This window comes from Acinetobacter sp. Ag2, assembly GCF_001005515.1.
In the GTDB taxonomy this organism is placed as follows: Bacteria; Pseudomonadota; Gammaproteobacteria; order Pseudomonadales; family Moraxellaceae; genus Acinetobacter; species Acinetobacter bereziniae.
In genome coordinates, this window is sequence record NZ_LBNA01000058.1 from 1 (window position 1) to 115,343 (window position 115,343).

The 115,343-nt window shown below is 37.0% G+C and carries 107 protein-coding genes, 1 rRNA gene and 2 pseudogenes (1 of these 110 running past the window's edge); 88 read left to right on the plus strand and 22 right to left on the minus strand.

Annotated elements, in window-relative coordinates; all coding sequences use genetic code 11:
* The first annotated feature begins 167 nt into the window (after positions 1-167).
* A 5S ribosomal RNA gene (rrf, locus tag AAV97_RS17995) occupies positions 168-282 on the plus strand.
* A gap of 150 nt (positions 283-432) precedes the next feature.
* Here rrf and AAV97_RS18000 read toward each other — a convergent pair.
* The 3 genes from AAV97_RS18000 to metG all read right to left on the minus strand — a co-directional run bounded on the left by AAV97_RS18000 (position 433) and on the right by metG (position 4,177).
* A complete protein-coding gene (locus AAV97_RS18000; RefSeq protein ID WP_046761313.1) occupies positions 433-1,410 on the minus strand; it encodes an MBL fold metallo-hydrolase in 978 nt (325 codons plus the stop codon).
* A 136-nt stretch (positions 1,411-1,546) separates the two neighbouring features.
* The gene (locus AAV97_RS18005; protein ID WP_009586857.1) at positions 1,547-2,032 is read right to left on the minus strand and encodes a hypothetical protein; all 486 of its coding nucleotides are present in this window, start codon (positions 2,030-2,032) and stop codon (positions 1,547-1,549) included.
* Positions 2,033-2,119: 87 nt separating this feature from the next.
* Positions 2,120-4,177 carry a methionine--tRNA ligase gene (gene metG / locus AAV97_RS18010; RefSeq protein ID WP_035301535.1) on the minus strand — a complete coding sequence of 686 codons (2,058 nt, stop codon included), beginning with the start codon at positions 4,175-4,177 and terminating at the stop codon, positions 2,120-2,122.
* 179 nt (positions 4,178-4,356) lie between these two features.
* On the opposite strand from metG, the gene AAV97_RS18015 reads away from it, so the two are divergent.
* The 3 genes from AAV97_RS18015 to AAV97_RS18025 all read left to right on the plus strand — a co-directional run bounded on the left by AAV97_RS18015 (position 4,357) and on the right by AAV97_RS18025 (position 6,211).
* On the plus strand, positions 4,357-5,157 hold the full coding sequence (locus AAV97_RS18015) for a hypothetical protein (RefSeq protein WP_046761444.1): 801 nt from the start codon (positions 4,357-4,359) through the stop codon (positions 5,155-5,157).
* A gap of 102 nt (positions 5,158-5,259) precedes the next feature.
* On the plus strand, positions 5,260-5,721 hold the full coding sequence (locus AAV97_RS18020; RefSeq protein ID WP_046761314.1) for a hypothetical protein: 462 nt from the start codon (positions 5,260-5,262) through the stop codon (positions 5,719-5,721).
* Between the two features lie 193 nt (positions 5,722-5,914).
* Positions 5,915-6,211 carry a putative quinol monooxygenase gene (locus AAV97_RS18025; protein ID WP_009583966.1) on the plus strand — a complete coding sequence of 99 codons (297 nt, stop codon included), beginning with the start codon at positions 5,915-5,917 and terminating at the stop codon, positions 6,209-6,211.
* A 16-nt stretch (positions 6,212-6,227) separates the two neighbouring features.
* Here AAV97_RS18025 and AAV97_RS18030 read toward each other — a convergent pair whose 3' ends face one another.
* Entirely contained in the window at positions 6,228-6,443 is a 216-nt protein-coding gene (locus AAV97_RS18030) for a DUF6500 family protein (protein WP_009583965.1), read from the minus strand.
* A gap of 195 nt (positions 6,444-6,638) precedes the next feature.
* Here AAV97_RS18030 and AAV97_RS18035 point away from each other — a divergent pair, with 195 nt between their 5' ends.
* Positions 6,639-6,836 (plus strand): hypothetical protein, encoded by a 198-nt coding sequence (locus tag AAV97_RS18035; protein ID WP_004827580.1) that lies wholly within the window; start codon positions 6,639-6,641, stop codon positions 6,834-6,836.
* Between the two features lie 44 nt (positions 6,837-6,880).
* Here the strand turns inward: AAV97_RS18035 and AAV97_RS18040 are convergent, their stop codons facing one another.
* Positions 6,881-7,180 carry a hypothetical protein gene (locus AAV97_RS18040; RefSeq protein WP_009583968.1) on the minus strand — a complete coding sequence of 100 codons (300 nt, stop codon included), beginning with the start codon at positions 7,178-7,180 and terminating at the stop codon, positions 6,881-6,883.
* A 306-nt stretch (positions 7,181-7,486) separates the two neighbouring features.
* Between AAV97_RS18040 and apbC the strand changes: the two genes are divergently transcribed.
* Both apbC and AAV97_RS18050 read left to right on the plus strand, forming a co-directional pair.
* Positions 7,487-8,740 carry an iron-sulfur cluster carrier protein ApbC gene (gene apbC, locus AAV97_RS18045; protein ID WP_046761315.1) on the plus strand — a complete coding sequence of 418 codons (1,254 nt, stop codon included), beginning with the start codon at positions 7,487-7,489 and terminating at the stop codon, positions 8,738-8,740.
* Positions 8,741-9,284: 544 nt separating this feature from the next.
* Positions 9,285-10,160, plus strand: coding sequence for a 5'-methylthioadenosine/S-adenosylhomocysteine nucleosidase (locus tag AAV97_RS18050; protein ID WP_046761316.1), 876 nt, complete (start codon positions 9,285-9,287; stop codon positions 10,158-10,160).
* A 24-nt stretch (positions 10,161-10,184) separates the two neighbouring features.
* Here the strand turns inward: AAV97_RS18050 and AAV97_RS18055 are convergent, their stop codons facing one another.
* Entirely contained in the window at positions 10,185-10,730 is a 546-nt protein-coding gene (locus AAV97_RS18055) for a DUF2062 domain-containing protein (RefSeq protein WP_004827587.1), read from the minus strand.
* A 455-nt stretch (positions 10,731-11,185) separates the two neighbouring features.
* Here AAV97_RS18055 and AAV97_RS18060 point away from each other — a divergent pair, with 455 nt between their 5' ends.
* The 10 genes and pseudogenes from AAV97_RS18060 to AAV97_RS18105 all read left to right on the plus strand — a co-directional run bounded on the left by AAV97_RS18060 (position 11,186) and on the right by AAV97_RS18105 (position 26,569).
* Positions 11,186-11,779: a LysE family translocator gene (locus AAV97_RS18060; RefSeq protein ID WP_004827589.1), complete on the plus strand. Its 594-nt coding sequence runs from the start codon at positions 11,186-11,188 to the stop codon at positions 11,777-11,779.
* Between the two features lie 117 nt (positions 11,780-11,896).
* Positions 11,897-12,466 carry a dCTP deaminase gene (gene dcd / locus AAV97_RS18065; protein WP_004827590.1) on the plus strand — a complete coding sequence of 190 codons (570 nt, stop codon included), beginning with the start codon at positions 11,897-11,899 and terminating at the stop codon, positions 12,464-12,466.
* A 350-nt stretch (positions 12,467-12,816) separates the two neighbouring features.
* Entirely contained in the window at positions 12,817-14,163 is a 1,347-nt protein-coding gene (locus AAV97_RS18070) for a hypothetical protein (protein ID WP_046761317.1), read from the plus strand.
* A 578-nt stretch (positions 14,164-14,741) separates the two neighbouring features.
* Entirely contained in the window at positions 14,742-16,196 is a 1,455-nt protein-coding gene (locus AAV97_RS18075; protein ID WP_046761318.1) for a hypothetical protein, read from the plus strand.
* A gap of 665 nt (positions 16,197-16,861) precedes the next feature.
* The gene (locus AAV97_RS18080; protein ID WP_228136566.1) at positions 16,862-18,118 is read left to right on the plus strand and encodes a hypothetical protein; all 1,257 of its coding nucleotides are present in this window, start codon (positions 16,862-16,864) and stop codon (positions 18,116-18,118) included.
* Positions 18,119-19,050: 932 nt separating this feature from the next.
* Positions 19,051-20,448: pseudogene (locus tag AAV97_RS18085) on the plus strand (hypothetical protein).
* Positions 20,449-20,700: 252 nt separating this feature from the next.
* Entirely contained in the window at positions 20,701-22,257 is a 1,557-nt protein-coding gene (locus tag AAV97_RS18090; protein WP_052945879.1) for a hypothetical protein, read from the plus strand.
* 16 nt (positions 22,258-22,273) lie between these two features.
* The gene (locus tag AAV97_RS18095) at positions 22,274-23,026 is read left to right on the plus strand and encodes a DUF6160 family protein (RefSeq protein ID WP_046761320.1); all 753 of its coding nucleotides are present in this window, start codon (positions 22,274-22,276) and stop codon (positions 23,024-23,026) included.
* Positions 23,027-23,051: 25 nt separating this feature from the next.
* Entirely contained in the window at positions 23,052-25,514 is a 2,463-nt protein-coding gene (locus AAV97_RS18100) for a DUF6160 family protein (RefSeq protein WP_046761321.1), read from the plus strand.
* A gap of 95 nt (positions 25,515-25,609) precedes the next feature.
* Entirely contained in the window at positions 25,610-26,569 is a 960-nt protein-coding gene (locus tag AAV97_RS18105; RefSeq protein ID WP_046761322.1) for a DUF6160 family protein, read from the plus strand.
* Positions 26,570-26,638: 69 nt separating this feature from the next.
* Here the strand turns inward: AAV97_RS18105 and AAV97_RS18110 are convergent, their stop codons facing one another.
* On the minus strand, positions 26,639-28,354 hold the full coding sequence (locus tag AAV97_RS18110) for a proline--tRNA ligase (RefSeq protein ID WP_046761323.1): 1,716 nt from the start codon (positions 28,352-28,354) through the stop codon (positions 26,639-26,641).
* Positions 28,355-28,601: 247 nt separating this feature from the next.
* Positions 28,602-29,243, minus strand: coding sequence for a hypothetical protein (locus AAV97_RS18115; RefSeq protein WP_046761324.1), 642 nt, complete (start codon positions 29,241-29,243; stop codon positions 28,602-28,604).
* A 284-nt stretch (positions 29,244-29,527) separates the two neighbouring features.
* Between AAV97_RS18115 and pilG the strand changes: the two genes are divergently transcribed.
* The 25 genes and pseudogenes from pilG (at position 29,528) to AAV97_RS18235 (ending at position 61,612) form a co-directional block, all read left to right on the plus strand.
* Complete coding sequence (pilG, locus tag AAV97_RS18120) at positions 29,528-29,911, plus strand: twitching motility response regulator PilG (RefSeq protein WP_004827613.1); 384 nt, start codon at positions 29,528-29,530, stop codon at positions 29,909-29,911.
* 20 nt (positions 29,912-29,931) lie between these two features.
* A complete protein-coding gene (locus AAV97_RS18125; protein WP_004827615.1) occupies positions 29,932-30,300 on the plus strand; it encodes a response regulator in 369 nt (122 codons plus the stop codon).
* 3 nt (positions 30,301-30,303) lie between these two features.
* Positions 30,304-30,840 (plus strand): chemotaxis protein CheW, encoded by a 537-nt coding sequence (locus AAV97_RS18130; protein WP_004827616.1) that lies wholly within the window; start codon positions 30,304-30,306, stop codon positions 30,838-30,840.
* Positions 30,841-30,882: 42 nt separating this feature from the next.
* Entirely contained in the window at positions 30,883-32,952 is a 2,070-nt protein-coding gene (locus tag AAV97_RS18135; RefSeq protein WP_004827618.1) for a methyl-accepting chemotaxis protein, read from the plus strand.
* A gap of 144 nt (positions 32,953-33,096) precedes the next feature.
* A complete protein-coding gene (locus AAV97_RS18140) occupies positions 33,097-37,590 on the plus strand; it encodes an Hpt domain-containing protein (RefSeq protein ID WP_046761325.1) in 4,494 nt (1,497 codons plus the stop codon).
* 8 nt (positions 37,591-37,598) lie between these two features.
* A complete protein-coding gene (locus tag AAV97_RS18145; RefSeq protein ID WP_009586246.1) occupies positions 37,599-38,066 on the plus strand; it encodes a hypothetical protein in 468 nt (155 codons plus the stop codon).
* 954 nt (positions 38,067-39,020) lie between these two features.
* Positions 39,021-41,084 carry an EAL domain-containing protein gene (locus AAV97_RS18150; protein WP_042086134.1) on the plus strand — a complete coding sequence of 688 codons (2,064 nt, stop codon included), beginning with the start codon at positions 39,021-39,023 and terminating at the stop codon, positions 41,082-41,084.
* 397 nt (positions 41,085-41,481) lie between these two features.
* Positions 41,482-42,018 carry a type 1 fimbrial major subunit FimA gene (gene fimA / locus AAV97_RS18155; protein ID WP_009585666.1) on the plus strand — a complete coding sequence of 179 codons (537 nt, stop codon included), beginning with the start codon at positions 41,482-41,484 and terminating at the stop codon, positions 42,016-42,018.
* A gap of 53 nt (positions 42,019-42,071) precedes the next feature.
* On the plus strand, positions 42,072-42,569 hold the full coding sequence (locus tag AAV97_RS18160) for a hypothetical protein (protein WP_042086136.1): 498 nt from the start codon (positions 42,072-42,074) through the stop codon (positions 42,567-42,569).
* A 19-nt stretch (positions 42,570-42,588) separates the two neighbouring features.
* Positions 42,589-43,290, plus strand: coding sequence for a fimbria/pilus periplasmic chaperone (locus AAV97_RS18165; RefSeq protein ID WP_009585712.1), 702 nt, complete (start codon positions 42,589-42,591; stop codon positions 43,288-43,290).
* 28 nt (positions 43,291-43,318) lie between these two features.
* A complete protein-coding gene (locus AAV97_RS18170; protein ID WP_009585737.1) occupies positions 43,319-45,931 on the plus strand; it encodes an outer membrane usher protein in 2,613 nt (870 codons plus the stop codon).
* Positions 45,932-45,944: 13 nt separating this feature from the next.
* Positions 45,945-46,970, plus strand: coding sequence for a fimbrial protein (locus tag AAV97_RS18175; protein WP_009585696.1), 1,026 nt, complete (start codon positions 45,945-45,947; stop codon positions 46,968-46,970).
* Positions 46,971-46,979: 9 nt separating this feature from the next.
* Complete coding sequence (locus AAV97_RS18180; protein WP_046761326.1) at positions 46,980-47,555, plus strand: fimbrial protein; 576 nt, start codon at positions 46,980-46,982, stop codon at positions 47,553-47,555.
* A 559-nt stretch (positions 47,556-48,114) separates the two neighbouring features.
* Positions 48,115-48,729, plus strand: coding sequence for a MarC family protein (locus AAV97_RS18185; RefSeq protein WP_046761327.1), 615 nt, complete (start codon positions 48,115-48,117; stop codon positions 48,727-48,729).
* Positions 48,730-48,855: 126 nt separating this feature from the next.
* On the plus strand, positions 48,856-49,962 hold the full coding sequence (locus AAV97_RS18190) for an ImmA/IrrE family metallo-endopeptidase (RefSeq protein ID WP_046761328.1): 1,107 nt from the start codon (positions 48,856-48,858) through the stop codon (positions 49,960-49,962).
* Complete coding sequence (locus AAV97_RS18195) at positions 49,955-50,461, plus strand: DUF4411 family protein (protein ID WP_046761329.1); 507 nt, start codon at positions 49,955-49,957, stop codon at positions 50,459-50,461. Before AAV97_RS18190 ends, AAV97_RS18195 begins: the two co-directional genes overlap by 8 nt.
* A 17-nt stretch (positions 50,462-50,478) precedes the next feature.
* Positions 50,479-50,796: pseudogene (locus AAV97_RS20995) on the plus strand (Fic family protein); the annotation flags it as partial.
* A 134-nt stretch (positions 50,797-50,930) separates the two neighbouring features.
* A complete protein-coding gene (locus tag AAV97_RS18200; protein WP_004827642.1) occupies positions 50,931-52,520 on the plus strand; it encodes a peptide chain release factor 3 in 1,590 nt (529 codons plus the stop codon).
* Between the two features lie 122 nt (positions 52,521-52,642).
* Positions 52,643-53,428 (plus strand): hypothetical protein, encoded by a 786-nt coding sequence (locus AAV97_RS18205; protein WP_010591060.1) that lies wholly within the window; start codon positions 52,643-52,645, stop codon positions 53,426-53,428.
* A gap of 262 nt (positions 53,429-53,690) precedes the next feature.
* Entirely contained in the window at positions 53,691-54,659 is a 969-nt protein-coding gene (locus tag AAV97_RS18210) for an RsiV family protein (protein WP_046761330.1), read from the plus strand.
* The gene (locus tag AAV97_RS18215; protein WP_042086141.1) at positions 54,659-55,483 is read left to right on the plus strand and encodes a TatD family hydrolase; all 825 of its coding nucleotides are present in this window, start codon (positions 54,659-54,661) and stop codon (positions 55,481-55,483) included. The genes AAV97_RS18210 and AAV97_RS18215 overlap by 1 nt, the downstream gene beginning before the upstream one ends.
* Before the next feature lie 214 nt (positions 55,484-55,697).
* Positions 55,698-58,454: an aconitate hydratase AcnA gene (gene acnA, locus AAV97_RS18220; RefSeq protein ID WP_046761331.1), complete on the plus strand. Its 2,757-nt coding sequence runs from the start codon at positions 55,698-55,700 to the stop codon at positions 58,452-58,454.
* A gap of 133 nt (positions 58,455-58,587) precedes the next feature.
* On the plus strand, positions 58,588-59,358 hold the full coding sequence (locus tag AAV97_RS18225) for a ThiF family adenylyltransferase (protein ID WP_046761446.1): 771 nt from the start codon (positions 58,588-58,590) through the stop codon (positions 59,356-59,358).
* 558 nt (positions 59,359-59,916) lie between these two features.
* Positions 59,917-61,026, plus strand: a complete 1,110-nt coding sequence (locus tag AAV97_RS18230) for a DUF695 domain-containing protein (protein WP_046761332.1) — start codon at positions 59,917-59,919, stop codon at positions 61,024-61,026.
* Positions 61,027-61,102: 76 nt separating this feature from the next.
* Positions 61,103-61,612, plus strand: coding sequence for a hypothetical protein (locus AAV97_RS18235; RefSeq protein ID WP_046761333.1), 510 nt, complete (start codon positions 61,103-61,105; stop codon positions 61,610-61,612).
* Positions 61,613-61,783: 171 nt separating this feature from the next.
* Here the strand turns inward: AAV97_RS18235 and AAV97_RS21260 are convergent, their stop codons facing one another.
* Positions 61,784-61,921: a hypothetical protein gene (locus AAV97_RS21260; protein ID WP_004827656.1), complete on the minus strand. Its 138-nt coding sequence runs from the start codon at positions 61,919-61,921 to the stop codon at positions 61,784-61,786.
* Between the two features lie 101 nt (positions 61,922-62,022).
* On the opposite strand from AAV97_RS21260, the gene AAV97_RS18240 reads away from it, so the two are divergent.
* Entirely contained in the window at positions 62,023-62,913 is an 891-nt protein-coding gene (locus AAV97_RS18240) for a LysR family transcriptional regulator (protein ID WP_046761334.1), read from the plus strand.
* Between the two features lie 75 nt (positions 62,914-62,988).
* Here the strand turns inward: AAV97_RS18240 and dusA are convergent, their stop codons facing one another.
* A complete protein-coding gene (dusA, locus tag AAV97_RS18245; protein ID WP_046761335.1) occupies positions 62,989-64,008 on the minus strand; it encodes a tRNA dihydrouridine(20/20a) synthase DusA in 1,020 nt (339 codons plus the stop codon).
* Positions 64,009-64,125: 117 nt separating this feature from the next.
* Between dusA and AAV97_RS18250 the strand changes: the two genes are divergently transcribed.
* Positions 64,126-65,322 (plus strand): tyrosine-type recombinase/integrase, encoded by a 1,197-nt coding sequence (locus AAV97_RS18250; RefSeq protein WP_046761336.1) that lies wholly within the window; start codon positions 64,126-64,128, stop codon positions 65,320-65,322.
* Between the two features lie 24 nt (positions 65,323-65,346).
* Entirely contained in the window at positions 65,347-66,831 is a 1,485-nt protein-coding gene (locus AAV97_RS18255; protein WP_046761337.1) for a hypothetical protein, read from the plus strand.
* A 16-nt stretch (positions 66,832-66,847) separates the two neighbouring features.
* Here AAV97_RS18255 and AAV97_RS18260 read toward each other — a convergent pair whose 3' ends face one another.
* The 5 genes from AAV97_RS18260 to AAV97_RS18280 all read right to left on the minus strand — a co-directional run bounded on the left by AAV97_RS18260 (position 66,848) and on the right by AAV97_RS18280 (position 68,879).
* Positions 66,848-67,126, minus strand: a complete 279-nt coding sequence (locus tag AAV97_RS18260; protein ID WP_046761338.1) for a pyocin activator PrtN family protein — start codon at positions 67,124-67,126, stop codon at positions 66,848-66,850.
* On the minus strand, positions 67,123-67,317 hold the full coding sequence (locus tag AAV97_RS18265) for a hypothetical protein (RefSeq protein WP_046761339.1): 195 nt from the start codon (positions 67,315-67,317) through the stop codon (positions 67,123-67,125). The genes AAV97_RS18260 and AAV97_RS18265 overlap by 4 nt, the downstream gene beginning before the upstream one ends.
* On the minus strand, positions 67,314-67,808 hold the full coding sequence (locus tag AAV97_RS18270) for a hypothetical protein (protein ID WP_046761340.1): 495 nt from the start codon (positions 67,806-67,808) through the stop codon (positions 67,314-67,316). The genes AAV97_RS18265 and AAV97_RS18270 overlap by 4 nt, the downstream gene beginning before the upstream one ends.
* On the minus strand, positions 67,805-68,122 hold the full coding sequence (locus AAV97_RS18275) for a hypothetical protein (RefSeq protein WP_052945881.1): 318 nt from the start codon (positions 68,120-68,122) through the stop codon (positions 67,805-67,807). Before AAV97_RS18275 ends, AAV97_RS18270 begins: the two co-directional genes overlap by 4 nt.
* A gap of 115 nt (positions 68,123-68,237) precedes the next feature.
* Positions 68,238-68,879 (minus strand): LexA family protein, encoded by a 642-nt coding sequence (locus AAV97_RS18280; RefSeq protein WP_046761341.1) that lies wholly within the window; start codon positions 68,877-68,879, stop codon positions 68,238-68,240.
* A 99-nt stretch (positions 68,880-68,978) separates the two neighbouring features.
* On the opposite strand from AAV97_RS18280, the gene AAV97_RS18285 reads away from it, so the two are divergent.
* The 33 genes from AAV97_RS18285 to AAV97_RS20705 all read left to right on the plus strand — a co-directional run bounded on the left by AAV97_RS18285 (position 68,979) and on the right by AAV97_RS20705 (position 98,608).
* On the plus strand, positions 68,979-69,197 hold the full coding sequence (locus tag AAV97_RS18285; RefSeq protein ID WP_046761342.1) for a ribonuclease D: 219 nt from the start codon (positions 68,979-68,981) through the stop codon (positions 69,195-69,197).
* 18 nt (positions 69,198-69,215) lie between these two features.
* A complete protein-coding gene (locus AAV97_RS18290; protein ID WP_046761343.1) occupies positions 69,216-69,719 on the plus strand; it encodes a phage regulatory CII family protein in 504 nt (167 codons plus the stop codon).
* Positions 69,719-70,654: a primase-helicase zinc-binding domain-containing protein gene (locus tag AAV97_RS18295; RefSeq protein WP_046761344.1), complete on the plus strand. Its 936-nt coding sequence runs from the start codon at positions 69,719-69,721 to the stop codon at positions 70,652-70,654. The genes AAV97_RS18290 and AAV97_RS18295 overlap by 1 nt, the downstream gene beginning before the upstream one ends.
* 18 nt (positions 70,655-70,672) lie before the next feature.
* Positions 70,673-72,427, plus strand: coding sequence for a DUF5906 domain-containing protein (locus AAV97_RS18300; protein WP_416202237.1), 1,755 nt, complete (start codon positions 70,673-70,675; stop codon positions 72,425-72,427).
* Positions 72,428-72,774: 347 nt separating this feature from the next.
* Entirely contained in the window at positions 72,775-73,239 is a 465-nt protein-coding gene (locus tag AAV97_RS18305) for a hypothetical protein (protein ID WP_046761346.1), read from the plus strand.
* 165 nt (positions 73,240-73,404) lie between these two features.
* Positions 73,405-74,001: an HNH endonuclease gene (locus AAV97_RS18310; protein ID WP_046761347.1), complete on the plus strand. Its 597-nt coding sequence runs from the start codon at positions 73,405-73,407 to the stop codon at positions 73,999-74,001.
* A 2-nt stretch (positions 74,002-74,003) separates the two neighbouring features.
* A complete protein-coding gene (locus AAV97_RS18315) occupies positions 74,004-74,219 on the plus strand; it encodes a hypothetical protein (protein ID WP_046761348.1) in 216 nt (71 codons plus the stop codon).
* A gap of 3 nt (positions 74,220-74,222) precedes the next feature.
* The gene (locus AAV97_RS18320; protein ID WP_046761349.1) at positions 74,223-74,423 is read left to right on the plus strand and encodes a hypothetical protein; all 201 of its coding nucleotides are present in this window, start codon (positions 74,223-74,225) and stop codon (positions 74,421-74,423) included.
* A 133-nt stretch (positions 74,424-74,556) separates the two neighbouring features.
* Positions 74,557-75,069 (plus strand): phage terminase small subunit P27 family, encoded by a 513-nt coding sequence (locus AAV97_RS18325; protein ID WP_046761350.1) that lies wholly within the window; start codon positions 74,557-74,559, stop codon positions 75,067-75,069.
* A 10-nt stretch (positions 75,070-75,079) separates the two neighbouring features.
* Positions 75,080-76,912 (plus strand): terminase large subunit, encoded by a 1,833-nt coding sequence (locus tag AAV97_RS18330; protein ID WP_046761351.1) that lies wholly within the window; start codon positions 75,080-75,082, stop codon positions 76,910-76,912.
* Positions 76,909-78,135 carry a phage portal protein gene (locus AAV97_RS18335; protein ID WP_046761352.1) on the plus strand — a complete coding sequence of 409 codons (1,227 nt, stop codon included), beginning with the start codon at positions 76,909-76,911 and terminating at the stop codon, positions 78,133-78,135. The genes AAV97_RS18330 and AAV97_RS18335 overlap by 4 nt, the downstream gene beginning before the upstream one ends.
* On the plus strand, positions 78,135-79,004 hold the full coding sequence (locus AAV97_RS18340) for a head maturation protease, ClpP-related (protein ID WP_046761353.1): 870 nt from the start codon (positions 78,135-78,137) through the stop codon (positions 79,002-79,004). Before AAV97_RS18335 ends, AAV97_RS18340 begins: the two co-directional genes overlap by 1 nt.
* A 53-nt stretch (positions 79,005-79,057) precedes the next feature.
* Positions 79,058-80,311, plus strand: coding sequence for a phage major capsid protein (locus tag AAV97_RS18345; protein WP_046761354.1), 1,254 nt, complete (start codon positions 79,058-79,060; stop codon positions 80,309-80,311).
* A gap of 66 nt (positions 80,312-80,377) precedes the next feature.
* Complete coding sequence (locus AAV97_RS18350) at positions 80,378-80,677, plus strand: head-tail connector protein (protein ID WP_046761355.1); 300 nt, start codon at positions 80,378-80,380, stop codon at positions 80,675-80,677.
* The gene (locus AAV97_RS18355; protein ID WP_046761356.1) at positions 80,678-81,016 is read left to right on the plus strand and encodes a head-tail adaptor protein; all 339 of its coding nucleotides are present in this window, start codon (positions 80,678-80,680) and stop codon (positions 81,014-81,016) included.
* On the plus strand, positions 81,006-81,518 hold the full coding sequence (locus tag AAV97_RS18360; RefSeq protein ID WP_046761357.1) for an HK97-gp10 family putative phage morphogenesis protein: 513 nt from the start codon (positions 81,006-81,008) through the stop codon (positions 81,516-81,518). The genes AAV97_RS18355 and AAV97_RS18360 overlap by 11 nt, the downstream gene beginning before the upstream one ends.
* Positions 81,505-81,861, plus strand: coding sequence for a hypothetical protein (locus tag AAV97_RS18365; RefSeq protein WP_046761358.1), 357 nt, complete (start codon positions 81,505-81,507; stop codon positions 81,859-81,861). Before AAV97_RS18360 ends, AAV97_RS18365 begins: the two co-directional genes overlap by 14 nt.
* A gap of 9 nt (positions 81,862-81,870) precedes the next feature.
* Positions 81,871-82,302, plus strand: a complete 432-nt coding sequence (locus AAV97_RS18370; RefSeq protein ID WP_046761359.1) for a phage tail tube protein — start codon at positions 81,871-81,873, stop codon at positions 82,300-82,302.
* Positions 82,303-82,356: 54 nt separating this feature from the next.
* The gene (locus tag AAV97_RS18375; RefSeq protein ID WP_046761360.1) at positions 82,357-82,725 is read left to right on the plus strand and encodes a hypothetical protein; all 369 of its coding nucleotides are present in this window, start codon (positions 82,357-82,359) and stop codon (positions 82,723-82,725) included.
* A 77-nt stretch (positions 82,726-82,802) separates the two neighbouring features.
* Positions 82,803-83,030 (plus strand): hypothetical protein, encoded by a 228-nt coding sequence (locus AAV97_RS18380; RefSeq protein ID WP_046761361.1) that lies wholly within the window; start codon positions 82,803-82,805, stop codon positions 83,028-83,030.
* A 64-nt stretch (positions 83,031-83,094) separates the two neighbouring features.
* On the plus strand, positions 83,095-83,742 hold the full coding sequence (locus AAV97_RS18385; protein WP_046761362.1) for a hypothetical protein: 648 nt from the start codon (positions 83,095-83,097) through the stop codon (positions 83,740-83,742).
* A gap of 53 nt (positions 83,743-83,795) precedes the next feature.
* Positions 83,796-87,707 (plus strand): tape measure protein, encoded by a 3,912-nt coding sequence (locus tag AAV97_RS18390; RefSeq protein WP_046761363.1) that lies wholly within the window; start codon positions 83,796-83,798, stop codon positions 87,705-87,707.
* Positions 87,704-88,045: a phage tail protein gene (locus AAV97_RS18395; RefSeq protein ID WP_046761364.1), complete on the plus strand. Its 342-nt coding sequence runs from the start codon at positions 87,704-87,706 to the stop codon at positions 88,043-88,045. The genes AAV97_RS18390 and AAV97_RS18395 overlap by 4 nt, the downstream gene beginning before the upstream one ends.
* Positions 88,046-88,095: 50 nt before the next feature.
* Positions 88,096-89,238: a pyocin knob domain-containing protein gene (locus tag AAV97_RS18400; RefSeq protein WP_046761365.1), complete on the plus strand. Its 1,143-nt coding sequence runs from the start codon at positions 88,096-88,098 to the stop codon at positions 89,236-89,238.
* Entirely contained in the window at positions 89,222-90,022 is an 801-nt protein-coding gene (locus AAV97_RS18405) for a phage minor tail protein L (protein ID WP_046761366.1), read from the plus strand. Before AAV97_RS18400 ends, AAV97_RS18405 begins: the two co-directional genes overlap by 17 nt.
* Positions 90,023-90,025: 3 nt before the next feature.
* A complete protein-coding gene (locus tag AAV97_RS18410) occupies positions 90,026-90,781 on the plus strand; it encodes a C40 family peptidase (protein WP_046761367.1) in 756 nt (251 codons plus the stop codon).
* Entirely contained in the window at positions 90,765-91,415 is a 651-nt protein-coding gene (locus tag AAV97_RS18415; protein WP_046761368.1) for a tail assembly protein, read from the plus strand. Before AAV97_RS18410 ends, AAV97_RS18415 begins: the two co-directional genes overlap by 17 nt.
* Positions 91,416-91,467: 52 nt before the next feature.
* On the plus strand, positions 91,468-95,940 hold the full coding sequence (locus tag AAV97_RS18420) for a host specificity protein J (RefSeq protein WP_046761369.1): 4,473 nt from the start codon (positions 91,468-91,470) through the stop codon (positions 95,938-95,940).
* Positions 95,940-96,131 carry a hypothetical protein gene (locus AAV97_RS18425; protein WP_046761370.1) on the plus strand — a complete coding sequence of 64 codons (192 nt, stop codon included), beginning with the start codon at positions 95,940-95,942 and terminating at the stop codon, positions 96,129-96,131. The genes AAV97_RS18420 and AAV97_RS18425 overlap by 1 nt, the downstream gene beginning before the upstream one ends.
* Before the next feature lie 44 nt (positions 96,132-96,175).
* On the plus strand, positions 96,176-96,409 hold the full coding sequence (locus tag AAV97_RS18430) for a holin (RefSeq protein ID WP_046761371.1): 234 nt from the start codon (positions 96,176-96,178) through the stop codon (positions 96,407-96,409).
* Complete coding sequence (locus AAV97_RS18435) at positions 96,393-96,899, plus strand: lysozyme (RefSeq protein WP_046761448.1); 507 nt, start codon at positions 96,393-96,395, stop codon at positions 96,897-96,899. The genes AAV97_RS18430 and AAV97_RS18435 overlap by 17 nt, the downstream gene beginning before the upstream one ends.
* Complete coding sequence (locus AAV97_RS18440; RefSeq protein ID WP_046761372.1) at positions 96,900-97,268, plus strand: hypothetical protein; 369 nt, start codon at positions 96,900-96,902, stop codon at positions 97,266-97,268.
* Between the two features lie 245 nt (positions 97,269-97,513).
* Positions 97,514-98,608, plus strand: coding sequence for a hypothetical protein (locus AAV97_RS20705; protein ID WP_052945883.1), 1,095 nt, complete (start codon positions 97,514-97,516; stop codon positions 98,606-98,608).
* A gap of 155 nt (positions 98,609-98,763) precedes the next feature.
* Here AAV97_RS20705 and AAV97_RS18450 read toward each other — a convergent pair whose 3' ends face one another.
* The gene (locus AAV97_RS18450) at positions 98,764-99,189 is read right to left on the minus strand and encodes a hypothetical protein (RefSeq protein WP_046761373.1); all 426 of its coding nucleotides are present in this window, start codon (positions 99,187-99,189) and stop codon (positions 98,764-98,766) included.
* A 730-nt stretch (positions 99,190-99,919) separates the two neighbouring features.
* Here AAV97_RS18450 and AAV97_RS18455 point away from each other — a divergent pair.
* A complete protein-coding gene (locus tag AAV97_RS18455) occupies positions 99,920-100,345 on the plus strand; it encodes an SMI1/KNR4 family protein (protein ID WP_322842839.1) in 426 nt (141 codons plus the stop codon).
* A gap of 447 nt (positions 100,346-100,792) precedes the next feature.
* Here AAV97_RS18455 and AAV97_RS18460 read toward each other — a convergent pair whose 3' ends face one another.
* On the minus strand, positions 100,793-101,515 hold the full coding sequence (locus tag AAV97_RS18460) for a FadR/GntR family transcriptional regulator (protein WP_009585687.1): 723 nt from the start codon (positions 101,513-101,515) through the stop codon (positions 100,793-100,795).
* A gap of 128 nt (positions 101,516-101,643) precedes the next feature.
* On the opposite strand from AAV97_RS18460, the gene AAV97_RS18465 reads away from it, so the two are divergent.
* From AAV97_RS18465 to AAV97_RS18505, 9 genes are all read left to right on the plus strand, one after another.
* Positions 101,644-102,396, plus strand: coding sequence for an SDR family oxidoreductase (locus AAV97_RS18465; protein ID WP_009585768.1), 753 nt, complete (start codon positions 101,644-101,646; stop codon positions 102,394-102,396).
* A gap of 26 nt (positions 102,397-102,422) precedes the next feature.
* Positions 102,423-103,265: a fumarylacetoacetate hydrolase family protein gene (locus AAV97_RS18470; protein ID WP_046761374.1), complete on the plus strand. Its 843-nt coding sequence runs from the start codon at positions 102,423-102,425 to the stop codon at positions 103,263-103,265.
* 112 nt (positions 103,266-103,377) lie between these two features.
* Positions 103,378-104,655 carry an L-fuconate dehydratase gene (locus AAV97_RS18475; protein WP_004827672.1) on the plus strand — a complete coding sequence of 426 codons (1,278 nt, stop codon included), beginning with the start codon at positions 103,378-103,380 and terminating at the stop codon, positions 104,653-104,655.
* A 230-nt stretch (positions 104,656-104,885) separates the two neighbouring features.
* Positions 104,886-105,710: an amidohydrolase family protein gene (locus AAV97_RS18480; protein ID WP_046761375.1), complete on the plus strand. Its 825-nt coding sequence runs from the start codon at positions 104,886-104,888 to the stop codon at positions 105,708-105,710.
* A 35-nt stretch (positions 105,711-105,745) separates the two neighbouring features.
* Entirely contained in the window at positions 105,746-106,528 is a 783-nt protein-coding gene (locus tag AAV97_RS18485; protein ID WP_046761376.1) for an SDR family oxidoreductase, read from the plus strand.
* Between the two features lie 29 nt (positions 106,529-106,557).
* Positions 106,558-106,893 (plus strand): L-rhamnose mutarotase, encoded by a 336-nt coding sequence (locus AAV97_RS18490; protein WP_046761377.1) that lies wholly within the window; start codon positions 106,558-106,560, stop codon positions 106,891-106,893.
* A 25-nt stretch (positions 106,894-106,918) separates the two neighbouring features.
* Positions 106,919-108,148, plus strand: coding sequence for an L-fucose:H+ symporter permease (gene fucP, locus AAV97_RS18495; protein WP_046761378.1), 1,230 nt, complete (start codon positions 106,919-106,921; stop codon positions 108,146-108,148).
* Positions 108,149-108,238: 90 nt separating this feature from the next.
* Positions 108,239-109,555: a carbohydrate porin gene (locus tag AAV97_RS18500; protein ID WP_046761379.1), complete on the plus strand. Its 1,317-nt coding sequence runs from the start codon at positions 108,239-108,241 to the stop codon at positions 109,553-109,555.
* 271 nt (positions 109,556-109,826) lie between these two features.
* On the plus strand, positions 109,827-110,831 hold the full coding sequence (locus AAV97_RS18505; protein WP_005030994.1) for a GntR family transcriptional regulator: 1,005 nt from the start codon (positions 109,827-109,829) through the stop codon (positions 110,829-110,831).
* A 27-nt stretch (positions 110,832-110,858) separates the two neighbouring features.
* Here AAV97_RS18505 and AAV97_RS18510 read toward each other — a convergent pair whose 3' ends face one another.
* From AAV97_RS18510 to AAV97_RS18530, 5 genes are all read right to left on the minus strand, one after another.
* Positions 110,859-112,049, minus strand: a complete 1,191-nt coding sequence (locus AAV97_RS18510) for an ABC transporter substrate-binding protein (protein WP_005030992.1) — start codon at positions 112,047-112,049, stop codon at positions 110,859-110,861.
* Positions 112,050-112,278: 229 nt separating this feature from the next.
* Positions 112,279-113,508, minus strand: coding sequence for a carbohydrate porin (locus tag AAV97_RS18515; protein ID WP_046761380.1), 1,230 nt, complete (start codon positions 113,506-113,508; stop codon positions 112,279-112,281).
* Between the two features lie 263 nt (positions 113,509-113,771).
* Positions 113,772-114,740, minus strand: coding sequence for a CobW family GTP-binding protein (locus AAV97_RS18520; RefSeq protein WP_046761381.1), 969 nt, complete (start codon positions 114,738-114,740; stop codon positions 113,772-113,774).
* Between the two features lie 2 nt (positions 114,741-114,742).
* Complete coding sequence (locus AAV97_RS18525) at positions 114,743-115,039, minus strand: hypothetical protein (protein WP_046761382.1); 297 nt, start codon at positions 115,037-115,039, stop codon at positions 114,743-114,745.
* A gap of 19 nt (positions 115,040-115,058) precedes the next feature.
* Positions 115,059-115,343: the end of an SDR family NAD(P)-dependent oxidoreductase gene (locus AAV97_RS18530; RefSeq protein ID WP_046761383.1), read on the minus strand. It continues 465 nt past the right edge of the window; only the last 285 of its 750 coding nucleotides appear in the window; its start codon lies off the right edge, out of view — the gene reads right to left on this strand; its stop codon occupies positions 115,059-115,061.

Here is a 115,343-nt window from a genome sequence, read left to right on the forward strand (position 1 = left end):
ACAACACCCAAGCAGTTGTATGTGAAGCATCATTTGATTCATAAAAGATCAAAGAAACTTGATTTAGTTGTAAAGCTAGTTACAATAACCAACTCAAATGTTCTGTTAAACTCATTTGGAACAAAGTAAGGCATACCCATAAGACCCGAAAAAGTCCATAACAGTTTGCTGGCGACAATAGCAAGAGTGAACCACCTGATCCCTTCCCGAACTCAGAAGTGAAACCTCTTAGCGCTGATGGTAGTGTGGGGTTACCCATGTGAGAGTAAGTCATCGCCAGCTTTTAATTCTTAAAATACCCTCAACTAAGTTGAGGGTGTTTTTTTATGCTTAAAGAAAAGAAAAAATAGAAAAGAGAAAAAATTAAGAAGAGAAATAAAAGCACTACCTTGTGGTAGAGCTTATATCAATTACCGTTAAAGCAAAAATAAGTCAGTCTTTAAAGTGGATTGGAATCCATTGATAGCTTTTCCCATCTGCTGAGTAGATATGACCAATGCCTGGAAAAGGTAAGTGAGGTGCTGCTATAGTTTGTCCATTTTTAGCATAGTCTGCAAATTGTTTTAAACGTGTTTGTACAGCCATTTTAGGATCAATATCATATTCGATCGCTGTTTCTGGTCTATCAAATTGAACAGTGTGAGAATGCACAATATCACCAATAAAGATAACATCTTCATCTGTGGTTTTGAGTTTATAGCTAAAATGACCAGGTGTATGACCTGCAGTGTTGATTACTTCAAAGTCATTTATTTTGTCACCGAGTTTAAAGGTTTTAAATTGCTGTTTCGCTTGATAAGGTGCAAGAGCAGCTTTAATTTTCTCTACAGTAGCAACATAATTTTGGCGCTTATTTTGCGCTATTTTTTCAGCTTGTTTTGGATTTAGCCAATAACTCGCTTCTCTTTCTGAGACATAAATGGTGGCATTGGGGAAATTAGCGATACCATTTTTACTGACACCACAGGAATGATCAGGATGTAAATGTGTCAGTAAAATGGTATTAACTTGTTCTTGTTGATAGCCTGAAGCTTTCAGATTTTTTAGTACAGAGCCTAAGTGAGTACCAAAACAATCCGCAGTACCACTATCAACTAAAACTAAAGACTTTCCAGTATTAACCAGAAAAGCATTGACTGAGGTTTGTACACCTTTTGCTTGATCAGCGTGGTACTTTTTTAAAATTTCTTGAACTTTGTCTGATGAAATATCTTTAAAGAGTGTAGGCGACATAAAATTTGTGCCATCTAGTAAGGCTGTAATTTGTGTATCACCAACTTGGTGTTGGTAAAAACCAGAAACTTGCGGCTGTTGCTCAATAATGGGTAAAGTTTTTTGAACATCTGCCTTTGATGCAAGTGGAAATAAACAAACGCAGAGTACTGACAAAGATTGGACAATATTTTTCATTGGGTATGTTCAATATTAATTTAATGAATTATTTTGTAGCATGAATTGATCTGTCGCTGAGCTTTTTATTGATGAAAAAAATTCTGCTTTTGTAAGCGAATTTTTTATGATTCTCAAAAGTGTTGGTGTGAGTACTTCAGTTGATTTGCCTTTTGTTTTGGATTCTTTTCCATTCAATAACAGTACAAATTAAGGTTGTGGGAAGGATGAGAACAAATTGCAGATAACTAAATGTGAATATAGGTGATGGAGTGAGTATGGAAAGAATAAGAATAAAGGGTGAAAGCATTAATCCTAACATTGCGCCATAGATTATGCATCGCATGAAGGGTATTTGAGCGAGCTTTCCGGCAAAGAAATGTTGGAATAATAATTGAATGATTATTGCAGGAATAATGCCAAGTAAATAACCAAACGGTGTAATTAAGAATAGTCCTCCAATCATTGGAAATATGATCGAGGGCGTAATGAGACCTTTTAAAAATCGTATTGGATCACCGAACATAATATGGCTATGAAATGTGATTGCAATAATCAAAGTTCCAATAAATGGTCCCCAAATGACAAATGCTGAACTTTGCCATTTAGCTTTTTGTGAAAGGCTGGTTTTTGTAATTGCCATATTATGAGCTTTATCTTGATTTTATTCTTGAACATAACATAAAAAAAGGCTTCCGAAGAAGCCTTTCAAAAATCATTGGATTGCTAATTATGAGACTTTGTCACCAGCTTTTGCACCAGATTCAGGTGAAATGACCCAAACACCTTCACCATTTCCAGCAGCAAGCACCATTCCATTGGAAATACCAAAGCGCATTTTACGTGGAGCGAGGTTAGCAACCATCACGACCAATTTACCTTTTAAATCTTCTGGTGCATAGAATTCACGGATTCCACTGAATACATTACGTGGTTCTGCTTCGCCAACATTTAAGGTCAGTTGAAGTAATTTATCTGATCCTTCAACATGGGCAGCGTCTACAACTTCTGCGACACGGAGATCAACTTTGATAAAGTCCTCAATACCAATAATTTCAGCTTCACCCACTTTAGGTTCAGGCTTTTTCTCAACTTTCTTCTCTTTTTTCTTTTCAACTTTTGCTGGTTCAGCTGCAGAAGCCAAAGAGTCTTTAGATGCATCAACCATAGCAGCTACTGCTTTAGGGTCTACACGTTGCATCAATGGTTGGAATTGCGAAATTTCATGTGCTGTTAAGATATTTTGACGTGAAGCAAAATCAAAACGATCCAGTTTTAAGAAATCTTGGACTTGTTGAGCAAGCGTTGGCAAAACAGGTGCGAGATAAACAGCTAATTGGCGGAACAGGTTAATACCCACTGAACAGACATCATGAACTTGTTGTTCTTCACCTTCGATTTTTGCCAAAGCCCAAGGTTTTTTCTCATCAATATACTGATTTGCACGATCAGCAAGTGCCATGATTTCACGAATGGCAGTAGAAAATTCACGCGCTTCATAAGCTTTGGCAATTGAATCACCAGCATCGATAAAGCTTTGAACCAAAGCAGTCTCTGTACAGGTCTTTGATAAGGTATTGTCAAATTTGGTGTTAATGAATTTTGCACAACGACTGGCAATATTGACTACTTTACCGACCAAATCTGAGTTCACTTTCTGTACGAAATCATCAAGATTTAAGTCAGAATCTTCAACCTTATCAGACAGTTTGGAAGCAAAGTAATAACGTAAATATTCTGGATTCAAATGCTGTAAATAGGTTTCAGCTTTGATGAAGGTACCGCGAGACTTTGACATCTTCTGACCATTCACAGTTAAGAAACCATTTACGAATAGACCTGTAGGAGTGCGGTAATTTGCACCTTCAAGCATTGCAGGCCAGAACAGCGCATGGAAATAAACAATATCTTTACCAATGAAGTGATACACCTCATTTTTAGAATCTTTTTTCCAAAATGCATCAAAATTTAATTCTGGTCGCTTGGTTTTGATGTAATTTTCAAAACTCGACATATAGCCAATGGGTGCATCAACCCAAACATAGAAGTATTTATTAGGTGCATCGGGTATTTCAAAACCGAAATATGGAGCGTCACGAGAAATATCCCAGTCGTTTAAACCATTATCAAACCATTCGTCTAATTTATTTGCGATAGATACAGGTAGACGACCTTCGTCACGCGTCCATTTTTGTAAATATTCTGCAAAATTAGGCAGTTTGAAAAAGTAATGATCAGATGATTTTTCAACAGGTGTCGCACCACTTAAAGTTGAGCGTGGATTCAACAATTCTGTTGCATTGTAGGTGGTTCCACAGACTTCACATGAGTCGCCATACTGATCTTCAGCTTTACATTTTGGGCATGTGCCTTTAATAAATCGATCTGAAAGAAACATGCTTTTTTCAGGATCAAATAATTGTGTTACAGGACGAATCGCGATATTTCCTGCTTCACGGTTTTTGATATAAATTTCTTCAGAGCGAGCCTTATTTTCATCACTATTGGTTGAATCATAGTGATCAAAATGCACACCAAAACCATCGAAATCACGAATATGTTCTTTCTGAACATTGGCAATTTGTTCTTCAGGGGTAATTCCATTCGCCTCAGCGCGAAGCATAATGGCTGTACCATGAGCATCATCCGCACATACATAAGTCACATCATGACCCATTGCACGCATGGCACGAACCCAGATATCTGCTTGGATGTAGCCGAGTAGATGACCCATATGAATAGGACCATTTGCGTATGGAAGGGCGTTAGTGACTAAGATATTTCGCACGGATATAACTCTCTTTCTCAAAGTTAAGGCAAGGGTATTGATTTTAACGTAATTGCTATCAAGATGCACAACTGAATAGGTGAATTCTTTTCAAATGTGGATTTTTAATCATATTCATATACCCAACGATTTATTATTATAGAATCAACGATTGAAGCATGCTCATGAGTAATAAAGTAATGATTGATGAAGATTATTTTGATGATGATCAACCTGTAATTCGTATTGCACAAAATCAAAAAACCAAAGCACAGTTTGAAAAAAATATTTTAAAACAAGCACAACAGTATCTAGAAGATATTTCTGAGGATGAGCATCAGTTTTTAATTCAGACGCTCAGAGATATGGCGCAAGAAGAAAAATATTTCGATGTACTTGCAGATCAGTTAGATCAACCTGTGGATGCGAAGGTTGCTAATGATGCATTAAACCTTTTGTATTTTTGGCAACTCATTCATGAGGCTAAAGAGATTTCAGAATTTAATCTTTTGGATGTGATCAATACTGAGTTTTTTCAAAGCAGCTTACTAGATGCTTTTGAGCTATTAGATATTGGTGAGTCAAAAGCTCAATACAAAGCTGTATTAGCGCAAAGTTTTAAACTCTATGAGTTAAAATTTTATGCAGGATGTATACCTTTGCTATATGCACAATTAGAAGGTTTACTGACAGCAGTTTTACTTCAAAATGGGTATTTGAAACAACAGGACACTAAATTTATTGATGTTTATAAAATTGTGCCAGGTTTAAAAGGTCATGAGATCAAGAGTTTATGGCATAAGACCAAAATTGCTAATGAATTGAATCATTATTTTTTAGAGCTTGCGGCATACAAAATGGACAATAGTTCAACCGTGAGTATGACACGCCACAATATTTTGCATGGTACAGAGTTGAGCCATTTTAATCAGGGGCGTAGCTTTGTATTGTTTATTTGGTTATTTAGCGCGGTTAGCTTTATGAGTTCATTAAAATCCTAAGCTAGGAAAATATTAAAAACTTCACTTAAATTTCACCAAAGAATCAAATATTTTACATTTATGTTTTAGACACTGATGCCAAAATCGGAAAAGGAAAACAGGATGCGATCTTGGTCTTTATATATGGTTTCCGCTGCTGCCAGTCTCAGCGCTGTTTTGAGCTTAGTTGTTCCATTCAGCATGTCATTATATTTTTATCAGGGCGATTTTCTTGGCATCGCTTCTGAGCGAAACCCAAGTCGTGGTATGGAAGTGTTTTTCTATTTCACACCATTGCTATTTTTATTGGCATTCTTTAGCTACCTTCTAATTTTTAGCATTCTAAAAAAGCCTAAAGCAGTGATTGAAATTGCTCAAATGCTTAAAGTGACAGGCTTCATTTTTTTGTTCATTTTGAGCTGTCTCTTTCTAATTTTATGTTTAGAGGGAACTCTATATCGTTTTCTTGAAATGTTGGCATATTTATGTATTGCTTATGCCTTGTTGTTAATTCCTATTTTTATAGGCTTAATGGCTGGAAATACATTATATTTATATTTGTCTAGAATATATCTAAAAAGGTAATGCTTAATCAAGATAAAATCATTTGAAGAAATATCTGTGCTAAAAAATAAATTTTTTTGACCTTTATTATTCATGTTGTTGAATTTTTTTAAATGTTTTTTTATAAAATTAAAAAGATGGTCAATTATCATTGTCCATTCAGTTTGTTTTCTATGCTATGTTGCAAGTCATTATTGTCATTTAGAACTGATTGATGCTTAAACTCATTGCTGAAGACTTTATTCAAATAGATAAAATTGATCTTGTTTTGCCTTTATATCAAGAATTAATTAACAAGACGAAACAAGAACAGGGCTGTATTGCTTATGACTTGTACCATGATTTACGTAATACAGGTCATTTTGTTTTTATTGAAGAATGGATAGATCGAGCTGCATTAGATGCTCATGTCCAATCAGCACATTTTCAGAGATTAGTGCCTTTGATTGACCAATATACAAGACAAGAAGGTATTTTTACGCATATGCAACATTACCAAGAACTATTTTAAAATGCTAAAGCACCTATTATCCATTTTCTATCATTTGTTTAATTTTGCTCGCTTTTTCAAAGTGATCAAGCTGATGGGTTTTAATCCACCATTCTGCGACTTGCATTAATGTTTCTGGATCATCATTTTTATTCGCGAAAAAAGCATAAAAGGATAGCCCGACTTGATCACCCTTTTTGGCAATTTTTTCATTACATACTTGAATAATTTTTTCTTTGATGGCTTGTTGCATAAATAATCTCGATGTATCCATTAGATTGAATTCTTTATATGGATTTAGCTGTTGTGACTATTTTATTCATTTTGAAACAAAAAGATACATCGCTACATTCTGTGGGTGAATTGTTTCTGAAATGCAGTTTTTGACGATTTATCTCGATTCTGTTGCTATAACTGTTAAGTAACTTAATCAAAATAGGAACGACAGATGACTAACTTAGACGATTTAAAGAATAAAGCTTCTGAAGTAATTGATGATGTAAAGTTAAAGGCAAAAGAAGCAAAATTGGGTGCGGAAAAGGTCGCTGATGATTTAAAACATAAAGCCAAAGAAACCTTATTGAAAGGTGAGCAAAAGGTCAATGATTTAAAACATAAAAAAGATGACGAGAGTGATAAGAGTTAAGTAAAAAAGCCTTTGAGGAAAGTTTTCTTCAGAGGCTTTTCCTATTATAGGTCTTTACGTGTCCATTCAATATGGCGAATGTGATTTTCAATAACTGTAAATGTATAATAAATCTGATCAATTTCATAAATATAATTTGAGACAGTGACTGTCGTTTTCCCTTCTTTCTTTTCGTAGGTGTGCATTGAGATTGGAGACTGAGCAATCCGTGTGCTCATATCTGCATAACTATCACCTATAGAAATGAGTTGCCCAGAAATGGTTCTTACAGTATTGGTAGATGTTCCCGCAATCACAGAACCAGAAATAAATAAAGATAGCATCAAAGCATGGCGAAGTTTCATTAACGGTAAGCCTTGTTATTATTAAGATCAGAAGCATCACTATAGCCGTTTTTTTACGCATTTTGTATGAAAATGACCTATTAAAAACGATACCAATTTAGATTGATGAGATTGCACTGACCATTAAAGATTATAAAAGTACTGAATATAGGTTAGAAATGAAGTTTTACCAATAAATTCCGACTAAATCAGTAGGATTAATAAAGACATTCAAAAAGCTGAATAGAACTTTGCTTACCCTCAGCTCAATTTACAGTTAAACTATAGTTTCAGTATTTGTTGTATTTGCAAACTTGGAGCAAATCTATGTCTTGGCTTTCTTCACTTAAATCAGTTTTTTCTCCCGCGCAGGAGGTGAAAGAGGAAGAAGTCCAATCCGTTTTGCAAAATTATATGTTGCCAAACTCGAACAACGCTTTAAAGGATCGTATTACTCAAGTGAATGTTGTTGGACGAGTATTACAGCTTACGATCAATACATATCCCAATGAAGCGGATGACTTGCAAAAAATCCATGATGATCTTGCCGATGCTTTAGAAAAATGTGGTATTCAAGAATTAAACATGCATGTGATTCAGCAAAAAATTCAGCATGACTCAAGCTGTTCAAGCGAACAACATGGAAAAGCAGAGCATAGTTGTTCTAGCCAACCCAAAGCAGAAAGTCATACATTACCGCCTGTTGTCGATGCTTCACCAAAGCCTGCCCCAGCAGAAATTGATCCTAATAATCCACCGATTCAGAAAGCTGCACCACAACAACGGGACATTCCTAAACATCCACGTATACAAAATGTCATTTTGATCTCATCGGGTAAAGGTGGCGTAGGAAAATCGACAACTACTGTAAATATTGCGCTCGCACTCAACAAATTAGGATTAAAAGTGGGTGTTTTAGATGCTGATATTTATGGTCCAAGTATTCCAACGATGTTGGGCAATGCTGGACAAACACCCAAAATTGAAGGTGAAAACTTCGTTCCACTTGAAGCGCACGATATGGCAGTTCTTTCAATCGGGCATTTAATTGGTAAGGAAAATACCCCCGTTGCATGGCGTGGTGCGAAAGCTACAGGGGCATTGATGCAACTTTTTAATCAAGCCTTATGGCCTGACCTTGATGTACTTGTGATTGATATGCCACCTGGTACAGGTGATATCCAATTGACCCTTGCACAGCGTATTCCTGTGACAGGTGCGGTGATTGTAACAACACCACAAAATGTAGCTTTAATGGATGCAGTAAAGGGCATTGAACTCTTTAATAAAGTTCAAATCCCTGTGATGGGTGTGATTGAAAATATGTCGACACACATTTGTTCGAATTGTGGTCATGAAGAGCAAATTTTTGGTACAGGTGGTGGTGATCGTTTGTCTGAGCAATATGCTATTCCATTGCTTGGTCGATTACCTTTAAATGTACAAATTCGAGAAAATGCCGATGCTGGTCATCCTTCTGTTATTGCGGGAGATGCGGCAGCAGAGAGTTATATGTTGATTGCGGAAAAAATTGCCAAGGCTTTGCCTCGAGTAGAAAAAGATCCACATCGAATTTTCTAAATTTATTCTATACGATCGCCTTTCTTGATATTTACCATTTAATTCAAGAAAGGCGAATGAGGATAAGTCAATGAAATATTTTAACTTACTCGATAATAAGGTTTTTATTAGTCTCGCCAATACTGCCAATGGTGATGTTAATAGTGCTACTCGTTTTTATTATTGCCAAAAAAGATTAGGTGATTACTGCCAAGGATGGGGGGAGAGTGGTACAAATTAGCAAGATGCTGGAAAGATACTTTCAGATTTTGAATCTGTAATTAACATTTCACTATCACTGGTGAACTTAGATTTTGGCAATGTAAAACCAAAATTGAATTGTTAGATAAAGATGACATTAAATTAATTGACGATTGGTAAGGGGGAAATGCTGATTTATCTTCAGGTCATTCTGAATTGATTAAAATCGTGCTGAATTAATTTCAATCATAGCCAACATATTCAAATCATATATACTTTAATTTTGATATAAAAAATGAAATTTGTGGAATTGGTATATTCATTGCTTAAATATCCAGTTCTTATTTAAGCTGTTGAGCAAATGATGCAATTCAAAAAAATAATCCATGCTATGGGCATGTGCGGTTCCCTGCTATTGGCAGCGTGTAATAATGATTCACACAATACAAATCAAAATAGCGATACTCAGAAAGCTTTACAACCCATTGTAATTCAAGGCGCATTACCTGTTGAGTCTGAGCAAATGGCAGCAAAATTGACCAATGCGACTGTTGAAACTGTGGGGGGATGGAAGTTTTGGAAAGGGACTTATCAGGGCTATCCCGTGATTATCTCTAAAACCCGAATGGGAATGAGTAATGCGGCAGCTGCAACTGCAATCGCAATTGAGCGGTATAAGCCTATTGCGATTATTAACCAAGGGACATCGGGCGGGCATGATCCAGAGCTCAAAGTTTATGATATTGTTTTGGGACGATATACAACAAATATTGGTGCTTTCAGAACCCCTAAAAAAGCGTTGGGAGAAGGTTCAAACGCTTTAGAATGGAACGAAGCCTTTGATGTACTACCTGATGATGAATCTGATCCAGAGCCGATTGCGATTCGGAAGTTCGAAGCGGATGCTGAGCTTTTAACAGCAGCTCATCGTGCTCAGAATAATTATACACAGGGTAATGTTGTTGAAGGTACCATCGGTTCAGCTGATGTGTGGAATAATGAATTAGATCGAATTGCATTTTTCCATAAAAACTATGCTACATCGGTTGAAGAAATGGAAGCTGCCTCTGTTGCACAAATTGCCAGTCAATTTAAAGTCCCTTTTTTGGGTATTCGAGTGCTATCAAATAACATTACCAATGGTGGCGCATATGATGCAGGCACAGGTGAAGCATGCCAGCACTATGTTTTAGATGTCGTGGTTGAATATATGAAAGCAAAACAAGCGGCTTTGAAATAACAATCAATCCTGTCGGAAGCGGTTTTAAAGTGGGTGATTCTTACGATCATTCCATTTTTTAACCACACTCCAACGCCAGTAAATACGTGTCACAATAAAAAGCAAAGATGCACAGACCAATGCCTCAATAAAAAGCCCTGTGGCTAAAATTTTTGCCAAACTAAAATCAATATGACCATGCCCAAAGTTTTTAATCCAATGGATGATTTGATGGAAAACGCCCAGTAGCATCTCTTTGTTGATCATATGCACATGATAAATTTTAGAGCCAATCCAAAATGCAAAAATCAAAATGGGAACAATAGTGATTGGATTCATAATCCAAGCCAAAATTAAACCAATTGGAAGATTGGCTTCAAACAATAACACAGAAAAAATGATCAACAATGTATGAAACGGAATGGGTAAAATTCCCCAGAATGTACCAATAAACATTGCCTTAGAAATTGACTTTCGATTGACGTACCAAAGCTGAGGACTTAAGGCTTTATCACCAAAAATCTTCATAAATTTCAAATTATTGACCCGCTCGGGGGAGGGAAGCCAAGACTGAAAAAAATGCTTTGCCATAAAATTAAAAAATGAAAGAAAGGCTACTATTGTGCATCAATGTAGAGAAAAACAACAACCTTTCGGACAAAATACCTAAAATAGTGAAGGGAGGTTTTGATTGAATAATAGACATTAAAGCTGAAAATTTGCTTAAAATCAGTCATATTCGGTCAAGACATTCACTACGCTCCATTTTAATAAGCTATTTTGTGAACTGGTTCACTTTATTTTATGGAACATACTGATTTAAAAGATAATATTTGGAATATAAAAATGAAAATATGATTATTAAAGGAACAACTAATGATGAAATGACTTAACAGTCTTTTGGTGATATAATATTATAATGTATTGAAAATAAAAACTATTTGTGTATTTTGCTATCCATATTCATATGTTCTCTTACAATTCTTTTTTTGCCAATCTGAATCAAAAGATTTAATCTGCGGTCAATTGATAGATGAGGTCATTTAATGATTTCATGGTTTTTTATCGGTCTGGTGGTGACGATTCTTTTAACCCCAGGACCAACCAATACGCTTTTAGCATCTTCTGGAATCCAAGTTGGAATTCGAAAATCTCTCCCTTTAATTCCAGCAGAAGCGCTAGGATATTTTATCTCCATTTCTGTTTGGGGATTAATCATTGGAACTGTATCTAAGCAGTTCCCAAGTGTGCCCGTTATTCTGAAATTATTCAGTGCTGGTTATATCTTATTTCTAGCTTTAAAGTTATGGCGTACAGCGAATCAAGACGAAGACTTTAGTCAAGCAACAATTCGTGCGCGGGAGCTATTTGTAGCAACGCTGTTAAATCCTAAAGCCTTGCTTTTTGCTTCAGCAATTTTTCCAACCTATGTCTGGCAAAACACTTCAGCTTATACCTCTCATATGCTGGTATTTTTATTGTTGATTATCCCGATTGCATTCTTTTGGACATTTATTGGTTCAGTGATCTGTAGTAATAAAGTCACTTGGTTAAATCAACGCAATATGCAAAGAACAGCTTCTTTGGTTTTAGTCAGCTTCACCGTACCACTCAGTTATTCTGCTCTTTTAAGTTTATAAGGTCGTTCCTCGTGAAAGGCTGTGGATTTAAAGCTATTTCGCAAGAAACATTCCTTTCAAAAGCAATTTCAGTTAAAGTACAGCGCAGTAAACAGCACAGTTTTGGGATAGAAATAAATGGCCATTAAGTCTGATCGTTGGATTCGCGAAATGAGCGAAAAACACGGTATGATTGAACCGTATGCAGAAAACCAAGTTCGTTATGATGAACAGGGTGAGAAGCTAATTTCTTATGGCGTTTCAAGCTATGGTTATGATGTCCGCTGTGCGCGTGAATTCAAAGTCTTTACAAATGTACATTCTGCAATTGTAGACCCTAAAAATTTCGATGATCGTAGTTTTATCGATATTGAATCTGATGTTTGTATTATTCCACCAAACTCTTTTGCTTTAGCACGTACAGTCGAATATTTCCGAATTCCTCGCAATGTTTTAACTGTTTGTTTAGGAAAATCAACTTACGCTCGCTGTGGGATTATTGTCAACGTCACACCGCTTGAACCTGAGTGGGAAGGTCATGTGACATTAGAATTTTCCAATACAACCAATTTACCAGCTCGTATTTATGCAGGTGAAGGTGTTGCTCAGATGTTATTCTTCGAATCGGATGAAGTTTGTGAAACATCTTATAAAGACCGTGGTGGTAAATACCAAGGTCAAACAGGGGTCACTTTACCTAAGACCTAAAAGAGAATCAGTTTAAAAAGCAAGTGAAATACTTGCTTTTTTTATGTTTTAAATGATCAATATAATAAATGTAATGTGATATATAATTTTATTTAAATCTTCGATTTTTAATAATTAAAATATAAAGTTAAGAATAATTTAAATGTCTATTAAATTATTTTAAAGTAATGATTTTTATCGGAATATACAAATATTTTCTCGGTATAAACTTTGATCTGTGCTACAAATGAAATCATTAAATATATGCTAAATATAATGTGATTTATATTGTGTTATTCATATCGGATTTGAATGATTATTTAGCGTAGTAATAACAAATAAGGTCAAGCTTTGCTCAGGATGGAAGCGCTATGTCCCAGTTTAAATATCTCAATGTTGCATTACTTGTATTCAGTGGCTTAACTATGGCTTCAAGTTATGCTGCAACTCTACAGCCACTTTCAGATCAACAATTGTCAGAAACGACCGGTCAGGCGTTGATGAGTCTGAGTTATTTAGCACCTACAGATACAACAAATTTAGAGGCTCGTCGTGCTGGAGGTGATAGTAGTGTTGGCTTTTATAAATTAGGTCTTGAAGCAACAGTTGAATTAAATGCGAACATAAAAAAGCTTCAATTAGGATGTGGAGGCAGCAACGGAAGTGGTTCTTGTGACTTGGATTTAGATAATGTCTCTTTTGGTTGTATTGTAGGGGCATCAGGCTATTGTATTACAACTGCAACAACAAATCCTAAGCAACCCGCTGGTCTTGATAGTAATAACTCGATCAGTAATCAGGTAAATATGAAGGATTTTGTTTTAACAAATCCATATTTTCAATTTGCAATTAAAAATCCCAACAGTGCCTCAACACGAGAAGTGGTTGGCATTCGTATTGGCGCTGAAAAGGCTGAAGGACCGTTATCGATTGGTAGTCTAAACACATTTAGTGGTTATTTTACTGGAAAAGCAAATCTCACAATGCAAGGTGAAACGAATGTTTCACCTGTAAGATCAAATACATGGAATACAAATGCAATATCGACACCGAGTGCCTTTTTAGGATTGGATGATGCAACAATATTAAATATAGGTTTGGCTTCAGTAAAATATAGTGAAATTACTGCAAACTATTCAACTGTGAGTCGAAATGGTCTAGCGGTTTCTGTTATTGGAAATCGTGTAACTCAGGCGAAAATACAAGGTTTAGATTTAAGTGCAGTGGTCGATGATATCATGAATGGTACTTCAACAACTTCTGCACTCGAATTAAATACGAGCAACTCCTGTGTAAGGATTATTGGTATTTGCTCTGGATCTTTTGGTGCTAATATTGGTAATGCACTTTTACCGGTATTAAGAGGAGGGATCTCTGACTACATTAAACAACAGTTGGCGACAGGTTTAGGTACCACAGTTTCTGGCTTAAGTACTTATCAAATGCCTTATAACTTAAGTAATGTGCATCAAATAGATGTGAATTCTAATACTTTTGGTATAGCCTTATCTGGACAGAATTTACAATATCCAGATTATGCCGCGGCTGTGAGTAAAGGTTGGAGTATGTATCTTCAGGATGCTTTTACACTCAATATTTCAGATAAAGTAAGTAGTCTCGTCAGTAATATTGCGTCTAGTTCAAATGCGAGAGATGGGAATATTACATTATTGGAACAGCCATATCGTAATTGTTATGGAAATATGACATTCTGTTAACAGCAGGCTCCTCTAAATTTGTTTAGGGGAGTGTATTCCTTTAATTTTTAGAAAGTTTAAAAAATTAAATGTTTACTGATGCCTTTAGGATCATTTAGATAATAAAATTTGAATTGACTAAATTTATAGCGTTTTTTATTGTCATTTTTAAGAGAGTTTTGTTCACTATGATGGCTGCAGTGTTTAGACAAAATAACAAATATTTTTTATTATAGTAAATCACTAAGATATGAATTTAGAGTTTTTTTTGATACTGTTTAGTGATATTTTTATGAAAATAATAAATAAAATAAATGCTGTTTTTATTAGAATTAATTCTTAATAATTTAAAAAAAGTTCTTTGTTTTACGATAATAATTTATATCTTGAACAATCAATGTTAATAAGCTTACAAAAAAAATTACATTTTTTTAATTCTTAAGATTTACTAAATAAAATTGTGATAGCTTAAATTAATTAGCAGAGCTCTGAGTTAAATCAATTTTAATGAGATCGAAATATTGATTTTAATTAAAAAAGATACTGAATTATTAAAAAGTTAGAGCTGAATAATTTTGGACATCATCTAAGGACAGAAAATGTTCACGTTTAAGCCTTTGTACTTTACTCTTTTTTCTTTCAGTGTTTTTAGTACATCTATTTTATATGCCGAATCTTTGACTTTACACCGTTTGACTGATGAGCAGTTGGGTGAGGCAACGGGGCAGGCATTGATGAGTTTGTCTTATATAGCACCAAACGACTCAAGCAATTTGATGACTAAATATAGTAATGGTTCCAATATTGGGTTTTACAAGCTTGGGCTTGAAGTTGATATGGATTTAAATGCAAATATCAGAAATTTGCAACTCGGTTGTGGTGGAATAAATGGCGCAGGACAATGCGATATAGATATAAAGAATCTTTCACTCAGCGGATTACCAGCAAATTATAATCCATCAAGTGGCAACCCTCCAGATTTTGGGGCAGCAGGTCGGGCATCTACAAGTGCTCAATTGACTAATCCATTTATGGAGTTTGCTGTAAAAAACTCAAATTCAGCATCAACTCGTGAAATAGTTGGTTTACGTTTTAGTGCGGAAAAAATTACAGGACTCCTGACTGCAGGTTTAATCAATGGAATTAGCCCAACTTCCACAGATGGAATTCAGTCACTGAGTGGTTTTATGCGTATTGCAGCAACTTCAGGTGAAGCTTTGACAAAAGCAACGGTGTTTGGGAATCAGGCAAATCACCAGATCCAAGGATTATTAAGTGCCTTAGGCATTAAAAGAACATTTACCTCGCAACCCGATAGCCCAGATACTCAGGGCATTACCATACCTTCATTGAAAGCAGCGTTTTCAATACCTGAGTTTCAAGTGAATGGTAGTCGGTTGAATAATGCAAGTGTTAAGGGGGTTTCAACAAAAGTTGATTCAATTGCATTAGATCAAGGTCCTCTTAATCAGATAAGAGTAACCTTTGCTCCAATTTTAGTTGTTGCAAGACAAGCTAAAATTAAATTGGCAAATGGATCGGCTGTACAAAATTTAAATATGGATATCACTTTTAATCAAGCATTAAGCATGTTTCATAATATACCGCTAACAGGTTCTGGTGGATATTTAAGTTTGCAGCAGCAAGCCTTACTTTGGCCTGGAAATTATATAGACTCAAATGATATGACTGGCAAAACAATTGCAGAGATGCTTAATAGTGATGTTGCAAAAAAAGGATGGTGGATGTCTTTCGCAGAACCAGTGCAATTAGGTTATTTAAAAGCAACTCAAGAAGTAGATATTACAAATGTGTTACCGCAGGTAGCTGGTTTAATGACTACAGAATTATTAAAAGAAGAAAATAGGGTAAAGGTTCCTGCAGGTGCTGCTATTGGTGCAATTATTGGTCTAACATTGACAACGCCTAAACCAATCGTGGTTGACTTGAATGATGCAACGCTTGCTAATCCAGTAAAACTGACCTTAGCCAATCTACAGTTAGCAAATCAAAATTTGACACCCAATTGCTATGGTTCATTAAAATTTTGTTAAATTAATTTTAATAATAGTAGCTTAACTGTTGTGTTATGACTTTAAGGTGATGATTTGGTTTTGTTATATCTTTTAAGTATCTAATTTTAAAAGAATATTTAATTCGCGATGGGCGTAAAATAACTAAAATTAACGACTTATATTTTGTGCAATAAAGCTGTTTAGAAATACACCGTATCCAGGGTGTTTGGAAGTGCTTTACCAGTTTTAAATCTTTTAAAGTTAAGTAAATATATAAAATAATTTTAAAATGAGTGTAATTTGAAAGGATTACCGTTAAGTTTAAGTACTTTGTATTTGTTATTGATTTTTAATTTAATTTTCTCATGATTGATGGTAGAGTGCGGTTTTTTAATCAATTAAATTTAAATTATTTCCCTATTTTTAAATTACATTTTTGTTATTGTGTTAAGATTAATTAAATAATTGTTATAATAACGCTAATAAACAATATAGCTCTGCATATACATTTCTAAGCTAAAACCTTAATTTTGTTAATTTTTAAGATTAGGTTTTGCTTTAAATAAAAAAAAGGGCTCAAGAAATTTTGAACATAGTTTAAGGATAAAGAAATGTTCACGTTTAAGCCTTTGTACATCACGTTTTTTTCTTTAAGTGTTTTTAGCATGCCTGCTGTATATGCAGAGTCTACGACGCTGCAGCATATGTCTGATGCACAATTGGCTGAAACAACAGGACAAGCACTCATGAGTTTATCTTATATAGGGCCTTCTGATGTCACTAATCTTGAATCAAAAAGGTTGGGCGGAGATAAAAATATTGGATTTTATAAATTGGGTTTAGAAGCGGATTTAGCAATAAATGCAAATATCAAAAAATTACAACTTGGATGTGGTGGCATAAATGGAGCGGGTTCTTGTGATATAGATATTGATAATTTTAGTTTAAGTGGAAATGCAACTACAAGAGAAGGAAGAGCCTCGTCAGATGCCATACTCACAAATCCATTTATTGAGTTTGCGATTAGAAACCCTGACAGTGCATCCCAACGTGAAATAGTCGGCTTGCGTTTAAGTGCTGAAAAGGCAGTAGGATTATTAACATTTGGTACAGATAATGGAATAACACCAAACGGAATTAACAGTTTAAGTGGTTATATGGAGCTTGCTTCTGCTAAAGGAAATGCTATGACTCAAGAAAGGACTATGGATGGGGCAACATTTGGAGCGATGACGGGTAAAGTTAATGTGTGTTTAAGTGGGCGAATATGTATTAATAATAATCCTATGTCTTCAACTGATTATATTTTACAATTAAGATCAGCTGCTGCTTCATTTGTAACTGATCCAGCTATTGTTAATGGTAAACGTTTATCTAGTGTTCAGTTAACAGGCAAGGCTGATATTGCACCAATTGTTTTTGAATGTGCAACAACAGCAGGGTGTATGAAAGCGAAAGTAACTGTATTTGGATTTATTCCTGTTAATATACAAACTTCGGTAATTGGCAAGCTAAATAATCTTAAGGCAAATGTGCAGGTTAATCAGTCACTAGGATTGATTCATAATATTCCTGTTAATGGAAATGCTTTTTCTTTATCTTTACAGCAACAAGACATTCAATGGACTAGTGCAGCAGTTAAAGCTCAAAGAGGGTGGTGGATGGCATTTGAATCACCTATTGATATTGGAGATATCAGTCCATTAAATAAAGTGGCTATACCTAATTCAACACTAGCACAAGTATTACCGAGTGTTAATAGTGCTTTAAACTCTAATCCAATTGTTTGTCAACTAACTCAATGTTTTTCTGGAATGTTAACAATTCCTGATCTCTTTTTAGGTCCTGATAGTAATCGACCAAATATACCGCAAACATATGTTGATTTTCCTTTAAATAATCAAGTCTTAAGTAAACAAGGGTTTGCTCCTAACTGTTATGGTTCACTAAAATTTTGCTAAGCTTCTCTGGATACGCATTTATAAAGATAATTGAGTAGATCCCTATTTCTTTATCCTGTTATTTAACTTTCTTCTATGAATTGAGTTTAGATAATTGAACAGGTCAAAACATATTTTGACCTATAAAGCTTTGTCATTGATTCTTATCACTTTATAAGTGTTATGCTAAATAAAAAAAGTATGTTGTGATTTTAAAAACTAAGAATTTTATTAGATATTTTTGATCTAATATTCCTGTATTTATCCATAATAAGAAAAACTATTTTTGATTATTAAATTTCTAATTTTGGCTTTATCAAATTTTCCAGTGTTTAATAGCTTATGTTGATATGAATAAAATACAGAGTAGTAGGTGTATGCCTGAGTTAAATATTCTTATAAGGAACAAGTTTTTATTTGAATTTTTGAAAATCAATTAAAAGTGAAAATTGAATCATAGTGAAATTGAAAAAGTTCTTTCTTATCCTTCATGTTGCTAGAGTGAGGTGAATTTTAAGACTAAATGATAATTTAATTGAGAACTTTATAAAAATATTATTGTAAAGATAATATAAAAAATCATGTATTTTGCTGAAAAATTGAGTAAGTCATAATTCTCTAGAGTGTTTAATGTATAGATTAAATCATTTTATTTAAGGTTTTAACTTTAAACTGTTGTTTTATATTGATAAGAAATAATTTTTTCTTGGTTTTAATTGTTGTTTATGTGTGGGAAGCTGATTTTAAAAGCATTAGCATTTTGTCGGAAATATAGCTTAAATTTAAATAATTGTGATAATTTACACAAAATGTGATTTTCAATTGAAAACTAAAAAACTTTTTTAATGTGCTAAGGGATTTAAATTTATAAAGTTTATCTTAAATAAAACTTGGCTAATTAAAAAAATAGAGTGTGACAATTCTGAGCATAATCTAAGGATAAGGAGATGTTCATGTTTAAAATAAAAATCTTATGTTTGACATTTCTGTCTCTTGGTATGGCGACCACTCATGCTGACTTTACTCATTTGCAAAGTATGTCAGATGAACAGCTCTCTGAAACTACTGGACAAGCATTGATGAGCTTGACTTATATTGCACCCACTGATGCAACTAATCTTGAAGCGAAGCGTAAAGATGGTGCTGGAAATATAATAGGGGCAAAAAATATTGGTTTTTATAAATTAGGTTTAGAGGCTGAGTTAGAATTAAATGCCAATATAAAGAAACTGCAATTGGGGTGTGGTGGGGCTAATGGTGCGGGTAACTGTGATATTGATATTGATAATTTAAGCCTAAGTGGTTTAGGGAATTCTGCAAGCTCAAATACAGGTAGTACAGCTGATCGAGCTGCACGTGTAGGATCAAGTGCTGTCTTAACAAATCCCTTTATGCAGTTCGCAGTTAAAAACCCTAATAGTGCTTCGACGCGTGAAGTTGTAGGAATTAATTTAAGTTCAGAAAAAGCGATTGGATTACTAACATTTGGTCAAGAAAATAGTAATACCAAAAATGGTATTAATTCTTTAAGCGGTTATATGGAAGTTGCTGCAACTACGGGGACTGCTTTAGTAAACGGTTTCGGTACAAGTTTGGTGTCGGGTGAGGCTGCCAGAAGGCAATTAATACAGTCAGATGGCTATAATGCTATCACGGGGAAAGCTTGTTGTTTGCTTTTTGGGGGAAGTCTTGATTTTAATACACAATCATAAAATTTAAATTTAAGAGATAAAACTACTGGAAGTAATATCTTACGAGGAGACTTGGTTTTAGGGCAACAGGCAATAACAGGTAAGCGTATTAGTAGTGCCCCCCTGAAAGCGACAGCAAATGTTCGTGATATTGATTTGTCAGGGAATATTGTTGCTCGGGTTTTGTCATTTCTTGATTTGAATAAAGAAACTTTTGGTACAATCCAAAATCTGAAAGTGGATGTTGATATTAATGAGGATTTAGGTTATTTCCATAAAGCAAGCTTAAACGGAACTCCTGCATCATTATCACTACAGGGACAAGATATACAATGGCCAGGAAATAAATCTACAGCTTCAAAAGGTTGGTGGTTAGAGTTTTCAAATCCAATTGATATTGGGAAAATCGACCCTGCTGATCGGGTAGATATTCCTAAAGCTACTTTAAATGTAGTAATGGATCAGGTGAGTGCGTATCTAGATCAAGTTCCTGTGCAGTGTGGTGCTGTTTTATTATTAAATTGTCTTGGGGGGAGCTCTATTCCTGTAGGTACTGTAAATCTGATAAACGCTCCAAGTGCCAATATGGTACTAAGCAATTTGAAATTAGCTCAACAGGATTTTACACCTAATTGTTACGGCTCTTTAAAATTCTGTTAGTTAAATTATTTAGCTGATTAAAAGCAACAGTATGGAAGTTTACTGTTGCTTTTTTATTTTAAACGTTTATCGGAAAGTCATATATTTTACATAAAAGTCTTTGGCATAATAAAAAATATTGCATAAGATAAAGTGTGATATAGATAACAAAACTGTATAGACAAGGAAAGACTATTTTATACAGTGTCGTAGGGATTACAGAAATAAAATAAAATATGGTGCGGAGCATCGTATAACACAGGAAGGTCATAGATGACTACACTCAATTATACGGCAAAATTTCATAAAACTGTTTTGGCAGCTTTTATTGGCTTAGTCATCGCCCAATCTAGCTTCGCTTTGGAAGCAATGTCTGATGAAAAATTAAGTGATACGACTGGTGAAGGCATCGCTTTATTACCTACAAATGCTTATATGGTGTTTCAGGGAGCTGGAGCAAACCAGTCACAAGATACAATTCTAACCAATCGTAGTCTGGATACTGGTTATATCTATTATGTGCCAGTAGGTCCATTGTCATCTCTTGTGCAAGATACAAATAAAGATGGTACTGTGAACTCAAGTGATCACTCTGTGGGTAAGGCTGATTTATATTTATATGGTTTAGCATTGTCTAGAAATGCAACCAATAATGCCAACCTTCGCTTAGATTCAGGACAAACCAATGGTGTGGCAAATGCAGCGATTCGAAGTTGGGGAACGGCAACAAACCCATGGATATTTAACGTAAAAACAGATTCAAATATTCCTGATTTTGGTACCAGTAGTGGCTCTGTAACCTATTTGAATTTTGAAGCACCGTTGTATGAAAATATATATACATTTGCTTCGGATAACAAAACCGTAACGACGAATGCCTTTGTAAATGATGCAGGTGGAGAAGACGCATATAATCTTAAACTTGCTTTATGGGCAGATGCTTTTGTACGTGATCAAAGTAAACCAGATCAGGATGCGAACCAATTTAACTTAGGTGAAGGGTTTAGTAGCACAACAACAGGTCGGGCAAATCGTATTCGATTACAAGGTGTGTTTAACGGTTTTGGACTGAATGGAAGTAAAATTCAATTATTCCAGACACTCGGTGGTGCAACCAATACTGGGGGAATGAGTGCCTTCTATAACAATACCTTAGGATTGGCTGGAGTTATACGCTTAAATAGCGGGGATGGTTCTAAATTGTTGGGAACATCTGCAGCAAATTCTTGGACTATGCCTGCGAATTTGATGAACCGGGTTTTGAGATTAAGCACGCAAGAGTGTGGCGTTGGAAATTTGAATGGTTGTACTGCAGGTACAGCCCAAGATATTTTATCGACCCCAGCGATCAACGGTGGATTGGCTCCAACTTTCTCAGATAAGGAAGGTATTTATATTTATAACCTGAATACGAATTTAGTATTAGGTTCATTATATCAGCCTTTAATTCTTGGTTCTGATGGTACAAACTTTAGTTTAGAGCTAGCACGAATCCCAAATAAAGAATCAATTTATAAACAAATATATACAGACTATACAGGCGCTGATTCGTCCTATAAAGGCTCTACATGTAATGTATATAACTGTGGTTCAAGCTCAATTTCAGGTTATCAAGGAAGTTCAGCGACACATAGCAGTATCAGTATTGGGACGGTCTATAGCCCAGATGCTGGAAAAACTTTGCTTGCTGACAAAAGTGCGGGGGCTGTCGGAATTTCATTTAATCAATTGAGTAATGCATCAACTTCAAATGCCCAAAATAATTTAGGTTCCGCAGTCATTGATGGTATGCTGATTCAACATATGAAAATAACAACCAAGGGCTTATAAAATAAGGAGAAATATGATGAAGAAAAGTGTACTTCTTATTTTAACCAGTATGTTGAGTGTTTATGCTGTGGCAATGGAACCTTTATCTGATTCAGACTTGCAACACGTTGAAGGTCAGGCTGGGGCAGACTTATCACTCAAGCTGGTACTGAATCAGATCAATGCCAACGATTCATATTATCAAACAAATAATGCCTATAAGTTTGATAATGGTGTTGGTGGAATTTGTGCAAATTTAGAGTTTTGTCGTTTAGCACTTTCAGTCAATAACCGTTATGTAGATTCAGGTGGCGCTGCAAATAGTGTCAGTGGAAATAAACTTTGGGTGGTATTTAAGGGTATTCAAGGAACGATTAATATCCAGAAGTTAGGTTTAGATGGTGCGGATTTGGTCTATAAGAATATTGCAAACCAACAAATGATTAAACCTGCGTTTCAATTATCTTTTGATGCAGATAAACCCATTCAAATTCGTAATTTTGGATTTAATTCACTTTCCATAGAAAAGGATGCATTTACCAGTATAACCAATCCAGATGGAACAGTTACTGAAAACTCATTGGGTGCAACCGCAGCTCAATATGGTTATCTAAAACTGAATAAATATGCTGCTAAAGCCCAAACAACAGGTCCAAATGGGTCGACTGCGAACAATTATGATACAGGGCGTGAAACTGGGTTTATGGGTATGCAGATGAATGGCAATCTTGCACTTCAGGGAAAGTTAATGATGTTTAGTTGTGATTCAAGTATGAACAAGCGTTGCTAAGTGAAATAAGTCTGAGGGTTTAGGGATGAAAATAAAACAAGAACAGCGAAAAGGATTTATTTTAAATACATTGGCATTCAGCTTATTGGCAATGCATGTACCTGCTTATGCACTTCAAGCTTTGGATGATGGTGATCTGCGAAATGTGAATGGTCAAGATGGTGTGAATATAGAAGCCACATTAAAAGAAGCCAACATTCAAACACTATATTGGACAGATCAGGCTGGGCGAGCTGAAACAGATGCGACAAGTCAAGCCCTTACAGCAACCGCAGATACGGTTAAGATTCAGCAAAGTAATACTTCTACAGACCCATTAAAAGCCAATGTAAAACTCAATATGGGCACAGTGAGTGGTAAAACAGGCGTGAATCTAGATGTATCACTTTCACCTATGTTATTAACAGTAGACTCTTTCCGAGTGTGTGATAGTGATCCAAGTGGAGCACGCTGTAGTGCAAAGATTGGTACATTAGCTGTTCAAACAGCATCGAATACCAGTATTGGATTAAAAACAACCAATGGATTGCTTGGTAAAAATGACCAAGGTACGCTGGCTTTAGGTTTGCAAAATGCCAATATCTATTTGGGTCAAACCAGTGCAATAAATCAATTAAATCAGCTAATTTTAAAGAATTTTAATTTTAATTTTAATGCAAATGGTTTTATGTTTATTGATGCTGCTGAAGGCTTTAAATTACAAACCAATTCGGGATCAAACATTGCTGGAAGTACTCAAACACCGGATGCAACTTATGGTTATGCCGATTTAAGTCGCGTTGTTGATCCTGCTTCGACTAAGTCGGGATTTATGAATACAGGTTCGTATGGAAATGGCACAACAACATCCAATGCAGGTCTAAATCTTGAGATTATGCTGAATAATAAGGGAGTCAACCCTTCAGCAACATCCGTTTATGCAGTGGATCAGTATAATACTCCCTCAGGTGCAAAAGGTTTAATTCGTGTTGGTGCCAGTGGACGGATGGTTAACAGTTCACTTCAGTTCCGTGGTGTACAAAATGCAAGCAGCTTAATAGGCTCTGCTGTGAATTCATCAGGTATAGATACTGGAAAAGATATTGTTGGCGGTTCTGGTATTGCATTTCGTATGAAAACTGATTTCACTAAAGATGGTGATAGCATGCTTTCAAGTGGTGCTGATGCGACAACTTTAGAAATAGGTGGTGCTGGACTAAATAGCTATGGATTTGAATTTGGAAATCTAACCGGTTTACAAAAAGGAAGTCGTGCATCTTTTGACACTGGAAGTGTATTTTTAAATCTTATGGATTCTAAACAAGTCACTTTGCCCGTTAACTCTACATTCCAATCTTCAAGTTTTGGTAACGGTCAGTCATTAACCAGCTTGAATGACTATAAGCAAGATGTTTATACAACATTAACTGCTGGGAATCGTCCTTATAGCGTGATGACCTCAATTCGAAATGCGGCATTTCAATCTTTTTCTAGAAGAGGGCGATTTACCACAAGTGCTGGTGTAGCGGCAAATAATTTATTTACAGACAATGGGCTGAATAACCAATGGGGATTGGCACTACCATTTTATAATCTAAATGCAAACTTAGCGATGTATGGCACTACTGTGGATGCAGATAAAGTTTATTCTTATTCAGTTGATGGTACACAAAATAAAATAGCAGGTTCTGGTCAAACTGCTCGACTTGGTTTTTCGTTAGGGTTAACAACGGAAGGGGTAGATAAAAATGGAGCGAATAAGATCGGTAACAATACCACTTCAATATTGGTCATTGATGGTGGACTGAGAAATGGTCAACCTACTGATTATTATATGGGGTTACGAAATATTGATATGCTGCTCAAAGGGAATGGTAGCGTTGGTGTAGAAAATGGAAGTTTAAACCTAAGCTTAAAAAATATGCTGGTGGTGATGGCAGCAGAAGTTGCTGGTGGATATTTGCCTGGAACTACATATAAATCATGTGCACTAGGCTTAGCTACAACCTCGGTTGCATGTGGTAATAAAAGTGCTTCAGATACCAATAATTTTGCGAAAAGTGATGATGTGCTCTTCGGTTTGAAACTTCGCTTTGGTGGAGATATGGATTTATCTTTGATTCCGAATAGTGAAATCAAAGATGATGGTACTGGGAACCGTCTGAATGTAGTGGGTGATTTGAAGTTAGCCAATACCAATAACACTATTCAGATCAGTGATCCTGTCAATGGTTCTTCATTGGGCTTAGATAATTTGACAGGAGATATTCGTTTTAATAATGCGATTGTGATCAGTAAGAATTCAAATACTGGAACAGGGCAGATTGGATTTAATGCCAGTCTGCAATTTAATCCAACACAGTCTGTAAATGGTGTATTTAGAGCAAGAGATTTAAACTTTTATCCTCCAGCGGCTTCAGGTGCCTTGGTTTCAGGCGCACGTCTAGGTGAAATCGCCTTAACAGGTGGTCGATTAAGTAGTGAGCTGAATATTATTCCTCGAAATTGATTGGTTATTGGTCGGGTTATTCTTCCATCACCAAAAATTTCAAACTAAACTGTGATGTAGTCGGCAATATATAAAGTTTCCTAAGGATTAGGATAATGAAGAAAAACAACAAGCTAGGGTGTATATCATTATTGGTATTGAGTCCAGTTGCAATGGCAATGCAGCCACTGGATGATCAAGGTCTTTCTCAAACAACGGGTCAGGCAGGGATTGATGCTGGTATAAATATTAGCAAAGTCCAAGTGAACCAACTGTCTATTATTGATCGTGATGGCTTAGGTACAACTGTGAATGATGCAAATAAAGCATCGCTTGTTGTTGCAGGTAAAAGTGCTGGAACACTTGCAGATCAGAGCATGAGTGTAAGCTTCTTAGGTGCTTCTAATTCGTCAACGATGAATGTTGTAATGGATACTGATGGAGGGGCGATCAGTGGTTCAACAGGTAAGCCTTTTGCCAATATTGGTCTCAGTTTTGGAAGTAATATTACAGGGATAAAGGTTTCACCTTTTGCGCTTTACTTGGCAGGTGCAAATTCATCTTCGGGTCCAACAGGCTATCAATCTATTTTCACAGGTACTTCAGAAAAGAGCGATGTCATTAAAATATTAAAAATGGACAGTGGCATTGACATTAATTTTGCAGCATCAAAACCAACGATGAATTTACAGCTCGGCAATGCGCCTCAGGGTCGTATGATTGCTTTTGGTGGAGCAATTCAGTCGATTTGTGGTACAGGAACTGGTTGTGCCATTGCACTTTTATCGGATGATAGTGATGTAGGTGCAAATTTTAATTTTCAACTGACAGGCACAGACAAAACCAATGGTTTTTCGTTAAATGGTTTCTATGCGGGTGTGGAGTCAAGTGGCTTTGTATTTGGCAATACGGGTGAGTCGAGTAAATTTGATCTTGGAATCAATCAGATGATCATGGGAACGAGCGGTGCAAGTGCAGCGACTGTTTTTAATGGTCTTCAGAATGGTTCGATGGGGAACTTTGGTGCGATTGGGACATCTGTTACAGATTTAAAAGTGAAAATTAATGGCTTATAGCGATGAGTTAAAACATGATTAAATAAAAAACCCGCATTATAATTTGCGGGTTTTTTATTGCTGGTCAAATTACTTCGCTAATTTAGCCAACAGGTCTGCTTTGCTTAAATCAACAGATTCTGCATCTCTACGACCTTTATATTCGAAAGTACCAGCATCCAAACCTTTCTCACCAATTACGATACGATGAGGGATACCAGTCAACTCTAAATCAGAGAATTTAACACCTGGGCGTTCATTGCGATCATCAAGCAATACATCATAACCTGCTGTTTGCAATTCATTATACAGTGCTTCAGCAGCTTCAAGTGTACGTGGTGATTTTTGAGCATTCATTGGAACAATGGCAACTTCAAAAGGTGCGATCGCCGTAGGCCAAATGATCCCTTTGTCATCAAAGTTTTGCTCTATTGCAGAGGCAACTACACGTGTTACGCCAATACCATAACATCCCATAGTCACCACTAATGGTTTGCCATCATCACCGAGAACTTTACAGCCCAAAGCTTCAGAATATTTTTTGCCTAATTGGAAAATATGACCAACTTCAATACCACGTTTGATCATGATGGTGCCATGACCATCTGGAGAAGGATCACCTTCTACAACATTGCGTAAGTCAAACACTTCAGTAAACTGAGCATCACGTTCCCAGTTTACACCAATAGCATGTTTATCAACTTCGTTTGCACCAGCAACAAAGTCAGAAAGCACTGAAGCGGCACGATCAGCAATGACTACTATGCCTTTTTCCACCAATCCTTGAGGACCGCAGAATCCAGCTGTCAAATCCAATGCTTTTAATTGTTCGTCAGTCGCAAAAGTCAATGGTGCAGCAATCAGAGGGTGCTTTTCAGCTTTGATTTCATTGAGCTCATGATCGCCACGTAAGAACAATGCAACTACTGGAACATGACCTTTTTCATCTGCAACGCCTTGTACCAATAAAGCTTTCACAGAATGGGCTGGATCTGTATTTAAAAAGGCAGAAACATCTGCAATGGTTTTTTGATTCGGCGTATCGACAATCGTAAATTGTTGTTTTGGTGCAGTACGTTCACCGACCAAGATTGCTTCAGCCATTTCAACATTGGCTGCGAAATCTGATTCGGTAGAGAATGCGATATCATCCTCACCACTTGATGCAAGTACATGGAACTCATGTGAGCCAGAACCACCAATCGAGCCAGTATCCGCTTGAACAGGACGGAAATTTAAGCCCAAGCGTGTAAAGATTCGGCAGTATGTGTCATACATGACATCATATGTTTCTTGTAGTGACGCTTGGTCGACATGAAAAGAATATGCATCTTTCATAATAAATTCACGTGAACGCATCACACCAAAACGAGGGCGAATTTCATCACGGAATTTGGTTTGAATTTGGTAGAAATTCATCGGAAGTTGCTTATAACTTTTTAGCTCATTACGTGCTAAATCAGTAATCACTTCTTCATGAGTTGGACCGAGCACAAAATCGTTGGTATGACGATCTTTAAACCGTAAAAGTTCAGGACCATATTGCACATATCGACCTGATTCTTCCCAAAGTGAAGCAGGTTGTGTTACGGGCATGAGCGTTTCCAATGAGCCTGCGCGATTCATTTCTTCACGTACAATTGCTTCAACTTTATTGAGTACACGTACACCCATCGGCAGCCAAGTGTATAAACCTGAAGCCAACTTACGAATCATCCCCGCACGTAACATCAACTGATGTGAAATGACCTCAGCATCGTTTGGGGTTTCTCTCAACGTAGCAAACAAAAAGCGACTCGCGCGCATGGAAACTGTCCTAAAATTTTTAGATTTAAAGGGAAGATTATACGATAAAATAATACGATAAAAAATTAGCTGAAGGTTTTTAATGCCCGATTGGGCTGAAATACAAAGATCAGATGATGTGCGATATGTTATTCATGGTTATTGTATGAGGTTCAAACTTAAAAAGTTGAGTGAAAATATAAATAGCTTTGGTCTTTGTTGAGATTTTTTCAATAGAGGATATGAATTTTTTTGATTTAAAGGTTGATTATTCAAGTTTTTTGAGCCGATTAATAATATCGTCATACTTGCTTTGTGTACTGCGATAATTATTTTGTAAATTTTCAATATAGCCTTTTGTTTTATCTATGTTTTCTGCATTGTATTTGATTCGATCTTTAAGCGTAGACGGTACGGTATTGCCTTTTCTATAATATTCCATTTCCTGTCTTTTTAATATGATTCGATCACTTTGTAATTGCTTAAGATTTTGATTTTGTAATGCTATTTGCTGTTTTAAGTTGTTGAGAAGCTCATTGCGTTTATTGATGGCAACGGATGAGTTTCCATAAGCACGTTTAAGACGGGCATCTTGTTCTAATTTACGCACTTCAGAGGCACGTAAGGTCGACTGTTGCAGATCCTTTTCAACGTTGTAGGCTTGATTGCGTCTAATCACCTGCATATTGCGATCAAGTGCTTCATAGCCATTTTTGATGTGTGCAGGCGTGACAGAGGTACTAATATTTGCGACCCCATTTTTATCATAATATCGATACCAAACCGCTTTAGGTTGCGATACATCTGCATATGCCAACGCACTACAGGTGATCAAACTCATTGCCAAGGTCAAACAGCGTATTTTTTTTGTTTTTGAGTCCGTATTTTGGTAATAGATTATTCTATCCATTCGAAGTCTGCCATCCCCAAAAAATAAAGTCAGTTATATGATTTTAAAAACGATCTTTGATCATTTTATGTGGTTACAAAATTTTAATAAACAATTAAGTTCTAAAAAAATACAGAATATTTTTTTTTATGTGAGCTTTACTGTGTTTTTTTATTTGAAGTGAGATTTATGACAAGAAATGTTCATTGATAAAGTGAGTTAATATATGTTAAAAAACCATGATTAATTGTAAAAATAAATCTGTACAGCACAATTCATTCCAAGCTTACGGAAAGGGGCATTAAATGGACGATAAATTTCAAAATCTTAAAGTCATGGTGATCGATGATTCTAAAACCATTCGTCGTACTGCTGAAACATTATTACAAAGAGAAGGTTGTGAAGTAGTTACTGCGGTAGATGGTTTTGAAGCCTTGTCTAAGATTGCTGAAGCTAATCCAGATATCGTTTTTGTTGATATTATGATGCCTCGTTTGGATGGTTATCAAACCTGTGCATTGATTAAAAATTCTCAAAATTATCAAAATATTCCAGTCATTATGCTATCAAGCAAAGATGGCTTATTTGATCAAGCAAAGGGTCGAGTTGTCGGTTCTGATGAATATTTAACCAAACCATTTAGTAAAGATGAATTATTGAATGCAATTCGCAACCATGTGAGTGCATAACGGTTAATTTGGGGGAAAGAATGACAAAAATTTTAATCGTTGATGATTCACCAACTGAAATGTTTAGATTTAAAGAAATCTTGGCTAAACATGGATTTGAGGTGATTGAAGCAACCAACGGTGCAGATGGGATAACCATCGCACAAGCCGAGTTACCAGATCTTGTATTGATGGATGTGGTCATGCCTGGGGTCAATGGCTTCCAAGCAACTCGTCAAATTGCTCGTGGTGCAACAACGAAGCATATTCCAATTGTGATTGTAAGTACCAAAGATCAAGAAACTGACCGTGTGTGGGGCAAACGTCAGGGTGCTTGTGATTATCTAACAAAACCAATTGATGAAAATCAGCTGATCAGCACAATCAAGCAGCATCTGCAAGCAGGATAATGTATGGCAGCAAATGGATTTATCGAATTACTTCGATTGTCTAAGCGAGGAAATAAAAATTACGCTGACAATGAAAGTGAAGTAAACCGATGGTCAGGCATTGCATTTGAAATGATGGGGCAATATTTTGTTGCTCCATTGGGGGAAGTTTCGGAAGTTATTTATCCGCCAAAATATACACCAGTTCCCAATGTTCAGGGCTGGGTAAAAGGTTTAGCGAATATTCGCGGACGGTTATTGTCGGTTTCCGATTTGGCTTTTTATTTAACGGGGCAAAGAAGCCAATTTCTACCTACTCAAAAAGTCTTATGTATTAGTCATAATGACCATTATGTTGGTCTGGTCGTAGATCAGGTTTTGGGGATTCAACATTTTAATAAAAAAAGCTTTTTTTCTAAAAATAATCAACTGGAAGAAAAGCTTCAAACTTATTGTCAAGGATATTTCCAACAGCACAACCAAGCTTGGAACATATTCTTATTCAGTCGTTTGTTGAATGATCCTCAATACATGAACGCATCAGAAAAATTTATAAACTAGCTTTGACGCCTAATTAGAGTTAAGCGAATCGGGAGAAGCTGAATGGGCTTTAAACTAAAAAAGAAAAATACAGGGGATACTGCTCAAAAAAGTAGTCCGGGCGTATTAACAAAAACCAAATCGAAAATTGATGAGTTTGCAAAGTTATTTGGGGAAAGTGACAAATCAAAACCATTTATTCAAATGGCGATTGTCAGCATCATCGTTGCGATTATTTTACTTTTGGTTTTATTCTATACAGTTCCTCGAAATAACGACTTAACTCGTAGTTTGGGTGAATTAAAACTTTTATCTCAAACATTATCGCGTCAAGCAACAGAAGCAACAGCTTCAGGGTCAAAAGAATCGATCAATGCTTTAGTGGCATCACAAAAGAAATTTAAAGAAAACTTGGATATTGTGAAAGATATTCATGCATCTTCAAAAGCAGTTGAAGGGGTTGAAAAAACCTGGAATCAGGTTTCTGCTGATATTGACATGATTGCGACCCATCAAAAAATCATTAACCAGTTATACGACACCAATATCGCCGTTGCAGATGTGATTCCTGGCATGCAGGCTGAATATAACTTAATGGTTGACCAAATGGCACGTGATAACATGCCAAGTACACAGGTTGTAATCGCGAAAAACCAAGTATTCCTTGCAGAACGTATTTTACGTTCAATTGGTTCAGTACTCGGCGGTTCAGATAATACGCGTGCTTCTGCAGAAGACTTTAATGCCGATACTGAAACTTTCGGAACATACTTAAATGCGCAATTAAATGGTAATGCAGATTTGGGTGTAACCCGTATTGACAAGCCTGAATTGCGTGAATCTTTAGAAAGTATCAAATCAGATTATAATGAAATTGTGCAATTGGCATCGACTTCAGTATTGAAGAACTCTGATCAAATTTTTAAAGTTCGCCAAGCTTCATCAAATATCTTTGCAGAATCTGATAATTTATTAAAAGGCTTAGATCGACTTTCAGTAAATACAGGTGTAGGTACAATTTTACCAGCCTTAATCTTATTGTTTGCTTTAGGCGCATTCTTATTTGCTGTATTTAAATTGATTGGTTTACGTAGTGAGTCAGATAAAGTACGTGTAATGCGTTTACAAGACGAATATGACCGTAACCAAAATGCGATTTTACGTTTATTGGATGAAATTGCCGATTTGGCAGATGGTGACTTGAGTTCGTATGCAACGGTATCTGAAGACTTTACAGGTGCAATTGCCGATTCGATTAACTTTGCGATTGACCAGTTACGTGATCTTGTATCGCGAATCAATGAGACTTCTCAAGAAGTTGCACAATATACCCAGAATACTCAACAAATTACCAACCAGTTGGCTGAGGCATCTGAGCATCAGGCGCAAGAGATTGCGGGTGCATCGACAGCGATTAATGAAATTGCACAATCAATTGACCACGTATCTGCCAATGCTGCCGAATCAGCAGAGGTAGCACAACGTTCAGTACAAATCGCGTCAAATGGTGCAGATGTTGTAAACCGTTCAATTGAGGGGATGGATACGATTCGTGAGCAGATTCAAGAAACATCAAAGCGTATTAAACGTTTGGGTGAATCTTCTCAAGAGATTGGTAACATTGTCTCGCTGATTAACGATATTGCTGACCAAACCAACATCTTGGCATTAAACGCTGCAATTCAGGCATCTATGGCAGGTGAAGCAGGTCGTGGTTTCGCCGTGGTAGCGGATGAGGTACAACGTCTTGCAGAACGTTCAGCATCAGCGACCAAGCAGATTGAAACATTGGTAAAAACCATTCAGACCGATACCAACGAAGCCGTAATTTCAATGGAACAAACCACTTCTGAGGTTGTGCGTGGTGCGAACCTTGCAAAAGATGCGGGTGTTGCCTTGGGTGAAATTCAAACAGTATCGAGTAACTTGGCAGGTTTGATTGAAAGTATTTCTGAATCAGCGAAATTGCAGTCTGCATCAGCAGGTCATATTGCCAATACGATGAATGTTGTACAAGAAATTACTTCGCAAACTACGGGTGCAACGTTTGATACAGCACGTTCGGTATCTGAATTGGCAAGTATGGCGGATTCATTACGTCAATCAGTTTCTGACTTTAAATTACCAGACTAAAACGATTGAGACTTGATATGCGCAATTTCTACACTAAAACGGTAGTGATTGCGCACAGTGAAAAGCCTTCTAAAGCCATTCAGCTTGACTGTATTTTGAAAGGTTTTAGTCCCAAAATCGGGAACTAACATAGAAGCCTGAGCTATGAAAGAAATATTAAAACATTTAGTTGAACACGTCACTTTACCTGAAGATGCTTATCTTGATCAGGATGATGAGATTTTAGAAATTTTTGTAGAAGAACTTGAAGAAATTTTTGAACAGTTGCAAGCTTCTCTTGATCAATGGCTAAATGATGAGTCCAAAGATAAGGAATTGGTGAATGTACGTCGCTATTTCCATACCCTTAAAGGCTCTGGACGTATGGTGGGGGCAAAGCGTTCAGGTGAGTTGGCTTGGACTGTTGAAGATACATTAAATCGTGTAATTGCAAAAAACTTGGAATTAAGTACTGAAATTCAACAATATGTCAGTGCTGTATTTAATGTGTATAAGTTCAAATTGTATGCTGAGTTTTTAAATAAACAACCACATCATTTAGATTTGGCACCATTGGTGTATTTGGGGCAACAATTACAGCAGAAACAGAGTTTAGAACCTGCTTTGGCGGATCTACTGTCACTTGCGCATACCCTCAATCATGAGAATGTGCTGACGGGTTTAGAAATTGCTGATAGCGAGCCACTTGTAGAGCATATAGAAACAGTAGCAGCTATGGCAAACCACGAAAATGCCGAAGAGCATGCAGTGGCAGACCTGATTCAAATTGATGAATCTGCTGTGGAAACAACGCCGACTTCGGATGAAAGTTTAATCTCTGAAACCCTGACGATTTTTGTTGAAGAGTCGGAAGAACATCTGGCAACGATCAAAGACTTTTTGCATTTAGAGCAACATACACCGGAACAATATAATCGCTTGATTCGGGCATTACATACTTTGCGCGGAAGTTCTTCTATGGCGCATATTCAGGATGTATTTGAAGCAAGTGGTAAAGTTGAGCATTTGTTTAAAGTGTTGGTCCAAGAAGATACGGAGTCTTCTAAAAATGAAAACGCCCTATTGACTTATTATGCTGAATTCGTCAGTGATTATTTGCATGTACTCAAGCAAACCGGTGATCAAGATACGCAATTAGCCCAGATTTATCAAAAATTTAATGATGCTTGGGAGCGTTATGATTTCCAACATCAATATCAACAAGATCATCAGTCACAAGCAGGTTTAGTGACTCAATTGGTCGATTTGGAAATAGATCTATTGTTGGATGCTGAATTCGAGTTTGATAAACGCGCTCAAGTTGAATATCCAGAATATTTCCAACAACTGATTCAACAGGCTCAGATCCTCGTCGATCATACCGACAATCGTGCGTCACAAGGTATTCATGATTTCAGTCTTGCACTCAAAGACGGATATACACAGATTATTGCCAAGCCTGATTTGTTGAATACGGATTATGCTTTCGAAATATTCTCTAAAGCACATCAAGAATTCATTCATTTATTTGATACCTTGGCATCTGGTCAGCGTGTCAGCTTGAGTGGTGCAACTCAGGCGATTTTGGATGAGCTTCATGATTATGTACATCAAGAAATTGATGTAGACCAGATTCAAATTGCTGAACCAAGCATTGAGCCAGCAGTTCAACATGCGGTAGTAGCTGTATCTGATATTAACGCTGTTGAGACAGGTAATCATTATGTCTTAACTCAAATTAATCTCGATAAGCAAAATATAGATTCTGCGCAAAGTCAGCGTGAGTTTGATGCTGACGTTCTTGATATTTTTATTGAGGAGGCAGATGAGCTGTTGGTAGGTATGGATCATGACCTAAATACATGGTCAAGTCATCCAGATGATACCACTGCACTCAATAATTTAATGCGCTATTTGCACACTTTAAAAGGTGGCGCAAATATGGTTCAGGCGACGCATATTGGTTTAATTGCTCATGAACTCGAAACAATTTATGAGCGCGTGATTAAAGGTCAGCTCAAAGCTGGACCACAAGTTATTCAATCTATTCGTTTGATTCAAGATGATGTCGCAGATCGTATTCAGTTGATTCGTGAAAAATCTATTGATTATCCTGCAACACACATTCTTGAGGTTTTACAGCATATTGATCAACAGCAATTCTTGCATGATACGAATGTTGAGATAGCTGAAAAAGCCCAAGATGAGATTGTTTTAGTTGACGAGTCTGTTACTCCAGAATTTGATGTTATTTCTGCAGATCAGCAGCAAGCAACGCTTGAACAAGCTGAGCCATTCGTTGAACAGATTCAAGTACATGACTTGGATGACGCCGAACGTGTTGCTCAAGAAACCTTCATTGAGGAAGCTCGTGAGCTGATTGATGATGGGTTAAATATCTTGAATCAATGGTTTGATCAACGAAGTAACCGTAGTTTACTACTTCAATTGCAACGTATTGCACACAGCTTAAAAGGCGGTGCAAAAATGGTGAAATTGGAAGGTGTTGCGGATATTGCTTATGAGCTTGAAAATGCATTTGAACAATTTGGTCAGCACAACTTTAATTCCAATGTCTATGACGGTTTATTGGAAAGTGCTTTTCACTGGTTAGATGCAGCAATTTTCAAACAGAGTTACGATAATTTTGATGGTTTGAAGTTAAATTTAAACCGTATGCAATATGTCGATGTTTCTGCTCAGCTTCCAGAAAAATTATCTCGAACCAATTTGATTTTTGAACAGACCAATAATGAGTTTGTTCAAGGAGATGGAACTGAACCACCATCTATGTTGGGTGAATGGGATCTTTCTGAAAAAACTGAAACCAATAATGAGATGATTCGTATCTCTGCGGATTTGGTTGAGAAGATGATCGATCTTTCTGGTGAAAATGCCATCAACCGTTCGCGTATTGAAATGGATTTGGGTCAATTGGGAAATACATTGACCGATATGGAGCTTGCGATTCAACGTTTGGCAGATCAGCTTCGTCGAATGGAAGGCGAGTTGGAAAGTCAAATTATTGCTAAACATGGGGATTTAAGTGCGCGCTATGCGGACTTTGACCCATTGGAAATGGACCAATATTCATCCTTGAATCAATTGTCTAAATCGCTTGCTGAATCTGCATCCGACTTGGTGGACTTTAAAACCACCTTAGCAGAGAAAATTCGTGATACTGAAGGCTTATTATTGCAACAGTCACGTATTCAAGCTGAAATTCAAGAAAGCCTGATGCGTACCCGACTTGTTCCTTTCTCTCGTTTATTACCACGATTACAGCGTTTGGTACGCCAAACAGCCTCGACGGTCAATAAGCCTACCGAACTGTTGGTGAATAATACGGAAGGTGAATTAGATCGTAATATTTTGGAGAAATTAGTATCTCCATTAGAGCATATGTTGCGTAATGCCATCGACCACGGGATCGAAGATACAGAGCAGCGACAAAAAGCTGGCAAGCCATTGACTGGTCGAATCGACTTGAATATTAGTCGCCAAGGTACCGATGTTTTGGTGTCCTTTAAAGATGATGGTAAAGGAATCGATCCTGCAATTATCCGTGATAAAGCCATTGAAAAAGGCTTGATTAAATCAGATCAGCATTTAGAACCAGAAGAAATTTTACAATTTATTTTCCATCCTGGTTTTAGCACAGCACAACAAGTCACCCAGATTTCTGGACGCGGTGTTGGACTGGATGTGGTTCAAAGTGAAATTAAATCGTTAGGTGGACAGGTCAGTGTAAGTTCTGAACTGGGGCATGGCTCTACTTTTACCATCCGTGTGCCAACAACAGTTGCTGTGAGTGATGCATTGATGGTGAAAGTCGGTGATCAACAGTTTGCTGTGCCATTATCGCAAATTGATCGTATTGTGCGAATTTCCCCAGCCGCTCTGGAAGAGTATTTCGAAACTCAAAATGACTATTTCGATATAGATTACCAAAGTTATAAATTGCGTTATCTTGGTGAGTTTACAGCCAATCAGGTGACGCCACGTTTACATGGCTTTGCACATTCATTACCTGTGTTATTGATTAAAGGGAGCTTAGGTCAATCTGTCGCGATTCTGGTTGATCAGTTAATTGGTTCGCGTTCTCAAATTGTGGTAAAACCGATTGGGAAGCAATTTGCGGCAATTAATGCGATTGCAGGTGCAACGATTCTCGGTGATGGTCAAGTTTGTTTGATTCTTGATGGGCAAAATATTGCGCGACAAGTTCAGGGTTCAAGTCGTGGTGGTGCAGAATATTTACAACAAGATAAACAACGTCATCGCGATCAACGTCGTCTGATTATGATTGTGGATGACTCGGTGACAGTGCGTAAAGTAACGTCACGTTTATTGGAACGTCAAGGTTTTGATGTGATTACGGCTAAAGACGGTGTTGATGCGATTGAGCAACTTGAAAATGTCAAACCAGATCTGATGTTGCTCGATATTGAAATGCCACGAATGGATGGATTTGAGGTGACCAATTTGGTTCGCCATCATGAAATTCATCATGACTTGCCAATTATTATGATTACCTCACGAACAGGTGAAAAACATCGCGAACGTGCATTCAGCTTGGGTGTGACAAACTATATGGGTAAACCATTCCAAGAGGCTGATTTATTAGCCAATATTGATGCTTTGTTGACGGTTAAATAGGAGCGCTCATGGCAGGAAATATCGAAAAATCTGCGCTTGATAAAATCAGTACGCAGGAACTGCAACATCTGATTACGGTGTCTACAGGGTTTATTGATGCTTATATTATTAATTGTTATGGCAAAGACCCGATGTTGTTGCCACAGAATGTGGTGCTGTCTGCGCAGAACAGTCCAATTCACGTGCCTGTAGTGGAATGGCATGAAAAGAAATTACCCACCTTTAGTGTCAGTGATCCCCGAAAGGCTTTGGGAGTTGCCTTGATTATTGAAGGTGAAGAGGCGGATGATCGTTTTGCTTTAATGTGCAATGAAATGCCGAACTCTATTCGTTTACGTATTTCTGAGGTGGTGGATGTTGAAGACGCTGTTGAAGACAAAACCATTTTTCAATATGTCAAAATAGGTAATGTTCGTTACCATGTTCCAGACTTAGATCAAATTCAGCTAGAGGTTGGGTTAAAAAAAGCTGAGTGACTTACTGAAATGTTGCATGCTAAAAGTTAACGCTATTTCATTTAAAACCGAGCGATATGTGTTGCTCGGTTTTCTCTTTTTATACATTTGTTTTTCAATAGATTTGACTATATTAACCTGAGTTCGATGTAATTAAATCTTCAACTCATTGAAAAATAATAAATCTTTATGGGGTTTTGCTGCTTTTTTATCCAATTTTGGGATGAGGAGCGGAGCTCCGCAAGCGCAACTAACAATAGCGTTTCATTTCTCTTGATCAATAAAATGAAAGCGATCAATAGATTGTTTGATGATCTAAAGCTTGCACTGCCACGCTTTACTTCTAAAGTTTAAATTGTTTTGCGTAGGCGATGCTTCACTTTTCAGAGATGAAAAGTGACAAAAATCTTTCGTTGAGCGAGGGGTACATCCTCATACCCCCGCTCAACATGGCGACATCCATGTCGCCTCACGATAGCAAGACCATCTATGATTGAAAAGTACAAAATAAATGAATCATCCAAATCACTTGTATGAATAATCAGGCGGTTTGGCTATATCATCTTTCATCAAGGATTTTTATCGAACTCAGGTTATATTAGCGCAAGTCAAATTTAAATTTGGACAATAACAATTCAATATATACAGGTTTTACGATCCATTGACCTGATTTGTGAATTTTAAGAGGTTTTTTCATCGTTACTCTAATTTTTTCGTTTAAAAAGGGGAGAACAATCACACTAAACTGTGTTAATTCTTTGATCTTTCTTCAATTCGACAAAATAAGCTCTAACTTAATCAACTATTTCAAAATCAGCTTGATAATTTTAAGAAAAATAACTTGACCTTCAATAGGATAGTGATATTTTAAGAAATATTAGAGTTCTTAAAAAGCGAACCTTTTTGCCATTATACGTCGTAAAACATTGGGGTTTCTTATAACAATAATAGGTTGACTACTGGAAGAAAAAATTTATGAGTTATATGAGTTATGATAGTAGTCTCGTAATAGGTTCTGCGTGCATTGCAGTGATTATCTGTTACATTGCTATTTCATTAGAACAACTCATTTTTACACCTCATGCGGCGCGTATTCAAAAAGTAATTATCTGTTTAAGTGGTATGGCACTTGGATTTGCCATTTGGGCGATGCATTTTGTCGGAATGTTGGCTTGCCATTTACCAGAAAATCACACTTTTGATCTAACACTCACTGTAATCTCTTATATTATTGCAACATTGGCTTCAATATTTGCAGTTTGGTTAACAACACAGGACACATTACCTCTTCCGCGTTTAATTTTAGGCGCTTTACTGATGGGATTGGGGATTGCCGGCATGCATTATGTCGGCATGATGGGGTTGGAAATTCCAAACCAGCAAATTTATTATCATCCAATTTTAGTCATACTCTCTGTGACGATTGCAATCAGTGGTTCGGGATTATCGTTTTGGCTGGCATTTAAGTATAAAAATACCTTTAGTCATAAGCTGTTGTATAAAGCCGCCGTATCCATCATGATTGCACTGAGCATTGTAGGGATGCACTATACGGGTATGGCGGCGGCAACGTTTTCGTCAACGCATGTCAATCATTTTGAAAATCAGTTGAACGAAGGGCAAGGTGTTTTGTTGTTCACTATTATTTTTGTGGCAAGTTTGATTCTTGTTTCTGCCTTTTGTGTGGCAATTTTAGAACGAAGATTAGAAGAACGCAGTTTACAATTAATACAAGCCAATAAAGAGCTTGAAGGATTGGCACTTCAAGATAATCTCACGAAGTTACCTAATCGTCTTTTTTTAGTTGAATATACGGATGCATTATTTCTAGATTATAAGGAAACAGCAACAAAAATAGCCTTTGTTTTTATTGATCTTGATCGTTTTAAGTCTGTGAATGATGCCTTTGGTCATCATATTGGCGATGAACTGCTGGTGAAGTTCGCTCAACGTTTATATCCATTATTGACTGAAGGACAAAAGCTGATTCGTATTGGTGGTGATGAATTTATCCTGATTCTTGAAGATTCAAGCCGTATTCAAGCCGAGCATATTGCTGAATTATTCTTACAAAAAATCCAGGATAGTTTTCAAATTTCGGGTAAAGAAATCAATATTTCAGCAAGCATAGGAATCGTCTTTTTTCCAGATCATGGGCAAAATTTACAAGATTTATTGATTAATGCGGATTCCGCAATGATGCAATCCAAAGAACAGGGGCGAAATACCTATAGTGTGTATAGCTGCTCTTTGGACCAGCAGCATCACAATCGAAGTCAATCTAAATTGATTAATGATTTATACAAAGCAGTTGAAGAACAACAATTTATCCTATTTTATCAACCAAAGTTTACCGCTGATTATCGTATTTGTGGTGTTGAAGCACTGATTCGTTGGAAACATCCAAGTTTAGGATTATTAGCACCCAGTATGTTTATTGGTGGCGCTGAACAGACAGGCTTAATTATTCGTATGGGCTATTGGGCTTTAGAACAAGCCTGTATGCAGATTCAACAGTGGGAACAAAAGAATTATGCCTTTTGTCCTGTTGCCGTTAATTTATCCGCGGTGCAATTTGAACATAAGCATCTGATTGGAAATTTAGAAAAGTTAATCCAGAAATATCATGTCAAGCATGGAAATTTAATTATCGAAATTACTGAATCAACAGCGATGCATCATATTGATGATAGTATTCAAACTTTTGAAAAACTTAGAAATTTAGGGATTAAACTGGCGATTGATGACTTTGGAACAGGGCATTCCAGTTTTTTATATTTAAAAGATTTACCTGTAGATGAATTAAAAATAGATCGTGAGTTTATTCGAAATCTGTGTGAAGGTTCAAAAGAACAAATTATTTTAGAAAGTATTATTCATCTGGCAATCCGTTTAGGCTTGGTCGTCACCGCAGAAGGTGTCGAAACTGAACAACAAGCGCAAATTCTTAAACGTCTAGGTTGTCAACAATTACAAGGCTATCTTTTAGGAATGCCATTGCCTGTAGATCGTTTAGAAGCCAATTATCACTCTCCATAAATAGCCAACAGTGGTTGTTTCTGCGTTATTCACATCACCATTTTATTTCGCAAAAAATCAAATTAAATATTTAAATTGATAAAGTTAAGTATTTTTGATCAAAAAATAACAAATGTAATATATTGAAAAAAATAACTTTTTATATATCTATGCAAAAAACTCAGCAATCATCTTGAGTAAAAATCATTTTTCTTAATAGTAACTCAACGTCTACAATCTGCTTAGTTTATGTGATGACTGTCTCATAATTTTATTAAAACAAGATATATCTCAATTTGTTTAGATAAAATAAATGAAATTTTAATCAAAGCTAGATGATTGAAGTTAAAAGAATATGTATCAGTAATCACAATAAACCTTAAACATAATTTGTTTTCTCTTTTGAAAGGGTTATTTCATGAAAAAATTAGGTCTTCTTGCTGCTACTTTAATTGCTTCATCAGCTTCATTCGCTGCACCTGTAAGCGGTGGAACAGTTCATTTTGTTGGTGAATTAGTGAATGCTGCATGTGCAGTAAGCACAGATACAGCGGATCAAACTGTAGATTTGGGTCAACACCGTACTGCACGTTTAGCTGTAGCTGGTGACAAATCAGGTCCAGTTCCATTCAACATTCAATTGGTTGACTGTGATGCTTCTCTTGTAACTAACGGTGTTTCTTTTGCATTCAATGGTCAAACTGTAAGCACAAACAATAAATTATTGGCTGTAAACGGTGGTGGCGGTAACGCACCTGCTGCAACAAATGTTGGTATCGAAATCACAGATTATGCATCTAAAATTTTGGCTGTAGATGGTTCTGATTTCTCTACAGAAAAAGCAATTATTGATGGTACAAACACTTTCCCATTTACAGCACGTTATGTAGCGACTGGTGCATCTACACCAGGTAAAGCAAATGCTGATGCAACTTTTGTTGTGAACTATAACTAAGTATTCATTCAAATCTTGATTTGAATAAATCACACTGAATGGGCTGATTTCATATGAACAAATATTTAACTGTACTGGTTGGGATGTTTTTATTTCAAAGTGCTTTTGCAGACAGTTATGTATTTGGTGGAAGAGCCCATTTTAGTGGTTCCTTAGTGAATCCAAGCTGTTTATTTGCCCAGAAAAGCAACTTCAAGTTTGGTGAAAATCGTGAAACTGAGTCTCATTTAGAATTGAATGTTTCAAATTGCTCTTCAACGGTTTATTACAACCTCGCCATTGCTTTGAAAGATGCCAACAACAGTCATCTTATCTCTGACTCATTGGCGTTGCCTGAACAAACATTTTATTTGATGCCTGGCATGAATTTGCATCATTCAAATGTAGATCAACGATCAACATTGTCTCAGGTCGCTCACGAAGTCACAAATATGACTCAAGAGCCTGAACTAACAAATATTGATGAAACAGTTGTATTGCCTTTATCGAAGCTCAATGGTCAGTCGACTGAAAATAGTAAAAATATTTTGATTTCTGTTTTTTATCCATAAGTTGTTTTGGAATATTGATATGAATTTAAGCATGTTTAAAAACGGTGTATTGGGTGTGGCTTTATCATGCCTAGCTTCCTTTTCATATGCTGAAGGTAAGGCGATTGGTGGGGTATCTTTAGGTGCAACACGTGTGATTTATCCGATGGAAGCCAAGCAAGTTTCTCTATCTGTGATCAACCACAGTAAAAAAGATCGCTATCTGATTAACTCATGGGTTGAAAATAAAAAAGAAGAAAAAGTTAAAAACTTTTTGGTGACGCCACCTTTATTTGTGGCAGAGCCAGCAACAGAAAATACTTTGAGAATTGTGAGCTTAGTAAAAGATCTGCCACAAGATCGTGAGTCAGTTTTTTGGTTAAATGTAAAATCAATTCCATCTGTAGACAAAGAAGTTCTTGCGGAAAAGAACATTTTACAGCTTGCTGTACTGTCACGAATCAAGCTGTTTGTTCGTCCAGAAAAATTAAAGATTGCGCCTGAAGACGCAATAACAAAAGTCAAATTTGTAAAAACTGCGGAAGGTGTAGAGGTGGATAACCAATCTCCTTATCACATCTCATTTGTCAATTTGGTGCTGAATGAGACCAAGTTAGATAGCGTGATGGCTGCACCATTTGAAAAAACAAAAATTTCAAAAACCTCAGGGAACAAGCTGAGTTATCAAACTGTGAATGACTATGGTGGTGTGACACCAAAAGTAGAAATAAACCTAAATTAATAATATGTGTTGTATAGGTACTTGAGTGATGATGCCGAATAAACCGATGTATGCAAAAATGAAAGTATTGCCAATGTGTATTGCATCGGCGATGGCGGTCAGTGCTGCATGCGTAGAAAACGCGCATGCAGAGCAAGTATTTAATACTGCCTTTTTAACTGATGGTTTGTCGAATGCGCAAATTGCAGACTTGACCAAATTACAAAGTTCACCACAACAATTACCAGGCGTTTATCGGGTTGAGATTTATGCCAATGATGAATATGTGGTTACTCGTGATATTCAGTTTGTGGAAAAACAAAATACTGCAGATGCAACAGGGTTAATGCCTTGTTTAGACCTTAAACTATTAGAAAGTTTTGGGGTAAATATGGCGGCTTATCCTGAGCTATTGGCATCGTCAAATCCACAATGTTTAGACATCAGTCAATTGATCAATGGTGCAAATAGTCGCTTTCAGTTTAGTAAGCAAAAACTCTATATTGATTTACCACAAATCTCGTTAAAAAATCAGGTGCGCGGATATATTCCACCAGAACAATGGGATGAAGGCATTAATGCGATGTTTTTAAATTACCGGATGTCAGGATATAACAACTCTGGTTCAGTTACCGCAGGAAATGGTCTATATATCAGTGTAGACAGTGGCATGAATTTAGGTTCATGGCAATTACGTCATTCTGGCAGTTTTAATTACAGTTCTAATAATAACTTGAGTACGCATGAGTGGACCAATCTCAATACTTATGTGCAAAAAACACTGATTCCAATCAAAAGCCAACTTAGAATTGGTGATGGTGCGAGCGAAGGCAGTATTTTTGATAGCTTCAGTTATCGTGGTGCCGAGTTATCTACTGCCGATGCCATGTATCCTGATAGCCAACAGGGTTATGCACCGAATGTGCGTGGGGTTGCTAAAACCAATGCCAAAGTTGTGATTCGACAAAATAATAATATTGTTTACCAAATCAATGTCGCTCCTGGTCCTTTCTTAATTCAGGACTTGAACCCTGCTTTTGGTAGTGGTGACTTACAGGTATCCATTGAAGAAAGTGATGGTTCAATCCAAAGTTACCTTGTGCCGTATTCAAGTTTACCGATTTTACAACGCGAAGGGCGTACACGTTATAGTGTTTTAGCGGGTGAATTCCGCAATGGTTCTCGTAACAACAGAGAAAATGAAAATGTTGTGCAAGCAACGGTTGTACATGGATTACCAAAAGGGCTTTCGATTTATGGCGGGACTCAACTGTCCTCGAACTATCAAAGCACTTTACTCGGCTTTGGCAGTAACATGGGGCAGTTTGGCGCTTTTTCTTTCGATTTAACGCATGCAAACAGTGAGTTGGTCGATGGTTCCAAGCACCGTGGTCAATCGATGCGTTTCCTCTACTCTAAATCTTTACTGCGCTCAGGAACAAGTTTTCAGCTTTTGGGTTATCGCTATTCAACGCGTGGCTTCTATACACTCAATGATGTCTTTTACGGGCAAATGAGTGAAAACTATAGTGAGGCTGAAACTCAGGACGGCAATTTGGCAAATGTAGGTATCATTGCCAATGGCTATGATCTGAACCATGCTAAAAAAGGTCGTTTGCAAGCCAACATTTCGCACTCAATGGGGCGTTATGGTTCACTTTACTTTGCAGCAAACCAGCAAAGTTATTGGGGAACTGCCAAAAAAGATGAATGGATACAGGCTGGCTACAATGGTGCATGGAATGGCATAAGCTATTCGCTCGGCGTCAGCCGCAACATGTTTTCACAACTGGACAAAGTAAATACACTTTATACCGCTAATGCATCTTTTCCGCTCGGTCGTCTGCGTTCTAAAGCGAATTTCCGTGATAACCCTTGGGCGAATACCTATGCAACAGTATCGACCACACAAAATTCAGATGGCAATAATTCTTATCAGACTGGAATTAGCGGCACTTTATTGAAAGACCGCAATTTGAGTTATAGCATTCGCCAAGGTTATGTCACTGAACAAGGTTCAGCAGGCGCCATTAATGTGGGCTATAACGGAACTTATGGCAATGTAGGTGCAGGTTATAGCTATGATGGAAACAATAATCGCTTTAGCTATAGTGCAAGTGGTGGCATGTTGCTGCATAAAGATGGATTGACCTTTGGTCAGATTCTTGGTGATACTAGTATTTTAGTCAAAGCTCCTGGTGCTAAAGGGGTCAAAGTTGAAAACTATAATGGGGTTAAAACCGATTGGCGTGGTTATGCAATCTTGCCGTATGCCTCTGAATATCGTTTAAATCGTGTGGCATTGGATTCAAACAGTTTTGATTCAAATTTAGAAATCAACAGCAATGTCAATAATGTTGTGCCAATTCGTGGTGCGATTAGTCGCGCAACATTTGATACCAGTATTGGTGTGCGTGCTTTAGTTGATATCAAATATCAAGGGCAACCGATCCCTTATGCCAGTAATGTGACGGTCACTGCGAGCAAAACCGTAGGTATGGCGGCAGAGTCAGGGCAAGTTTATATGACTGGCTTACCGCTTAAAGGTGTGCTTGAAGTAACTTGGGGCGACGCAAACGAACAAAAATGTGTTGCAGATTATGATATTAGCACTGCTGACTTAAGCCTTGCAGTACAACAGTTTGATGTTGAATGTAAGTAACAGGAGAATATTGATGAAAAACCAATTACTTGCTTCAACTCTATTAATTCTGACTGCGATGGATGTTTCAGCAGGCTGGTGGCGTGAAGAACACAACAAAAATTTATATGCGGACTTTGGTACCTATACGTTTACCGATCCTGCAAATAATGCAACAGGGATGACATTTGATTCAGTTCTGACAGTCAGTGTAAATGGTGATCCTTGGACGACCCATTGTGATAACGGTACGACGCTCACAGGTGCTTCTATTCCTATTTATATGACTGCCTACTACACAGGACCTCGAGTCATCATTGGCGGAAAAAGCTATATGCAAGTGAATGATTACTTACAAGCCTCTGTTCGATATACCTATAATGGGACCAATATTAATGTACCCGCTCAAAATTCACGCTTTGGTGTTCCATCTGAACGCTGTGGCACTGCTACACATACTGGAAATACACAATTTACAGTAACCATGAGAATTTCCAAGCCCTTTGTTGGATTTACGGATATTGACATTCCATTGGCTGACTTCTATGTCGGCGATAATGCTGCTCCGTATGGTTCTGCACTCATCAATGGTGCAAAACAAACTTTACATCTAAGAGGGCGAGTGATTGTCCCTCAAAACTGTATTATTAATGATGATGTTGAATCAATTGTTGATTTTGGAAATATTCCAACCTATAGCTTTAAAAATGCAGGTATAGGCAACAAAATTAATGGTATCCCGAAAGCCAATATGCCTTTGTCAGTGAAGTGCAATAATTTTATTAGTGATAATGCACCATTAACTGTACGAGTCCAAACGGACAGAGTTGGTGGACCTGCCAATGATATTATTGTGTCTAATAATCCTGATATTGGTTTTAAAATGTCAGACCAAAATGACAATGTACTGATTCCTAATAATATCAACAGTAAAATTCATTTCAACAATACCAATCCTGCCAATATCGTGGTGAAAGCATGGCCAGTCAGTGTCACTGGAAATCAACCTGCAGCTGGACCTTTTCAGGCACGTGGCTATTTCCGAATAGATTTTGACTAGGGGCTGATGATGAATATATTAAAGCAAAATCTTTATCGTACGGCTTGTCTGATTATGGTGAATATTGGTCTGTACAGTTATGCACACGCTGATTTGGGAACCTATAACTTTACTTTAAAAGGTAATGCGACAAATTCAACCTGTGGTGTTGAGGAGAGTCAGGCGCATAAAATAGTCGATATGGGATTAAATTCTACACGTCAACTCAAAACACCTGGAGATAAAGGTCCACGTGTCGCGATTCCATTTAATTTGGTTCAATGCCCTGCGGGAGCAGAAGTCAGGTTTACGTTTATGGGTGAACAGAACCCTGTGAATAATCAACTTTTGGCTTTAAGTAATCCTAATGCAACATCAACTGCACAGCACGTTGCGATCGAATTAACAGATTCTAATCGTAATCGGGTTCCAATTACTAAAACAAATAGATTTCCAAATGACGCTTCTAGTAAAAGTCGTCCTTTTTTAGTGGATGCGAATGGCAATGCCTCAGTAGTATTTTATGCCAATTATATTGCAACGGATGCGCCTGTAACGCCAGGTTTTGCCAATGCCTATGCTGAATTTTGGATAGACTATCAATAAAAAAAGCACAGTAAAATATTTGATTCTTCAATGTTTTTATAGGGCGCAATAAAACAGCATAGTCATCAAATCTTTTACTCACTCAGATAACTGATTTGGATCAACTTGCTCATTCAAAATAAGTTGATCTTTTGCTATAAACATTTACACCTAGATTGACGATCTTGCTGATCGTCTATGAGAGAAAGTTTTGATCGATAACTAAATTCTAAAAGTTGTGAGATTAGACGTTATTGTAATTTTGATGAGTTTAAGATTTAGCATAACTACATTTAAAAAATTAATAAAATCATAATATTGAAATTTTTTAAAGGTAAGGCATCTCAGCGCTACTTGGTTAGTTTTGAATTGTCCATTTTGATCATGCTAAACGAAAACCAATCTGATGACCGAAACCAGTACCTGTATAGTTACAATTTTTTATCATTTTATGTTTTATAAGTGAATGAATCCTAGATAAGTTTACAATTTTAAATAATGAGTCCGACAAAATTTATGAAGATCGGGCATTACACTTTATTTAGTCATAAATTGATAAACTTTTTTGTGGAAAGTTCTTATGTTTTCAAACTATATCCATTCTTTTGCTTTATTTTTTTCCTTGCTCAATCCTTTTTTAATGAGCATCTATATGATTGGAATGATTAGACATACTGAAACGAAGGTGTTTAATAAAAGTTTAGCTCAAGGGGCATTGATTGCTTATGTGGTTTTTTTACTGTTCGCATGGGGTGGCGAAGCAATTTTTAGTTCTTATTTAAATGTTCGTTTTGAATCCTTTCAGATTTTTGGTGGACTGATTTTCTTGGTGATCGGCTATCGTTTTGTTTTCCAAGGTGCGGATACGATTGGAGAGATGAGAGGAACGCCAGCACATTTGGCAAGTACGATGGCGATGCCTTTCATGATTGGTCCAGGTACAATTAGTGCGGCTGTAGTCACTGGTGTCAGTATGTCTTTCGTTGAATCAGCTCTCTTGATTGCATTCACTTTATTTATCAGCTGTGGCATTTTAATGATTATGAAATTTGGTCATGATCATCTGCGCTATAGTCATGCCAAATATATTGATCGTTATTTTGATATTGTTGGGCGTTTATCCTCACTTTTAATAGGCACCATCGCAATTGATATGATTGCCAATGGAATCATTGGATTGATGAATAAATATTAAGGGCTGTACTATTTAAAATTTCACGTCAAATTATGCCGTTATGTTGTGAGTGTTTATAGACAGAATTGCTCAGTTAATTTATGTTAGCATAAGACAAGGTTAAATGGGTATATAGGAGGGGATGTAATGTCAATGCGTATCGACACTAACACATTGAATTATTACGTTCAAAATGCCCAAATTTCTTTGAGTGTTTTAAGAGCAAAAATTAATAATTTAGATCAGTTTTTAAGCGGAGAAAAGCAGCCTACTTTTAATCAGCTATCTGAAATAGCAAAAAAAATTAATGTTCCAACAGGTCTCTTATTACTGGATAAAACTATTGATATTGATATCAAGCGATTGGACTTCAGAACACTTGAGTCAGATTCAATCGATGAAGCAAGTGAAGAGTTAAGAGATACCATTTTAGAAATGGAAGTCAAACAAGAATTTCTGAAGAATGAAATTCTTGAAAATTTAGATTTTGTTGGTCAATTTTCTATTGATTCCAATTTTCAAGAGGTAGCTAGAAAAATACGTAATAAGCTAGAAATACCGTTGTTCTTTCAGAATCAAGCTGATAATCCATTAAATTATTTACGTGATAAGATTAATGATATAGGTGTATTTGTTTTTTTTAATGGTAAAGTAAAAGATAATACACACCGTCCTCTGAGCGTAAAAGAATTTCGAGGTTTTGTATTACTTGATCATAAAGCACCCATAATTTTTATTAATCAAAAAGACACTAAGAATGGTCAGCTTTTTACATTAGTACATGAGTTAGTGCATATTTTTGTGGGTACTGAAGAAATATTCAATATTGTTGATACTGGCGATTACCAGTTTGATCAAACAGAAGCATTTATAAATAAAGTAACTGCAGAAATCTTAGTTCCTCAAGAGATTTTCTTACAACTTAATTCAACCGATAGTAATTTTTTGGCTAGAAAATTTAAAGTCAGTGAATTTGTAATTGTTAGAAGGTTATTAGATTTAAATAAGATAACACGTGATGAATACTTGAGTCGGACTAGAGACCTAAAGGAAAACCTTGAACGTTTTTTACCAAGTGAATCTAATGGTGGAAGTTATACAAATAACATCAGATTTAGAGTTGATAATAAATTTTTCAAATATGTTATGAATGCAGTTAATCATGATCGTATTTCATATACGGATGCATTTAATATTATAGGTGTTGGTTTCAAAGGATATAAAATTTTGATGAATAGAGGTGGCAATGACTAAGTATTTATTGGACACTAATATTTATATCAACTTTTATGAAAGATATTATCTATTTGATTTTTTTCCAAGTTTTTGGGAGAAAATAAAAGTAATTATTAATTCACAAGTAGTACTCCCAGATATTGTGATTAATGAACATTATCAAGACGAAAGTTTTAAAAAATGGCTTGAAGAAAACTTTACAGGAGATTCATGTAAGTATAAAGATTATGCTGATTTATGGGGTGAAGTTATACAACATATTGCAACACATGATTGTTATAGTGAGAAAGCTTTAACAAATGATAAAAGTTGGGCACGTGAAAAAATAGCAGATGGATGGTTGGTCGCAATTGCAAAAAAGGATAATTTAGTGATTGTAACAAGTGAGACCAAGAATTTTAATTTAAACAAAAATCAGCCTACTCAAAATCCTAAAGTTCCTGATATTGCTAATGATCTTGGTATTCGCTGTATAGATATGAACACTTTTTTTAAAGAGATTGGTTTAAAAATTTAGAGATAATATTTCTATAATTCATTGAATTCTTTCTACAAATGATTTTAGATGCAATTCTTAGTTCTAATGATACTGCTTAAGATAGTGATCATGCTACAGCTCAAGCTGACATACAAGTGAGCGATCAAGTACAACGTTTGATTTCGGTCATGGAGTGAGAAGAGTATACTTTAGCTGGATTAATGCAATTCGTTGGTTTGAATCATCCAGCAACATTCCAAAAGAATTACTAAAATCCTGCGATGTTGGTGGGGCTGATTGCGAGCACTATTCTAAAAAAGCTGAAAAGTACGAAACAATGTTATAGGCTGAAAAATAATTTGAATTGTGGGTAACTTAAGAACTATTAACAATCAGTAAAATCTTTTTCAAATCTGATACAATATTGCCAATTTTTGATTTATCATTTTTCAGTTCAGGTACATATTTCTCAATGTGTACGTAACTGTGCACCTATTGTAGATTTTTTATGTTTAAAGAACAGTTGGCTACAGAAGTAGCAGCGCGTAGGACTTTCGCGATTATTTCCCACCCCGATGCTGGTAAAACCACAATGACAGAAAAACTGTTGTTATGGGGTAAAGCAATTCAGGTTGCAGGAATGGTAAAAAGCCGTAAATCAGACCGTGCTGCGACATCAGACTGGATGGAAATGGAAAAAGAACGTGGGATTTCGATTACCACGTCTGTGATGCAGTTTCCTTATAAAAAGCATGTGATTAACTTGCTGGATACCCCAGGACATGAAGACTTCTCGGAAGATACATACCGTACTTTAACTGCGGTTGACTCTGCATTGATGGTGATTGACGGTGCAAAAGGTGTCGAAGAACGTACCATTAAATTAATGGAAGTGTGTCGTATGCGCGACACACCGATTATTTCATTCGTCAACAAAATGGACCGTGAAATTCGTGAACCATTAGAACTACTTGATGAAATTGAAAATGTTCTCAAAATCCGTTGTGTGCCAATCACTTGGCCTTTGGGTATGGGGCGTGATTTTGCGGGTGTCTACAATATTCTCGAAGATAAGCTTTATCTTTATAAAGCTGGCTTTGGTTCAACCATTACAGATATTGAAATTCGTGATGGCTATGACTATCCAGATATTCGTGACAAAGTGGGTGATCTTGCTTTTGCTTCTTTTGAAGAGTCTTTAGAACTGGTCAAAATGGCGAATGATCCGCTTGATCCAGCAGAGTTTTTGGCAGGACGACAAACCCCTGTATTGTTTGGTACAGCTTTAGGAAACTTTGCCGTTGATCATGTGCTTGATGCATTTATTCAATGGGCACCTGAACCGAAAGCACATCCAACACATGAACGTACTGTTGAAGCAACAGAGGAAGGCTTCAGTGGTTTTGTTTTTAAAATTCAAGCCAATATGGATCCTAAGCATCGTGACCGAATTGCATTTATGCGAATCTGCTCTGGAAAATATGAGAAAGGTTTGAAAATGAATCATGTGCGTATTGGTAAAGATGTACGTATCAGTGATGCTTTAACCTTTCTTGCCGGTGAGCGTGAGCAACTTGAAGAGGCATGGCCAGGTGATATTATTGGTCTGCATAACCACGGTACGATTCAAATCGGTGATACCTTTACCTCAGGCGAAAACCTTCATTTCACGGGTATTCCGCACTTTGCACCAGAAATGTTCCGCCGTGTACGTTTAAAAGATCCATTAAAATCTAAACAGCTTCAAAAAGGTTTGAAAGAACTTTCTGAAGAAGGCGCAACACAAGTGTTTATGCCCCAAATCAATAATGATTTGATTGTAGGTGCTGTGGGAGTGCTTCAGTTTGATGTGGTTGCATATCGATTGAAAGAAGAATACAAAGTGGATTGTATTTATGAACCTGTGAATATCAATACCGTGCGTTGGGTTTCATGTGATGATGAAAAGAAATTCAATGAATTTAAGAAAAAAGCACATGACCAGCTTTCAGTTGATGGCGGTGGTCACTTAACTTATCTTGCACCTAGTCGTGTGAATCTACAGCTGATGCAAGAGCGTTATCCTGACATTCAGTTCCGTGCAACGCGCGAACATTAAGTTCAGCTAACTTATTGCAAAATGTAAAAACAGCTTCCTAGTGAAGCTGTTTTTGTATCAAAATACAATGCTTTTTGTCCAAAGGGATTTATGTGGTGCAATATTCAAAAAAAATAATCACGATGTTTTGTTTAAGTACCTTGATTTTGATGGCATGTGATTCAAAAAAAGATCAAGATAAAGACGGTTCAGTATTACAACCTAAACAAGAAGCCGCTGAAGTTTTACCTTATCTAAATATTCAAGAAACCAAAGCAGATTATGCTTTGCCGTTTTGTGAGAAAAAGAATTGCATCGAAATCGACATTCAAACGATTAAAACTCAAGATGCTTGGTTAAACCAATGGATTAGCAATAATCAGGCGACTGTGATTCAAGCGCAAATTGATTTAAAGCAGAACATGACTTTACAGCAAGCGATCAATGCTTTTGTCAAAAAATCAGATGCATGGCAAGAAGAGTTTCCGAAAAACAAAGCGTTTGAATTACACATGCAGACCCGAATGGCTTCACAACGTAATCAATATGTTTTACTGCAAGTTGCAGTCAATTCACTACAAGCGGATGTTAGTATTCAAGAACGTCAATACTTTTTCGTTGCAGACCGTAAGTTGAAAAAAAGTTTAAGTATTTTGGATGTCATTCAAGCAGATCAACAAAATCAACTGAATCGTTGGGTGCAAGAAAAATATGCAGCATGGTTAGAAAAGCAAAATACAGATGTGAAAAAACATGCGCCGAAAAAGCTGTATTGGGGGCAGGCAGATTGGTTCTTTGATGGAGAAGGCGTGGGCTTACATTATCGCGCCAATGAGATTGTAGAAGATGGCACTCAGTTAGATATTTATTTAAGCAAAGAACAAACCCAAAAAATACTAAAAGCTGAAGTATTTCAACGCATGTTTTAATATCGATGCAGTCAGTGCTGATCATCAACAATAGGATTCTACAGACTATTTGTTGAGATTGAATATTCTTTAAGAGGAACGATACATCGAGATTGTATGCTGTATTGATGATGAGTTTTGAACATTCAATCAGCAGGCTGATCATGATAATAACGCTTCAATTTTGATACAAATTTTGATTGAGGATTGAGACAGAGAAGAATAGGCTATCTTCTATAGAGATAGAAAAATCTTGGCTTGGATCGTTGGATAGGTTTGTGAAATGTTGAATCAAAAAAATACCTTAGCACTTTCAATTTTGTTAATCACCTTGGGATTAACAGCGTGTCAAAAACCAGACTCTAAAAAAGTAGAGTCAGCTGTCGATCAAACTGCTGCGTCTCAAGTTCCAGATACGTCACTGTTATTGCAAGGCGATCGAGCCAAATTAAAATTAAACTTACCTGAGTGTGATGGAAATACATGCCCTGAATTTTCAATTGAACGATTGCAAAGTAACCAGCCCTTTGTAGATAAAGTGATTGATCAAGCGATTTTGGATAATCTCGATAAAATGTTGGATATTGCACAGTTGAGTAAAAAAGTTGCGGATCAACAGCAAGCCAGTTCACAAGCTTCAGCCAGTGAAGTCAACACAGACAAGACTCCAACGCAACAATTACAGGATCGTGTTCAACCTTATACAAATTCATTCTTGGCATTGGATAAAGAACTTAAGACATTAGGTGCAAGTGGTCAGATCACAATTAGTTTAAGCCCTAAAATATTAAATTCTGACAAGCCTTTAGCCACTGTTGTATTAAATAGCAGTAGCTACTTAGGTGGTGCGCATGGATCATCTGCACAAACTTATTTTAATTTTGATTTGGTCAGTAAAAAGCAAGTCAACTTGAATCAAATCATAGAAGCAAATCAAAAAGCAAAATTTGAAAATCTCGCTCATGATGCTTTTAAAGTTTGGGTTATCGATTCAAAACTTGCTGATAATGTGAATGAGTATGAACAAGCGTGGAAATTTCAATTATCTGATAATTTCTATTTAGGTAAACAAGGTCTAATTTTGCAATATGGTGAATATGATATTGGACCATATGTGGTGGGCTTGCCACGCTTAACCATTCCTTATGATCAATTAAAAGGTATATTAAAACCGCAATATTTTCCTGCAGAAATGCAAGTCGATCAACCGAATAGTTCTGCGCCAGTGGCAGACAACAAAACGAAATCATAATGTCTTTGAGACTGTTTGATACCCATACCCATTTCGATGTTCCTGATTTTGATCAGGATCGAGAGGCGTTGGCGTACCAAGCAAAACTGGCTGGGGTTGAACATCTGGTTTTAATTGGTTTTTTACAGTCTCGTTTTCAAGATTTGATCCAAACTCAACATGCGCTAAACCAGTTAAAGAATGCACCCCGTAGCCATCTAGCGCCCGGGTTGCATCCTTTTTATATTGAGCAACATGATTTAACTCATCTCAATGCACTCGAACAGATTCTTCAAACAGAACAGTGTATTGCTGTTGGAGAGATTGGTTTAGATACCTTTCTCAAACAACATAAACAGCCTGAAATTTTGGACAAGCAAAAAGCATTCTTTTCAGCACAGATTGAACTGGCCCAACAATTTGATTTGCCGATTCTTTTACATATTCGTAAATCACATGCGGATGTACTTACGATGTTGAAGCAACACCAGTTTCAAAATGGCGGAATTGCTCATGCTTTCAGTGGCGGCGTAGAAGAGGCCAAGGCATTGATCAAATTAGGATTTAAAATTGGGGTTACAGGGCAAATTACTCAGCCAAATGCCAAAAAGCTCCATGCTGTGGTACAGGCAGTAGGAGCTGAGCACCTTGTTTTAGAAACAGACTGTCCAGATATGACGCCTTTGTGTTGTCAGACATCTACAGAGCATCGAACCCGCAATACACCCGTCAATTTACCCTATGTTTTGGCAGGCTTAGCTGAGTCTTTAGCGATAGAGCCTGGACCATTGGCAGATATTTTGTGGAACAACACTTTGACATGCTTGAGGATGGAAAAGGTTTGATCATAAGTTAAATTTGCCAAGGCTCGGTCTATATCCACTCAAAATATCTTGAGTAGATGGGGAGAGATCACTGGTCAATCGTTGTTGCATTTGATCGCATAAATTGAATAAAAATAACCAATTCACAACACCTAAAATAAATATTTGTCTTAGATTGAAAGAAGTACTCCAAGTAGCTCAATAAGAAATTAACGCCAAGCTGGAGGTTCACTCAATGGCAAAGTATGGTCGTATAAATAGTTTGAATTCGCTACAGAACTTAAATGTCGGGAATTCAACATATAAAATTTTTAGTTTGAAACAAGCCCAATTTGAATTAGGTGATCTTTCAAAACTACCGAAATCACTCAAAGTACTGTTGGAAAATTTACTGAGATTTGAAGATGATCTCACCGTAAAGCGAAGTGATATTCAGGCAATTGTAGATTGGCAGAAAGCGAAAACATCAGATCAAGAAATTCAGTATCGACCAGCACGGGTATTAATGCAGGATTTCACTGGTGTTCCTGCTGTTGTCGATTTAGCTGCAATGCGTGCTGCTGTTCAGGCGGCGCATAAAGATCCAAATATAATTAATCCTTTATCTCCTGTAGATTTGGTGATTGACCATTCGGTAATGGTGGATCATTTTGGAACAGACCAAGCCTTTGATGAGAATGTTGAAATTGAAATGCAACGTAATGGTGAGCGTTATCAATTTTTACGTTGGGGGCAGTCATCCTTTGATAATTTTAGTGTTGTTCCACCGGGTACCGGGATCTGCCATCAAGTTAATCTAGAGTATTTGGCGCAGGCTGTTTGGTTAGGTGACAGTGATAGTGAAAGCTATGCTTTTCCAGACACTTTGGTCGGGACTGACTCACATACCACCATGATCAATGGTTTGGGGGTATTGGGCTGGGGTGTTGGAGGCATCGAAGCTGAAGCAGCAATGTTGGGGCAACCGATTTCAATGCTGATTCCTGAAGTGATTGGTTTTAAATTAACAGGCAAGTTAAGAGAGGGAATCACAGCAACCGATTTGGTATTAACCATTACTCAAATGCTACGCAAAAAAGGCGTGGTTGGTAAATTTGTCGAATTTTACGGTGACGGTCTTGCAGATCTACCGCTTGCTGATCGAGCAACCATTGCCAATATGGCACCTGAATATGGAGCAACTTGTGGCTTTTTCCCCATTGATGAAATCACACTTGGCTATTTAAGATTAACAGGCCGACAAGATGATCGGATTGCACTGGTAGAAGCTTACTGTAAAGAACAAGGATTGTGGCGTAATACTGGAGATGAACCTGTATTTACCGATACTTTGGCATTGGACATGAATACAGTTGAAGCCAGTGTTGCAGGACCAAAACGTCCGCAGGATCGTGTCGTATTACCTGATATTCCAAAAACCTTTAGTGCATTGATGGAATTAGACCTTAAACCTGCCAAAATTGAGAAAGAACGCTTGGTGAATGAGGGTGGTGCTGGCACAGCCATTGATTCAAAACAATCTGCATTACAAAATGAAGAGCCGCATTGTGTCATTGATGGTAAACGTTATCCATTGACCGATGGTGATGTGGTGATTTCTGCAATTACGTCATGTACCAATACATCTAACCCAAGTGTAATGTTAGCAGCAGGCTTATTAGCCAAAAAGGCTATAGAGAAAGGCTTGCAACGTAAGCCGTGGGTTAAAAGTTCTTTAGCACCAGGCTCTAAAGTCGTGACGGATTATTTAGAGGCGGCAGGATTGCTGTCATATTTAGACCAGTTGGGCTATAACCTTGTGGGTTATGGTTGTACCACCTGTATTGGTAACTCAGGACCATTGCCTCAGCCGATCGAAGATGCAATTCAGTGTTATGACCTCAATGTGGCATCCGTGCTTTCAGGCAACCGAAACTTTGAAGGACGTGTGCATCCATTGGTGAAAACCAACTGGTTGGCTTCTCCACCATTGGTTGTAGCGTTTGGGCTATTGGGCACGATACGCAGTGATATTACCAGCACAGCATTAGGGCACGATCAACAAGGTCAACCAGTATATCTCAAAGATATTTGGCCGAGTCAAATCGAGATTGATGAGGTGCTGCAAAAAGTGAATACGCAGATGTTCCATAAAGAATATGCGGCAGTTTTTGATGGTGATGAAAAATGGCAAGCAATTCAGATTCCTGACTCTGAAACCTATGAATGGGATGAACAATCGACCTATATTCGTCATCCTCCATTCTTTGAAGGCATTGATCAACCCGCGAAACCAATTCAAGATATTCTCAATGCGAATATCTTGGCCGTTCTTGGTGACTCAGTCACTACAGACCATATTTCTCCTGCGGGGAATATCAAGAAAGACAGCCCAGCGGGGCGTTACCTAGAAGCGCAAGGTGTGGATCAAAAAGACTTCAATTCATATGGCTCACGTCGTGGTAATCATGAAGTTATGATGCGGGGAACATTCGCCAATATTCGTATTAAAAATGAAATGTTGAATGGTGAGGAAGGCGGCAACACACTGTATATCCCAACAGGTGAAAAATTGGCGATCTATGATGCTGCAATGAAATACCAACAGGATTCGACACCTTTGGTGATCATTGCAGGTAAGGAATATGGTACAGGTTCTTCACGAGACTGGGCAGCCAAAGGGACCAACCTTTTGGGAGTGAAAGCGGTAATTACCGAGAGTTTTGAACGGATTCATCGTTCAAATTTAGTCGGTATGGGGGTACTTCCTTTACAGTTTGTGGATGGGCAAACCCGTCAGTCGTTAAATTTAACAGGTCATGAGCAACTGTCGATTTATGGCTTATCGGATGATATACAACCGCATCAAACCTTAGATGTGGAAGTTAAACGTGCAGATGGTTCAAAAGATCGTTTCAAAGTGTTATGCCGTATTGATACCTTGAATGAAGTGGAATACTTTAAAGCAGGTGGTATCTTGCATTATGTGTTACGAAACTTAATTGCTTCCTAGTTGAACGTTTCCACATAATTTTTCAGTTCTCCAAGCCCTGTATACGGTACAGGGCTTTTTTTATTGCATCTAGGCAAGACACATTGTCGAGAAATGAGTAAAATAATGCGGTATTTTTGAGTTGATGCTGAACATGACTGACCATTCTACTGATGATGAATATGAACGCCGTTTTGCTGGTGTTGCCAAGATTTATGGAGACGATGCGTTTAGTCATTATGAAAAAAGTCATGTGATGGTGATTGGCATAGGTGGGGTTGGTTCATGGGCTGTGGAAGCCTTAGCCAGAACGGGTGTTGGAGAGCTAACACTGGTCGATATGGATTCAGTCGCTGCTTCAAATATCAACCGCCAATTGCCCGCGATGAGTTCAACTTTAGGGATGGAAAAGATTGAAGTCATGGCTGAACGTTGCCGTTCGATCAATCCACGAATCAAGATCAATTTGATAGATGATTATCTCAGCCCTGAAAATGTCAAAGAAATTTTAGAAAAGACTCCTGATATTATTTTAGACTGCATCGATGATGTAAAAGCAAAATTTGCGCTGATGTTGCATTGTCGTTTTAATAAAATTCCCCTGATTGTTTCAGGTGGGGCAGGTGGTAAGTTAGACCCTTTAAAAATCCGTGTTGCTGACTTATCTAAAACAGAACAAGATCCTATGCTTGCAAAATTACGTAGTCAGTTACGTGCCAAAGGTATTTGTAAAAAGCCAAAAGAAAAGTTCGGTATTACATGTGTTTATTCGATAGATAATCCATTTTCCAGTGCAGATGTATGTGCAAGTGCAGGTTTGCGCTGTGGTGGTTATGGCTCGGCTGTAGTGGTAACTTCTAGTTTTGCGATGGTTGCTGTTGCAGAAGTATTAAAAAAATTGGATCGTATTCGACCAATAAAGTAATTACGTGAGTTTGATAAAAATTCTTGATGAAAGATTATATCGTTAAACTGGCTGATTATTCATACAAGTGATTTCGATGATTCATTTATTTCGCCCTTTTGAATCATCGATGGTCTTGCTATCGAGAGGCGACATGGATGTCGCCGTTGGGTGGAGGTTCAGGACGTACCTCTCACCCAACGAAAGATTTTTGTCACTTTTCATCTCTGAAAAGTGAGGCATTGCCTACGCAAAAGAATTTAAACTTTAGAAGTAAAGCGTGGCAGTGCAAGCTTTAGATCATCAAACAATCTATTGATTGCTTTCATTTTATTGATCAAGAGAAATGAAATGCTCTTGATAGTTGCGCTTGCGGAGCTCCGCTCCTCATCCTAAAATTGCATGAAAACTCAGCAAGACTCCGCAGATATTTATGATTTTTCAATTGTTTGAAGATTTGATTGCATCGAACTCAGGTTAATTGTTAATTTTGCTTCATTATTGCTTGAGCACATTTAAAAACGAGATGAATTGAGTTAAATTAACCTGATTCATAAGCAATAATAGAGAATAATCAAAATGAGCATTTTTAAGAAACTATTTGGCAATAAACAACAAGCGATACAAAATAATCAAAACCGTTATGTTGAATTTTGGCAATGGTTTCAGCAACATCAACAGCATTTTCATCGAATTGTCGATGAGATGAATCGAGACACGATTGAACAAGATTTTTTTGATCGATTATCGCCTGAATTAGCCAAAGTACATGCTGGGATTTTTTTTCTTACCGGAATGTCTGATCCAGAAACTGCTGAGTTGATACTGACGCCAGATGGAGTGATTGCTAATATTATATTTGTTGAGGAACTGGTGGCTACTGCACCAGAAATTGCGGGCTGGAAATTTACCGCATTGAAACCCGCAAGTGACATTCATCAAACCAGTATTGCGATGCATGGACATGAATTTAGTCAAGACACCTTATCTTTTTATTTAAGAGATCTTGCAGAATATCCAGATGAAATTGATTTAGTCGTTGTGCATGATCAATATAATGAAGCGCAAAAAGGTGAATTTTTACAAGCAGTTTATATTTTCTTAGATAATTATTTGGGTGAATACGATGCAATCACCAAACTGGATCAGGTGTCTGTCCAGTCGAAACAAGATGCTGAAAAAGAATTGATGCCTATCGGCAATTTAAAAAATATTTTAATTTTAAAAAACAGTGAAATCTCGCGTTTAGATAAAGTCACACGTTCCAATACAGATGAGGATGAATATATTAGCCTGCAAGGAGAAACGAATGAGGGTTTGCCACTCATTGCAGTTCTAAACAGTACTTTGCTGGATTGGGATCAAAAAGCTTCTCATCCGTGGATGATGATCGTAGAGGTACCTTATGATGGTCAAAATTCGAATGGTATGCCACCAGCCCAAGTCTATGAGCAACTTGAAAATATAGAACAAGCACTATTGGCTGAGCTAAAAGATGTCGATGGTTATTTAAATATTGGTCGTGAAACAGGCGATCATTTAAGAAGCATGTATTTCGCTTGTAAGGATTTTAGAAAACCGTCCAAAGTGATTGATCAAATTATTGAAAAGTATCACAAAGACTTCGACATCGATGTGAGTATTTTTAAAGATAAGTATTGGCGTAGTCTGAATAAATTTGGTCGATAAATTAAATATTGATGCGCTGAAATACTGATGACAGCGGTTTCGGGGTTAATCTATAAAATATGGATGTTGAATAACCATGTTTAGATGGGTAAATCATTTACAATTTAATCTTGGTCAGATCATACTGTTCATCTTGGTGATCGTGGGTATAGGGTACGGTTGTTATGCAACTGTTCTCCACTTTCAAGCAGCCAGCCAGTTGAATGAAGCGCGTAAAGCAATGGATGATATAAGGCTAGTGCTGATTTGGTCAGTCAAGCAGCAGCCGAATGCTGTGGTAAAAACATGTAATTTTAACAATATACAACATGTGATCAAGCAAGATGAATTGAAGAGAATGAATCAACTACTCAATTGGAATCTAAATATTGTGCAGCAAACACAATATGTTGAGCATATAAAAGTGTATGCAATGAATGATTTACACACATGTATGATTAAAGCCTATTTTAAAAATAATCATTTTGTGAGTGAAGACCTTGCTGGCAAGTATATTGCCTATCAATATGATCTAAAAAATAATAAAACAGAATGTTTGACTGATATAGAAAAGTATTCTTTAGTGAAATCCTGTACACGTTTATAGGATAACATGCCCAGTACATATTGATATGAATACATATCAAAGTTGTTTGTAAATCAAATCATGTCTGTTTTGATGGATGGTCTACTCATCGATGGTTGAATTTGAATAAGGATTTATCAGTATTCACAAACGATAAGCACTTGAGTTGCTACTTTAATAACGATGGTCAGTTTAGTCTTGTAAATAAATAAACGCTGATGGTTCGACTGCTTGCCCTGTTTGTGCAGAGATAAAACGATCAAAGCAACTCAATAAAAGAAAAATGCCAACGATACTGATAAAAATCAGGATTTGCTTAGAAATACTCATCGTTTTTCTGCCTAGATACTTTACTTAAATTCAGTCTAGTGATGTTTTAAAATCTAATCTAATATAGAAAAAAGCATGATTGATCTAATTTTGAGATGAATATGGCAACACTCAAGCAATTTAATTATTTGATTAGAATCGTTGAAGAAGGCGGGTTTATTGCGGCAGCAGAAAAATTATTTATCGCTCAGTCAGCATTAAGTCGGCAGATCAAACTATTAGAAGAGGAAATTGGATTTGAAATTTTTGATCGCAGTGACAAAAAAATAAAATTGACCAAAGCTGGGCAGTTTTTCTATTTGCAAGTGAAAAACAATTTGTTAAACCTCAATCATATTATTGAAAATGCAAGAGAAATCTCAAGTGGTCTACACCGTTTAATTAAAGTCGCACACTCAAGCACCATCAGCATGAGTTTAGAAAAAGTTCAGTTATTTGATCAAGTCGCTAAACAACAAAGTATTAATTTTGAAATCAATAATTTATCTTCTGAGGATCAGGTCCTTGAATTATTGAAAGGCAATATTGATATTGGGTTTTTTCGCCCACCGATTCTAAATAGTATGGATGGATTAAGCGCTGTTCAATTATATGATGAACCTCTATATGTTGCTGTTCATCAAGATCATCATTTAGCAAAAGCAACTACGGTCAAAATTCAACAATTAGAAGATGAAGACTTTGTGTCAACACATCATGCAGAACGTGGTGGGCTGAGTTATTTGGTGTCTAATATTTGTTTAAGTGCTGGTTTTGCACCTAAAAAAGCCCGAGTTCAATCTCGAAAGGTTTCGCAATTGCAATTGGTTGCTGCAAATATAGGGATTTGTATCGTTCCTGCTGAATTCAAAAATATAGTGCCTGAGCAAGTCAGGTTGATTGCTTTGGATATTGAACAGGCTTCCTCTGATGTTTTTATGGCATGGAACAGTCATGCTGATGATGCAGTGGTGAAATGCGCCAAAGAATTAGTCAAATGCTTTCAACAGTGAGCATTGATAAACGATGTACTTGAACAGCACATCGTTTAATATAGACTTAATTTTTGATGATTGTGATTAGTTGAATTATACGGATTGCTCTCGAATATAGTCTTCAGTTCGTTTCATTGCTTCTTTAATATTGACAATAGCATGTTCAACATCAGCAAATGTTTTGGCATTGCCACCACTTAGAGCTTGACGCCATTTACGAGCACCTGGCAGGTTTTGAAATAACCCGAGAATGTGACGGGTAATAATTGACAACGGTGCACCTTCTTGCATCCGTTTGGCAATGTAAGGCAACATTTGATCCATAATTTCAAAGCGATCAGGCAAATCTAAATTCCAAAGCTGCCCCAACTCTGCTAATAGATATGGATTATGATAAGCTTCACGACCAATCATGACCCCATCGACATGTTTTAAATGTTCTTGAGTTTCAGCAAAGGTTTTAACCCCACCATTGATTTCGATCAGCAACTCAGGACGATCTTGTTTTAAGCGATATACATCTTCGTAACGGAGTGGGGGAATGTCTCGATTTTCTTTTGGAGATAAGCCTTGCAGTAATGCAATACGTGCATGCACAATAAAGTTATTGCATCCAGTTTTTGCTACAGTATCGACAAAATTTAGCATTTCTTCATAAGATTGCATGTCATCAATCCCGATTCGATGTTTTACCGTGACGGGTATATCAACTGCATTACGCATTTCAGCGATACACTCTGCGACTAAATCTGGTTCAGCCATCAGGCAGGCGCCAATTTTGTTATTTTGCACGCGGTCGCTTGGACAGCCCACATTTAAATTGATTTCATCATAGCCCCAGTCTTGCGCCATTTTACTACAGGTGGCGAGTTCTTTTGGGTTTGAGCCACCGAGCTGTAGAACAATTGGATGTTCTTCATGGTTATAGTCCAAATGACGATTTGCCCCACCATAGATAATGGCACCTGTGGTGACCATTTCTGTATACAGAATAATGTTTGGATTAAACAAACGTGCAAAAAAACGATAGTCACGAGTTGTCCAATCCATCATAGGTGCAACGGATATACGCGGAAGCGTTGATATATCTACGTTTTGTTTTAAATCATTCATTTAAATACCTATTTTGGATTGTAACTTTTATGTGGTTTCTGCATCTTTTCTGTATATTTTGTATTTAATTGCAACTATATTACAACTAAATAATCTCATTTAAAAAATGGTTGCAATATGGGGCGAATTGTTACTTTAAATTCGAAAACAAAAGGCACACGATATAAAGCAATAATACAGATTCGTAGGAAAGATGCTGAATATTTTGATTGTGAAACATTCAGCACGAAAGCACTAGCAAAAGCTTGGTTGAAAAAACAAGAGGACAAATTAGAAAAGAATCCTGAGCTATTGTCAACTTTTCTAAATGTTTCACCCTCAATGACTCTCGGTACAGCAATTAAAAAATATCTTGAAGAAGTTAAAGATTTTGGAAGATCAAAGGCTTTTACATTAAATCAAATACAGTTTTTTGATATAGCTGAAATATGTGTTACTGAGCTAAAGCGCTCAGATTATGGTGAGCATGCACGTAGACGAGCTGCAGGTTATGAAAACCAAAACTATCAACTAAAACCAGTTAAACCAGCAACCATAAATTTTGATCTTCAATGTATTAAATCCGTCCTTGATTATGCCGAACTTGTATGGGGACTGGAGATCAATTTAGTTGAGTTTGAAAAAGCGATTAAGGGCTTACGAAAGGCTCGTATTGTAGGAGATTCAGAAGAACGTGCTCGCTTAATCTCAAGTGAAGAATTACAGCAGGTGACAACTTTGAGTTATTATGAGTTTAATTTTGGAAGTAGATATGTAGGCGCACCAATGTATTTGTTGATTTGGTTGTGCATCTATACTGGCCGTAGATTAAATGAATTGGTCCGATTAAAAATTTCTAATTATGATCGAGAAAATAAGAAATGGTTTATCGAGGGAATTAAGCATCCTAATGGTTCTAAAGGAAATGATAAATGGTTCGTTGTTTCTAATCAGGCTGATAAAATAATAGAAATATTGCTTGATACTAGAATAAGGAAGAAAATGCTCTGCCGTGGAGGTGATTCACAGTTTCTTGTACCATTTACAACTCATGCCATTGACAAAAATTGGAGAAGAATAAGAGACTTGCTGGAAATTGAAGATTTACATTTTCATGATTTTAGGCATGAAGCAGCTACTCGGTTAGCAGAACAAGGACTAACAATACCACAAATTCAACAGTATACTTTGCATGATGATTGGAATAGTTTAAAGCGTTATGTGAATTTAGATATTATTAGAACGACTGTTTTGAATTATGATGAAGCAATAAATATTTCAAGAAATTCAAATATTTGCCAGATTTATGATAAAAAAATCAATAACTTGACTTAGAAATTGTTTAATTTGGAGGGTATAGTGGATAGTGCTGTAAAAAATGAAATTGGATTCCTACTAAAAAAAATTGAGGATCAGATTGAAGAAGTCTATTCTTTGAAAGGGCATAAGTTTGGAGTAGTCTGGCAGGAAGAATCGAATGATGTTCAGCAGGTTTTTTCTAAATTAATTACATTAATAAGAGTTGATTTTGAATCTAATTTATTGAATGTTGATATTAATTTATTAGAAAATAAATTAACTAATTTTAATGATTTGTTGAAATATTATTATGATGAATTAATTAAGAGTATTAGTGATATAAAATCGTCTGAAATTTTTAAAAAAAATATTTTGGAATTTTTTTATCTAATAGCTGAAGATTTAATTAATAACATAAAAAATAAAATATTTTCGAAAATACCTAGTGTCCATAATGCTGAGAATTTATTTTTATTTATTAAGGATAATGTAGGTGTTATAGATATTCAAATAGATGGAGGCGTTTTTAGGATAAAGCAGATAAAAAACATTTTTTTAAGTTTGGAAAATCATCTAAATAACAATAAATGGTTATTTATACCTGAAGAATTACTTAAAGATTTTATTGAAAAGTCAGAAGCTCTGATTAAAGATCATGCCACTTTAAATTTAGAATATGTAAGAATTTTAGAAACTATTAATTCTTATATTAATAGAAATTATTCAGCTGAGCTTTTTAATTTTGTATTTAAAAAAGATTATTTTAAAATTTATACTGAATATGAGACTGTTAGAGAGGAAGCTCATTTAAAAAGATTGTGGGCTGAAAAGCTAAAACTTCTTGATGAATTTAAAAAATCAGAAGATGAAGTTATTGCAGATCATACAAAATCTTTCAATGGTTTTAAAAAATTACTAACAGAAATTCAAGGAGATTCAAATAAATCAAAAAAATATCTTGAAAGCATAAAAGAAGATAATGATATTATATTTAGCTATTTAGAGTCTGTTCGAAATACTGATTCTATTAAGGTATATAGTGATTTGTATAATAAAGAATTATTCTCAGCTGAGATTTTTAGATTTTTTTCATTGTTTATTTATGGAATTCTATCGTTTATCGCTCTTGTTTGTTTGGTAGCTTTATTTTTATTTGATTCGAATAATATAGTAGTTCAAAACTTAACTGACCTTAAAAAAACTTATGCAAAAATTCCATTTTTAATTGTTTTTTTTGGTTTTGCCTTTTATTTATCAAGAGAAGGTGAAAAACATAGAAGAATTGCTAATCAAGCAAAGCAAACCGAAGCAGAGTTGATTGCATTAACTAGCTATACGAATGGGTGGGATCAAAATGATATTAAAGAACTAAAGATTAAGTTAGCAGATAAGTATTTTGGTAAAACTCTTTATGATCTAGAAAAAGCTACATCTTCTGATGTTGATGTTCTTAGTGCATTAGTACAACAAACAAAGGTAAGTACTGATTTAGCAAAATTAATATTAGATAATGATAAAGCTAAAAATGATGAAGCCTCAAAATAGAGGCTTTTATTTAATATTAAGCATTCATTGCATTGTGGTCTTGTTGAGCTATTGCAGTTTGTTTATCAATATAAACAGCTAAATCGGCAATATTTACCATCCAAGCTGATTTAGCTTTTTCCCCAAGTCTAATTACAGGAAAAGGTAACTGTTGTTTACTTGCAAAGCGTTTCGCATGCTCAACTGACATGTTATTCATATAGTCCTTCACAACAGTTTCAAGCGAAATGATAGGAGACATGTAGCGTATGAATAACATTTGGTATGTGTTCAAGGTTTGAGCTTTAATTGTCATTCTGACCCCCCTTTATTGATAACTACAGTACTTGGACTAACATGTGCATAATTCACAGTTTGAGTATGCCAGGCATCATACTGTTTTCTGAGTTCAACCATATCTTCATAAGCAGGGATATAACCGTTCAGCATATCTCGTGCTTTTTTAAGACCAAGTTTTTTTATTAAATCAAACTTTGGATTGATCATGCAGTCACCACCATTTCTTTTCGTTTTTGATTTTGAATTCGAGTAAATTCACGTTGGCAAATGCTACAGAGTTGGTCTTTGCCTTGTTTGCGAATATTGAAATATTGCTCACCATGTTTTTGACATTTACCAACAAACTTTTTTTGACCACTTATCCAGGCTAACTCGCGTGCCTTGCGATTAAACTCCCGACGATTTGAGCTATTGTCAGGCGTGTAAGTTAAATTGTTTATTTCGAATTTTTGCTTTGCAGAATTATTCTTTTTTTCTGCATGGGTTTGCTCTACTGAATGAGTCATAATTGAACGTAAAGACAAGGTGTAAGGATCAACACCATTTTTCTTACATGTATTCAAATACTCAGAATGACCGAAAGGAATTTGAACTGGCTCATCAAGGTTTTGGCTCTTCAAAAACTCTTCAACTTGGTTGGCAAGTTCAATTGATTGCAACTTTTTTGCGAATACATCGTGATCTATATTAGTGTTCATTCATGCTCTCCAATCGTTTGGATACGAGTTGCTTGAGCGATTTCATATAGCCATTTTGATTTATCTGTTAAGTCAATAAATTCATAGTCGTATGCTGCGTCAAGAAACGCATTTGCCTGGGTGATAGCTGTACTGAAATCGTGCTGATTGGTTGCGTTACGAATAGCTTTCACAGCTGAAGAGATTTGTGCGATAGCCTTATTTTTATAGAACCAGTGGTCATTAACTGCTGGTTGAGCAAAATCTTTAGAAAAAATTCGACCAATAACGATCTGATCAAATTCAGAGAAAGGGAGGGAATTTTTTTTCACCATTATAATCACCATATGACTAAGTAAAGTTAGCTTGTGTTATTAAACTAACTAAACTTAGAATTGGTGTCAATATTTTTTGCTAATTAAACTTAGTTTTATTGTTGCTGAATCGTTTTTAGAAATATTTTTTTGATGGTGTGAACTTGCCTACATATTTTCCTTTATAAATAAAGCCCTCTTTTAGTGGGATGATATTTGGTTGGAAATTTTCATTTAGCGCCTTCAAATGCAAGCTATTAAATTCTCTCACAAGAGCTTTGAAAGTTGCCTCATCATCTTGACATACTGCAATCATTTCACCATTCTGTACTGAATCTAAAGGCACATCAGGATCAATACAAACATAATCACCATGATTAAATTCAGGCGAATTACTGATTCCTTGGCAGATTAAATAAAAACTATTTTTTCCAGCTTCTGGAGGGGAAGGCAACCACATTTCAATATCATCGGGTGAAATCGAACGAACATTAGTCATTGTGCCGCATTGGATATATGTCAAAACAGGTAGCATCCTTGTTATTGGTCTATAGTCATTTACTGTATCAGAGGCATCTGATTTTCCATACATTATGTAATCTATAGTCGTATTCAAAAGTGGTGCCAAAATATTCAAATACTCAAGTTTCGGTATATTTACATCCTTTTCCCAATGCACAACAGCAGCATCTGAAATACCTACTTTTTTAGCAAGCTCTTTTTGAGTCAGCTTTCTTGCATTTCTTAGTTGCTTTATACGTGATCCGACAGTATTCATAATTTGGTCTCGATAAAAAACTAATTTATCTTAGCTCTTGACTAACTTAGTTAACTCATATGTAATAAAACTAAGTTTAATTAGTTTATAGGTATTCTCATGACTCGTGATGAGGCGACAGCGCTTTTAAATTGTTCATTGGCTGAATTAGCTGAAAAATTAAAAACCACAACTGCGGCTTTAGCTCAATGGGATGAAAATAACATTCCATCTTTGCGTGAATATCAGATTCGTGATTTGGCGGCAGGTAGAACTCCAATTGGATTAGAAAAGCGTAAACAAAATTTAAATGATTTATCAAAACAATCAAATGTCTAATTTGGGAGCAAATCGGATATGAAAAGATTTTTATCAAATTTTGCTGCTGAAAATGCAGTTCTTCCTTTGGATGTAGCCCTATATCGTGCTTGTAAAGATCGTCATGGTTCTAAATCAGCGATTGCTGAGATTAACGGATTTAATGTTATGACTTTTAGTAAAGCTGTTGATGTAAACAATGATCAGTTTCATCTCAAACCAGAACATATTGAAGCGATAGTGAGTTATACAAAAGATATTCGTGTATTGGAGAGCTTAGCTACTACTCATGGTAATGTTGTCGTTTATGAGATTAAAGGCGAAATTGACATTCATGATTCAGGTTTTTTAGCGAATATTGGTGAAGTTTCTAATAGAGTTGGTGAGCTTTTTAGCACGGTTAGTGATGCTTTAAAAGATAATCGAATTATTGATGTTGAAATGGCTACGATAGAAAAACATGCAATGGAATTGATAGGTGCGGTTGTAGAGCTTAAAAAATTGGCTCGAATGAAAGCAGATCAAGATGCAGGTGAATTCTGATGGCTAAATTTGAACTTCAAGACGTTAAAGAAGCGGCACGCGGAAAATGGGTTGATATATTTTCACAGTTCAATATAACAGTGCCCAAAATTGATGAACATGGACCATGTCCTAATTGTGGTGGTGAGGATCGATTTCGCTTTGATGATAAATATGAAAATGGTGATTGGCTCTGTAATAACTGTACTGAGAGTAGGAACCGTGATGGTTTTGACTTGATAGGTAAAGTCACTGGTCTGGCATTTTCACAGATCATTGAAGAGGTTGCAGCATCTGTAGGATTGAATGCAAAAAGTACAATTACTCCAGCTATGCGTAAAAAATGGGCTGAAGAACGAAAAATTCGTGAACGTATTGCCCAGGAAATGGAGTTAAAAAAACAACAACAGGTGGCGCGGCAAGCACAGGGCTTATATAGAAATGCTTATTTAGGTGAGTCAAGTCCGTATTTAGAACGTAAAAAAGTTCCAGCACTTTCTGGAGTCAAAATTGATCACCACGGAAACGTTCTAATTCCTGCTTTTGACTGTTCTGGTTTTCAGTGGAATATGCAAACAATTTACCCAGATGGAGGTAAGTATTTTGTAGCTGATAAAGAAGATCCAACGGGAAACAAAAAAGGTGGACGTACAGGAGGATGCTTTTTTTTAATCGGTACTGTTGAACTGGATAATAATGTTTTATGTATTGCTGAAGGCTATGCAACTGGAGCCAGCATTCACTTAGCTACAGGATTACCTGTATTTCTTGCATTCGTTGCAAATAATTTACCAAAAGTGGGGCATGAAGTACGTGAAATGTACCCTCATGCTCAGATTGTATATTGTGCGGATGATGACAGTGCTAAGGATTCTACTGGTCAAGATTATGCTAATAAAGCTGTGGCTGTGACTGGCGGTATTGTAGTTTTACCGCAATTTGAAGAGGTGGTATAAGTGGATCAAGACCAAAATATGGAACAGCCACAAGCAATATCTACCCCTACTGATTTTAATGACTTGCATTTGCTTCAAGGGTTAGAGGTTGTGAAAAGGCAGATCATGACCGCAATATCATCTTTTGCTATTGTTTCCCCCGCACCCCCTATTAAAAGCCCCAGCCAACTTTATGGGTCAAATGAGGTTAATTCTCAACAATCTAGTATGGTTGTGAAAAATGATGTGGTTGTGAATCAGGGGGTAGGGGGCGGTATTTCGTCAGAAAATGGTTCAATTCCTGAAGATGTCAAAAAATTTGTTGAACGATATTACTTAATTGAAACAAAAACAGATATTTGGGATGATTCAGATAAAATTGTAATCAAAAAAAATGCTTTTACTGCATTATTGGGGCAGAAGCATTACAAACTTTGGTTAGAGCATAAAAATATTATTGCGAAATCTGATTTTGAATACAATGTGAATGTTGCAAATAATTTGACAATTCAGGAATTGCTTGAAAATTTTGTTGTATTGGCAAATTCTGAGGAAGCTTGGAATATTAAGGAACGTAAAACTTGGCTTATCAAATATATTAGAAATGCATACCCAAACATTTTTGATTTATGGTTTAAATCACCTGAACGCAAAATGATACCTAGACAAAATTTAATTTTCGATCCAAAACAAGAACATGATCATGATGAAAATTACATCAATATTTACCGTGGCTTAAATATTGATGTGATGCGCGATCAATATGATGAGCAGCTTTCACGCCCTGAAGTATTCGACGATTGTCAGGGGATTATCACATTGATCCATGACTTATGTGATGGTGAAGAAATAGCAGTACAATTTTTATTGAAATGGCTTGCATTCCCATTACAAAACATTGGCGCAAAAATGGCAACATGCGTACTGATGCATGGGCATATTCACGGGTCTGGTAAATCTTTAATGTTCGGTACAATCATGAAAAAAATCTATGGTGAGTACCACACTACTGTTGGGCAAGCACAACTTGATAACCAGTATAACGAATGGATTGAAAACAAGCTGTTTGGTGTTTTTGAAGAAATTGTAGATAACAAGAAAAAGCACAATGTCATGGGCATGATTAAACACTTAATCACTGGTGAAACTTTGTATGTCAGCAAAAAGTTTGTATCTGGTTGGGAGATGAATAACCACCTGAATACAGTGTTTTTATCCAATAACACTCAACCTCTTCCGATTGAAGAAAAAGATCGAAGATTTTTAGTGCTAAATCCAAACAAAGACTTAGATGGTGAATTGCATGAAAAGGTCATGCAGGAGATAAAAACCAATGGAGTGAAAGCGTTTTATACCTATTTAATGGGTCTAGACTTATCTGATTTCCATGAGCATGTTAAGCCGCCGATGACACGTGCCAAAAAAACGATGATTGATTATTCACGGGCAGGATTTGATACTTTTTACCATGAATGGGTTAATGGAGATACTAAATATCCTTATATTTCATGTAAATCAGAACAGCTTTATAAAGCGTTTGGGCAGTGGTCAAGAACGACTGGAGAACATCAAATCAGTATGAAGCGATTCATCATTGAGGGGAAAAAGCATAGCATTGTTCCGAGTGATAAGGCTAAGCATTGGAAAGGTTCAAGGTCCTCTGGTCAAAATAAAATCATTATCATTGGTGAGAAACCAAAAGAAGAGCAGGAACAGCTTTGGCTAGGGTTGCAAATCGAGAAATTTCAAGATAGTTTAGATGGGGTTGGTGATGTTCCTGAAGCAAAATATTAATAATTACGGCTTATCATGTGAACGATGTGAATGGTTGTGTGAACCATTCAGACAAATCATTACCACGCTCAAAGCCTTTCTTACCAATGCATTCAGCCCCCATGTGAATGATGTGAACCATTTCTTCGCGCGCGCACGTGAGGAGAAAAATAACGTATCTACAAATTTTGATCATAAAACAATCAATAATGAAATCACTCTCACGCGAGAAAAATATATAAAATCATTCACATCATTCACATGTAATTTAAATTATTGTTTATATTTATATTTATATGTGAACCATTTCTTAAAATCATTCACACGATCATTCACATCATTCACATGCATTTAAGGAGAGGACAACCATGGAAAAAATTTTAAGGTTACTAAATCCGAAAACCACGAATTTCGATTCAATTGGTGGTGGTTCTTATGGAGCTTTAACTGCACAGGATGTTCTTCTTGCAATGAGTTATGCGAATCTCTCACCGCTTCAAGATAATTTAATTCGTTTAAAATGTCTTGGTGCTAACAATGCACAAAATATTTCAAGGTTTAGTAAAGCGCTTACTTCAAGGTATGAGCATAAAATAATAGATTATGCATCTAATCATGTGTTGACAGTAATCAATGTTGCTTTAGTTGAGTTTTGTGCAGTAACAGCGAATTACAAACCGTCTGCAAGAAATAGAGCACTTATTGCTGGAGTTAATCATTTGGTGATTCATAGATATTTAAATCAAGCAATTAACATGGTGCTTTTGGATTTAAATACAGAATTTGATGTAGCTACTAAAAATATTCTTTTTCACATCAATAAAACTAATTAAAATTAGTATTTGACACTGAAACAAATTTAAGTTAGTTTTTACCACAATGAGTAACTGTAAATATTATTCAGCGCTGTAAGTTTCCCCAGAGTCGAAAGACTCTTTTCATACCACATGTTTCCCTCGGAGGTTCATGTGGTTTTTTTTGATCTGGAGTTTGTCATCATGGGAAAGAAAGCACCTCAGAGGGCTAAACGTCCATGCCTTGTATCGAGTTGCAAAAAATATGCATCAAATCAAGGTTACTGTGACAATCATCAAGATAAGATTCGTAAGAAAGATCGGGAGCGTGGTACAGCACACCAGCGTGGCTATGATGCACGATGGGAAAAAGAGCGTCTTGAACACTTGGCTGAACATCCGCTTTGTGCTGATCATCAGAAGCGTGGATATATTGAAGTTGCAACCGTTGTAGATCATATCATTCCGCATAAGGGCGACAAAGAATTATTCTGGGATAAGAACAATTGGCAATCATTATGCAAGTCATGCCATGACCGTAAGACACAGTTAGAAGATCGTGGTAGTTGGTCACATCAAGCGAAGCCAGTTAAGAAAGAAGTTGAGCTTCATGGTCGCGTTAATCCATTCTTTGAAGGTGATTTTGCTATGGCTTCTACTGGTTATGCAGTAGAGCTACTGAGTTGTAAGCTTGATGATTGTTTTAACGTTCTCAATGTAGATGGGAAATTAATCGAGATTGAAGATGCAGATGGGTTCAATCACCGTCTCCATTACAGTCACTTCAAGAAGCAGGTTTGAAAATGGACAGAGAGATATTTTTGCTTGGTGATCCAGTCGTCTATCGCGATGACATCAAAGGCTTTGATGATCTTGGTGTAGTTGTTCAAACAGGTTCATTGCATGTTCTTTGGAACGATGAACATCAACATAGAGTTGAGATCTATGAACGTCTTAGACTTGCAAGACTGGACGAAGTTGATGCTCATTGCAGAATAATTATAAAGGGAGCAGCTTGAATTATGTTAGTGAAAATTAATTCCAATGTATTTGTACTTGCTTCAGATATTGTGAGTGTAAAGAAAAATACTAAAACTGGTTCAGATAGCTATGGTCAGTGGTTTGCATATGTCAAACATGAACATGGTGTAACGGGTTATCTTGTTCCAGATAGTGAAGCAAGCATTCTTGTTTCAGACATCAACAGATTTTTAGAAAAATAGGGGATAGGGGGTCAAAAGTCAAAAACGGCTCTCTGAAAAAGACCGCCCCCCCGTCAAATTTTTACGTGGTCAAAATTCCATAGGGGGGTATACCTCTAATATTAAAAAACATTTTGAAATTTTGGAGGTTTATATGTCTGCTGGACGACCTTCTAAATCACTGCAAGAAAAAATGCTCAGTGGTAGTCGCATTCGGGATGACCGTGATGGCGATGCACAAGTTGCAAATGCAGCAGTGGATTTAGGAATGCCACCATGCCCTGCATGGTTGAATAAAAAAGCGCGTAAACATTGGGATACGCTAGGACCAAAATTAGTACAGGCAGGTTTACTAAGCGTAGTTGATGGTGATGTGTTTTTATTGCACTGCGACAACATGGCTGCCTATGAAGAGGTCCAAGAAAAATTACAGGATATTAATTCTTGGGTTGCGACTACACCGAATAAATTTGAAGTCCAATCAGCTTGGCTCCAGATCAGAAACAAGTTGCAAGAATTAATTATAAAAACTGCACGTGAGTTTGGATTGACTCCAGCTGCACGTTCAAATGTCAAAGTTAATAAACAACAGCAGCTTGATTTACTTGGTGCATCAGCTTCAACAGAAGAAGATGAGTTTTCTGGAATGTCTGTCAGATCAAGTTAAGTGAGAATTTATGCGCGATTATTTTAAAATTGCGCTCCAGTATTGCCAAGACGTGCGCTCTGGAGTGCGCGTTGCAGGTCAGTTAGAAAAACTTGCAATCAAACGTTTCTTATCAGATTTGGCAAAGTCGGGATTTAAATCAGATCAAGTCGATGAAGAGACTCAGAGCCTACTACAAAACATAAAATTCAAATCAAAACCTGATATTGATTTTGAGTATGAGCTGAGTTTAGAGCGCGTTACCCATGCATGTAAATTTGTTGAAGCTTGCCCACATGTTAAAGGGAAATTGGCTAAGGTTAAACCTGATGGTACTCGACATAAGCTGATCCTTGAACCATGGCAAATATTCTGCATGTTGAATATTTTCGGCTGGGTAGATTCTGAAAATAAACGTCGATTTTTATATGTCTATATTGAGGTCGCAAAGAAAAATGGAAAATCCACTTGGTTGGCTGCCGTTGCCTTGTATTTGGCGTTTATCGACGGTGAAATGGGTGCTGAAGTTTATACCGCTGCGACTTCGCGTGATCAAGCAAAGATCGTATTTGAAGATGCAAAAAAAATGGTGGAATTTTCCCCGAGAATGCGTTCGAACTTCGGTATTGAATATTCGCTTTATTCTGTTTATCAGACAGAAACAAACAGTACGCTTAAAGCGCTTTCACAAGATCGGGGCGGAACAAAAGACGGTTTGAATGTTCATGCAGCAATTATTGATGAGCTTCATGCTCATAAAACTGCTGATATGTATGACATTGTGGCAAATGGTGTAGCTGCGCGTGAAGAGCCTTTGATTTTAGCCATTACTACGGCTGGAGATGATACGACAACCAAATGTTATCAAGAACGACAAGTCGTTGTTGATATTTTGCGAGGTAAAGCTGTTCATGATCAATATTTTGGGATGGTGTTTTGTTTAGATCGTGGTGATGATTGGCAAGATCCTAAAGTCTGGCCAAAGGCAAATCCAAACTATGGAATTTCAGTTACTGAAAAATACCTATATTCTGTTTTTGAAAAAGTCAAAGTAAGTCCTAAGCAGGAGGGTATCACTCGACAGAAACATTTAAATGAATGGGTAGGGGCTGTTGATGGATGGATTGCTCCATCAATTTGGGATGCTGCCAAGTCAGATATAGCAGAGTCAAATTTTAAAGGTCAAGTCTGTTTTGGAGGTTATGACTTAGCAAGTCGTCTTGACTTGGCTGGATGGGGACGTTTAAGACCTCGTTTACAGGATGACAAGATTCACTGGCATATATTTACAACGGCATATATCAATGAGCGTGTTGTTGATACAAAAGAAGCGATTAATGGTGAAAAGCGACCTGATGAATATCCAGTCTGGCGTGATCAAGGTCATTTAGTCGTTACACCAGGTGCATCCACTGATTTTGATCGTATCCAGCAAGATATTGAGAATTTTCATATTGAAAATTCATTTTATGAGTTGGGACATGATCCATATCATGCAGCACAACTAACTTCTAATCTGATGGATCAAGATATTAATGTCATTGAGGTTCCTCAAACGACTCAATATTTGTCTGAGCCGATGCGCTGGATTGAGCAATTACTTGCTGAAGGACGGTTACATCATGATGGAAATCCTATATTGCAATGGTGTGTACTGAATGTTGTTGTCCGTCCAGACGCTAAAGAATGTATTTTCCCCCGTAAGACTTCACCAGGTAAAAAAATTGACTTAGCAATTGGGATGATTATTGCAGCTTCAAGGGCAATGCATTTTGACAACGAGAGTGTTTTTGATTTGGTTGCTGGTGAAGATTCTCAGTCTTTTGACGATTACATGAATAATTTTATGAGTTTTTCACGATGAAATTTTGGCAAAGTCTTGCTGGCTTTTTGGGTTTTGCGCCAGTTGATCCCTCTAAAGGGAGTCAGAACAATGTGGTCATGTCACCCAATACGGCACGACCTGTCACTTTTAATACGGCAATGACGGTGGGTGCAGTTTTTGCTGCTACACGACTTATTGCAGAAACAGTTTCAACACTTCCATTGGCAATGTATCAAATAAATGCAGACGGTTCCCGTGTTCAAGTTAAGGACCATCCTCTAATTGATTTGCTTTCATATCGTCCTAATTTTAGACAGACACGAATTGAATTTTTTGAAACCTTGATGCTTAACCTGGTCAATGATGGTAATGCTTATTGCTACCGTGGATATGCCGATGTTGCAAAAACTCGGCTTGTCAGTATGCAAGTGATCAACTCAGGTTCAATGAATCCTGTTCTAAACGATGATGGAACGTTAACTTTTGAATGGCAAAAATCAGGCACTGAAAAGTTGATCTTGTCAGATAAAGATGTTTGGCATATCAAATTATTTGGAACTGGTGTTAAAGGGCTTTCTCCATTACAGGCAGCAGCTAAATCAGTCGGCTTAGCTTTGGCTGCAAGTGATAGAGCAAGTGACTTGATGGGTAAAGAAGCTCCAGCTGGTGGTTTATTTCTTAAAGAAGGACGATTTCCAAAAGAAGATCAGAGAAATACTTTAAGAAGTGAAGTCAAAAAAATGATTGATGGGGATGAGATTCCCGTTTTTCCTGATGGAATGGATTTTAAAGAACTTAAAATGACACCTGCTGAATTAGAGTTGATCACTACTATGCGTTATGGATTAGAGGATATAGCTCGAATTTATGGGGTTCCTAGTGTTCTGATCAATGATCAATCAGCAAGCTCTGTATGGGGCAGTGGTATCGACTCTCTAATCGCAGCGAGCTATAAATTTAACTTTAGACCATACCTTGAAAAAATAGAGCTATCAATTTTAGTGAACTTGATGCCACGGCAAGATTGGAAAAAGTATGAGTTTGAATTTGATTTTGATGCTTTACTGAGAGCAAGTGAAAAAGATCGAACCGAATTAAATGCTAAAAAAATCCAGACAGGTCAGAAAACACCAAATGAAGTCCGTTTGGAAAATGGCGATCAACCTAAACCTGGCGGTGATACTTTATTTGTTCCAGCAAATATATTGCCTATTGAAAAATCAGGTCAGTCAAAGATAGACATAAAAGAGGATTTAATCTGATGTCACGCAAAGAGCAGATGCCTGCCGCGCCAGACTTTAGTTTGCGTGGCAAATTGAATAACAAGTTTTCACCAGATGTATTAAACCGCTGGAATCAAGGAATTAAAGCGGCTGATGATGACTCTGAAAATACAATTGGAATTTATGATCCAATTGGCTATGACTACTGGTCTGATAATGGAGTAACAGCAAAAAGAATAAGTGCAGCTTTACGGTCCATAGGTGCTGAAAATGATGTAACTGTAAACATTAACTCACCAGGTGGTGACGTATTTGAAGGTTTAGCAATTTATAACCTATTACGTGCTCACAAAGGAAAGGTTACAGTGCGTGTCATCGGTTTAGCAGCTTCCGCAGCATCATTTATAGCTATGGCTGCTGATGAAATTCAGATTGCACGTGCTGGTTTTTTTATGATTCACAATGCTTGGACTGTCGCATGGGGAAACAGACATGATTTGATTGAAACATCTAATTTACTTGGTCAAATCGATGAAACCATTGCTGATATTTATCATATTCGAACAGGGTTAGCTGATACTGAGCTTGGGAAGATGATGGATGCTGAGAGTTGGATAAACGGTAAAAATTCAGTAGAAAAAGGTTTCGCTGATTCATTGTTAGATTCTGATGCTCTTTTGGAACAATCAGATGACCAAAATCCTTCAAATGAAGCAGCGAAGAAAATTGATATGCTTTTAGCTCAAATTGGATTACCACGTTCTGACCGTCGGACACTGATTAAAGATTTAAAAACGGGTACGCACAACGCTACCCAAAATAGTAAGCAAAACGCTACTGAAGGGTTATCCACTACGGATTTACTTGAACTTAAACAAATGGCAACTTCTTTTAAAGAATCTGTCTAAATTTATTAATTTATAAAAATCCGCATTATGCGGATTTTTTTTTGGAGTCTAATATGACTGATCAAAATAAAACTGCTGCTGAAATTTTAGCTGATGTAAAAAAAGAGCTAAAAGATGCAACTTCGAACTTTAATGCAAAAGCACAGGAAGCATTAACAGAAGTTGAAAAAACTGGAAAGTTGGCCAACAAAACCAAAACAGAAGTAGATGAACTGGCGAACAAATATAACGCTTTGGAAATTGCAAAGAATGATTTGGAAACTCGTTTGGGTGATGCTGAACAGAAGTTTGCTCAACTTCCATCGAATTCAAAAGATGGTAAAGCGACAATTAGCAGTTTAATTATTGCACAAAGTGAAGCATTAACGAAGTTCAGTAAAGACATCCAAGTTGGTAGTCGTCACAAAATTTCAATTCAAGATGCATTAACTTCTGTTGATTTAGGTAAAGCAGTTCAACCAGATCGTTTGATTGAAACAATTGGCCCTGCTAAAGCAAAATTAGTTATTCGTGACTTAATTGCACCAGGGCGTACTCAATCAAATGCAATTTCATGGGTTCAGATTACTGGATTTACAAATGCAGCTAAACCCGTTCCTGAAAACACAGTAAAGCCTCAAAGTGCTATGCAGTATGATGTGAAATTAACACCAGTTTCAACAATTGCTCATACATTCAAATTTGCAAAACAGGCAATGGATGATTTGCCTCAATTGATTTCTGATATTGAAATAGAAATGAGCTATGGATTGAAATTGGTTGAAGAATATCAAATTTTATTTGGGGATGGTGTTGGGGTAAATCTTCATGGAATTATGCCTCAAGCAACTTCTTTCCAAAATTTACTTGATTATGAAAATCCAACGCGAATCGACATTTTACGTCTTGCAATGTTACAGGCATTAGTAGCTAAAATTCCTGCTACTGGTCATATTCTACATGCGATTGATTGGGCAGGAATCGAATTAACGAAAGATACTACAGGTCGTCACATTGTTGGCTCTCCTACAGGTGGTAGTTTGGGATCATTATGGACTCTTCCTGTAGTAGAAACGACCATAGCTGAATTTGAAGATAATTTCCTTACAGGTTCATTCAAATACGGTGCTCAATTGTTTGATCGCGAAGATACAAATTTTGTGATCGCAAGTGAAAACGAAGATGACTTTAATCGAAATATGTTAACTGGTCGTTGTGAAGAGCGTTTGGCTCTGGCTGTTAAACGTCCAGAAGCATTTATTAAAGGTAAATTCTCTAAAATTCTTGCATCAACTGGCGGTGGTACAGGTGGTGGTTCTGGCGGTTAATTAATTACATTGGAAAAGCAGTCATTATTGACTGCTTTTTTTTATAAATTCTTAGAGGCTTTTTTCATGAGTGACTATATTTTATTGGTAGATGTAAAGCATCAGTTGCGAGTAATACATGATCGGGATGATGTTTACATCGGTAAACTCATTAAAGCAGCTTTGAAACATATTCTAAATTTTGTAGACAGACCGATTAGTGAAATCCTTGAAAGCGATGGAAGCTATCCAGCTGATCTTGAAATTGCAGCTTATTTAATTATTACAGATATGTATCAAAATAGAGCTGCACAAACTGAAGCAAATTTATATGTAAACCGAGCATGTGAGAATTTAATGCTTCCTTATAAAAAAATGGGGGTCTAAATGCAATCAGGTGATCTAGACCATCTATTCGATATTTATGAACAAACTGAAGAAAAAAATGCTGGTGGTCAAAAAAAACAAATATGGAAAAAAATCGGTCAATTTTATGGTGGAGTTCAACCGATCAGTGCCAATTCATTTGTCCAGTCAAGCGTTCAAGGTTCAGCTTTAATTTGTAGGGTGGTTATGCGTCCAGATGATTTTCCAGAAATATCTGCAATTCATATTATCCAGGATGTCGACACAAAAGAAATTTATAAAATTTCAGGTGCATTACCAGTCAATAAAGGCAAGAAAACGTTAATGTGTACAGTAGGGAAATTATCAAATGGAATTTGACTTCAAGATTGAGGGGTTGTCAGATTTAACTGAGCAACTTCAAAGTCTTGAAAAGCTTGGTAAACAAAAACAACTCACACAAAATGCACTTTTTTACGCTTCCGAACCAATATTTGAAGAAATTAAACGGAATGCACCAAAAGCTGAAAAAGCCTATTACAGATATTACCGTGGTTCAGCTAAAGCGAGATTAGCTGGACGTCCTCAAAACACACGTAAGTTAAAAAGACCAGGCACACTTCGGAGAAATATTGCTCGAAAACGTATTCGAGTCAATGTCGGTGTTGCAGTAGGAATTTATATCAAATCTAAAGCATTCTATTACCGTTTTATTGAAAGGGGCACTCCTACTTTTGCTGCTGTTCCTTTTGTACGGCCAGCATATGACAGGTACAAAGAAGTTGCTGTCGAACGTTTCAAAGATAAATACGGGACATATGTTAAGGCAGCATTCGAAAAAAGAATGATTGCACTAGAAGGAATAAATGATGTTAGCGAGTGAAATTATTTATTCAGTCCTTGCGCCATTGTTTAACGGTCAAGTTGCACCAGCACCGCTTGCAATGGGGCAAGAGTTTGAAGGTACTTACATTACCTACCAGGGCATTTCAGAAGAGGCATTGAATACAGTCAAAGAATGGACTGGCTATGAGCAACTTCGTGTACAAATCAATATTCATAATGCAGACAAAATTCAATGTGAATTGGATGCAAGGATCGTAAAACGTGCAATCAGCGAACAGAAATTATCATCTTGTTCATTATTGGGTGGTCAAGACGGTGGGTTTGATGATGAAACACAACTATATCAGCATCAAGTTGATATTTTAATCTGGCAAAATTAGGAGCAGAACATGGCTGATAAGGCTTTAATTGATTCCCAGGGGATCACAATCTCATACAAATTACCGTCTGCACAAGCTTTCTCAGAATTGCTTGAAGTCACAGATAGCCCATTACCGACCAAAAAGCGTGAAGTTGATGATATTACAACAGTGAAGTCAACTCACAAAGAAACAGCAGCAGCTGGTGTAATTAGTGCTGATGATTTAGCGTATGAATTGTTAATGATTTCAGGCAGTGTTCAACAACAAGAGTTAGATGCCCATTTTGAAGATGGTCAAATGATTGATTGGAAAGTTGAATTGCCAGATGAAGCAAAAACAACTTATACATATCAAGGCACAATTACTGAACTCTCTCCAGTACGTGCAGCAAACAAGAAGAACCGTTTTAAATTGACAATTGCTGTAAATGGTAAAGTAACCAAAACCACCACACCTTAATGACAAATTATATTGCCCGCTTTGCGGGCTTTATTCTTATTTGGACGATAGAAAATGACTGATAAAATTTTAACTGGCGTAGCAGCAGCATTTTTAGCTTTGGCTGAAAATAAAGATTTTGTAAAAGATACCGTTGATGGTTTAGGTTCAATTGGCATTAAAAAAATGTCATTGGCAGACCGAGATGCATGGATCTCTGCTGAGAAAGATTCAACTTCAATTCTGATTCAATCCACTGTCTGTGATCCTGAAACAGGTGAACTTACATTAAAAGGCTTATCAGCAGATCAAATCAAAGGTATACCAGCACCTATTGCAGATCAATTGGTCAAGAAGATTTATGCACATAATGGCATTAAAACACTTGCGGAAATTCAAGCGGAAAAAGAAGCAGGGACCGAACCTGAACCGTTAAAAAACTAAAAAGCCAACCCGACCTAAAATTTCGTTTTCAGCTTGCTTTACGTTTAGGTCGAACGGTTGGCGAATTAGAAAAAACGATGACTTTCGAAGAGTACCTGTATTGGCAAGCATTTGATCATCTTGAGCCGATTGGAATGATTCGCGAAAATGCATTTCAAGCAAATATTGCCAAAACTTTATTTGATGTTAACTATGCAGATCATGAGTTTGGTTTTGATAAATTTATGATGTGGCAGCATGATTCTGAACGAAGCACAAATGAAGTTATGGATGATATTAAGTCTAGAATGGATGCTTTGTGTTAGTTTGCAATATTATTTTAAACAAGTATATATTCTAGTCTCTTATAATTAAGGGATTAGAATCGATATGTTTATATCTAATAAATTTAGAATAATATTATTTGGACTTTTGGCTTCTTTGAGTGGTTGCAATGCAAAAGAAAGTTCTGAAAAAAATAGTGTAAATAATGAATTACCAAAGAAAATTAGTGAATATGCATATAATAATTATACAGAAGATCAATTTCCTAAAATGTACAAAAAATGGGGTGTAGAATGGATGAGTAAGTTTTCAGATTTAGAACATAAAGCTGCAAATAAAATTGCAAATGAGAATAATACATGCGATTCAATTGAAGTTGTTGCTTTATCTGAAAACAGAAGCACACCAAAAAAAGAGGCAGTTTTTTTTGTAGATTGTTTGAATGGTGAGCGATTTTATGTATCTCAAAATGATTTAGATAAAAGTACGATAATAGAATCACAGAGTAAAAAAGCTGTTAGTCAGGATATGGCATTTGACTCTTGTCAGAAAATGATAAAAAACAATGCTAAATATCCTTCTAGTGTTAATTTTAAGTTATTAGACTCAACTGGTTTTACAGCCAAGACCACTGGAAATGTTGTTGTATTAATTGGGTTCGAAGCAAAGAATGCACTTGGTGCAATATTACCTGCAAAAGCAAAATGTATTTTTACTCCAGAAGGGGAGTCAGAAATAACTTATATAGAGTAGTAACTCAATTAACCCTGATAACAGGGTTTTTTTATGCCTAAAGGAAAATATTTATGTCTGAAGATCTATTAAAACGGGTAGAAATTTTGCTTGAGGCAAATACTGCTAGATTTGAAACTGGTATGGCAAAAGCTGGTAGAACCGTGCAAGATTCTGCAAAGACCATGACTAAGGGATATGACAATGTTAAAAATGAAGTTAAACGTACTCAAGCTCAAGTTGATGATTTTTCGAGAACCTTAGAACGTCAAGATCGTCAGATTTCTGCTATGGCTAAGAGTTATGGTTTTTTAGCATCTTCAGTAAAATCTGTTATGGCAGGAATTTCTGTTAGTGAAGTAATTGGTAAATCTGATGAATTTATTTCATTAAACAATCGTTTAAAACTTGTCACGAATTCACAAATTGAACTCAATAGAGCTTCTGAAGCTACATTTGAAATTGCTCAAAAAACTGGTGCAGCTTGGGATGGTGTTGCAGATATTTATTCTAAGTTTTCAACAAACTCAAAAACTCTTCATATTGATCAAAAAGAAACTGCGCGTCTAACTGAAATTGTGACTAAGGCAACAGCTATTAGTGGTTCAAGCGCTTCAGGTGCTCAAGATGCTTTGACTCAGTTTGGGCAAGCTTTAGCAAGTGGAAAACTACAGGCTGAAGAATTTAGTTCTATGCAAGATAATGCATCTGGTGTATTGGATGCTATGGCTCGGGGTTTAGGGAAGACACGAGGTGAGCTTCGTCAAATGATGCTTCAAGGGGAGCTAACTGGTGATGTTATCGTTAAATCATTGTTAAAAGCTGGTTCAAGTGTAGACACGCTTTATGACAAGACGGATAAGACTGTAGGGCAGGCATTTACAAGATTAAATAATGAATTGGTAAAATTTGTTGGTGAAGCATCAAAAAGCTCTGGAGCTTCAGTTGTTTTGGCTGATGGAATCAATACGCTTGCAGGGAACTTAGATAAAGCCACAAATGTTTTAATGATAGGTGCTGCATTTTATGCAGGTACATATATTCCTGCAATTTATAATACTGTAGTCGCTGGTTATGCTAAAACAAAGCAACTTATTGAGCAAACGGCTGTTCAAATCACGGCTACTAATATGGAAAAAGCTGCTGCATTGGCTGACATAGCAAAGGCACAAAGCACTTTAACTCTACTTGCAGCTGAAAAAGCTTTAGAAGTTGAGCGTTTAAAAGCTCAAATATCTGCTACTGGGCGTATGGCATCTGTAACACGTATGGCAGAGTTAAAGAAAATTGAAACTGTCGTAACAAACGAATTAACTGTTGCACAATCTCGTTTGAATGCTGTTCAAACTAGTTCTTTAAATATTGGGCGTGGCTTAGTTGGTATTCTTGGTGGACCAATAGGATTGGGGCTAACTGTGGCAGGTGTGGCAGCATCCTATTTATTATTAAAAGATAGTGCTTCAAGTTCTAGCGCTTCTTTAAGTATCCAAGGTCAGACTGTAGATGAATTACGTGATAAATATGAAAAATTAAGTATTGCCCAACAAAAAACAACTCTGCATGAGTTAAAAAAAGAGGTTGATGATTTAAGAGTTTCATTTGTTGTGGCTGGTTCGGATTTGAGTGCATTTGTAGAGGCTATTCCGATTTCTGACGAAAAAATAGCAACTGTGCGTAAACTCTATAATGCTTATGCTCAAGGAAAGATAACTTCGAATGAGTTCAATACTTCAATTGAAAAACTTAACTTTTTGACTGATGATCAAAAGTTAAAAATTAACCAACTCTCAGCAGGTTATGATCAGAGTAAGGTAGCATATAACAATGCTAAAAATGCGCGAGATGCATTGATTAACTCTACACCTTCCGTAGTTCAGGCTCATAAGGCTGAGACTGAAGAGCTTCGAAAAAAACGTCTGGAAATGGAGAAAACTATTGAATTGCAGAAAATTCAGGAAATACAAAGCAATGCAACAAAAGAAAATCTGAAAAATCAGTATTTTCTGAATACAGTGAAAGCAAGTGGAAGTAATCAGAATGCTTTAGATTATGCAACTTTCATGACTAAATTCCGCGAAGATAATAAAATTCCGTTTACACAGATTTTATCCTCGGACCAGAAAAAAATTGCTGATCAACAATTTGCATTGCAGCAAAAAGTTAAGGAAGTTCAAGAAAGTATAACGGCATCTGTCAAAACCCAAACAAAAGAAATGGAGAAACAGGCTAAAGCAGCAGCCAAAATCAAGGATTATCAAGTTGAATCTTTGGTAAAAGGTTATGCGGAAAAGTATAACTTTTCAGCTTTAGAAAGATCTATCAATGCACCAGACGGATTGCTTTCAGCAATCATGTCAAAGGAGTCAAATGGTCGAACTTACAGAAAAGATGGAAGTTTACTTACATCGCCAGTAGGCGCTCAAGGTTCGTTTCAATTTATGCCTGGTACAGCTCGTCAATATCGTGTTGATGTTAAAAGCGTACAATCAAGTGCTGAAGGTGCTACTCGTTACTTGGGCGCACTATATAAGCAATTTGGTAGTTGGGATAAGGCTATTGCTGCATACAATGCAGGACCTGGGAATGTTGATAAATATGGTGGTATTCCACCATTTAAGGAAACTCAGGATTATGTTCGTATTGTAAAAGGTAAAATGGCCTCATTAAGTGGATTTTCACCATCTTTGGATGGGGAAAGATCAGATCCTATTCGTGAGTTTGAGCAGTTAGAAAAAGACCGCGAACAACTTCGAAAGGACTATCAAAATAGAGATGTTGTTTTAGTTAATGAGCATAAACAACGAATTGCTGATTTAACGCTAAAATTTGCAGGTAGTGAACAGGAGGCTTTAATCAAAGCTGAAAATGAACGATTTACAAATTCACAGGCGTTAAATAAGGCAGAACTTGAATATGATTTAAATGCTTACAAAATGTCTGAAAGTGACAAGCTTGAAGCACAAAAAAATATTCAGATTTTGCAAATTAAGGCATCTACTGAATTTTCTGATCAAGAAAAACAGTTACGTGAAAAGTCGATCAGAGCACAGTATGACAAAGAGCTAAATGAGTATAGGCAGTTACAATGGCAGAAACTTGCCGAGTACAACAAATCCTTAGCTGATATTGATGCTACTAGCAGAGATATGATTGCGCAGTCAACAATGACACCGCAGGAATATAAGCAGTTTAGTTTTAAGTCTGGTGTAGACCGAAGTATTGACACTTCATATTATGATCAATCGCAACTGATCTCAAAAATTGGTAATGATGACGCTTTAACAGATGATCAGAAAAAACAGCAAATTTTGAATGCTGAAAAGACATTTCAAGATCAGCGTTATGCGATTATCGCTAAGGCGACCAAAGATGAAGCTGATTTAAGAAATGAACTCTATACAGATCAATTAAATATGTATGGTTCATTACTATCTCAGGCTGGAACTGTTTGGGGTTCTATGACGGATATGGTCAAAGAATCGGCTGGAGAGTCAAGCGCTGCTTATAAGACTATGTTTTTGGTGCAGCAAGTGATTGCAATGGGTCAAGCAATCATCAATACAGAGGTTGGTGCAACAGCAGCGCTTAAAACCGATCCTACTGGTTTTATGTCTATGCTTACGCGTGGTTTAGGTTATGCATCTGTTGGTGTAATTGCTGCTCAGACTGTAGATGGTATTTTTCACGGTGGTGAAAGTTATGTTCCGAAAGAGGCTAGTTATTATTTAGACAAAGGTGAAAGAGTTTTATCACCCCGTCAAAATAAGGATTTAACGAATTATCTTTCAAATCAAAGCAAGGGTGGAAGTACATCTGGAAATGTTCAAATTTCTCAAAGTATTGTTTTCACTGATACTGGTGCAAAAGTAGATACACAAGGTCAAAAGCAAGTCGCTCAAAGTCTTAATCTTGCAATGAATGCATGGGCTAAAAAGGAAAGCATGCAAGGTGGTGTTTTATATAAATTAGTGCGAGGGTTAATATGAGTGATCGAATCTTTGGTTGGGAAACCAGTTTGGATGGTAACTCTGGAAATACTACTTTTAAAGTTTTAACAAGTAAGTTTGGTGATGGATATGAGCAGAATGTCTCTGTTGGGATAAACAACAAATCAGGATCTTGGCCATTTAATCGAAAGGCTCCAGAGTCTGTAATCATTGAGATAAAAAAATTTCTAGATGATCACAAAGGTGCTGATTCTTTTTTATGGAACTCCCCTCAAGATGGTCAAGTCCGTGTTAAGGCTGGAGATTATCAAATAATGAATCTTGGCTCTAATCTCTGGCAAATCTCCACAACCTTCACCCAAGTCTTTTACCCTTAAATTAAATATTCAAAAGCCGCCGAAAGGCGGTTTTTTATTGCGAGAAAATCATGACATATCAAATAATTAATTTAGGCACTGCGCCAAGTGGAGCAGGCGGTGACACATTTCGCTCTACTGGCACAAAAATAAATGAAAACTTTACTAACAATACGCATGCAGCAAGTCGCTATGTGGGCACAAGTGCTGGTAATGTAATGGAGGTTGGAGCATTTGGTTTAGGTAGTTCTAATCAAAATATCTCAGCAAATACAGTCAAAGGCAATGGTTTTTACCAAAATTCAGATGTCGTAGATGGTGGATATCAGTGGGGAAATTACATTGAAGTAAACGGTGGTAGTTCTGGGGGGGGTGGGCAAATATATTTTGGTTCAGTCGAATCAAATTTGGTATATATCCGAACACGTTATGCAAATAGCTGGGGAGCCTTAAAATTACTAAGACATTCAGGCAATACAACAATTGATTCTAATGGCTTTATTAAAGCTGCTTCACCAGTTGTTCAATTATTTGCAGATAAGATTATGGCAAATGAGGAAGCCTCAAAACAAAATCCACTTTTTGAGAAAGTGGGTATTGGCCATTACTTAATAAAAAATACTGAAGGGTTTGCAAAAGAAGGCTGGTGGATTGAAATACCAACTGATGCAAACGGAAATCGTATTTGCGCAGTTGAATATAAAACCTTAGAAAGTGGTGATCTTGAAATTAAGACATTCAAGAAAAAGCTCAATGAAGAAGGGGATATTGTTGCGAATTTAGATATGCCTATTGATATTCCAAACAACGCCAATGGTGAACCACGTTGGATTGATGTGCGACTGCATTCTGTGAGTAAACCAGTAGTTCACAAAGTACCTCGCACTGAAAAACAGCCTCGCATGGTTCAACAAGTAAAGTATGCACCACAACTAACATATATCACAAAGTATGAAGATCTATTTGATGATGCTGGAAATCCAGTCATTGTGGATGGGCAAAAATATCAAAAGCCAGTTACTCACATTCAAACAGATAAAAATGGGACACCTATTTTAACTAATCAACCTATAGTTAATGATAAAGGTGAAACTGTATTTGAATGGGTACAAGCTTTAGACAGTGAAGGTCAGCCGATCTTTGATGATGTGCCTATGCTCGATGACAACGGCAATCCTATTTATGATGAGGTAACTTATGAGCCTCAACAGTGATTTTCAGAAGCTATATGCTGATGGAATCGTGACATTATTTGAATTAGACGCCAGCAAATTAGGAGCTGGCGTTTTACGTTTTCATGGGCATATTTCCTATCAAGATTGGGAAAAGATTTATTCGTCGATTGGTTCGAGTGGATTGATGGGAACGGATACTGGCTCAATTGGAAAAGTTTTTGATGTAGGTACAGCTAAAGTTTGGCAGCGCAATATCATTTGGCAAGGTCAATCATATTCTGCAATGTCTATTCAAGCCACTGGATTGGAAATGAACTCATCTGGTAAAGCATCAAGTCCAACATTATCAATGGCGAACAATATTGATGGATTACAAAATGCAGTATCAGCCTATTGTTTGCAGTTCAATGATTTTGCAGGTGCAAAGCTCACAATTATCGAAACATTGGCTAAATATCTTGATGCGGAAAATTTTAGTCAGGGTAATCCAACAGCATCGAATGAAGCGGAAAAGCAACTCTGGTTTATTGAACAAAAAACCTCTGAAAACATGGAGCAAGTGACTTTTGAATTGTCGAATCCAATTGATTTCGAAGGTCAACGAATTCCAATGCGCCAAATCAGTAGCCAATGTCATTGGTGCATGATGGGAGACTACCGCGGTGAAGAATGCGGTTATACCGGTGCAGCCATGTTCACTGAGAAAAATGAACCTACAGACAATCCTGCATTGGATAAATGCAGTGGGCGTTTAAGTTCCTGCAAGGTCCGAAAAAATGAAGGCAGTTTTGGTGGTCAACCAGCAGCCAACATGATTGGGTGATTTATGAAATTATCAGCAAAACTTAAAAAAGAGATCCATTTGCATGCCGCTGAAATGTATCCAGTCGAATGTTGCGGTGTAATTGTCAGTAACTCCTATGTCCGCTGTACAAATATTTCTGCGCACCATGATCAATTTGAAATAGATCCTGTAGATCTTGCACACGCTGAAGATATAGGTGAAATTCAGGCTTATGTACATTCTCATCCGAATGCTTCTGCAAAAGCTTCTGAACTGGACTTAATTCAAATCGAATTGCATCAGAAGCCTTGGGTGATATGTGCTTATCCTGATATTGAATTTCAGACATATGAGCCGTGCGGCTACCAAGTCCCTTTGATCGGACGAAATTATCATCATGGTTGGCAAGATTGTTATTCACTTGTACGTGATTTCTATCAGCGTGAATACAATATTGCATTGCCTGATTTTGAACGGATGGACCGTTGGTGGGAATCTGCTGAAAATGCTTCATTGTATTTGGATAATTTCAGTAAAGCAGGTTTTACCGAAGTTACAGACTTGCAATATGGTGATGTATTGCTTTGTCGAGTAGGACGCACTGAACATGTCAATCATGCGGTTATTTGGCTCGGTGATCATGCTTCATTGAAATCAGAGCAAACAGAGCCTTGTGTGGGTACATCACTGATTTTACATCATCCATATAACCGAAAATCAGTGCGAGAAGTGTTTGGCCAACAATGGCAAGAACGTGTTGCCATCACAGTGAGACACAGAGATGTTAAAAACGATTAAGCTCTATGGTGTACTGGGTCAAATGTTTGGTCATCAATTTAAGCTTGATGTCGCAAGTCCGCGTGAAGCAATACGGGCTTTATCTGCCCAGATTGATGGATTTGAAAACTTTGTGCTTGGTGCACATGAACGTGGTTTAGCTTTTGCAATTTTTACAGATAGTAAAGCCAAACAGCGTGGCAAGAAAAAAGCAGCGTGTTTTGATGCATCTAGTGGGCGAATCATATCGGGTCACAATATTGGTGTGTCTGAATTAGATATGCTCACAGATACAACAGAAATCAAGATTGTACCTCGGGTCATGGGTGCAGGTGGTGATAATGGAGCACTACAACTGATTTTGGGTGCTGTATTGATCGTTGCTGGCTTTTGGAATGGTGGGGTAACGTCTAATATGGGAGTTGCTTTGATTGGTGCTGGTGCAGGCATGGTGATGGGGGGTATTGCGCAAATGATGGTACCTAAAGTTGATCCAAACGCCAACCAAAATCAGGATGGCAACCGCGCTAACTATGGTTTTGGCGGTGCAGTAACGACAATTGCCCAGGGTAATCCTGTTCCTGTATTGCGTGGTAAACGCGAGATTGGTGGATTCATTGTTTCAGCAGGACAATATCCTGAAGACATGATGTGAATAAAGTTGAGTCCTGGCGCATTAAGCGCCTTTTTTTATGCTTGAGGAATTTATGACGAATACAATTAAGGGCGCAAAAGCTAGGGCACAACAGCCACGTCAGCCAGTGATTGATCTTGACTCAGCACAATCTAAAACTTTTATCAAAATCCTTTATGGTTTGTCTGAAGGGGCAATTAAGGGACTATCCAGAGGTTATCAATCTATTTTTTTAGATGACACACCTCTACAGGACGCAAATGGCAATTGGAACTTTGAAAATGTCAGTGTTGATTTTAGAGAAGGTACAAACGATCAAACTTATATTGAAGGTTTTCCAGATATTTCATCTGAAACTGCCATAGGGGTTGAGTTAAAGTCTGAAACGCCTTGGGTGAAAGCATTCAATAATACAGAGCTTGATGCGGTTCGTTTACGCTTGCGCTGGGGACCATTACGTAAACAGGATGAGAGTAACAATGATTTAAAGGGATATACCATCCGTTATGCAGTTGATGTGCAAACTGATGGCGGTACGTGGACAGAAGTTTTAAATACTCAAATTTCTGATAAAACCTCAGCTAACTATGAGCGTTCACATCGCATAGAGCTACCTAAGGCGGATTCAGGCTGGCAAGTGCGTATTCGACGTTTAACCCCAAATACCAACTCAGAATTTATCAGCGATAAAATGTATGTGCAGGCAGTCACTGAAGTGATTGACGCAAAGCTACGCTATCCAAATACCGCTTTACTTGGTCTGCGATATGATGCGCAAACATTTTCAAATGTCGCAAAAATGGCTGTTGAATGTGAGGGTGTAGAAATCCTGGTACCAAGCAACTATAACCCTGAAACACGTGTTTATACGGGGTTATGGGATGGTACTTTTAAACGTGCATATACCAATAATCCTGCATGGCATTTTTATGATGCATGTACTGCGAAACGTTATGCACTAGGTAATCGCATCAATTCATCAATGATTGATAAGTGGTCTATATATCGCTTAGGTCAATACTGTGATCAGCTTGTGCCAGATGGCAAGGGCGGTCAAGAACCACGATTCACTTTGAATGTTTATGAACAATCTCAAGATGATGCCTGGTCTGTTTTATCAAAAATGGCGGGCGCATTTAGAGCTTACGTGTATTGGGATGGTCAATCCATTGTTTGTGATGCTGATATTCCGCAAGACACGGTTTATACATTCACCAGTGCCAATGTTGTAAAAGGACTATTTGAATATTCAGGCACACGTGCACGTGATCGACATACCATTGCCAAAGTGGCTTATGACAATCCTGAAAATCGCTATAAAACTGAATATGAAATTGTGCGTGATGAAGCTGCGATTGCTAAATATGGTATTCGTATTTTAGATATTTCTGCATATGGTTGTACTTCCGTCGGTCAAGCACAACGTGCAGGAAATTGGGCATTAAAAACTGAACAGTTTGAAACACGTACTGTGACCTTTAAAGTCGGTCTAGAAGGATTTATCCCTAGACCTGGAAAAGTGATTGAAATTGCTGATCCGATCTTTGCAGGACGTGCAAACGGTGGGCGTATTTCTTCGGTCAGTGCAGATTTAAAAAGCATCACTGTAGATCGTGATGATGTGGTCTGTCGGGCTGGTGATCGTCTTGTAGTAAATGGTGAAGATGGCAAAGCACAAGCGCGAATTGTTCAGTCAAAAAATGGCAGAGTAATTACCGTTGTGTCTGCGTTCGATTCTGTTGCAGCCCAGAACGTGTGGGTTGTTGATGCTCAAGACTTGGCAACAATGAAGTTTAGAGTGGTATCAATCACACGTGATGATACACATCAATTCACAATAACAGGTTTGCAATACAATCCTGCAAAATTTGATGCGATTGACCAAGGAACGTTTATTGATGATCGACCAATCACCATCATTAATCCGAATATTCAGTCGCCTGTAGAATCAGTTTCAGTATCTTCTGATGAGATGGTTCAACAAGGATTAACGGTTGCCACGATGTTAATCTCTTGGCCACAGGCAGCAAGTGCAGTTAAGTATTTGGTCGAATGGCGTAAAGATGATGGCTCTTGGATAAAGATGCCCATTACAGGAAATAATTCTGTTGAAGTTCAAGGCATTTATTCAGGAAATTATCAAGCAAAAGTCACAGCGATTAATGCGTTTGAAGTGGCATCTTTGCCAACATTCTCAATCATTACAGAGCTTAAGGGAAAGCAAGGTATACCACCTGCATTGGCTTTTATCAATGCAATAGGGATTTTGTTTGGTATCAAACTTGAATGGGGTTTTCCTGCCGTTGGAGCGTTGGATACCGCTTATACAGAGATTCAAGTTTCACCTGATGGCGTAAGTAATATTGCACAATTGGGATTGTTTGCATATCCAACGACAACGCATACATTGCAAGGATTACAGCCAAATCTAAAGCAATATTATCGTGCTCGTCTGATTGATCGAATTGGGAATATTGGTCCGTGGTCAAGCTGGACCAATGCAACCACTTCAGCGGATGCATCGGATATTTTAGAAATTTTGGAAGGCAAGATTACTGAAACGCAACTTCATCAGGATCTGCAAACTAAGATTGATCATATTGAAGCAGTAGATGCTGAAATAGGACCAATTAAGCAGGACATTCAGAATACAAAGGATCAGATCAATCAGGAAATTATTGATCGTCAGTATGCGATTCAACAAGCAAAAGATGGCTTATCGCAGCAAATTATTGATGGTGATGATGCAGTACTTGAAGTTGTTGAAACGGTTAAGAAATCTAGTGAGGATGGAATAGCAGCTGCACAATCAGAAATTAAGGTTGTTGCAGATAACCTGAAATTGACTGCTGAAAAAACCGATGGTGTGTATGCACAATTGAACCCACCTTTAATTGGGTCCACTTCTGATCTGATTGGTAATGATCAAGGCTTTGCAGGAACCTGGTCACTTCAATCCGCAATAATTGAAGGTGATCTGGTTTTGAGTAAACGCATTGATACAACTGTTGCGCAAGTCAATGATGTTCAAGCCTTTGCACAGCAAGAAGTTCAAGCGCGTATAGAGGGAGATAAGGCCACTGTACAAAAGATTGATACTTATATTGCTGAGAATGATCAAGCTTTAGCAACTGTGCGAAATTCAGCACAAATTGCAGTTGAGAAATCAAATGCAAATGCGGTGCTAATCGATGCTTTAGATTTAGAGCTTGATGGTAAAGCAAGTACTGGTGCTTTAAATCAGGTCAAGTCCGATTTGACCGCTGTTGATAATCGCGTCATTGCAAATACAACCATGCTGAATGGCGTGTATGCGCAAATTAATCCGCCATTGATTGGTTCTGAGTCTGATTTGATTGGTAATTCTGGTGGGTATGCTGGCGTATGGTCTGAACAATCAGCACGAATCGAAGCAGATATGGCGCAAGCCAGCCGAATAGATACTGTACAGACTGAATTGAATGGTAATAAAGCGGCCGTTCAAGAAGTCACTCAATCAGTAGATGGTTTGTATGGGCAGAAATTCACAAAGATTGATGTGAATGGAAAAGTCATTGGATGGGGAGGTGCAAACGATGGTGTTGAGGGAATATTTGTCTTTAATGTAGATTCGCTTGCTATCGGGAGTGGCAATAGTACGGGATATTATCCATTTATTTTCCGAACCACGCCATTTACTGATCCTGTGACAGGAACTGTTTTCCCTGTATCTGCCTACCTAAAAGCAGCAATGATGGATTATCAATCAGTGAATACTTCTCACATTGTTGATTTGTCAGTAAAAGCAGCCAAGATTGACAATCTAGCTGTTACCACTGCAAAAATTGATAATTTAGCTGTTACCACTGCAAAAATTGATAATTTAGCTGTAGATACGTTGAAGATCAAAGACAATGCTGTGACAGTGCCTGTTTCTGCATTTGCTGAAGCGAATCTGACCATTGGTACGAGTTACACCACTGTGCAAACTTTGGCTGTTCCTGCGGATATGGGGCATACGATCTTAACTTTTGGGTCTGTATTTAGCTTTGTAGGTTATACGTCTAGTCAGCGTTTACTGTGTCGAGTACTCAAAAATGGATCTGTCGTCTTTGAAGATTTGGAGGTGCATTTTATTGATTATGCTTCTGTAGGTACAACGACTCAAAACAGCGGACAACACAGCCACGGAATAACCGTGAATGTAAGTGGCTCAATGACAGATTCAGGAAGTCATTCACATACATATTCTGGTAACACACAAAGTGCGACAGCTGGAACCATTTCTGGATCATCACATAATCATGGCTATAACGGATCGACCAATACAACGGGTTCACATAGCCATAATTTAAGTTTGTCGGGAAGTGCATCAATGGGTCTAGACGGGATTCACAATCACAATGTTGAGATTAGAGGAAGTGCTCGAAGTGCTGGAACTTTGAACATTTCTCGACACGATTCAACTTTAATCGCGGGGACGTTTGAGCTTCAGTTGCGCTCGGATTCGGGTGGTAATGTGAACGTGTCACAACGTTATATTCACGCAATGACAATGAGGAAATAATGGCATATTTTGCAGTTTATTGTATAGAAACAGGTGTCATTTTAAACGTTGTTGAATGCCCTGAATTTTTAAAGCAAAGAATACATCTTGATCCTGGTCAGGATGTTTTACAAATAGAGGACCAGATAGAGCAACCGCGTTATCTTGTCAAAAATCAGCAGCTGGTTGAAAACCAATATTATTTGAATTGAAAGCACCTTCAGAGGTGCTTTTTTATTTTCTGGAGCAATAGGTCATGGCAGAACCAGCAACATCAAGCACAGCATCATTCGGTTTAGCAACAAATTTAGCAGGGGGATCAATGGTTATATATGGGGGATTATCTACTACCGAATGGATGGCCGTTGTAGGGGGAATTTGTGCTGTAGTGGGTTTAATCATTCAGCTATGGGCAGCTTACCGCAAAGATCAGCGTGATCAGCAATTACACAACAAGCGTATGCATGAGAAAGATTATGAACAAGACTAAATATATAGTAGTAGGTCTGGCAGCTTCGGCTGCTTTTTTTACGTCATTAATTAAGTATGAGGGCTATGAGCCAAAGCCATATTTAGATAGCGCAAAAGTTGCAACGATTGGGATAGGTTCAACTCAGTACGAAAACGGCACAAAAGTTAAAATGACTGATAAGCCGATTACCAAAGAACGAGCTGTTCAAATTGCCAAAGCTCACATCGCTAAAGATGAAGTAGCTTTTCGTAAATCATTGCATGGTGTGAAGCTTACTCAGACTGAATATGACGTATATCTCGATTTTGTTTACAACTATGGACAAGCAAACTGGAATAGCTCATCAATGCTCAGAAATCTTAAAACAGGGCAATACAAACAAGCATGTGCTTCATTACTTAAATACAAATACGTTGCAAAGCGTGATTGTTCGGTTCGATCTAATGGCTGTTATGGCGTTTGGACAAGGCAACAAGACCGATATAACAAATGTATAGGGGTGCAGTAAATGCCGATAGCCACAATCTTATGGAAATATAAAAAATGGATCGCAATTGCGGTCTATATTTTTTTATACCTGGTGCAAATTGCATATACAAATCATCTAAGTGGAAAACTTCAAGAAGCTGAACAGAAATGCTCAGCTAAGCTTCAAAAACTTAAAGATGATCAGCAAAAAGCATTAATCGACAAACAAAACAAAATAAACAAAGTGAGCGCAGATTATGAGCAACTTAAATCAGAACAACGTATCAAAGTCGAAACAGTTACCCGTGAAGTGCAAAAGATCATTGAGCGTCCTGTTTATAACAACGTTTGTATTGATGATGACGGCTTGCGCATCATCAGCTCACTTATCTCCGACGATTCCAGCTAATCTGATCATACCTTGCCCTAAACTTTTAAAACTTGAGTCAGGGCAGGGTAAAGAAATTACACTATGGATTATTGATACTCTTGTCAAATACAATGAGTGTAGTGCTTTGAATGATGTGAAGAATAAGATTTTAATATTTTAAATTACTTTATTTTTCACAAAATATAATCTAAAGTCTAATGACCAAATAACGATTGTTTGGTCATTATTCCTTAATTCAATTTTAAAAATTAACTGATATTAATATGTACCCAAATGCAAAAACTAATAAAAATGGTTTGTCAAGAAATATTCCAGCAGATATAATGCGAAAAATTAGACAAAGTGATGGGTATGGTTGCATTTTTTGTGGATCTATTTTAGTCGATTATGAACATATTGATCCTTTGTTTTGTGAAGCAACTGAGCATCATCCTGATAAAATAGCTTTGTTGTGTAGTTTTCATCACGATAAAGTTACTAGAAGAGTCTTACCTAAAAGACTTGTTAAGGAAGCTAAGAAAAATCCGTTTTGTAAATCAAATAAATATTCTCACTCTACTTACTATCCAAGTATTGAAGATGTAAAATTAAAAGTTGGTAATTCTATCTTTGAAGATACGCCAATAATTTTAATTTTACATGGTAAGCCTTTAATTTGGGTTGAAAAAGAGTGTAATGAATCTCCAATTCAATTTAATTCTATATTTTATGATTCAACAGGTAAAAAAGTAGGTTTTCTTAAGAAAAATACTTTTTATGGACTAGTAACTGACTCAGATATTAGGGGAGTTAGTAATAGAATTGAAATAAAATTTAAGAAAGGATCAATAGACCTAATTTTAAAAATTGAAGCGGATGGAATCGTTGAAATAGTAAGAATGAATGCAAATTATTTAGGTACAAATATTAGTGTTGATTCAAATGGCATATTAACATTAAAGAATGGTAAATCTAATATTACATTTGATAAAATCACCGCAAAAAAATGTGGAACTGTATTTGAATTTGGGGGTATACCTAGAAGACCAGCAAAATTAAATTTATTATTTTCAGAAGTAATTAGAACGAAGGTTCCAATAATTATTAATTTGGAGTTTGAAGAAAAAGGTTTTGTTTATAATAATCTGATAATTGATAGCAATAATTACATAGTTGGTTTTATTTTTAATAATAAAGTTTATAGTGTTATTGGTGATTATATTGGTGAATTATATAAATATTATTGTAATAAGTTTATTATAAATTTCTCCTTTGATGAGGAAGTATTTGAACCAATTTATATTACACCCTACAATCAGTTTTTAAATAAGCTTCTCCCATCTAAGGTATTTGATTTAAGTTATAGAATATTCGAATGATGCCACATTTTTTGCCACAGATAATTTTGATCTAGTGATTTACTATCAATCTAAGATGTTTTAACTCATTGATTTAAAAAGCCATAAATATAATAAGGCTTTATTGTTTATTATGTAATCGGGTTCAACTCCCGTCATCTTGAATTATAAAATTATTATTGTGGATGGGACTTTAAATAAATATCCAAGAAAATATAGATAGCATAAACCAAGGCACCACTAAAGAAAGTGAGCTGCTGGAGTATTTCAGAATAATTAATTTTTACAAGCAAATTGTAGACTTGATTGAATGCGGCTTGAGATCTGTAGCTTGGTATTTCATCTTGTAAAGCCATTGCATTGATCTTTAACATTTTTGCCAAATGACTTATTGCTCTACAACCAAAAAGAAAACTTAGTCCAAGTAAAATTAATGATCCCATGGGTAGATAAATTAACTTTGTCCAAATTAACCCTTTTATTTGAGTCAATACAAAAGCTATAGAGGCTGTAGTAGCTGTCAGAAGCATGAAATTAGTTTTTTCATTTATTGCTATGTTTAGCTTGAAGAGTTCAGTTCGCAAGTTTTGGTTATCAGACATATCAATATTTCATTGGTACATTTTGAATAATCTTAACCTAAATTCTATTTAATAATTATAAAAATAATTCTTTAAAAGTCGTCCTATTGAGTAATCCAGTCAATAAATCCTATTAATAACTGCAATTAAAATGCAAACAAGTTATTTTATTTTTATTTAAGTGTTTGAAAAATATTATTTAATATTGTATTTCTGTCCAATCCATCATCGGAGCGACCGAAATACGGGGAGTTAGAGATTGGAGCTCAGACATAAAGTAAACCTGAAAAGATGAAAAAAGCAGAGTGCGGATTATACGTGCTTTATTTTAAAATCTATAGTCATATTCAAAAGATAGAATTTGTAAAATAAATTAACGTCATGATGTTGCTAAGTATTCTTAAGCTAAAAAATGAGATTTGGCGTTATTTTTTATGCCGTTGTAGTCATGAATAAATGTCTGTAAGTACAAAAGGTCAAAGAGAACGGATGAATTAGCTAAAAAGCTTAATTTTATAAGGATTAAAAATCATTTTATTGAATATTTTTTACTTTATAGAGAGAATATTGGATATTACTTAACGAGTTGAATCGTTAAAGGTATTGAATATCCAAATTTATTTGATAATTTAATAACTGCAAGGTTATGTTTTCCCTCCTAAATTGTTCTATTTTAAAACTAATTGTTTCCATTTTTTTAGAGTTGATTTAATTTGAACTGTTTGACCATGGTTAATAATGGGTTGTTTTTATGATAAATTTTGTACAAGAGTTAGCATTTTGTAGGGTTGAAGGTACTCAAATTCCTTTCTTTCCTGAAAAAGTTAAAGGATATACAGAGCAGGAAATCGCTGAAATTGGAAAAAATTGCAATTTAGATATACATGGGCAGTTTAAGGAGTTTTTGTTACAAATGGGTAAATGTTCTGGAGGATTACTTTGGGGGGATGACTTTCCGATGTATAGCCACAGATGGCAGGCATTGAGTTTTAAAAACTTTCAAGTTAATGAGAGAAAAGATGAAAATTATATGTCATGCCCAAGTAGTGCAGATCCTGTAAAAATAAAATATTTTATCTTTATTCAGAAAATGAGCTCACTTTTTTTTATTATTTATTTACAAATAATAAAGATGATTATATTTGGGGATATTATGAAGATGAGAATAGATGTGTAGAAAAAACTAAAAGCACTCTTCTTGAACAATTAAAATACTATGTCAGAACATCAACAAAAAATGCAAGATTTATTGACTTTAATTTGAATGAAGAGCAAATTCAGCAAAATATAATAGGTAGGCTACTATAGTATTACTCTTAATTTAATCAGTAATAATTCATAAAATAAGCTATATAGATAGATTTTAAAACAACTACCAACCCTACAGCAATTTAAATTCAGTCAAATCTTTTCTTTGATCAAGAGAATTGAAATGAACTAAACAAGTAGATGTTCAACTGTTGCCTTTATAAATATAACCTCCGTAACTGATTTTTAAATATCATGAACAAGTTTTGTGCAACAGTGATTTACAATGACGGAAGAAAATAGTATTTCTTTTATCATTCAGATCATATCAACCACACAAAATTTGATTACGGAAGTATCAATCAATACATTTAACCTAAACCTTCCTTGAAAAGATATTGATGACATTCTGCAAATGTTTTTGCATGGCTTTATATGCCGCTGCTCCATCTTGGCTCTGGATTGCTGCCATGATTTCTTGATGTTCATGCTGAGATCTTAATGGCATATCTTCAGGGGTATATAAACTACGCATACGACTGAACAGCTCGGTATATTGTTTCCCGAGCAAATATTTCAGAAAAAAAGAAAAAGCGCTATTTTGACTCGCTTCAGCAATACGAATATGAAATAAACGATCACCAATATGCTCGCTAGAATGTTCCAGATTATCTCGAACATTCATAAAAAATGCTTCTTTAATCTCTTCTAATTGTTCATCCGTACGATGCTTTGCTGCCAGTTCTGCAAGATAGGGCTCAATCTGCAAACGGGCTTCTAAGACTTCAAATGGCGTAACCGCGGAATCTTCTTTTAAATGAGGAATCAGCAAAGGATGTATATTGGTATTAAAACCCGTTTGTTCTAAAGCCTGATCTTGTTGATCTTTAATGACATAGACACCACTCCCCAGTTTTACTTCAACAATTCCATTCACCTCAAGTGCAATGATTGCTTCACGTACTGAGGTACGACTTACACCTAACTGCTGCGCAAGATCGCGTTCAGGCGGTAACTTTGAACCTAACTGATAAATTCCATTCTTTATATCATCTTGAATCTTATTAAAGATATTTTGATAGAGACGAGTTTGAGTCATAAATTTCAACTTTTACAAAAATTGGTCTTGCCAAAACACTTTTGATTAATTAAATTGACTAGACCAATTAATTGGTCTAGTCAATTTAGCATTTACCATAGTATAAAGTAAAAAGCAGGGACGAAGGAATGAGATTGATAAATAAAACGTGTGTGATTACAGCAGCTGCTCAGGGAATTGGTAGAGCCACTGCATTAAGCTTTGCAAAAGAAGGCGCAAAGGTCATTGCTACGGACATTAATTTAGAACTGCTTGAAGAACTCAAAAGCCATTCTGACAATATTCAAGTGGAATATTTAGATATTACTAATCGTCAGCAAATTATTGAATTTTCAAAAAAATATCAGCAAGTTGATGTGTTGTTCAATTGTGCTGGTTGGGTTCCTGCAGGTTCAATCTTAGAATGTGATGAAACACAATGGCAGCGTGCTTTTACGATGAATGTCGATTCGATGTACCACATGATTCAGGCTTTTTTACCCACAATGTTAAAAAGTGCCAATGCCTCAATCATCAATATGTCATCTGCGGCATCAAGTATTAAAGGTGTACCGAATCGCTTTTCTTATAGTGTCACTAAAGCTGCAGTTATTGGTATGACCAAATCGATCGCAGCAGATTTTATCGGTCAAGGGATTCGTTGCAATGCGATCTGTCCGGGAACTGTAGACTCTCCATCACTACATGATCGTATTGAAACCCAAGCCAAAGAGCAAAATAAAACCATTGATGAAGTCTATGCTCAGTTTGTTGCTCGCCAACCGATGGGTAGAGTTGGTAAAGCGGAAGAAATAGCCGCATTAGCGCTTTATCTGGCAAGTGATGAATCCTCATTCACAACTGGAACCATCAATATGATTGATGGTGGTTGGTCAAATTAATTTTCAAACAGATCTAGGATAGAACAATGAAATTATTAAGATATGGTGTAAAAGGACAAGAAAAGCCAGGAATCTTAGACCCACAGGGACAAATTCGGGATTTGTCTTCAGTGGTTCAAGACATCAATGGTCAGGTGCTCGCCACCGAGTTAGATAAGATTCGAAATCTTGATGTATCGAGCCTGCCTTTGGTTGCCGAGGATGTGCGCCTTGGTGCATGTGTGGGTAATATTGGTAAATTTATCTGTATTGGTTTGAATTATTCTGATCATGCCGCGGAAACAGGTGCAGAAGTTCCTGCTGAACCAGTGGTTTTCAATAAATGGACCAGTGCAGTGGTTGGACCAAATGATGATGTGGAAATACCAAAGCATTCATTCAAAACCGATTGGGAAGTTGAGTTGGGTGTCGTTATTGCTAAAGATGGTCGTTACATCAGTAAAGAACAGGCAATGGACTATGTTGCAGGTTATTGTGTGATTAATGACGTTTCAGAGCGCGCATTTCAGCTTGAAGGCACAGGGACTTGGGACAAAGGCAAAGGTTGCGACACTTTTGGTCCAACAGGTCCATGGCTCGTGACCAAGGATGAGATCGAAAATCCACATCAGTTAAAAATTTGGTTAGAGGTGGATGGTCATCGTTATCAAGATGGCAATACCAATACCATGATTTTTGATATACCCACCATTGTGAGTTATTTAAGCCAGTTTATGAGTTTACAGGCCGGTGATGTGATCTCTACGGGTACGCCACCTGGTGTAGGGCTTGGGCAAAAGCCACCTGTGTATTTAAAAGCAGGGCAAGTGATGCGATTGGGTATTGAGGGATTAGGCGAACAACAACAGAAAGTTGTGAATGCTGAATAAGCCAGATTTATCTGAATAGATTTAATTTTAAGTTACACAAACAAGGCATTTAAATTCGATGCCTTAGGAAGACTTGTCTTTAAAAAAGCTCAGCATTTAAAAAGGAATAGGAATGTTAAAGATAACGGATTTAGAAGTATTGGATATTCGTTTCCCCACTTCACAGCAATTGGATGGTTCAGATGCGATGAATCCAGATCCAGATTATTCAGCTGCCTATGTCATCTTAAAAACGGATCGTCCAGCGCTGACAGGACATGGTCTCACATTTACCATTGGTCGTGGTAATGAAATCTGCTGTGCAGCAATTGAAGCGATGCGCCATCTGGTGGTTGGTCTAGATATTGATGAGATTAAGAAAAATCCTGCCTTGATGTGGCGACATTTAACTTCAGATAGTCAACTCCGTTGGATTGGACCAGACAAGGGTGCGATGCATCTAGCGACTGGCGCAGTGGTAAATGCGATTTGGGATTTATGGGCAAAAAGTGAAGCTAAACCGGTTTGGAAACTGGTTGCGGATATGACCCCTGAACAATTAGTAAACTGTATTGATTTTCGTTATTTAACTGACTGTATCACGCCTGATGAAGCTTTGGACTTATTAAAGTCGAATGAAATTGGTAAAGCGCAACGTGAGAAAACTTTACTTTTAGAAGGTTATCCTTGTTATACGACTTCAGCAGGTTGGTTGGGGTATAGCGATGAAAAACTTGCGCGACTTTGCCAAGAGGCTGTGGATGAAGGCTTTAACTATATCAAATTAAAAGTAGGTCGCGATGTTGAGGAAGATAAACGTCGGGTCAAAATTGCACGTGAGATCATTGGTCCTGATCGTCACTTAATGATTGATGCCAATCAGATTTGGGAACGTGAGCAAGCCATTGAGTGGGTGAAGCAACTGGCATTTTCCAATCCATGGTTTATTGAGGAACCGACTTCACCCGATGATGTCGAAGCGCATCGTGCAATCCGATTTGCGATTCAGCCGATTCAAGTGGCGACAGGTGAAATGTGCCAGAATCGCATCATGTTTAAACAATTTATTATGCGTGAAGCGATTGATATTGTTCAAATTGATGCTTGTCGCATGGGTGGAATCAATGAAGTGCTAGCAGTATTGCTCATGGCAGCAAAATACAAACTCAAAGTTTGTCCGCATGCAGGTGGCGTAGGGCTGTGTGAATATGTTCAGCATCTTTCTATGATTGATTATTTATGGTTCTCAACCTCAAAAGAAGGTCGTGTCACAGAATACGTGGACCATTTGCATGAGCACTTTATCGATCCTTGTGTGATTCAAAATGCAGCTTATATGCCTCCAACTCTTGCAGGCTTCTCAATTGAAATGAAGCCAGCATCTATTGAGAAATATAGATTTAAGGGCTGATAGGCTGAATTTTTCAGTGACAAAAGTGATTCATGCTAAAGGAATGTAGCATGCAAATACGGTGAGATCAGCCTGATACACGAGAGTTAGACTCTAGTATCACAGGGCATGATTCACAAAGTAAAACGCGCTGATTTGTGGTTTTATCGTGGATGAGTTTTTAAGGATGATTTTACAGTTCATCCATTGAGAAAAGAATGAAACTGCATAAAGCCACAAGGAGTATATAAGTGATTGATAGCCATATTCATTTTTGGAAATACAATCCAGTTGAATTCCCTTGGATGACGGATGATTTAAGCGCCATTGCAAAAGACATGTCTCCTGAAGATTTGTTCATGCAATTGCCTGCCAGAATAGAAGGTTTGATCGCTGTTCAGGCAAGACCGTCTTGGGAGGAAAATGAATATCTGAATGGACTGGCAGAGCAACATTCGATTATCAAAGGCATTGTGGCATGGTTTGATTTTAAAAAAGACGCTGAAATGCAGTTGGAAAAATTCAAACAAAATAAGCGGATAAAAGGCTTTCGTCACATGCTTCAAGATGAGCCTGATCCTACAGCCTATATGTTGAACAACCACCAATTTAATCTGGGCGTAGAAAAAATTCAGCAAGCTGAGTTGCTTTATGGTGTTTTGATTCATCAGAAAGATTTGGATGCAGCCGTAAAATTTTCCCAACGACATGATCAATATGCGTTGGTGATTGATCATTTAGCCAAGCCACAGATCTATTCCAGTGATGGTTTTACTGTGTGGAAAAAGAACATGAAAGAATTAGCCGCATTAGCACATGTGAACTGCAAAATTTCAGGTTTGGTGACAGAGGCGGGTGCACACTGCAAAGCACAAGATTTTCAAGCCCACCTTGATATTGCCTTAGAACTCTTTGGTCCTGAACGCTTGCTTTGGGGATCGGATTGGCCTGTTTCTTTTGCGACCCATCGCTATGACACATTGTTGGCATTTTGGGATGAATGGACACGCAACTGGAGTGACTCAGAACGTAAACAAGTCGAAACAGATACACCTAAACGCTTATATAAGCTATGAAATTTAAAAGATTTTAAATGTAGGAGATAGGAAAGATGGATTTACACCTCAAAAATAAAGTCTTTATCGTTACAGGTGGTGGTGCCGGAATTGGTGGGGCAATTTCATTATTACTGGCACAAGAGGGTGCAACGGTTGCCATTTTTGGTCGTTCAGCCCTGAGTTCAGAATTCGAAGCATCTTTACAGGAAACACAGACGAACTACTCCTTTCATCAACTGGACTTGACCGATGAAAAAGCCTGCCAAGAAAACGTTCAGAAGGTTATTGATTTATATGGACGTCTAGATGGCTTAGTCAACAATGCTGGAATAAATGACAATGTCGGACTTGAAGACAGTATTGATGCGTTTAGAAAGTCCTTAGATAAAAACCTGATTCATTATTTTACAATGGCGCACTTTTGCATACCGCATCTCAAACAAAGCAAAGGCAGCATCGTCAATATCGGCTCTAAAGTTGCAGTCACAGGGCAGGGACATACCAGTGGTTATGCAGCAGCAAATGGCGGTCGATTGGCTTTGACACGAGAGTGGGCTGCGCAATTTAAAGATGATGGGGTGAGGGTCAATGCGGTTTTACCTGCTGAAGTCATGACACCACTGTATCAACGTTGGGTGGATAGCTTTGATAACCCGACCCAGAAATTAGCACAAATTACCCAAAATATTCCGTTTGGTCATCGTATGACGTCGACCCATGAAATTGCAGATACCACGGTATTTTTACTGTCTGATCGTTCCTCGCATACCACTGGACAACTTTTATATGTTGATGGCGGTTATACCCATTTAGATCGTGCCTTAGATCAAGATTAAGACAGATATGCCGAAAACTGGAGCGAAAGATGAAACGCTATTGTTTGGCTTTAGACCTTGTGAACGATGCTGAAAAGATCCAGCAATATCAACAGTATCATCAAAAAGTATGGCCAGAAATCACCACCAATATTCGCAATCGTGGTGTGCTGGATATGCAGATTTGGCAAGTCGAAAATCGCCTTTTTATGATTATGGAAACCACTGACGATTATGACCCTGACCTAGCACAAAGTGTTGCAGTTTCAGAACCGAAGAATCTTGAGTGGGAAACTTTGATGTCGCAGTACCAGCAAGTACTGCCAAGTGCAAAACCTGGTGAAAAATGGATCGAAATGGAAAAAATATTTGATCTAAAACAATAATCCGAATGATATAAGGAATTCAGCCATGAAGGCAAAAATTACAGAACCCCAATTTAGGATGGGGTTGATATTGGTCACGACACTCTTCTTTATGTGGGGATTGTCGTATGGTTTGGTCGATGTTTTAAATAAACATTTTCAGGAAGCTCTGCACATTTCCAAAGCACAATCGGGGCTGATTCAGGCTGCTTATTTTGGTGCCTATTTTGTGATTGCTCTACCTGCAGGTTTATTTATTGAAAAAAGAGGCTATAAAGCAGGGATTATTCTCGGTCTTTCCCTTTATGCAATCGGGGCGCTGCTCTTTGTTCCTGCGGCTAATATGATGACATTTAGCTTTTTCCTATTTGCATTATTTGTACTGGCTCTAGGATTAGGATGTTTGGAAACGGCTGCAAATCCTTACTCATCTGCATTGGGAGATCCGTCGACTGCTGAACAGCGGCTTAATTTATCTCAATCATTTAATGGCTTGGGACAATTTTTTGGCCCGTTGATTGGTGGTTTGTTCTTCTTTAATTCGGTTGAAGGTGACAGTACTGCAAGTTTTGATGCTGTGACCTATACCTATGTCGGTATTGCTGCAATTGTTATTGTTTTGATTGTATTTTTTGCTAAAGCAAAACTGCCTGATCTACGTGAAAACGAAGCGAAATTGGATGCAGCCAATCTTCAAAATAATAGTGCATCGATGTGGTCACATTCAGAATTTAAATTTGGTGTTATTACGCTGTTTTTCTATGTCGCCGCACAGGTTGGCGTGGGTGCATTTTTTATTAACTTGGTGGTCGAAACTTGGCCACAGAGCTCAAGCCAACAAGGCGCATATTTCTTATCTATTGCCATGCTGGCTTTTTTGATCGGGCGATTTGTCAGCACTGGCATCATGTCCAAAATCTCCGCGAATCATTTGTTGTTGATTTATGCCGTAATTAACAGTGTGCTGTGTGTCGTGATTTTATCTGGCGCTGAATATATTTCAGTAATCGCAGCGATTGGTATCTTTTTCTTTATGTCGATTATGTTCCCGACCATTTTTGCGATGGGTGTTAAGAATCTCGGATCTAAAACAAAAATTGGTAGCTCATTTATGATCATGGCGATTGTGGGCGGTGCCATTATGCCTTTTTTCATGGGGAAATTGGCTGATCACTATGGAACACACATTGCCTATGTATTGCCATTGATCTGCTTCCTAATCGTAATTTTTTATGCGAAAAGCTACCAAAAAATCACACTGGCACAAGTCAATTAATAACCGAATTTTATCGCATTGAACGCGATAAATAAGAGAAAACCGCCATTTAATCATAAGGGCGAAGATAAGATCATTAAGGACAATATCATGAAAATTCAAAATGGAAGTCGTAGAAAAGTACAACTCACAATCCTTGCATTATCAAGTGGGTTAACGATGAACGCTACAATCGCAGCAGATGCTTTTCGTGTAGATAGCCCATGGATGTTTGGAGATTGGAACGGTAAAAGAACCCAGTTAAAAGATCAAGGCTATGACTTTAATGTGGGGTATACAGGTGAGTTTGCAGGTGTTATGAATGCTGATCGTGATGGCAAGGGCAATGCTTATGCAGATCAATGGGCTTTTGGCGCAAACTTTGATTTAAATAAGATATTGGGGTGGCGTGATACAGAAGCAAAAATTGTCATCACCCATCGTGGTGGAAAAGCACTCAATACTGAAGCCGATGTCATGGCGCCACAATTTAACCAGACGCAAGAAGTATATGGTCGAGGTCAAACTTGGCGTTTAACTGACCTCTGGATTAAAAAGAAATTTGTTGATCAGCGTTTGGATATCAAGTTGGGACGCTTTGGTATTGGTGAAGACTTTGCTGGATTTGATTGTGAATTTCAAAACCTTGCTTTATGTGGTGGTCAGGTTGCAAACTGGGCTGGAGATCAATGGTACAACGGTCCTGTGAGCCAATGGGCAGGGCGAGTTAAATACAATATTCATCCAGAATTAGCCGTTCAAATGGGAATATACGAACGCAATACTGTTAACGCCAATGCGACTACGGCAAGTGATGGTTTTAATTTAAGTACTGATGGTTCAGATGGTGCTGTGATTCCTTTGGAAATTGTCTGGCAACCGAAAAAAACCAGTGCAAATTTAAGTTTGCCGGGAGAATACCGACTTGGTTACTTTACCAGTACTGTGGATACACAGAATGTACAGGTGGATTATTCAGTTCCGGGAATTTCCCAAAAGTTTGATGCTGATAATCATAAATGGGCGGCTTGGCTTTCAGCAAAGCAGCAATTGACTCGTCACCACGGCGATGAATCTCGTGGTTTGACCTTGATGGGACAAGCGACATTTTATGATGATAAAACCAGTGCCTATAGTGATGCGCAAAATATTGCAGTGGTCTACAAGGGATTATTTGATGCTCGTCCAAGCGATGAAATTGGAATCGGTTTAGCGAGGATCGGTGTAAATACAGATGCAATAAAATTTAAAGGCAAAGTCAATAATGAAAAGTTTGATGATGAGTTGGATGCAGAAATTTATTATGGCTTAAAAGCCGCTCCTTGGTTAACAGTGCGTCCAAATATTCAATATGTCAAAAATATTGGTGCCAATAAAGCCTATGGTGATGCATGGATAGGTGGCGTAAAATTTAATATGAATTTCTAATGCTGCAATACTTTAAATTTTGTTGTTATTGAAAATAGAAAAGTTACCTTGAATCATAGCGTTGTGATTAAAATAGGTAACTTTTTCTTTTGTTACGCCATATGAATTTTTATATTTGGCTATATTGACCTTTTAAGATATAACATGAAAGCCAATGGAATCTGAGTCATTGTTTTCTAAAATTGTTTTGATCACATTGCCCAGCTTGATCATTATTGGTGTAAATTATGATTTACTAGATTCCAGTCCACTTTAAATTGTATATCCTGTTATGACGGCTCAAACATTTTCTCAGGCAAATTCACGCTATCAAAGTATTTTTGAGACTTTGCAAAATGTGATTCGCAGTCATACGCTTTCTACTGGTGTTGTTCTGTTAGAAGGACCGCTCTCGAATATTTTTAATACCAGCCGTGTTCCTGTTCGTAAGGCATTACAACTTTTATTTGATCAACAATTAATTTCACGTTTTGAAGGTCGAGGCTATTTGGTTAACCCAGAACAATCAAATGATATTGAACCGATTAGACTGGAGATCACACGAGAATTATTGGGGCTAGCATCTGATGAAGACATTATTGATACCCGTTTATTAAGCGATAAAGTCTATGATGAGCTGTATCAATGCATATCTTATATTATTTTACATGGACACTATCGACTTGATGAACAGCGCATTGCTGAGCATTTTAATGTGGGGCGCAATGTTGTACGTGAGGCATTAAAAAGTCTACATTTACAAGGCTTAGTCGAAAAAGAGGCATACGGAGATTGGCTTGCTGGTCCATTAACTGCACAAAGCGTAATCGAAAACTATGAACTGCGCTTAATTCTTGAACCATTGGCGCTAAAAGCCAATATTCATCATATTTCTTATGACGATATTCAGCAGATGTTAAATCGTATTCGCTATGCACAAACCCATAAACAGGATGTGAATGCCTCATTGATCCAACAGATTGAAGCTGATCTGCATCAAACCTTGTGCAATATCAAGTGGCATAATCAGAAAATGGCAAATATTTTATACAATGCGCAGAGCTCTATTTTGATTAGCCGAGTGATCCATGATGCGATTCATCTGAGCAATTATGAGTTGATGTTAGAAGAACATAACGCAATTCTAGAAGCCTTGTTGTGTGGCTCGATAGATCAAGGCTTGGAATATTTAGAAAAGCATTTGATTAATGCAAAAAAGCGTTCGGTTGAATATTTAAAAGTCTTTTCAATTATTCCTGAACCGAATATTCCTCCGTATCTAGAAAGAATTTCCTAATCATTTAAATGGAATAGCAATCCTAGCCTAGTGTTGCATCAAGTTTTTCCATTTTCTGACTAAGTAGTTGTGTTCATCCATGACAGAATTCCAGACTCCGATATGCCCCATTCTTTCTATATAGGAACCGCCTTGGCGTAGCATGCCTTTTTTGATTAAAGGTTGTTGATCAATTCCCATTAACGCTTCTGCAGCAGGTTTACCCATATACCAAAAATCCCATTCAGCCGAGCTTAAATATTCTCGTGCTCGCAGTGGATTGGAAATATACATGCCTTGTCTTGCCATCATGGCACCTGCCCAACCATCAAGCCACCAGTTGAGATACGCATAAGCATGATCTTTCATTTGCCCCTGCAGATTTCGAGATAATGCCAATCCGCCAAACCAAGCACGGTATCCTTCTACAGGTTTTGCAATTTTAAAATCTCGTTTTGCTTTTAGTAATTTGATCAGTGCGGGGTACCATAAACTGCCGATATGAATATTTTGATCGACAATTAAATTATAAGCATGTGCATCATCAGCCCAAAAATCTTTGAAATGTTGTTGCTGTTTAAGCTCAAGTAAGATTGAAGTCAATTGATCAATTTCAGATAAAGATAAATTACCGATATCTTTAAACTGCAATTGACCCGAACCCTGTACTGCCATTGCTAAATCGAGTGCACCAATCGCAGCATCGTTTTGTACCGTGACACAACCATTCCAATTTTGCTCTAATAGCCATGCCCAACTTTCGGGTTGATCATGTAAGTTTTTAGGTAAAAATTTTGGAAAATAAATAAAACTGTCTACATTGTGGGTAAGGGGAAGCATGCTGATATATTCAGATTCCTGACTACTCAACGTACCATCTTTTTGTACATATAATCGTTGACTTGGAACGCCACCTTTTGCCAACGGTTGATCAGCAAGTAAAGTTCCTTTCTTTGCTAAATCATTGACTTCATCCCAGCGGTGAATTTTCTTAATTTCTATGGGCTGAATGGACCTGACTGGCCAAACAAAATCAATATTATGGAACCATTGATCATAAAGGTCATATTGATCTGGATTTAATACTGCAATACGTTGTGCGGTTTGAGGGTCGTGAATTTGATATTCAATATCAAAACCAAGATCTATTTCAGCTTGTTTTCTTATTGCTTCAATTAGGGTGACTGAAGTACCTAAGACCCTTAAAGTCGGTTTAGATGATGTTTTCAAAGTATGCATTATCCTGCTTTTTTAGGGACAAACGACCATTACAAAAGTTGTCTTTAAACCAAAAATATGATTTAAAACCCTTAGAACTGATCATCATGATCAAGCTTAAGTATTGTATATGCTGATTTTACTTTTTTGTAAATCACAGGCTTTTGCTGACTATAACTTAGCTTTAAGTTAAAACGTAGTGTATAGAAGTCACTACGTTTTAACTTGGTGGAGTGCTGTTGAAGCCATGTTAAAAGTTTAGATTAAACTTTAACCCAGCTACCCAGGCATCACCCTGATTTTTATTTGCGCCAATACGGTCAATATATTGCAGGTTGGGGCGCACTTTAAGCCACGGTGTTGCGAGCAGACTATAATACAATTCAGCATTGATCTCGTTATTCAAATGGGGATTTTGCCGACTGTCGACAGCAATTCGTGATATACCTAGCCCAATTTCATCTTGTTTACGCTGATCAAATAGACCTTTATAAGTCACAGCAAGTGTTTCTGCATCATTAAAAATACTGGTTTTATTGTCATAAACAGCAACTTGCCCCATCAATGTTAAACCTCGATTTACATCGCCAGCATGGCTTGTTAACTGTTGCTTGGCTGAAATCCAAGTCCCGTTCTTATGTTCTTTACTATCGTTTTGGATTTGCACGTTTGTTACATCAGCTGTGCTGTAGTAATAACCTAAACGATATTCACCAGCCAAGTTTTGAATTAAATTTTCAGGTTTCCAAATCAGCTCTATTGGAAGCAGTGCGCCCTTGGAACCATCTGTACTCAGGTTAAAGCCTTTGCTTCTTTTTAGATTTTCAGGATTGTATTCATAGACACCAACTTGCGCTGATAAATTTGGAGAGATATTCCATTTAACACGAGTTGCCCATTGGCTTACAGGACCGTTATACCATTGATCTCCTGACCAATGTCCAATTTGACCTGCACATAGAGCAAGATTTTGAAATTCACAATCAAAACTGGCAAAGTCTTCTCCTTCACCAAATCGTCCGATTTTTACATCTAACTTCTGGTCGAAGAATTTCTTTTTAATCCATAAGTCCGTTAAACGCCATGTTTGTCCTCGACCATACACTTCTTGAACTTGACTGATATGTGGAGACAACACCTGTGACTTATTTTCAACTTGCTGACCTGAGCGATAAGTAATATTGATCAACGCTTCAGTATCGTTCCAATCCAAAATTTTATTTAAGTCAAAATTTCCCAAAAAGCTCCATTGATCTGCATAAGCCGAGTCTTTTTCACTACTGATTTGGGTATCAAGTACAGTTGCACCTTGACCCGTATAACTTATGCCAAAATCATAGCCTTTTTCAATTAAAGCTGTACGTTGACCTTGTCCATCGCCCAACATCCATGGGCTGTCACTTGCAAAAGCATTTTTTGCATAAATTGATGATGTTGATGATAATCCTGCGAATGCCATCATCCATACGATTTTTTTCATTTTTTACTCCATATTTTTTAGTAATTCATGTTTTTTTCGGCAAAAAAACAGAAGCTTTAAAAGCTCAGTATCCCTACTTTTTGAATTGTTCTAGTTCATGATGACTCCTTGATCATTGCTGTATTTATCTTTGCAAGTTTTGATAAATCCTCATAAAAAATTTAAAAATTGAAGGCTGAGAAAATATTTTTAGTTAAATGTAGGCATAGAAATCCTGTTCCATGTTTTAAAAACACAGAAGTTTGAAGGTTTTCGTAATTAACTTAGTTCAGCTTTTCCATAAAAATTTGAAATGACTTTTTTATCTGTTCAAGATCAACATGTCTCACGATCATGACAATACGTGAATAGTGATCTTCCCACGGCCATTGGGCTAAATGCTCTGGTGGGTATAAACAGTGTTGTACGCCGTGAATCAAAACAGGTTGGTCAAATTCAGTTAAGTTTAAAATCCCTTTTATCCGTAGAATATTTTCACCATATTGTTTAAGTAATAGATTTATCCATAGTCCGAATACCATCCAATCCAGTTTTGTTGTCCATTCCAGCACGCAACTTTGAGTCATTGCATGCTGATCTTGTTGAGTTTTTAGAAAAAATTGCGGTCGTGAAAGATGTTGCTGCTGCGCTAAATCTTGAGAAAAAATGTCATCAACGCAATCAATTTGATTGATGGATTGAATATTCACTTCAGGGTGAAGCTGTTGGATTTTCTCAGATAAAAGCTGTTGTGTTGAAAGATCAACCCGATCAGTCTTACTCAAAATAATCTGATGTGCAGCAACGACTTGGGTTAACCATTCTGGATGCAACCTAGCCTGTAAATGACCTAACTCGGCATCAACAACCGTACTTAAGCCATGTACATAAAACTGATTTTTAATATGTGTATCATGATGAATTGTATTTAAAATCGCTGCTGGATTAGCTAAACCTGTGGTTTCAATAATGACACGCTTAAAATCTGGAATCTCTCCCTGTTTACGTTGTTGTAAGAGTTTTAACAAGCTGTCTTTTAAATCGGTTAAAACACTGCAACACATACAACCATTGGCGAGCAAATAGGTATTCTCAGCCACTGTTTGTACCAACAGATGATCAATGCCGACTTCACCCAATTCATTAATTAAAACGATCGTGCTGTCATTTTGTGTTTGTGTCAGTAATTTTTTTATCAACGTGGTTTTTCCACTGCCTAAAAAACCAGTCACAATATGCACAGGTATCGTCATATTTATAAAGCCTCTAAATGTGATAACAGTCGAGGATCAAGAACATCTATTTTTTGCCCCGTTAATTGCTGGATTTCGTTCCATAATTGATCAAGCCCATTGGCAATACTTTGTTTGCCAGTAGGTGTCTGGATCAGATAATTCACGCCCTGAAAGTCAGCAATTAATAAGCGATAGGGTGCAGTAATGTGATTAAGCATTTTAATTTTACGTAAACGCCCTCGCCGTCTAGGCAGATCAGATCTTAGGCTGTCTGTCCAATCCTGTTGTTCACCTATCAATCCACATAATCCACACATTGCACCATTACTCCATTGATTAAGGCATCACATCGCCACTGTTTGGTCCGAGTGTCTGACCCACGTACAAATTACCGCCAGGATCCGACGCCAATAAAATTACGGTTGGAGCAATTTCTTCAGCTGTTCCAAAACGCCCCAAAGGTAATTGTTTGGCTTTTTCATCTTTCCAGCTTTGGCTAATACCATCGACCAGTGGTGTGGCGATTGGACCCGGTGCTATTGCATTGACCAATACATTATCTTTAGCGACTTCTTGAGCTAAAGATTTGGTAAAACCGATTACACCGGCTTTGGCTGCGCA

Bases quoted from the DNA above. Each gene is read 5' to 3' on its own strand.
- AAV97_RS18000 (WP_046761313.1), bottom strand. From the start codon at position 1,410: ATGAAAAATATTGTCCAATCTTTGTCAGTACTCTGCGTTTGTTTATTT.
- AAV97_RS18005 (WP_009586857.1), bottom strand. From the start codon at position 2,032: ATGGCAATTACAAAAACCAGCCTTTCACAAAAAGCTAAATGGCAAAGT.
- AAV97_RS18015 (WP_046761444.1), top strand. From the start codon at position 4,357: ATGATTGATGAAGATTATTTTGATGATGATCAACCTGTAATTCGTATT.
- AAV97_RS18020 (WP_046761314.1), top strand. From the start codon at position 5,260: ATGCGATCTTGGTCTTTATATATGGTTTCCGCTGCTGCCAGTCTCAGC.
- AAV97_RS18025 (WP_009583966.1), top strand. From the start codon at position 5,915: ATGCTTAAACTCATTGCTGAAGACTTTATTCAAATAGATAAAATTGAT.
- AAV97_RS18030 (WP_009583965.1), bottom strand. From the start codon at position 6,443: ATGCAACAAGCCATCAAAGAAAAAATTATTCAAGTATGTAATGAAAAA.
- AAV97_RS18035 (WP_004827580.1), top strand. From the start codon at position 6,639: ATGACTAACTTAGACGATTTAAAGAATAAAGCTTCTGAAGTAATTGAT.
- AAV97_RS18040 (WP_009583968.1), bottom strand. From the start codon at position 7,180: ATGAAACTTCGCCATGCTTTGATGCTATCTTTATTTATTTCTGGTTCT.
- apbC (WP_046761315.1), top strand. From the start codon at position 7,487: ATGTCTTGGCTTTCTTCACTTAAATCAGTTTTTTCTCCCGCGCAGGAG.
- AAV97_RS18050 (WP_046761316.1), top strand. From the start codon at position 9,285: ATGCAATTCAAAAAAATAATCCATGCTATGGGCATGTGCGGTTCCCTG.
- AAV97_RS18055 (WP_004827587.1), bottom strand. From the start codon at position 10,730: ATGGCAAAGCATTTTTTTCAGTCTTGGCTTCCCTCCCCCGAGCGGGTC.
- AAV97_RS18060 (WP_004827589.1), top strand. From the start codon at position 11,186: ATGATTTCATGGTTTTTTATCGGTCTGGTGGTGACGATTCTTTTAACC.
- dcd (WP_004827590.1), top strand. From the start codon at position 11,897: ATGGCCATTAAGTCTGATCGTTGGATTCGCGAAATGAGCGAAAAACAC.
- AAV97_RS18070 (WP_046761317.1), top strand. From the start codon at position 12,817: ATGTCCCAGTTTAAATATCTCAATGTTGCATTACTTGTATTCAGTGGC.
- AAV97_RS18075 (WP_046761318.1), top strand. From the start codon at position 14,742: ATGTTCACGTTTAAGCCTTTGTACTTTACTCTTTTTTCTTTCAGTGTT.
- AAV97_RS18080 (WP_228136566.1), top strand. From the start codon at position 16,862: ATGTCTGATGCACAATTGGCTGAAACAACAGGACAAGCACTCATGAGT.
- AAV97_RS18090 (WP_052945879.1), top strand. From the start codon at position 20,701: ATGACTACACTCAATTATACGGCAAAATTTCATAAAACTGTTTTGGCA.
- AAV97_RS18095 (WP_046761320.1), top strand. From the start codon at position 22,274: ATGAAGAAAAGTGTACTTCTTATTTTAACCAGTATGTTGAGTGTTTAT.
- AAV97_RS18100 (WP_046761321.1), top strand. From the start codon at position 23,052: ATGAAAATAAAACAAGAACAGCGAAAAGGATTTATTTTAAATACATTG.
- AAV97_RS18105 (WP_046761322.1), top strand. From the start codon at position 25,610: ATGAAGAAAAACAACAAGCTAGGGTGTATATCATTATTGGTATTGAGT.
- AAV97_RS18110 (WP_046761323.1), bottom strand. From the start codon at position 28,354: ATGCGCGCGAGTCGCTTTTTGTTTGCTACGTTGAGAGAAACCCCAAAC.
- AAV97_RS18115 (WP_046761324.1), bottom strand. From the start codon at position 29,243: ATGGATAGAATAATCTATTACCAAAATACGGACTCAAAAACAAAAAAA.
- pilG (WP_004827613.1), top strand. From the start codon at position 29,528: ATGGACGATAAATTTCAAAATCTTAAAGTCATGGTGATCGATGATTCT.
- AAV97_RS18125 (WP_004827615.1), top strand. From the start codon at position 29,932: ATGACAAAAATTTTAATCGTTGATGATTCACCAACTGAAATGTTTAGA.
- AAV97_RS18130 (WP_004827616.1), top strand. From the start codon at position 30,304: ATGGCAGCAAATGGATTTATCGAATTACTTCGATTGTCTAAGCGAGGA.
- AAV97_RS18135 (WP_004827618.1), top strand. From the start codon at position 30,883: ATGGGCTTTAAACTAAAAAAGAAAAATACAGGGGATACTGCTCAAAAA.
- AAV97_RS18140 (WP_046761325.1), top strand. From the start codon at position 33,097: ATGAAAGAAATATTAAAACATTTAGTTGAACACGTCACTTTACCTGAA.
- AAV97_RS18145 (WP_009586246.1), top strand. From the start codon at position 37,599: ATGGCAGGAAATATCGAAAAATCTGCGCTTGATAAAATCAGTACGCAG.
- AAV97_RS18150 (WP_042086134.1), top strand. From the start codon at position 39,021: ATGAGTTATATGAGTTATGATAGTAGTCTCGTAATAGGTTCTGCGTGC.
- fimA (WP_009585666.1), top strand. From the start codon at position 41,482: ATGAAAAAATTAGGTCTTCTTGCTGCTACTTTAATTGCTTCATCAGCT.
- AAV97_RS18160 (WP_042086136.1), top strand. From the start codon at position 42,072: ATGAACAAATATTTAACTGTACTGGTTGGGATGTTTTTATTTCAAAGT.
- AAV97_RS18165 (WP_009585712.1), top strand. From the start codon at position 42,589: ATGAATTTAAGCATGTTTAAAAACGGTGTATTGGGTGTGGCTTTATCA.
- AAV97_RS18170 (WP_009585737.1), top strand. From the start codon at position 43,319: ATGATGCCGAATAAACCGATGTATGCAAAAATGAAAGTATTGCCAATG.
- AAV97_RS18175 (WP_009585696.1), top strand. From the start codon at position 45,945: ATGAAAAACCAATTACTTGCTTCAACTCTATTAATTCTGACTGCGATG.
- AAV97_RS18180 (WP_046761326.1), top strand. From the start codon at position 46,980: ATGAATATATTAAAGCAAAATCTTTATCGTACGGCTTGTCTGATTATG.
- AAV97_RS18185 (WP_046761327.1), top strand. From the start codon at position 48,115: ATGTTTTCAAACTATATCCATTCTTTTGCTTTATTTTTTTCCTTGCTC.
- AAV97_RS18190 (WP_046761328.1), top strand. From the start codon at position 48,856: ATGTCAATGCGTATCGACACTAACACATTGAATTATTACGTTCAAAAT.
- AAV97_RS18195 (WP_046761329.1), top strand. From the start codon at position 49,955: ATGACTAAGTATTTATTGGACACTAATATTTATATCAACTTTTATGAA.
- AAV97_RS18200 (WP_004827642.1), top strand. From the start codon at position 50,931: ATGTTTAAAGAACAGTTGGCTACAGAAGTAGCAGCGCGTAGGACTTTC.
- AAV97_RS18205 (WP_010591060.1), top strand. From the start codon at position 52,643: ATGTTTTGTTTAAGTACCTTGATTTTGATGGCATGTGATTCAAAAAAA.
- AAV97_RS18210 (WP_046761330.1), top strand. From the start codon at position 53,691: ATGTTGAATCAAAAAAATACCTTAGCACTTTCAATTTTGTTAATCACC.
- AAV97_RS18215 (WP_042086141.1), top strand. From the start codon at position 54,659: ATGTCTTTGAGACTGTTTGATACCCATACCCATTTCGATGTTCCTGAT.
- acnA (WP_046761331.1), top strand. From the start codon at position 55,698: ATGGCAAAGTATGGTCGTATAAATAGTTTGAATTCGCTACAGAACTTA.
- AAV97_RS18225 (WP_046761446.1), top strand. From the start codon at position 58,588: ATGACTGACCATTCTACTGATGATGAATATGAACGCCGTTTTGCTGGT.
- AAV97_RS18230 (WP_046761332.1), top strand. From the start codon at position 59,917: ATGAGCATTTTTAAGAAACTATTTGGCAATAAACAACAAGCGATACAA.
- AAV97_RS18235 (WP_046761333.1), top strand. From the start codon at position 61,103: ATGTTTAGATGGGTAAATCATTTACAATTTAATCTTGGTCAGATCATA.
- AAV97_RS21260 (WP_004827656.1), bottom strand. From the start codon at position 61,921: ATGAGTATTTCTAAGCAAATCCTGATTTTTATCAGTATCGTTGGCATT.
- AAV97_RS18240 (WP_046761334.1), top strand. From the start codon at position 62,023: ATGGCAACACTCAAGCAATTTAATTATTTGATTAGAATCGTTGAAGAA.
- dusA (WP_046761335.1), bottom strand. From the start codon at position 64,008: ATGAATGATTTAAAACAAAACGTAGATATATCAACGCTTCCGCGTATA.
- AAV97_RS18250 (WP_046761336.1), top strand. From the start codon at position 64,126: ATGGGGCGAATTGTTACTTTAAATTCGAAAACAAAAGGCACACGATAT.
- AAV97_RS18260 (WP_046761338.1), bottom strand. From the start codon at position 67,126: ATGACAATTAAAGCTCAAACCTTGAACACATACCAAATGTTATTCATA.
- AAV97_RS18265 (WP_046761339.1), bottom strand. From the start codon at position 67,317: ATGATCAATCCAAAGTTTGATTTAATAAAAAAACTTGGTCTTAAAAAA.
- AAV97_RS18270 (WP_046761340.1), bottom strand. From the start codon at position 67,808: ATGAACACTAATATAGATCACGATGTATTCGCAAAAAAGTTGCAATCA.
- AAV97_RS18275 (WP_052945881.1), bottom strand. From the start codon at position 68,122: ATGGTGAAAAAAAATTCCCTCCCTTTCTCTGAATTTGATCAGATCGTT.
- AAV97_RS18280 (WP_046761341.1), bottom strand. From the start codon at position 68,879: ATGAATACTGTCGGATCACGTATAAAGCAACTAAGAAATGCAAGAAAG.
- AAV97_RS18285 (WP_046761342.1), top strand. From the start codon at position 68,979: ATGACTCGTGATGAGGCGACAGCGCTTTTAAATTGTTCATTGGCTGAA.
- AAV97_RS18290 (WP_046761343.1), top strand. From the start codon at position 69,216: ATGAAAAGATTTTTATCAAATTTTGCTGCTGAAAATGCAGTTCTTCCT.
- AAV97_RS18295 (WP_046761344.1), top strand. From the start codon at position 69,719: ATGGCTAAATTTGAACTTCAAGACGTTAAAGAAGCGGCACGCGGAAAA.
- AAV97_RS18300 (WP_416202237.1), top strand. From the start codon at position 70,673: ATGGAACAGCCACAAGCAATATCTACCCCTACTGATTTTAATGACTTG.
- AAV97_RS18305 (WP_046761346.1), top strand. From the start codon at position 72,775: ATGGAAAAAATTTTAAGGTTACTAAATCCGAAAACCACGAATTTCGAT.
- AAV97_RS18310 (WP_046761347.1), top strand. From the start codon at position 73,405: ATGGGAAAGAAAGCACCTCAGAGGGCTAAACGTCCATGCCTTGTATCG.
- AAV97_RS18315 (WP_046761348.1), top strand. From the start codon at position 74,004: ATGGACAGAGAGATATTTTTGCTTGGTGATCCAGTCGTCTATCGCGAT.
- AAV97_RS18320 (WP_046761349.1), top strand. From the start codon at position 74,223: ATGTTAGTGAAAATTAATTCCAATGTATTTGTACTTGCTTCAGATATT.
- AAV97_RS18325 (WP_046761350.1), top strand. From the start codon at position 74,557: ATGTCTGCTGGACGACCTTCTAAATCACTGCAAGAAAAAATGCTCAGT.
- AAV97_RS18330 (WP_046761351.1), top strand. From the start codon at position 75,080: ATGCGCGATTATTTTAAAATTGCGCTCCAGTATTGCCAAGACGTGCGC.
- AAV97_RS18335 (WP_046761352.1), top strand. From the start codon at position 76,909: ATGAAATTTTGGCAAAGTCTTGCTGGCTTTTTGGGTTTTGCGCCAGTT.
- AAV97_RS18340 (WP_046761353.1), top strand. From the start codon at position 78,135: ATGTCACGCAAAGAGCAGATGCCTGCCGCGCCAGACTTTAGTTTGCGT.
- AAV97_RS18345 (WP_046761354.1), top strand. From the start codon at position 79,058: ATGACTGATCAAAATAAAACTGCTGCTGAAATTTTAGCTGATGTAAAA.
- AAV97_RS18350 (WP_046761355.1), top strand. From the start codon at position 80,378: ATGAGTGACTATATTTTATTGGTAGATGTAAAGCATCAGTTGCGAGTA.
- AAV97_RS18355 (WP_046761356.1), top strand. From the start codon at position 80,678: ATGCAATCAGGTGATCTAGACCATCTATTCGATATTTATGAACAAACT.
- AAV97_RS18360 (WP_046761357.1), top strand. From the start codon at position 81,006: ATGGAATTTGACTTCAAGATTGAGGGGTTGTCAGATTTAACTGAGCAA.
- AAV97_RS18365 (WP_046761358.1), top strand. From the start codon at position 81,505: ATGTTAGCGAGTGAAATTATTTATTCAGTCCTTGCGCCATTGTTTAAC.
- AAV97_RS18370 (WP_046761359.1), top strand. From the start codon at position 81,871: ATGGCTGATAAGGCTTTAATTGATTCCCAGGGGATCACAATCTCATAC.
- AAV97_RS18375 (WP_046761360.1), top strand. From the start codon at position 82,357: ATGACTGATAAAATTTTAACTGGCGTAGCAGCAGCATTTTTAGCTTTG.
- AAV97_RS18380 (WP_046761361.1), top strand. From the start codon at position 82,803: ATGACTTTCGAAGAGTACCTGTATTGGCAAGCATTTGATCATCTTGAG.
- AAV97_RS18385 (WP_046761362.1), top strand. From the start codon at position 83,095: ATGTTTATATCTAATAAATTTAGAATAATATTATTTGGACTTTTGGCT.
- AAV97_RS18390 (WP_046761363.1), top strand. From the start codon at position 83,796: ATGTCTGAAGATCTATTAAAACGGGTAGAAATTTTGCTTGAGGCAAAT.
- AAV97_RS18395 (WP_046761364.1), top strand. From the start codon at position 87,704: ATGAGTGATCGAATCTTTGGTTGGGAAACCAGTTTGGATGGTAACTCT.
- AAV97_RS18400 (WP_046761365.1), top strand. From the start codon at position 88,096: ATGACATATCAAATAATTAATTTAGGCACTGCGCCAAGTGGAGCAGGC.
- AAV97_RS18405 (WP_046761366.1), top strand. From the start codon at position 89,222: ATGAGCCTCAACAGTGATTTTCAGAAGCTATATGCTGATGGAATCGTG.
- AAV97_RS18410 (WP_046761367.1), top strand. From the start codon at position 90,026: ATGAAATTATCAGCAAAACTTAAAAAAGAGATCCATTTGCATGCCGCT.
- AAV97_RS18415 (WP_046761368.1), top strand. From the start codon at position 90,765: ATGTTAAAAACGATTAAGCTCTATGGTGTACTGGGTCAAATGTTTGGT.
- AAV97_RS18420 (WP_046761369.1), top strand. From the start codon at position 91,468: ATGACGAATACAATTAAGGGCGCAAAAGCTAGGGCACAACAGCCACGT.
- AAV97_RS18425 (WP_046761370.1), top strand. From the start codon at position 95,940: ATGGCATATTTTGCAGTTTATTGTATAGAAACAGGTGTCATTTTAAAC.
- AAV97_RS18430 (WP_046761371.1), top strand. From the start codon at position 96,176: ATGGCAGAACCAGCAACATCAAGCACAGCATCATTCGGTTTAGCAACA.
- AAV97_RS18440 (WP_046761372.1), top strand. From the start codon at position 96,900: ATGCCGATAGCCACAATCTTATGGAAATATAAAAAATGGATCGCAATT.
- AAV97_RS20705 (WP_052945883.1), top strand. From the start codon at position 97,514: ATGTACCCAAATGCAAAAACTAATAAAAATGGTTTGTCAAGAAATATT.
- AAV97_RS18450 (WP_046761373.1), bottom strand. From the start codon at position 99,189: ATGTCTGATAACCAAAACTTGCGAACTGAACTCTTCAAGCTAAACATA.
- AAV97_RS18455 (WP_322842839.1), top strand. From the start codon at position 99,920: ATGATAAATTTTGTACAAGAGTTAGCATTTTGTAGGGTTGAAGGTACT.
- AAV97_RS18460 (WP_009585687.1), bottom strand. From the start codon at position 101,515: ATGACTCAAACTCGTCTCTATCAAAATATCTTTAATAAGATTCAAGAT.
- AAV97_RS18465 (WP_009585768.1), top strand. From the start codon at position 101,644: ATGAGATTGATAAATAAAACGTGTGTGATTACAGCAGCTGCTCAGGGA.
- AAV97_RS18470 (WP_046761374.1), top strand. From the start codon at position 102,423: ATGAAATTATTAAGATATGGTGTAAAAGGACAAGAAAAGCCAGGAATC.
- AAV97_RS18475 (WP_004827672.1), top strand. From the start codon at position 103,378: ATGTTAAAGATAACGGATTTAGAAGTATTGGATATTCGTTTCCCCACT.
- AAV97_RS18485 (WP_046761376.1), top strand. From the start codon at position 105,746: ATGGATTTACACCTCAAAAATAAAGTCTTTATCGTTACAGGTGGTGGT.
- AAV97_RS18490 (WP_046761377.1), top strand. From the start codon at position 106,558: ATGAAACGCTATTGTTTGGCTTTAGACCTTGTGAACGATGCTGAAAAG.
- fucP (WP_046761378.1), top strand. From the start codon at position 106,919: ATGAAGGCAAAAATTACAGAACCCCAATTTAGGATGGGGTTGATATTG.
- AAV97_RS18500 (WP_046761379.1), top strand. From the start codon at position 108,239: ATGAAAATTCAAAATGGAAGTCGTAGAAAAGTACAACTCACAATCCTT.
- AAV97_RS18505 (WP_005030994.1), top strand. From the start codon at position 109,827: ATGACGGCTCAAACATTTTCTCAGGCAAATTCACGCTATCAAAGTATT.
- AAV97_RS18510 (WP_005030992.1), bottom strand. From the start codon at position 112,049: ATGCATACTTTGAAAACATCATCTAAACCGACTTTAAGGGTCTTAGGT.
- AAV97_RS18515 (WP_046761380.1), bottom strand. From the start codon at position 113,508: ATGAAAAAAATCGTATGGATGATGGCATTCGCAGGATTATCATCAACA.
- AAV97_RS18520 (WP_046761381.1), bottom strand. From the start codon at position 114,740: ATGACGATACCTGTGCATATTGTGACTGGTTTTTTAGGCAGTGGAAAA.
- AAV97_RS18525 (WP_046761382.1), bottom strand. From the start codon at position 115,039: ATGTGTGGATTATGTGGATTGATAGGTGAACAACAGGATTGGACAGAC.